Origin of the sequence: Psychrobacillus sp. FSL K6-1415, from assembly GCF_038003185.1 — a bacterium.
Taxonomy (GTDB): Bacteria; Bacillota; Bacilli; order Bacillales_A; family Planococcaceae; genus Psychrobacillus; species Psychrobacillus psychrodurans.
The window spans coordinates 4,163,711-4,261,911 of sequence record NZ_JBBOOQ010000001.1 but is presented as its reverse complement, the minus strand read 5'-3'; the positions used below and the strand labels follow the sequence as shown (position 1 = coordinate 4,261,911).

101 protein-coding genes, 1 pseudogene and 4 riboswitches (1 of these 106 cut by a window edge) are annotated in these 98,201 nt (G+C 35.4%); of the genes and pseudogenes, 80 read left to right on the top strand and 22 right to left on the bottom strand.

Annotation, left to right across the window (positions count from 1 at the left end; all coding sequences use genetic code 11):
* The first annotated feature begins 518 nt into the window (after positions 1-518).
* The 11 genes from rpmH to MKY60_RS21005 all read left to right on the top strand — a co-directional run bounded on the left by rpmH (position 519) and on the right by MKY60_RS21005 (position 10,470).
* Positions 519-653: a 50S ribosomal protein L34 gene (rpmH, locus tag MKY60_RS21055; RefSeq protein ID WP_090567297.1), complete on the top strand. Its 135-nt coding sequence runs from the start codon at positions 519-521 to the stop codon at positions 651-653.
* 63 nt (positions 654-716) lie between these two features.
* Positions 717-1,064, top strand: coding sequence for a ribonuclease P protein component (gene rnpA / locus MKY60_RS21050; RefSeq protein WP_090567300.1), 348 nt, complete (start codon positions 717-719; stop codon positions 1,062-1,064).
* A 65-nt stretch (positions 1,065-1,129) separates the two neighbouring features.
* A complete protein-coding gene (yidC, locus tag MKY60_RS21045) occupies positions 1,130-1,900 on the top strand; it encodes a membrane protein insertase YidC (RefSeq protein ID WP_090567303.1) in 771 nt (256 codons plus the stop codon).
* Positions 1,897-2,646, top strand: coding sequence for an RNA-binding cell elongation regulator Jag/EloR (gene jag, locus MKY60_RS21040; RefSeq protein ID WP_093495575.1), 750 nt, complete (start codon positions 1,897-1,899; stop codon positions 2,644-2,646). The genes yidC and jag overlap by 4 nt, the downstream gene beginning before the upstream one ends.
* Before the next feature lie 326 nt (positions 2,647-2,972).
* Positions 2,973-4,358, top strand: coding sequence for a tRNA uridine-5-carboxymethylaminomethyl(34) synthesis GTPase MnmE (gene mnmE, locus MKY60_RS21035; RefSeq protein WP_093495574.1), 1,386 nt, complete (start codon positions 2,973-2,975; stop codon positions 4,356-4,358).
* 22 nt (positions 4,359-4,380) lie between these two features.
* Positions 4,381-6,270: a tRNA uridine-5-carboxymethylaminomethyl(34) synthesis enzyme MnmG gene (gene mnmG / locus MKY60_RS21030; RefSeq protein ID WP_093495573.1), complete on the top strand. Its 1,890-nt coding sequence runs from the start codon at positions 4,381-4,383 to the stop codon at positions 6,268-6,270.
* Between the two features lie 23 nt (positions 6,271-6,293).
* Complete coding sequence (rsmG, locus tag MKY60_RS21025; protein ID WP_093495572.1) at positions 6,294-7,010, top strand: 16S rRNA (guanine(527)-N(7))-methyltransferase RsmG; 717 nt, start codon at positions 6,294-6,296, stop codon at positions 7,008-7,010.
* A gap of 91 nt (positions 7,011-7,101) precedes the next feature.
* On the top strand, positions 7,102-7,974 hold the full coding sequence (gene noc / locus MKY60_RS21020) for a nucleoid occlusion protein (RefSeq protein ID WP_090567318.1): 873 nt from the start codon (positions 7,102-7,104) through the stop codon (positions 7,972-7,974).
* Positions 7,975-8,110: 136 nt separating this feature from the next.
* On the top strand, positions 8,111-8,872 hold the full coding sequence (locus tag MKY60_RS21015) for a ParA family protein (protein WP_090567320.1): 762 nt from the start codon (positions 8,111-8,113) through the stop codon (positions 8,870-8,872).
* A complete protein-coding gene (locus MKY60_RS21010) occupies positions 8,865-9,701 on the top strand; it encodes a ParB/RepB/Spo0J family partition protein (protein WP_340931046.1) in 837 nt (278 codons plus the stop codon). Before MKY60_RS21015 ends, MKY60_RS21010 begins: the two co-directional genes overlap by 8 nt.
* Positions 9,702-9,765: 64 nt before the next feature.
* Positions 9,766-10,470: a DUF554 domain-containing protein gene (locus tag MKY60_RS21005; protein ID WP_340931045.1), complete on the top strand. Its 705-nt coding sequence runs from the start codon at positions 9,766-9,768 to the stop codon at positions 10,468-10,470.
* Here MKY60_RS21005 and yyaC read toward each other — a convergent pair.
* Positions 10,426-11,025: a spore protease YyaC gene (gene yyaC / locus MKY60_RS21000; RefSeq protein ID WP_090567330.1), complete on the bottom strand. Its 600-nt coding sequence runs from the start codon at positions 11,023-11,025 to the stop codon at positions 10,426-10,428. The genes MKY60_RS21005 and yyaC overlap by 45 nt on opposite strands.
* A 76-nt stretch (positions 11,026-11,101) precedes the next feature.
* Between yyaC and MKY60_RS20995 the strand changes: the two genes are divergently transcribed.
* The 3 genes from MKY60_RS20995 (at position 11,102) to ychF (ending at position 13,350) form a co-directional block, all read left to right on the top strand.
* The gene (locus MKY60_RS20995; RefSeq protein ID WP_340931044.1) at positions 11,102-11,920 is read left to right on the top strand and encodes a mechanosensitive ion channel family protein; all 819 of its coding nucleotides are present in this window, start codon (positions 11,102-11,104) and stop codon (positions 11,918-11,920) included.
* Between the two features lie 42 nt (positions 11,921-11,962).
* Entirely contained in the window at positions 11,963-12,163 is a 201-nt protein-coding gene (locus MKY60_RS20990; RefSeq protein ID WP_090567336.1) for a DUF951 domain-containing protein, read from the top strand.
* Positions 12,164-12,249: 86 nt separating this feature from the next.
* The gene (gene ychF, locus MKY60_RS20985) at positions 12,250-13,350 is read left to right on the top strand and encodes a redox-regulated ATPase YchF (RefSeq protein WP_340931043.1); all 1,101 of its coding nucleotides are present in this window, start codon (positions 12,250-12,252) and stop codon (positions 13,348-13,350) included.
* A 340-nt stretch (positions 13,351-13,690) separates the two neighbouring features.
* Here the strand turns inward: ychF and MKY60_RS20980 are convergent, their stop codons facing one another.
* Positions 13,691-14,239, bottom strand: coding sequence for a DUF3267 domain-containing protein (locus MKY60_RS20980; protein ID WP_340880763.1), 549 nt, complete (start codon positions 14,237-14,239; stop codon positions 13,691-13,693).
* Positions 14,240-14,405: 166 nt separating this feature from the next.
* Between MKY60_RS20980 and rpsF the strand changes: the two genes are divergently transcribed.
* The 17 genes from rpsF to rlmH all read left to right on the top strand — a co-directional run bounded on the left by rpsF (position 14,406) and on the right by rlmH (position 31,887).
* On the top strand, positions 14,406-14,714 hold the full coding sequence (gene rpsF, locus MKY60_RS20975) for a 30S ribosomal protein S6 (protein ID WP_090567343.1): 309 nt from the start codon (positions 14,406-14,408) through the stop codon (positions 14,712-14,714).
* Between the two features lie 39 nt (positions 14,715-14,753).
* Positions 14,754-15,257: a single-stranded DNA-binding protein gene (gene ssb / locus MKY60_RS20970; RefSeq protein ID WP_093495566.1), complete on the top strand. Its 504-nt coding sequence runs from the start codon at positions 14,754-14,756 to the stop codon at positions 15,255-15,257.
* Between the two features lie 49 nt (positions 15,258-15,306).
* The gene (gene rpsR / locus MKY60_RS20965; RefSeq protein ID WP_090567348.1) at positions 15,307-15,543 is read left to right on the top strand and encodes a 30S ribosomal protein S18; all 237 of its coding nucleotides are present in this window, start codon (positions 15,307-15,309) and stop codon (positions 15,541-15,543) included.
* Positions 15,544-15,767: 224 nt separating this feature from the next.
* Positions 15,768-16,709 carry a YybS family protein gene (locus tag MKY60_RS20960; protein WP_340931042.1) on the top strand — a complete coding sequence of 314 codons (942 nt, stop codon included), beginning with the start codon at positions 15,768-15,770 and terminating at the stop codon, positions 16,707-16,709.
* Between the two features lie 12 nt (positions 16,710-16,721).
* Entirely contained in the window at positions 16,722-18,698 is a 1,977-nt protein-coding gene (locus MKY60_RS20955) for a DHH family phosphoesterase (RefSeq protein ID WP_093495564.1), read from the top strand.
* On the top strand, positions 18,695-19,144 hold the full coding sequence (rplI, locus tag MKY60_RS20950) for a 50S ribosomal protein L9 (protein WP_090567356.1): 450 nt from the start codon (positions 18,695-18,697) through the stop codon (positions 19,142-19,144). Before MKY60_RS20955 ends, rplI begins: the two co-directional genes overlap by 4 nt.
* A gap of 12 nt (positions 19,145-19,156) precedes the next feature.
* Positions 19,157-20,515, top strand: coding sequence for a replicative DNA helicase (dnaB, locus tag MKY60_RS20945; RefSeq protein ID WP_093495563.1), 1,359 nt, complete (start codon positions 19,157-19,159; stop codon positions 20,513-20,515).
* A gap of 334 nt (positions 20,516-20,849) precedes the next feature.
* A complete protein-coding gene (locus MKY60_RS20940) occupies positions 20,850-22,136 on the top strand; it encodes an adenylosuccinate synthase (protein WP_090567362.1) in 1,287 nt (428 codons plus the stop codon).
* A 358-nt stretch (positions 22,137-22,494) separates the two neighbouring features.
* Complete coding sequence (locus MKY60_RS20935; RefSeq protein WP_340931041.1) at positions 22,495-23,973, top strand: peptidoglycan DD-metalloendopeptidase family protein; 1,479 nt, start codon at positions 22,495-22,497, stop codon at positions 23,971-23,973.
* A gap of 200 nt (positions 23,974-24,173) precedes the next feature.
* Positions 24,174-24,878 (top strand): response regulator YycF, encoded by a 705-nt coding sequence (gene yycF, locus MKY60_RS20930; RefSeq protein WP_090567368.1) that lies wholly within the window; start codon positions 24,174-24,176, stop codon positions 24,876-24,878.
* Between the two features lie 6 nt (positions 24,879-24,884).
* Positions 24,885-26,708, top strand: coding sequence for a cell wall metabolism sensor histidine kinase WalK (walK, locus tag MKY60_RS20925; RefSeq protein WP_093495561.1), 1,824 nt, complete (start codon positions 24,885-24,887; stop codon positions 26,706-26,708).
* A complete protein-coding gene (locus MKY60_RS20920; protein ID WP_340931040.1) occupies positions 26,699-28,024 on the top strand; it encodes a YycH family regulatory protein in 1,326 nt (441 codons plus the stop codon). Before walK ends, MKY60_RS20920 begins: the two co-directional genes overlap by 10 nt.
* A complete protein-coding gene (locus tag MKY60_RS20915) occupies positions 28,011-28,814 on the top strand; it encodes a two-component system regulatory protein YycI (RefSeq protein WP_093495559.1) in 804 nt (267 codons plus the stop codon). The genes MKY60_RS20920 and MKY60_RS20915 overlap by 14 nt, the downstream gene beginning before the upstream one ends.
* A 12-nt stretch (positions 28,815-28,826) precedes the next feature.
* Positions 28,827-29,615, top strand: coding sequence for an MBL fold metallo-hydrolase (locus tag MKY60_RS20910; protein ID WP_269922025.1), 789 nt, complete (start codon positions 28,827-28,829; stop codon positions 29,613-29,615).
* 137 nt (positions 29,616-29,752) lie between these two features.
* Positions 29,753-30,985: a S1C family serine protease gene (locus MKY60_RS20905; RefSeq protein ID WP_340880749.1), complete on the top strand. Its 1,233-nt coding sequence runs from the start codon at positions 29,753-29,755 to the stop codon at positions 30,983-30,985.
* A 167-nt stretch (positions 30,986-31,152) separates the two neighbouring features.
* Entirely contained in the window at positions 31,153-31,320 is a 168-nt protein-coding gene (locus MKY60_RS20900; RefSeq protein ID WP_090567385.1) for a CxxH/CxxC protein, read from the top strand.
* An 87-nt stretch (positions 31,321-31,407) separates the two neighbouring features.
* Positions 31,408-31,887: a 23S rRNA (pseudouridine(1915)-N(3))-methyltransferase RlmH gene (rlmH, locus tag MKY60_RS20895; RefSeq protein WP_340931039.1), complete on the top strand. Its 480-nt coding sequence runs from the start codon at positions 31,408-31,410 to the stop codon at positions 31,885-31,887.
* On the opposite strand, the gene MKY60_RS20890 is transcribed toward rlmH, so the two are convergent.
* Together MKY60_RS20890 and MKY60_RS20885 are read right to left on the bottom strand one after the other, a co-directional pair.
* Positions 31,853-33,418 (bottom strand): recombinase family protein, encoded by a 1,566-nt coding sequence (locus tag MKY60_RS20890; protein WP_340931038.1) that lies wholly within the window; start codon positions 33,416-33,418, stop codon positions 31,853-31,855. The genes rlmH and MKY60_RS20890 overlap by 35 nt on opposite strands.
* Positions 33,415-34,032, bottom strand: coding sequence for a helix-turn-helix domain-containing protein (locus tag MKY60_RS20885; protein ID WP_340931037.1), 618 nt, complete (start codon positions 34,030-34,032; stop codon positions 33,415-33,417). Before MKY60_RS20885 ends, MKY60_RS20890 begins: the two co-directional genes overlap by 4 nt.
* Positions 34,033-34,198: 166 nt before the next feature.
* Here MKY60_RS20885 and MKY60_RS20880 point away from each other — a divergent pair, with 166 nt between their 5' ends.
* From MKY60_RS20880 to MKY60_RS20855, 6 genes are all read left to right on the top strand, one after another.
* Positions 34,199-34,375, top strand: coding sequence for a hypothetical protein (locus MKY60_RS20880; protein WP_340931036.1), 177 nt, complete (start codon positions 34,199-34,201; stop codon positions 34,373-34,375).
* A complete protein-coding gene (locus tag MKY60_RS20875; protein ID WP_340931035.1) occupies positions 34,366-35,043 on the top strand; it encodes an NUMOD1 domain-containing DNA-binding protein in 678 nt (225 codons plus the stop codon). Before MKY60_RS20880 ends, MKY60_RS20875 begins: the two co-directional genes overlap by 10 nt.
* 100 nt (positions 35,044-35,143) lie before the next feature.
* Positions 35,144-35,986, top strand: coding sequence for a hypothetical protein (locus tag MKY60_RS20870; RefSeq protein ID WP_340931034.1), 843 nt, complete (start codon positions 35,144-35,146; stop codon positions 35,984-35,986).
* Positions 35,987-36,309: 323 nt separating this feature from the next.
* On the top strand, positions 36,310-36,876 hold the full coding sequence (locus MKY60_RS20865; protein ID WP_340931032.1) for a recombinase family protein: 567 nt from the start codon (positions 36,310-36,312) through the stop codon (positions 36,874-36,876).
* A gap of 265 nt (positions 36,877-37,141) precedes the next feature.
* Positions 37,142-38,164, top strand: a complete 1,023-nt coding sequence (locus tag MKY60_RS20860) for an ATP-binding protein (protein ID WP_340931031.1) — start codon at positions 37,142-37,144, stop codon at positions 38,162-38,164.
* A gap of 101 nt (positions 38,165-38,265) precedes the next feature.
* Positions 38,266-39,327, top strand: coding sequence for a GTP pyrophosphokinase (locus MKY60_RS20855; RefSeq protein ID WP_340931030.1), 1,062 nt, complete (start codon positions 38,266-38,268; stop codon positions 39,325-39,327).
* Positions 39,328-39,662: 335 nt separating this feature from the next.
* Here the strand turns inward: MKY60_RS20855 and MKY60_RS20850 are convergent, their stop codons facing one another.
* Both MKY60_RS20850 and MKY60_RS20845 read right to left on the bottom strand, forming a co-directional pair.
* The gene (locus MKY60_RS20850) at positions 39,663-40,490 is read right to left on the bottom strand and encodes a hypothetical protein (protein ID WP_340880744.1); all 828 of its coding nucleotides are present in this window, start codon (positions 40,488-40,490) and stop codon (positions 39,663-39,665) included.
* The gene (locus tag MKY60_RS20845; protein ID WP_093495549.1) at positions 40,480-41,004 is read right to left on the bottom strand and encodes an RNA polymerase sigma factor; all 525 of its coding nucleotides are present in this window, start codon (positions 41,002-41,004) and stop codon (positions 40,480-40,482) included. The genes MKY60_RS20850 and MKY60_RS20845 overlap by 11 nt, the downstream gene beginning before the upstream one ends.
* A 771-nt stretch (positions 41,005-41,775) precedes the next feature.
* On the opposite strand from MKY60_RS20845, the gene gltS reads away from it, so the two are divergent.
* The 6 genes from gltS to MKY60_RS20815 all read left to right on the top strand — a co-directional run bounded on the left by gltS (position 41,776) and on the right by MKY60_RS20815 (position 48,601).
* On the top strand, positions 41,776-42,960 hold the full coding sequence (gene gltS / locus MKY60_RS20840; RefSeq protein WP_340931029.1) for a sodium/glutamate symporter: 1,185 nt from the start codon (positions 41,776-41,778) through the stop codon (positions 42,958-42,960).
* A 450-nt stretch (positions 42,961-43,410) separates the two neighbouring features.
* On the top strand, positions 43,411-44,613 hold the full coding sequence (locus tag MKY60_RS20835; protein WP_093495547.1) for a sensor histidine kinase: 1,203 nt from the start codon (positions 43,411-43,413) through the stop codon (positions 44,611-44,613).
* On the top strand, positions 44,549-45,181 hold the full coding sequence (locus MKY60_RS20830) for a response regulator (protein ID WP_093495546.1): 633 nt from the start codon (positions 44,549-44,551) through the stop codon (positions 45,179-45,181). Before MKY60_RS20835 ends, MKY60_RS20830 begins: the two co-directional genes overlap by 65 nt.
* Before the next feature lie 112 nt (positions 45,182-45,293).
* Positions 45,294-46,226 (top strand): ABC transporter ATP-binding protein, encoded by a 933-nt coding sequence (locus MKY60_RS20825; RefSeq protein WP_093495545.1) that lies wholly within the window; start codon positions 45,294-45,296, stop codon positions 46,224-46,226.
* Positions 46,227-46,238: 12 nt separating this feature from the next.
* Positions 46,239-47,501 (top strand): ABC transporter permease, encoded by a 1,263-nt coding sequence (locus MKY60_RS20820; RefSeq protein WP_093495544.1) that lies wholly within the window; start codon positions 46,239-46,241, stop codon positions 47,499-47,501.
* Entirely contained in the window at positions 47,501-48,601 is a 1,101-nt protein-coding gene (locus MKY60_RS20815) for an ABC transporter permease (protein WP_093495543.1), read from the top strand. The genes MKY60_RS20820 and MKY60_RS20815 overlap by 1 nt, the downstream gene beginning before the upstream one ends.
* A gap of 214 nt (positions 48,602-48,815) precedes the next feature.
* Here MKY60_RS20815 and MKY60_RS20810 read toward each other — a convergent pair whose 3' ends face one another.
* From MKY60_RS20810 to MKY60_RS20785, 6 genes are all read right to left on the bottom strand, one after another.
* Positions 48,816-49,088 (bottom strand): hypothetical protein, encoded by a 273-nt coding sequence (locus MKY60_RS20810; RefSeq protein WP_093495542.1) that lies wholly within the window; start codon positions 49,086-49,088, stop codon positions 48,816-48,818.
* Positions 49,085-49,750 carry a hypothetical protein gene (locus tag MKY60_RS20805; protein WP_340931028.1) on the bottom strand — a complete coding sequence of 222 codons (666 nt, stop codon included), beginning with the start codon at positions 49,748-49,750 and terminating at the stop codon, positions 49,085-49,087. The genes MKY60_RS20810 and MKY60_RS20805 overlap by 4 nt, the downstream gene beginning before the upstream one ends.
* A gap of 166 nt (positions 49,751-49,916) precedes the next feature.
* Positions 49,917-50,339 (bottom strand): MarR family transcriptional regulator, encoded by a 423-nt coding sequence (locus MKY60_RS20800; RefSeq protein ID WP_093495540.1) that lies wholly within the window; start codon positions 50,337-50,339, stop codon positions 49,917-49,919.
* A gap of 240 nt (positions 50,340-50,579) precedes the next feature.
* Positions 50,580-50,957 carry a SpoIIAA family protein gene (locus tag MKY60_RS20795; protein WP_093495539.1) on the bottom strand — a complete coding sequence of 126 codons (378 nt, stop codon included), beginning with the start codon at positions 50,955-50,957 and terminating at the stop codon, positions 50,580-50,582.
* Positions 50,958-51,112: 155 nt separating this feature from the next.
* Positions 51,113-51,889 carry an alpha/beta fold hydrolase gene (locus tag MKY60_RS20790; RefSeq protein WP_340931027.1) on the bottom strand — a complete coding sequence of 259 codons (777 nt, stop codon included), beginning with the start codon at positions 51,887-51,889 and terminating at the stop codon, positions 51,113-51,115.
* A 26-nt stretch (positions 51,890-51,915) separates the two neighbouring features.
* Positions 51,916-52,500 carry a TetR/AcrR family transcriptional regulator gene (locus MKY60_RS20785; RefSeq protein WP_093495537.1) on the bottom strand — a complete coding sequence of 195 codons (585 nt, stop codon included), beginning with the start codon at positions 52,498-52,500 and terminating at the stop codon, positions 51,916-51,918.
* Positions 52,501-52,860: 360 nt separating this feature from the next.
* Here MKY60_RS20785 and MKY60_RS20780 point away from each other — a divergent pair, with 360 nt between their 5' ends.
* The 19 genes from MKY60_RS20780 to thiW all read left to right on the top strand — a co-directional run bounded on the left by MKY60_RS20780 (position 52,861) and on the right by thiW (position 70,648).
* Complete coding sequence (locus MKY60_RS20780; RefSeq protein WP_340880728.1) at positions 52,861-53,979, top strand: hypothetical protein; 1,119 nt, start codon at positions 52,861-52,863, stop codon at positions 53,977-53,979.
* A 13-nt stretch (positions 53,980-53,992) separates the two neighbouring features.
* Entirely contained in the window at positions 53,993-55,183 is a 1,191-nt protein-coding gene (locus tag MKY60_RS20775) for an ABC transporter permease (RefSeq protein WP_340880726.1), read from the top strand.
* Between the two features lie 16 nt (positions 55,184-55,199).
* Positions 55,200-56,108, top strand: a complete 909-nt coding sequence (locus MKY60_RS20770) for an ABC transporter ATP-binding protein (RefSeq protein ID WP_093495534.1) — start codon at positions 55,200-55,202, stop codon at positions 56,106-56,108.
* Positions 56,109-56,550: 442 nt separating this feature from the next.
* On the top strand, positions 56,551-57,300 hold the full coding sequence (locus MKY60_RS20765; RefSeq protein WP_340880725.1) for a methionine ABC transporter ATP-binding protein: 750 nt from the start codon (positions 56,551-56,553) through the stop codon (positions 57,298-57,300).
* Complete coding sequence (locus MKY60_RS20760; protein ID WP_340931026.1) at positions 57,293-57,955, top strand: methionine ABC transporter permease; 663 nt, start codon at positions 57,293-57,295, stop codon at positions 57,953-57,955. Before MKY60_RS20765 ends, MKY60_RS20760 begins: the two co-directional genes overlap by 8 nt.
* 18 nt (positions 57,956-57,973) lie before the next feature.
* Positions 57,974-58,801: a MetQ/NlpA family ABC transporter substrate-binding protein gene (locus MKY60_RS20755; protein ID WP_340931025.1), complete on the top strand. Its 828-nt coding sequence runs from the start codon at positions 57,974-57,976 to the stop codon at positions 58,799-58,801.
* Between the two features lie 277 nt (positions 58,802-59,078).
* Entirely contained in the window at positions 59,079-59,885 is an 807-nt protein-coding gene (locus MKY60_RS20750; protein WP_093495530.1) for an SDR family NAD(P)-dependent oxidoreductase, read from the top strand.
* 92 nt (positions 59,886-59,977) lie between these two features.
* Entirely contained in the window at positions 59,978-61,243 is a 1,266-nt protein-coding gene (locus tag MKY60_RS20745) for an MFS transporter (RefSeq protein ID WP_090567456.1), read from the top strand.
* Between the two features lie 194 nt (positions 61,244-61,437).
* Positions 61,438-62,187 (top strand): SDR family NAD(P)-dependent oxidoreductase, encoded by a 750-nt coding sequence (locus MKY60_RS20740; RefSeq protein WP_340931024.1) that lies wholly within the window; start codon positions 61,438-61,440, stop codon positions 62,185-62,187.
* A gap of 12 nt (positions 62,188-62,199) precedes the next feature.
* Complete coding sequence (locus MKY60_RS20735) at positions 62,200-62,934, top strand: SDR family NAD(P)-dependent oxidoreductase (RefSeq protein ID WP_093495528.1); 735 nt, start codon at positions 62,200-62,202, stop codon at positions 62,932-62,934.
* Between the two features lie 69 nt (positions 62,935-63,003).
* On the top strand, positions 63,004-63,417 hold the full coding sequence (locus MKY60_RS20730; RefSeq protein ID WP_090567464.1) for a MarR family winged helix-turn-helix transcriptional regulator: 414 nt from the start codon (positions 63,004-63,006) through the stop codon (positions 63,415-63,417).
* A gap of 260 nt (positions 63,418-63,677) precedes the next feature.
* Positions 63,678-65,204, top strand: a complete 1,527-nt coding sequence (locus MKY60_RS20725; protein ID WP_340880918.1) for a malate:quinone oxidoreductase — start codon at positions 63,678-63,680, stop codon at positions 65,202-65,204.
* 452 nt (positions 65,205-65,656) lie between these two features.
* A complete protein-coding gene (locus MKY60_RS20720) occupies positions 65,657-66,427 on the top strand; it encodes an isocitrate lyase/PEP mutase family protein (protein ID WP_093495526.1) in 771 nt (256 codons plus the stop codon).
* Positions 66,428-66,587: 160 nt separating this feature from the next.
* Positions 66,588-66,809, top strand: coding sequence for a DUF1540 domain-containing protein (locus MKY60_RS20715; protein ID WP_093495525.1), 222 nt, complete (start codon positions 66,588-66,590; stop codon positions 66,807-66,809).
* A 226-nt stretch (positions 66,810-67,035) separates the two neighbouring features.
* A riboswitch (TPP riboswitch) is annotated at positions 67,036-67,138 on the top strand.
* Between the two features lie 87 nt (positions 67,139-67,225).
* Complete coding sequence (gene tenA, locus MKY60_RS20710; protein ID WP_093495524.1) at positions 67,226-67,909, top strand: thiaminase II; 684 nt, start codon at positions 67,226-67,228, stop codon at positions 67,907-67,909.
* Positions 67,910-67,911: 2 nt separating this feature from the next.
* Complete coding sequence (thiM, locus tag MKY60_RS20705; RefSeq protein WP_093495523.1) at positions 67,912-68,670, top strand: hydroxyethylthiazole kinase; 759 nt, start codon at positions 67,912-67,914, stop codon at positions 68,668-68,670.
* 23 nt (positions 68,671-68,693) lie between these two features.
* Positions 68,694-69,527 carry a bifunctional hydroxymethylpyrimidine kinase/phosphomethylpyrimidine kinase gene (thiD, locus tag MKY60_RS20700; RefSeq protein ID WP_093495522.1) on the top strand — a complete coding sequence of 278 codons (834 nt, stop codon included), beginning with the start codon at positions 68,694-68,696 and terminating at the stop codon, positions 69,525-69,527.
* On the top strand, positions 69,475-70,158 hold the full coding sequence (thiE, locus tag MKY60_RS20695) for a thiamine phosphate synthase (RefSeq protein ID WP_340931023.1): 684 nt from the start codon (positions 69,475-69,477) through the stop codon (positions 70,156-70,158). Before thiD ends, thiE begins: the two co-directional genes overlap by 53 nt.
* A gap of 1 nt (position 70,159) precedes the next feature.
* Positions 70,160-70,648 (top strand): energy coupling factor transporter S component ThiW, encoded by a 489-nt coding sequence (gene thiW / locus MKY60_RS20690; RefSeq protein WP_093495520.1) that lies wholly within the window; start codon positions 70,160-70,162, stop codon positions 70,646-70,648.
* A gap of 142 nt (positions 70,649-70,790) precedes the next feature.
* On the opposite strand, the gene MKY60_RS20685 is transcribed toward thiW, so the two are convergent.
* A complete protein-coding gene (locus MKY60_RS20685) occupies positions 70,791-71,324 on the bottom strand; it encodes an ECF transporter S component (RefSeq protein WP_093495519.1) in 534 nt (177 codons plus the stop codon).
* 355 nt (positions 71,325-71,679) lie between these two features.
* Here MKY60_RS20685 and MKY60_RS20680 point away from each other — a divergent pair, with 355 nt between their 5' ends.
* Positions 71,680-72,495, top strand: coding sequence for a hypothetical protein (locus MKY60_RS20680; protein ID WP_340931022.1), 816 nt, complete (start codon positions 71,680-71,682; stop codon positions 72,493-72,495).
* An 82-nt stretch (positions 72,496-72,577) separates the two neighbouring features.
* Here the strand turns inward: MKY60_RS20680 and MKY60_RS20675 are convergent, their stop codons facing one another.
* A complete protein-coding gene (locus tag MKY60_RS20675) occupies positions 72,578-73,768 on the bottom strand; it encodes a M14 family metallopeptidase (protein WP_340931021.1) in 1,191 nt (396 codons plus the stop codon).
* A gap of 215 nt (positions 73,769-73,983) precedes the next feature.
* On the opposite strand from MKY60_RS20675, the gene MKY60_RS20670 reads away from it, so the two are divergent.
* Both MKY60_RS20670 and MKY60_RS20665 read left to right on the top strand, forming a co-directional pair.
* The gene (locus MKY60_RS20670) at positions 73,984-74,529 is read left to right on the top strand and encodes a bifunctional transcriptional activator/DNA repair enzyme AdaA (RefSeq protein WP_241598646.1); all 546 of its coding nucleotides are present in this window, start codon (positions 73,984-73,986) and stop codon (positions 74,527-74,529) included.
* On the top strand, positions 74,522-75,010 hold the full coding sequence (locus MKY60_RS20665; RefSeq protein ID WP_093495515.1) for a methylated-DNA--[protein]-cysteine S-methyltransferase: 489 nt from the start codon (positions 74,522-74,524) through the stop codon (positions 75,008-75,010). Before MKY60_RS20670 ends, MKY60_RS20665 begins: the two co-directional genes overlap by 8 nt.
* 54 nt (positions 75,011-75,064) lie before the next feature.
* Here MKY60_RS20665 and pgeF read toward each other — a convergent pair whose 3' ends face one another.
* Positions 75,065-75,826 carry a peptidoglycan editing factor PgeF gene (pgeF, locus tag MKY60_RS20660; protein ID WP_340880718.1) on the bottom strand — a complete coding sequence of 254 codons (762 nt, stop codon included), beginning with the start codon at positions 75,824-75,826 and terminating at the stop codon, positions 75,065-75,067.
* A gap of 137 nt (positions 75,827-75,963) precedes the next feature.
* On the opposite strand from pgeF, the gene MKY60_RS20655 reads away from it, so the two are divergent.
* The 3 genes and pseudogenes from MKY60_RS20655 to MKY60_RS20645 all read left to right on the top strand — a co-directional run.
* Complete coding sequence (locus tag MKY60_RS20655; protein ID WP_340880717.1) at positions 75,964-77,223, top strand: ATP-binding protein; 1,260 nt, start codon at positions 75,964-75,966, stop codon at positions 77,221-77,223.
* A gap of 10 nt (positions 77,224-77,233) precedes the next feature.
* A complete protein-coding gene (locus tag MKY60_RS20650; protein WP_093495512.1) occupies positions 77,234-78,112 on the top strand; it encodes a response regulator in 879 nt (292 codons plus the stop codon).
* 36 nt (positions 78,113-78,148) lie between these two features.
* Positions 78,149-78,314, top strand: a pseudogene (locus MKY60_RS20645) (cation:dicarboxylate symporter family transporter); the annotation flags it as partial.
* A 265-nt stretch (positions 78,315-78,579) separates the two neighbouring features.
* Here MKY60_RS20645 and MKY60_RS20640 read toward each other — a convergent pair.
* On the bottom strand, positions 78,580-79,884 hold the full coding sequence (locus MKY60_RS20640) for a helix-turn-helix domain-containing protein (RefSeq protein WP_340931020.1): 1,305 nt from the start codon (positions 79,882-79,884) through the stop codon (positions 78,580-78,582).
* Between the two features lie 449 nt (positions 79,885-80,333).
* Between MKY60_RS20640 and MKY60_RS20635 the strand changes: the two genes are divergently transcribed.
* The 5 genes from MKY60_RS20635 to MKY60_RS20615 all read left to right on the top strand — a co-directional run bounded on the left by MKY60_RS20635 (position 80,334) and on the right by MKY60_RS20615 (position 84,609).
* Positions 80,334-80,498, top strand: a complete 165-nt coding sequence (locus tag MKY60_RS20635; RefSeq protein ID WP_090567515.1) for a YvrJ family protein — start codon at positions 80,334-80,336, stop codon at positions 80,496-80,498.
* Positions 80,499-81,120: 622 nt separating this feature from the next.
* A riboswitch (Lysine riboswitch) is annotated at positions 81,121-81,304 on the top strand.
* Positions 81,305-81,428: 124 nt separating this feature from the next.
* Positions 81,429-82,283 carry a transporter substrate-binding domain-containing protein gene (locus MKY60_RS20630; RefSeq protein WP_241598620.1) on the top strand — a complete coding sequence of 285 codons (855 nt, stop codon included), beginning with the start codon at positions 81,429-81,431 and terminating at the stop codon, positions 82,281-82,283.
* A 62-nt stretch (positions 82,284-82,345) separates the two neighbouring features.
* Entirely contained in the window at positions 82,346-83,107 is a 762-nt protein-coding gene (locus MKY60_RS20625) for an amino acid ABC transporter permease (RefSeq protein WP_241598619.1), read from the top strand.
* 18 nt (positions 83,108-83,125) lie between these two features.
* Positions 83,126-83,860, top strand: coding sequence for an amino acid ABC transporter ATP-binding protein (locus MKY60_RS20620; RefSeq protein WP_340931019.1), 735 nt, complete (start codon positions 83,126-83,128; stop codon positions 83,858-83,860).
* 23 nt (positions 83,861-83,883) lie between these two features.
* A complete protein-coding gene (locus MKY60_RS20615) occupies positions 83,884-84,609 on the top strand; it encodes a hypothetical protein (RefSeq protein WP_340931018.1) in 726 nt (241 codons plus the stop codon).
* Positions 84,610-84,707: 98 nt separating this feature from the next.
* On the opposite strand, the gene MKY60_RS20610 is transcribed toward MKY60_RS20615, so the two are convergent.
* The 4 genes from MKY60_RS20610 to mtnW are packed head-to-tail and all read right to left on the bottom strand — an operon-like array spanning position 84,708 to position 87,752.
* Positions 84,708-85,241 (bottom strand): 1,2-dihydroxy-3-keto-5-methylthiopentene dioxygenase, encoded by a 534-nt coding sequence (locus tag MKY60_RS20610; RefSeq protein ID WP_093495506.1) that lies wholly within the window; start codon positions 85,239-85,241, stop codon positions 84,708-84,710.
* A gap of 15 nt (positions 85,242-85,256) precedes the next feature.
* Positions 85,257-85,871 carry a methylthioribulose 1-phosphate dehydratase gene (locus MKY60_RS20605; RefSeq protein WP_245402453.1) on the bottom strand — a complete coding sequence of 205 codons (615 nt, stop codon included), beginning with the start codon at positions 85,869-85,871 and terminating at the stop codon, positions 85,257-85,259.
* Positions 85,868-86,533 (bottom strand): 2-hydroxy-3-keto-5-methylthiopentenyl-1-phosphate phosphatase, encoded by a 666-nt coding sequence (locus MKY60_RS20600; protein WP_340931017.1) that lies wholly within the window; start codon positions 86,531-86,533, stop codon positions 85,868-85,870. Before MKY60_RS20600 ends, MKY60_RS20605 begins: the two co-directional genes overlap by 4 nt.
* Before the next feature lies 1 nt (position 86,534).
* Positions 86,535-87,752 (bottom strand): 2,3-diketo-5-methylthiopentyl-1-phosphate enolase, encoded by a 1,218-nt coding sequence (gene mtnW / locus MKY60_RS20595; RefSeq protein WP_340931016.1) that lies wholly within the window; start codon positions 87,750-87,752, stop codon positions 86,535-86,537.
* A 112-nt stretch (positions 87,753-87,864) separates the two neighbouring features.
* Positions 87,865-87,969: riboswitch (SAM riboswitch) on the bottom strand.
* A gap of 156 nt (positions 87,970-88,125) precedes the next feature.
* A riboswitch (SAM riboswitch) is annotated at positions 88,126-88,282 on the top strand.
* A 75-nt stretch (positions 88,283-88,357) separates the two neighbouring features.
* Between mtnW and mtnK the strand changes: the two genes are divergently transcribed.
* From mtnK to MKY60_RS20565, 6 genes are all read left to right on the top strand, one after another.
* Positions 88,358-89,566: an S-methyl-5-thioribose kinase gene (mtnK, locus tag MKY60_RS20590; RefSeq protein ID WP_340931015.1), complete on the top strand. Its 1,209-nt coding sequence runs from the start codon at positions 88,358-88,360 to the stop codon at positions 89,564-89,566.
* Complete coding sequence (mtnA, locus tag MKY60_RS20585; RefSeq protein WP_340931014.1) at positions 89,544-90,611, top strand: S-methyl-5-thioribose-1-phosphate isomerase; 1,068 nt, start codon at positions 89,544-89,546, stop codon at positions 90,609-90,611. The genes mtnK and mtnA overlap by 23 nt, the downstream gene beginning before the upstream one ends.
* The gene (locus tag MKY60_RS20580; RefSeq protein ID WP_093495500.1) at positions 90,601-91,683 is read left to right on the top strand and encodes a sugar ABC transporter substrate-binding protein; all 1,083 of its coding nucleotides are present in this window, start codon (positions 90,601-90,603) and stop codon (positions 91,681-91,683) included. The genes mtnA and MKY60_RS20580 overlap by 11 nt, the downstream gene beginning before the upstream one ends.
* Positions 91,684-91,740: 57 nt before the next feature.
* Complete coding sequence (locus MKY60_RS20575) at positions 91,741-93,246, top strand: sugar ABC transporter ATP-binding protein (protein WP_340931013.1); 1,506 nt, start codon at positions 91,741-91,743, stop codon at positions 93,244-93,246.
* A complete protein-coding gene (locus MKY60_RS20570; RefSeq protein WP_340931012.1) occupies positions 93,221-94,240 on the top strand; it encodes an ABC transporter permease in 1,020 nt (339 codons plus the stop codon). Before MKY60_RS20575 ends, MKY60_RS20570 begins: the two co-directional genes overlap by 26 nt.
* Before the next feature lie 159 nt (positions 94,241-94,399).
* Entirely contained in the window at positions 94,400-95,566 is a 1,167-nt protein-coding gene (locus MKY60_RS20565; protein ID WP_340880708.1) for a TraB/GumN family protein, read from the top strand.
* A 432-nt stretch (positions 95,567-95,998) separates the two neighbouring features.
* Here MKY60_RS20565 and tatA read toward each other — a convergent pair whose 3' ends face one another.
* Both tatA and tatC read right to left on the bottom strand, forming a co-directional pair.
* A complete protein-coding gene (gene tatA / locus MKY60_RS20560; RefSeq protein ID WP_090567559.1) occupies positions 95,999-96,202 on the bottom strand; it encodes a twin-arginine translocase TatA/TatE family subunit in 204 nt (67 codons plus the stop codon).
* 55 nt (positions 96,203-96,257) lie between these two features.
* Positions 96,258-97,013, bottom strand: coding sequence for a twin-arginine translocase subunit TatC (gene tatC / locus MKY60_RS20555; RefSeq protein WP_090567562.1), 756 nt, complete (start codon positions 97,011-97,013; stop codon positions 96,258-96,260).
* Between the two features lie 295 nt (positions 97,014-97,308).
* Between tatC and MKY60_RS20550 the strand changes: the two genes are divergently transcribed.
* Positions 97,309-98,201, top strand: partial view of an MFS transporter gene (locus MKY60_RS20550; RefSeq protein ID WP_093495496.1) — the 5' portion only. It continues 331 nt past the right edge of the window; only the first 893 of its 1,224 coding nucleotides appear in the window; its start codon is at positions 97,309-97,311; its stop codon lies off the right edge, out of view.

The following is a 98,201-nucleotide window of genomic DNA, read 5'->3' as shown; positions in this document are numbered from 1 at the left end:
TTATCTAGTCTCCTTTACTATAGATTTGATAGTTAAATCTCTTTTCTCAAAAATTTAAATATGTATAACAAAATTCGACATATACACAAATCCACCGATTGTGGATAAACTTTATAAAGTTATGGGAATAAACTTATCCACAGATTACTAACAACTGTGGATAAAGAAAAAGGGTGAAATATTTTTGAAAAAGTAAAACACAAATATCGTAACAAAAAATCATTGAGATTACAAGAAATTTAAGAGTTATCCACAATTATTTAATTATTAACAATTCAAGTTGTCCACAGCAGAATAATATGTGAAAAATATGTTCATAAGTGTTGTGGATAATTTTTAGTGAGATTTTTCTATGCACAAGACAAAAAATAGATTCTCTTCTAATTGTGGATAACTGCTTGTTACTAAATAGATAAGAGAGTTAATGAAAGTCATTGACAAAACCACTATAAGTTATATATAATATCGGAGACTGTCTTAAGAAGATTGAAGATGATCACTCAGGAGGTGTCATATAGATGAAACGTACATTCCAACCAAATACACGTAAACGTGCCAAAAATCACGGTTTCCGCGCACGTATGAGTACAAAAAACGGCCGTCGCGTAATAGCAGCCCGTCGTGCTAAAGGAAGAAAAGTATTATCAGCATAAGTCCACTGACCATTTCAGTGGTCTTTTTTTCTTTTAAAACGATTAGTTGGAGCTGGTGAGTAGATGAATAAGAAACAACGTATTAAAAAGAATGCAGAGTTCCAAACAATTTTTAAAAAGGGTAAATCCTTCGCGAATAGACAATTTGTAGTGTACTGCTTAAATAAAGAAGAAGATTATTATCGGGTTGGATTATCTGTCAGTAAAAAAGTAGGAAATGCAGTAGTCCGTAATCGTATTAAGCGATATATTAGACAAACCTTCCTTGAAATACATGATCAAGTTTTTCCAAACATGGACTATATTATTATCGCCAGAAATCCGGCGGCCAAGTTAGACTTTCATGAAACAAAAAAAAGTATGGAACATGTTTTGAAAGTAGCTAAAGTATTAAAGAAGAAAAGTTTGTAGTAACTTTTTATAGAAATGGTAAGATAATAAGAAGAGATATATAAGACTTATTAGGGGGAAGAAGGTTGAATAAACGTTTATCACTTGTACTATTATTAATAGTAACTACTGCCTTACTAGCAGGATGTACGGAATTTAATGAGCCAATCTATGATAATTCAGAAGGATTCTGGAATGAATACATCGTATGGCCATTAGTATCGTCTATAACTTATTTTAAAGAAATCTTAGGGACATATGGTTTGGGTATTATTGCGGTAACGATAATTATTCGTTTAGTATTGCTGCCATTAATGATTAAACAAACAAAAAGCTCTAAAAATATGCAAGAAGTCCAACCTGAATTAACAAAGTTAAAAGAAAAATATAGCTCAAAAGATGCTGTCACACAACAAAAGTATCAGCAAGAAATGATGGCACTCTTTAAAGAAAGAGGAATTAATCCTGCTGCTGGATGTTTACCCGTATTCATTCAAATGCCTATATTAATCGGTTTCTATCATGCAATTAGTCGTATGAATAATACACCCGAAATTAATCTTGGAGATTTTATAGGGTTTGCATTAGCAGAACCTAGTATTTTCCTAGCTATTCTAGCTGGTCTTATGCAATTAGTTGTTTTACGTACAGGTCCAGCTATGGATAACCCTCAAATGAAACTAATGATGTATATTATGCCATTTATGATTATGGGATTTGGTATCGTATTACCAGCTGCCTTGACTCTTTACTGGGTTATTGGAAATATTATTTCAATCATTCAAAATTTATTCATTTACAAACCTTGGAACAAACCAAAAACAGAACCTGTTAAAACGGGAGGACCAAAAAAATGAATCAGATTACACAAACTGCACCTACAAAAGAAGAAGCTATAACAGTTGCACTTGAAAAGCTTGGTGTTTCAAGAGATGACGTGTCAATTAAGGTAGTGGAAGCAGGTAAAAAAGGTTTTCTTGGATTTGGAACGAAGCCTGCAGTTGTTGAAGTAACTGTTTTGAATAAAGAGCAAGAAGTGATAGTAGAAAAAGTTCAAGAAAAAGAAAAAGTTAAAGAAGTAGCCGAACTAGGAAAGACAGTCGCAACAGAATCGGTTATAGAAGAAGAACCAATTAATATAGAAACAAATGAACAAGCAGTAGAAGAAACAAAAAACTATATTAATGAGATTGCAAAAGAAATGCATATTGATGACCTAGTTATAAATGAGAAAAGAGAAGGAAAGTTTATTCATCTTCACCTGAATAGCGAGAAGGCGGCTATCTTAATAGGGAAGCGTGGACAAACATTAAATGCTTTAGAAAACTTATCACAACTAGTTGCCAATAAGTTTTCTAATTCCTTTATCATTATTAAATTAGACGTTGGGAATTACCGCGAAAGAAGACAAGAGTCATTGGAGCAACTAGCAGAAAGAATGGCAGACAAAGCTATTCGGACTGGTAGCAAAGTTGAATTTGAACCGATGTCATCATTTGAGCGAAAAATAATTCATAATGCACTATCTGTGCGAATAGATATAGAAACCTATTCAGTCGGAACAGATCCAAATCGTTATCTAGTCATTGAACCAATTAAATAATCTTTCAACGGATTTCAGCTAAGTAATACACTGAAGTCCGTTTTTCTTGCTGTTTAACAAAAATTAGTGCATTAAAAATATGAGTAGTCTTTGGTCACAATAAAATAAATGAGTAGTACTCAATGAGAAAAACTAGAATAGTCTATTATTAATAGTAAAATTCAAAAAAATGATTTTTGTAATGCTAGGTATTTTTGTTCACATATGTAAAAGTATCTATACTTCTGATTTTGGTTGTTTTATGGTATTGTTATATGTTAGATAGTCGTGTTCGTTTTAGTTATACACATGTGGATAAGTGTGGATTTGTAAGGAGGTGGACAACTGTGGAATTTGATACAATAACTGCTATTTCGACTCCAATGGGGGAAGGTGCCATTGCAATAGTTAGACTTAGTGGATCTAGTGCAATAGCTATAGCAAATAAGATATTTCGTTCACCAAACGGAAAAGATTTATTTGACCAGGCATCTCATACCATTCATTACGGACATTTAGTTGACCCAAAAACGAATGAGGTTGTAGAAGAAGTCATGCTGTCCTTAATGAAAGGTCCAAAAACTTTTACAAGAGAAGATGTAATTGAGATAAACTGCCACGGAGGATTAGTTTCTGTTAATCGTGTTCTACAGTTAGTATTAATTAACGGTGCCCGACTTGCAGAACCCGGTGAGTTTACCAAACGTGCTTTTTTAAATGGAAGAATTGACTTGTCACAAGCAGAAGCAGTAATGGATTTAATAAGAGCAAAAACAGATAAAGCAATGAATGTTGCACTAGGTCAAATGGACGGTCGATTATCAAGACTTATTGCAACATTAAGGCAAGCACTTTTAGAAACTTTGGCGCAAGTAGAAGTAAATATAGATTATCCTGAGTATGATGATGTAGAAGAAATGACACTTCCACTGATGATCGAAAAGTGTACTTGGGTCAGCAAAGAAATTGAGAAATTACTTTTAACATCATCCCAAGGTAAAATTCTACGAGAAGGACTTTCTACTGCGATTATCGGTAGACCAAATGTAGGGAAGTCATCTCTATTAAATAGTTTAATACAAGAAAATAAAGCAATTGTGACGGATATAGCAGGAACAACGAGAGATATTATAGAAGAGTACGTTAATGTACGAGGTGTTCCATTAAAATTAGTTGATACTGCAGGTATTCGAGAAACAGAAGATATTGTAGAAAGAATTGGCGTAGAAAAATCTAGACAGGTACTAGCAGAAGCTGATCTTATATTGCTTGTATTGAATAGTGCTGAACAGTTAACGATGGAAGACCGAAGATTGTTAGAAACAATTAAAGGAATGGATTATATCGTTATTATCAATAAAACTGATTTACCAACAAAAATAGATATAAATGAAGTAAGAAATTTGTCTGGACATAAACGTATTGTTACTACTTCTTTACTAAAAGAAGAAGGCGTGGATGAATTGGAAGAAGCGATTGCCTCATTATTTTTTGAGGGTACAATCGAGGCTTCTGATCTGACGTATGTTTCAAATGCTCGTCATATATCTTTATTGACGTTAGCAAAATCTACTATTACAGATGCATTAGAAGCAGCACAGAGTGATGTGCCTGTGGATATGATACAAATAGATGTAACTAGAACGTGGGAAATATTAGGTGAAATAACAGGAGATACAGTAGAAGAAAGTTTGATTGATCAACTATTTTCACAATTTTGTTTAGGAAAATAAAAAACGAGAGGAAGTTACGAACATGCCGAAGTTTGAAGCGGGCAAGTTCGATGTGATTGTTGTTGGAGCGGGACATGCGGGCGTTGAAGCAGCATTAGCAGCTGCTAAAATGGGAGCAAATACCTTAGTTCTAACAATTAATCTTGATATGATTGCATTTATGCCTTGTAATCCATCGATCGGAGGACCTGCAAAAGGAATTGTTGTGCGAGAAATAGATGCACTTGGCGGGGCCATGGGAAAAGTTATAGACAAAACACATATTCAAATGAGAATGTTGAACACAGGAAAAGGACCTGCTGTTCGGGCACTACGTGCGCAAGCAGATAAAGTATTATACCAACATGAGATGAAACGTCTTTTAGAGGAACAAGAAAACCTAACTATTCATCAAGCTGTAGTAGAAGACTTAATAGTAGAAGACGATAAAATTGTAGGACTTGAAACGCAGGTTGGAGCAATTTATCGTGCAGAAACAGTCGTAATAACGACTGGAACATTCCTACGTGGTGAAATTATTATTGGGGATTTGAAATATTCAAGTGGACCAAATAATCAGCAACCTTCCATAAAATTAGCAGACAGTATCCGTGCTCTAGGATTTGATCTAGTTCGCTTTAAAACAGGAACTCCACCACGTGTAAACAGTAAAACAATTGATTATAGCAAAACAGAAATCCAACCTGGAGATGATGTTCCAAGAGCATTCAGCTTTGAAACAACAGAATTCATTATGGATCAATTACCTTGCTGGTTAACTTATACAAGTGAAACAACACATCAAATTATTAATGATAATCTACATTTATCACCGATGTATTCTGGTATGATTAAAGGAACTGGACCAAGATATTGTCCTTCAATTGAAGACAAAGTAGTCCGTTTTAATGACAAGCCACGTCATCAGATTTTCTTAGAACCAGAGGGAAGAAATACACGTGAGGTTTATGTTCAAGGATTATCTACAAGTCTTCCAGAGCATGTACAACGTCAGCTTCTAACATCTATTCCAGGACTTGAAAATGCAGAAATGATGCGTGCCGGATACGCAATTGAGTATGATGCAATGGTACCGACACAATTATGGCCAACATTAGAAACTAAAAGAGTAAAAAATTTATATACAGCAGGTCAAATCAATGGGACTTCTGGATATGAAGAAGCAGCAGGACAAGGCTTGATGGCAGGAATAAATGCAGGTTTACGAGCACTAAAGAAAGAAGAAAAAGTGTTAAGTAGATCGGATGCATATATTGGTGTATTAATTGATGACTTAGTAACGAAAGGGACGAATGAACCTTATCGTCTACTTACATCGCGTGCAGAATATCGGTTATTACTTCGTCACGATAATGCGGACTTAAGATTATTAGAAGTTGGGTATGAAATTGGTTTAGTTCCAGAAACACGTTATAATAAATTCTTAGAGAAAAAGAAAAGAATAGAAGATGAGTTAGCTCGGTTACGTTTGATAATGATAAAACCAAATGAAATAACGCAAGCTTTAATACGAAGTGTGGATGGTAGCGAATTGAAAGATGGAATTCGTGCTGCCGACCTATTAAAACGTACTGAAATGAATTATGATTTAGTAGCCCAATTATCACCTTCTGATGTAGAATTATCTTTAGAAGAAAAAGAACAGGTAGAGATACAAGTTAAGTATGAAGGGTATATTGAAAAATCTCTTCAGCAAGTAGAAAAACTTAAAAAAATGGAAGACAAAAAAATTCCTGAAAATATTGATTACGATGCTATCAATGGTATTGCTACAGAAGCAAAACAAAAACTAATGCAAGTCCGTCCATTATCGATTGCCCAAGCATCTCGTATTTCAGGAGTAAATCCAGCTGACATTTCTATTCTTCTTATATATATTGAACAAGGAAAAATAGCCAAAATCAGTGGATAGTCTAAAATGATGAGGAGAACTACATGAACGAAGAACAATTTGTACAAGCCCTTCATAAAAAAGGAATAGAACTGAGTAGTAAACAAGTAGAACAATTTAAAATATATTTTAAGCTACTAGTGGAGTGGAATGAAAAGATGAATTTAACAGCAATAACTGACGAAGCATCAGTTTATTTAAAACATTTCTTCGATTCCATTAGTGCTTCTTTTTATGAAGATTTCACAGGAAAGTACTCTGTTTGTGACGTTGGAGCAGGTGCAGGATTTCCTAGTATTCCTTTAAAAATTTGTTTTCCTAATTTAAGTGTCACAATAGTAGACTCATTAAATAAAAGAATTCAGTTTTTAACCCATCTAAGTCAGGAACTTGGGTTGACAAATGTTCATTTTGTTCATTCTCGCGCAGAGGACTTTGGACAAAACAAGGAATATAGAGAAAATTATGATATTGTAACTGCAAGAGCTGTCGCAAGACTTTCAGTTTTATCCGAACTTTGTCTTCCTTTAGTAAAAGTTGGAGGGAAGTTTATAGCAATGAAAGCAGCTAGCGCTTCTGAAGAACTAAAAGATGCTTCTAAAGCGTTATCCGTTTTAGGTGCAGAAAAAACTGCAGATTATTCATTTCTGTTACCAATAGAAAAAAGTGAAAGAACGTTGTATGTCTTTTCTAAAACTAAAAGCACACCGAAAAGATACCCTCGAAAACCAGGTATTCCAAACAAAACACCAATTATTTAATGAGGAACGTTCCACGTGAAACATTTAATGTATAATTACTTTAATCGTGAATATTTTGTGTATAGAGTTTCGAAAAGGTGGTGCGAGTAAGATGAAAAGTCCGTTTTCACGTTTTTTTGGTAGTTCTGAAAAACAAGGGCAGGAAGAAATGATAGAGCCAAGACAAACCCATTTAGAAGAAGTTTTAAATATTTCAATTGATAAAATAGTACCTAACAGATACCAACCGAGAACTGTTTTTGATGATGATAAAATAGAAGAACTAGCAAGGACCATTCATACTCACGGAGTGATTCAACCAATCATTATACGTAAGATGGATGAGGATGAAAAGTACGAAATAATTGCTGGAGAACGTCGCTTTAGAGCAATGACTAAGTTAAAATGGGCAGAGGTTCCAGCAATAATCCGTAATTTAAGTGATAAAGAAACTGCTTCTATTGCATTAATAGAAAACTTACAGCGTGAGGAACTAACAGCAATAGAAGAAGCAGTAGCTTATCAAAAATTATTGAAATTGCATGATTTAACTCAAGAAGCATTAGCGCAACGTCTAGGTAAGGGACAATCTACAGTCGCAAACAAACTGAGATTATTAAAGTTACCTCAAGAAGTTCAAGAATCTATTATGAAAAAAGAACTTTCGGAAAGACATGCTCGTGCCTTAATGGCTGTTAAAGAAAAAGAGACGCAACTAGAACTGATGAACATGTCTATTGAAAAACATTGGAATGTGAAGCAGTTAGAAGAAAAGGTTAATGAAATTATTAACCCACCAGTAAAAAGTGGTAAAAAGGATAAATCAAAAAGAAAATTAGTAAGTAAAGATGTCCGTATTGCATTAAATACGATTAAACAATCTCTCTCAATGGTAACTAAAAGTGGTATTGACATTAAAACTGAAGAAGAAGATACAGAAGAGTTTTATCAAATTACGGTAAAAATACCTAAAAAGAAATCATAATATACTATCTTATTTCAACTCTCGCAACTAATTTGCGAGAGTTTTTCTTTTGTAACAAGAATAACACCCATTTTTCATTCAAAATTTGATAGAATGTAATAGTGGCCATTAATATAGCTAGAAAGTAGGTGCAAGTGTGGGAAGAATTATAGCAATTGCCAATCAAAAAGGTGGGGTAGGGAAGACAACTACATCTGTGAATTTAAGTGCCTGCCTTGCATACTTGGGGAAAAAAGTATTACTAGTTGATATAGATCCACAAGGAAATGCTTCCAGTGGAGTAGGAGTCAATAAAGGTGAGGTTCAGCAATGTATTTATGATGTACTCATTGATGATGTTAGTGTTAAAGAAACCATCCTAGAAACAAAAGTTGAGAATTTACATATAGTTCCCGCTACTATTTCTTTGGCTGGTGCAGAAATAGAATTAGTATCTACCATTTCCAGAGAAGTTCGATTAAAAAGAGCATTACAGGAAGTACAAGGCCTTTATGATTATATTGTTATAGATTGTCCACCATCTCTAGGGTTATTGACGATTAATTCATTAACTGCTTCTGATGCAATTATTATTCCAGTACAATGTGAGTTTTACGCTTTAGAAGGTTTAAGTCAATTGTTAAGTACAATACGTTTAGTTCAAAAGCATTTAAATAAGAACCTCGCTATCGACGGAGTGTTACTTACAATGTTCGATGCTCGGACAAATTTAGGGATTCAGGTAATTGAAGAAGTAAAAAAATACTTTCAAGATAAAGTGTATAAAACAATTATTCCTAGAAATGTACGGCTAAGTGAGGCACCAAGTCACGGGGAACCAATTATCATTTATGATCCGAAGTCTAGAGGAGCAGAAGTATATTTAGAACTAGCGAAGGAAGTGATCCGTAATGGCTAAAGGATTAGGAAAGGGTATCAATGCACTTTTCCCTGGGGAAGATTTAGACCAATTAGAGCAAGTCGAACAAATCCTCATAAGCGATATTAAACCAAATCCATTTCAACCTCGTAAAATATTTGATGAAGAAGCTATGAAGGAACTTTCCGAATCTATTAAAGAGCATGGTGTTCTGCAACCAATTATTTTAAGGAAAAAAGGTTCGAGATTTGAGATTGTAGTTGGAGAAAGAAGATTTAGAGCATCTCAGTTAGCAAACTTAGAAATAATTCCTGCTGTTATAAGAGAACTTAATGATCAGCAGATGATGGAGCTTGCGATTCTTGAAAATCTTCAAAGAGAAGATTTAACAGCAATTGAAGAGGCAGAGGCATATCAAAATTTAATAGAACATTTAAACTTAACTCAAGAGCAACTTGCTTTTAGATTAGGAAAAAGTAGACCGCATATAGCAAACCATATTCGTTTACTATCTTTACCTCAAGTTGTCAGAGATGCAATCTCCGATGGGACTTTATCGATGGGTCACGGGAAAGCACTTCTTGGGTTAAAGAAGAAAAAGACTATACCGTTAATTATGCAAAAGTCAATTAAGGAAAATTTAAATGTTAGACAACTAGAATCTTTAGTTCAACGTTTAAATGAAGATGTTCCACGTGAAACAAAAAAAGTCCAAAAGGACATTTTTACTAAAGAAAAAGAATCAGAGTTAAGAGAAATATTCGGTACTCCTGTTTCGATTATTAAAAACAAGGATAAAGGTAAAATTGAAATTGAGTTTTATTCAAATGATGATTTAGAAAGGATATTACAGTTATTAGAAGATTAAGAACCTATTCCTTAGGCATGCCTAGGAATAGGTTATATTTTTATTACTGGAATGAGGCATGGTGATGGTTTTATTAGGGACATTAGTAAATGCTATCTTAATAGTAGCGGGTGCATTAATTGGTAGATTATTAAAAGGAATCCCTGAAAATATGAAGCAAACCGTTATGAACGCAATAGGGATAGCAGTTGCTTTACTAGGTATCCAGATGGGATTAGAAAGTGATAATTTTGGGTTGATTATAATTTGTATTGTTTTTGGTGGTGTAATAGGTGAATGGATTGATTTGGATAAATGGTTGAATCAATTTGCTCAATACTTGGAGACTAAAATGGGCTCTAAAAAACAAGGGGGAGGTATAGCGCAAGGATTTGTTGCAGGTACCTTAATATTTGTAATAGGAGCAATGGGAGTATTAGGAGCTCTGAACAGTGGTTTACAAAATGACCATGAACTATTAATCAGTAAAGGGATAATTGATGGATTTACGTCTATTGTACTATCAGCAACTCTAGGAATAGGCGTTCTTTTCTCTGCAATTCCTGTAGCTATTTATCAAGGAGCAATAGCTTTGTTTGCTACTCAAATTACAAAAATAATACCAGAAGCTGCACTTGAATTGTTTCTTCAAGAAATGACAGCAACTGGCGGTATTATGATTATTGCTATTGGTCTTAATCTATTAGGTATAACAAAAGTAAGAGTTGCAAATCTACTGCCAAGTCTAGTTATTGTTGGTATTGCTGTTGCTATTATTTATAACTTTTAAATTATATCGATGCCAAGCTAAAAGTAGTGCACGAGAGATGACTCTTCCCATTTCGTAAGTTAGATGAAGTCGAGTACTTTGAAGAACATTATATTCCATAAAACCTCCGATATTTACGATTGCTTTAATAGAGACTTCACCGATTGGTGGCAATTCTTTTTTCACCGCTTTTCCAGGATATAAAGGTCCAGGGTGAACGATAATCTGTCCAATATTATTCACGTTCCCTAAGCAAGCATCTATAGCTATAATATAAGGGGATTTAGGTGAACTGCGGATGGTTTCCGTGATTTCTTCAATATTTAGCGCATGTAAGGGATTGTCCAATGTACCAACAATTTCAAATGGAAATGATTTAAGTTGTGATAAGAAAGAACCTGTCATTGGTCCAAGTGCATCCCCAGTAGAGCGGTCAGTACCAATACAGCAAAAAACTAGATTTGGATGGTCAAATGGAATTTGTTCTATAAAGTAGTTGCTTAATCGCCAAATTGCACCTGTTTCCTTATAATAAATTGTAGAAGGTTCGGTAATAGTAGTAGCAGAAGAGTTCATATAATTACTCACTTTCTTTTTAAGCTAGTATATGCATCTAGGAAATTATTTATTCAAATGAGGTGAAATAACTAGTATGGAAGCAAAAATTCAAAGTTTGAAGGATTATTTACTTAAAGAAGAGACTTGGGGGCAACTTGGGTTAATTTTTATTGAAATAGTGCTCATCTTATTAGTATCTGCTGTTGCGGTAAGAGTTGGGAAACGCATAATCCAAAAGTTTTTTTTGGTTAGGCAGAGGAGCCCCTTAGGCTATTCAGAACGTAGGCAAAATACATTGATGAAACTTCTTCAAAATGTTTTAACTTATGTTGTGTATTTTAGTGCTATTATAGCTATTTTGACTACTTTTGGTATAAAAGTAGCTGGATTGCTTGCTGGTGCAGGTATTGTTGGTCTAGCAGTTGGTTTTGGTGCTCAAAGTTTAGTGAAAGATGTCATTACAGGATTTTTTATAATATTTGAAGATCAATTTGCGGTGGGAGATCAAGTACAGATAGGGACAGCTAATGGAATTGTACAGGAAATAGGTTTACGTACAACAAAATTGAAAAGTTATACAGGGGAACTTCACATAATTCCAAATGGCAGCATATTGGTCGTTATAAACTATTCAATTTATAACTCCTTGGCGTTAATAGATATTAGCGTTACACCTGATAATGATATTCTATCAATGGAAAAAAACATTGAGGAGTTTCTGAAAGAGTTACCAAACAAATATGAGGAGCTTGTTAAAAAACCTAGTTACCTTGGAATACAGAGTTTTAATGCCTCCGAAATAGTAGTACGCTTTACCGCCGAGACTGTACCTACAAAACAGAACAGTGTTGCTAGAAAAATTAGAAGAGATTTAGTGGAGTTTCTTGAACAAAAAGGTATTAAAATCTCATAATTCCAGTGATTGTTTACTAAAGAAAAATAAGTAGGTGATAAAGTGGAAAAGAAACAATTTCAACTAAACGATATAGTAGAAATGAAGAAACAACATCCATGTGGTACGAATGCTTGGAAAATCATACGAATGGGTGCTGATATTCGTATAAAATGCGAAGGCTGTCAACATAGTGTAATGATACCAAGAAAAGAGTTTGAAAAGAAGATGAAAAGGCTGATTGTGCAAGCTGATGCTGAGTAATGATAGACTTTTATCGCTAAAATCAATATAATGAACAAGTTGTATATAAAGTTTATGGTTTAAAATAATGAAGGGTTGTGACATATATGGCGTTAACTGCTGGAATAGTAGGATTACCAAACGTAGGAAAGTCTACATTGTTTAATGCAATAACAAAGGCTGGAGCACTTGCAGCAAACTATCCATTTGCTACTATCGATCCCAACGTAGGGGTAGTTGAAGTACCCGATGCACGTTTAGATAAATTAACAGAATTAGTAGTGCCAAAGAAAACAGTTCCTACTGCATTTGAATTTACAGATATAGCAGGAATTGTAGAAGGTGCAAGTAAAGGGGAAGGACTTGGGAACAAGTTCCTTGCACATATCCGTGAAGTAGATGCAATCTGCCAGGTTGTACGTTGTTTCGAAGATGAAAATATTACACATGTATCTGGAAAAGTGGATCCAATCTCTGATATTGAAGTGATTAACCTAGAGTTGATATTAGCAGATTTAGAAAGCGTTGATAAACGCTTAGCTCGTGTAACTAAAATGGTAAAACAAAGAGACAAAGAGGCGCTAGCAGAAGAACCAGTTCTTACTCGCTTAAAAGAGGCTTTTGAAGCAGGAATATCTGGTCGTTCAGTTGAATTTACAGAAGAAGAGCAACGCGTAGTAAAAGGTTTTCATTTGCTGACAACAAAACCAATGCTCTACGTTGCAAACGTTTCTGAAGATGATATTATGGCAGAGGGTGAAAATGAATACGTACAAAAAGTGCGTGCATTTGCTGCCGAAGAAGGCGCACAGGTAATACTAATATGTGCAAAAATTGAAGAAGAGATGGCAGCACTAGAAGATGAGGAGAAAACAATGTTCCTAGAAGAATTAGGAATAAAAGAATCAGGCTTAGATCAGTTAATCAAAGCTTCTTACTCATTAATAGGTTTGGCAACTTATTTCACAGCTGGTGTACAAGAAGTTCGAGCTTGGACATTCCTTAAAGGGATGAAAGCACCTCAATGTGCAGGGGTTATTCACTCTGACTTTGAAAAAGGATTTATCCGTGCGGAAACAGTAGCTTATGATGATTTAGTTGAAACTGGATCAATGGCTGCTGCAAAAGAAGCTGGAAAGGTTCGTTTAGAAGGTAAGGAATATATTGTACAAGACGGAGACGTAATGTTGTTCCGCTTTAACGTATAAAAATAAAAGTATTTACAATATATGTTCTGAATATGTAAAAAAGGATTAGTGAGAAATCACTGATCCTTTTTTTGAAAGATAAGAAAGTTTATAAGAAGTACCGTGAACATTTGGTTCATAAGACTTTAAAGAATGAATATCGTATAATTTCAGTTATATAATTCTCGTTTATTTAGATGATCCAGCTTCCAATTATCTATTTATGTACATGGTTGATTGGAACGGCTGAAGCTGTGCCCACGGAATGCTTCCATCCTTCGTAACAGTCAACGGCATATCTACGTCTCTGTTTTTAGAGGACCGGGCGTCTTTTTGGCCGGTTTTTCTTAATTGAATAAAGTTAATTTTTTTTCAATACATATAACCTAGGCTTCACTGGATCATCTTTGATCAATAAGTCGTTTGGATATTTTCTGAGTTCTTTATACATAGCAAAGTCCCCCGCAGCACCAGCAATTAGCCAAGCACCTAATAGAACCAGCATAAGAGAACCCAACCAAAAGCCCATAATCATTGGTAAAACACCGGTAATCCAGAAAGGAAGTAATAATGCTTTTTTCATGGCACCGTTTTGTAAGGGAATAGTAGTAGTTGCATAGGCTACACCCATTTGAATATTAACCCCATAATCCATACTACTCCAAGGAGCTCTACCAAAGACCCAAAACCCAACAAGGTGAAAGCATTCGTGTAAAACGATTAATACTATATAACCGATAAAAAACCAAAGGAAGTCCCAAAATGAGAAAGTTATTTCTGTAACATTAGATAACCAAGGAAATAGAAGTATTCCTATTATAGATAGACCTACAGTTAATCCAATACTTTCCCATGCTACCTTTTTTAGATCAATATCGATTACAACTAACGTTTCTTCATTATTTTCCATATAATCCTCCTATTTAAAATAAATATACATGAATGAGTAAAATAATGACAATCTTCCTTGATACGTTTGAGAAACTATGTTACAATTCATTGATGTGAGTAATAGAATTACTTGCTCCTTGTCGGCTTTTCATAGTCGGCCAAAGACCATAGGGAGGTGTAAATAGATGAGAAAGTACGAATTAATGTACATTATTCAACCAGCAATTGAAGAAGATGCAAAGAAAGCTTTAGTAGAGCGTTTCCAAGAAATCTTAACTTCAAATGGTGCAGAAATCATCGAAGCAAAAGAGTGGGGTAAACGCCGCTTAGCTTATGAAATCAATGACTTGCGTGAAGGTTTCTACCAAATCGTTAAAGTAAATGCTGATTCAAAAGCAATCGATGAGTATACACGTTTAGCTAACATCAATGAAGACATTATCCGTCACATTGCTGTTCGTATCGACGATATTAAAGTTAAAGCAAAAAAATAAAATTGACTAAAAAAGCTGATCGAGGGAGGTTGTTTACTGATGATTAACCGTGTCGTTTTAGTTGGAAGACTAACAAAAGATCCGGAACTTCGCTACACACCAAGTGGTGTTGCAATGGCAAGATTTACACTAGCTGTAAATCGTACATTCTCCAACCAATCGGGTGAAAGAGAAGCTGATTTTATCAACTGTGTCGTTTGGAGAAAGCAAGCTGAAAACACAGCGAACTTCCTAAAAAAAGGAAGTTTAGCTGGAGTCGAAGGTCGCATTCAAACGGGTAGTTATGAAGGACAAGATGGAAAACGTGTTTATACGACAGACGTTGTTGCAGACAGCGTTCAGTTCTTAGAACCACGTAATAGCTCTGGAGAACGTAACCAAGGTGGACAATCACCTGGCGGTAACGGACAGCAGCAATTTTCAACACCTTCATATCAGCAAAACCAACCAATGAATCAGCAAAACTATACACGTGTAGATGAGGATCCTTTTTCTAATAGTAGTGGGCCAATCGAAGTATCGGATGACGATTTACCATTCTAAAAAGCATCACTTAGCATGTTTACTTTAATCGAAAAGGAGGCAACCAAATATGGCACCACGTCGCGGAGGCAAAAGACGCCGTAAAGTTTGTTACTTCACATCAAACAATATCATGCACATCGATTATAAAGATGTAGATTTGTTGAAAAAATTCGTGTCAGAACGTGGGAAAATTCTTCCACGTCGTGTGACAGGAACTAGTGCGAAGTACCAACGTAAGTTAACACGAGCTATTAAAGTATCTCGTATCATGGCTTTACTTCCATTCTCTTCTGAAGAGAGATAAGTATAAATTAGAAAGACCGGGAAACCGGTCTTTTTTTTGTAACTATTTATTCAAATTGTTTAAGAATGACTTTCCTCTACGAAAGAAGCCTTTATTGTAATTCTTCTAATGCTTTTCAAGGCTTACATAGACATTTCAATTTTTCTCTACAGTATGTCGAATTTTAGTTGTTGTAAACAATCTGTTACAATAAATAGATGATTACATTAAAGGAAGGTTCCTAAATGCAAAGAAATCAAACAAATTATTTAAAGTATGGATTTATAACGATTGCACTTTTCGCTATTTTTTTGGGAACGTCTTTTACCGTTCCAGTACTCGGGTTTTTAACTTTATTCATTGTGCCATTACCTCTTGCTTGGTACAGTGCAAAGTTTGAAAGAAAACATGCTGCATTTGTAACGACAATTGCAATTTTACTTTCTTTTATAATTGGTGGAGTTTCTGGATTAATTTTTGGATTATTAGTCCCTCCATTAGGTTTTATTATAGGAGACTTGATTCAAGCCAAAAAGTCAAAGCTTTATATGCTGATGACTACCGGCATCTTTTTACTTTTAATGTCGGCTGTACAATACATAATATCAAATTTATTTTTCAATATGAATGTTTTGAAGCAATTTATCACAACCCTTGAAGTATACTACGAACAACTGGGAAATATTATGTCTGTCGTAGGTCAAGTGCCGGAGGGGTATGATGAGTTAGTTGGACAAATAATATCGCTTATTGAATCTGTTATGCCTAGTTATATTATTGGACTGGTGTTCATCAGTGCTTGGCTATATTTAATCATTAACCTATCACTATTAAAAAAGTTGAAATTAGATGTGCCTAAGTTTTCTAAATTCATGGATTTTAGATTACCAAAAGCGGTGTTGTGGTATTATTTAATCGTATCCATTTTCTCGTTGATTGTTACATTTGAAGTAGGTACGTTTGGATATTTAGTATTTGTTAATGCGGCTTTAATATTACGTGCACTCTTGTTCTTACAAGGGGTTTCTTTCATACACTACTATTTTTATGTAAAAGGATTGTCCAAATGGTTAATGATACTTGCAACATGTTTTGCAGTTCCGCTGTACATGTTTACTATTATAGTAGGGGTATTAGACTTAGGATTTAATATAAGAGGATTTATAAAAGACAGATACAAAAAGTAAGGAGCTGATCTGGTGGCATCTTTTTTTAGGAAACGGCCAATTCGATATCCACTCATACTGTTCTTACTACTTAGTGGGGTTGCGACTTATTTATTACTGTCTACCAACACATTGATTGGATTGTTATTCGCTCTAATGGTAATTGGTGTATTTATCTATGCGTGGATTATTGAACAGCGTGTATATGAGGAGACAGAAAAACATATTGAAACTCTTTCCTATCGGATGAAAAAGGTAGGGGAAGAAGCCTTATTAGAAATGCCAATTGGGATACTACTCATAAATGAACACTACATCATTGAATGGGCAAATCCATACATGACGCAGCAGCTTCCATTCGATACGATTATTGGTGAGGAGCTTCTTTCTATATCAAAGGATTTTCAACAGCTTAAGAAACAAGAAGAATCAAAAGAAATGATCATCTCTTTAGATGATAAAAATTATAAAGTGTTTTATAAAGCCGAAGAAAAACTTCTGTATTTCTTTGATATAACGGAACAAGTAGAAATGGAATCGTTATATTATGGAGATCGAACAGTTATTGGCGTACTGTTTATAGATAATTACGATGAAATATCACAGGGTATGGACGATCAAACACGAGGAAGACTCAATAGCATCGTTACTTCTTGTGTAAACGATTGGGGAGCTAAATACGGTATTTATGTAAAACGGATTTCTTCGGATCGTTTTTTAGCTGTTTTTAATGAATCCATTTTAGTAGAATTAGAAAAAAGTAAATTCTCCATATTGGATGATATAAGAGAAACAACTTCTAAATTTGGCTTTTCCCTCACTTTAAGCGTAGGTGTTGGCGCAGGATCCACTTCCTTAGTTGAACTTGGTGAACTAGCTCAGTCTAGCTTAGATTTAGTATTAGGACGCGGTGGAGACCAAGTTGCCATCAAGCATACAAGTGGAAAAGTGAAGTTCTATGGTGGTAAAACAAACCCAGTAGAAAAACGGACTCGTGTAAGAGCTAGAGTTATCTCACATGCTCTGCGAGATTTAATACAGGATAGTGACCAAGTGTTTGTAATGGGGCATAGAATGCCTGATATGGATGCAATTGGTTCAGCTGTTGGGGTAAGAAAAATGGCTGGGATGAACAAAGTAGAAGGCTACGTTGTCTTGGACACTAATGAGTTAGACAATAGCGTGATTCGTTTAATGGATGAGATTAAGGAACAACCGGAGTTGTATAATCGTTTTATAAGCCCAGAAGAAGCAATAAGCAAAATTACAGATAAAACTTTATTGGTGGTAGTAGATACACACAAACCGAGCTTAGTTATTGATGAAAAGCTTCTTCAAAAGGCAGAGAAGATTGTTGTGATCGATCATCATCGACGTGGAGAAGAATTTATTTCAAATACGATGCTTGTTTATATGGAACCATACGCATCCTCTACATCAGAATTAGTAACTGAACTAATTGAGTATCAACCGAAAAATGAAAAGTTATCCATGTTAGAAGCAACATCTATGCTTGCTGGTATTATTGTAGATACGAAAAGCTTTACCCTACGTACAGGAGCAAGAACATTTGAAGCGGCATCCTATTTACGTACGCATGGTGCAGATACAATTCTCGTTCAACGAATGTTGAAGGAAGACATTGATACTTATATTGAACGCTCTAAAATAGTCCAAAATGTAGAGTTTTTTAGAGATGGCATTGCTATTGCTAACGGAATGGAAAACGTCTCTTATAGTCAGGTATTGCTTGCTCAAACAGCGGATATTTTGTTGACGATGAATAATGTGGCAGCTTCTTTCGTGATAGGGCGGAAAAGTGATTCCACGTTAGGGATCAGTGCCCGATCATTAGGTGATATCAATGTTCAAATTATTATGGAAAAACTAAATGGTGGAGGGCATTTAACTAATGCCGCCTGTCAGTTGGAAGATACCTCGATAGACGAAGCAATATCACTACTAAAAAATGCAATTACAGATACAATTGAAGGAGGAAATGAAGAATGAAAGTAGTATTCTTAAAAGACGTAAAAGGTAAAGGAAAAAAAGGCGAGATCAAAAATGTAGCAGATGGTTATGCTCATAACTTTTTACTAAAAAACAAATTAGCAGTAGAAGTAAATGCAGCTGCATTAAGTGCTCTTGAAGGGCAAAAGAAAAAATCTGAAAAAGAAGCGGCTCAAGAGTTAGCAGAAGCAAACAAATTAAAAGAAACATTAGAGCAATTAACAGTAGAGTTAAAAGCAAAGTCTGGAAATGACGGTCGACTTTTTGGTTCAATTACAACGAAACAAATTGCCTCTCAATTAGAGAAATCTCATGGTATTAAATTAGATAAACGCAAAATGGAATTAGATGACGCAATTCGAGCATTAGGATATACGAACGTCCCTGTGAAACTTCATCATGAAGTTATAGCGACATTAAAAGTTCTTGTTGCAGAAGAATCGTAAGGAGAGAGGTCAATGAGCGATCCAATGTTGGACCGTGTACCGCCGCATAACCAAGAAGCCGAACAATCTGTCATTGGGGCAATATTTTTAGAACCACAAGCATTAATTACCGCTGGAGAAATCTTGCTCGCTGAAGATTTTTATCGTGTAGCACATCAGAAGATATTCCAGACTATGCTTCATTTAAGTGATAAAGGTAAGGCAATAGATGTTGTAACCGTAACTGAAGAACTTTCTGCAAAAAAAGAGCTAGAAGATGTAGGGGGAATTTCATATATTAGTGAAATTGCCAATGCAGTTCCAACCGCCGCCAACATAGCATATTACGCCAAAATTGTAGAAGAAAAATCTATTTTACGTCGTTTAATACGTGTAGCTACTACCATAGTAGAAGATGGCTTTACTAGGGAAGATGAAGTAGAAGCATTATTAGCTGAAGCCGAAAGAAAAATGATGGAAGTCGCAAGCCGAAAAAATGCTGGTGATTTCGAGCATATTAAAGACGTTTTAGTGGAAACATACGATAATATAGAAAAACTTCATACACGAAAGGGCGATGTTACCGGTATACCGACAGGGTTTAGAGATTTAGACAGAATTACAGCTGGTTTCCAAAGAAATGATTTGATCATTGTTGCTGCCCGTCCTTCTGTAGGGAAAACAGCATTTGCTCTGAATGTTGCGCAAAATGTAGCGACTAAAACAGATGAAAACGTAGCAATTTTTAGTTTAGAGATGGGTGCGGAACAGTTAGTTATGCGTATGCTTTGTGCAGAGGGGAATATAGATGCACAGGTACTTCGTACAGGAGCACTTACAACCGAGGATTGGCGTAAGCTTACAATGGCGATGGGAAGTCTATCAAATGCAGGTATTTATATTGATGATACTCCGGGTATTCGGGTAAATGAAATCCGTGCTAAGTGTCGTCGATTAAAACAAGAGTCTGGTTTAGGGATGATTTTGATTGATTATTTACAGTTAATTCAAGGTAGTGGAGGCAGCCAAGCTAACCGACAACAAGAGGTTTCGGAAATTTCCAGGTCCTTAAAAGGATTAGCTCGTGAATTACAGGTCCCTGTAATTGCCTTGTCTCAGTTATCCCGTGGAGTTGAGCAACGTCAAGATAAGCGACCGATGATGTCTGATTTACGTGAATCTGGATCTATTGAGCAGGATGCAGATATTGTATCTTTCCTGTACCGTGAAGATTATTACGATAAAGAAACAGAAAATCAGAACATGATAGAGATTATTATTGCTAAACAACGTAATGGTCCAACTGGAACTGTTACACTTGCGTTTGTTAAAGAGTTTAACAAATTCGTTAACATCGACTGGAGTCAACACCAAGCAGCACCCCCAGCGTAATAAGAAAAGTGCAAGCGCCTATGTAGCCCTGACAAGCGATGGAAGGATTTCACGTAAAAGCGCTCTTTGCCTTTACTTGAAAGCCTGAAGCGACTCGAGGGGCTAGGCGCTGGAGCTAGACTAGAAAAGTGCAAGTGTTTAAGCTTTTTGGTAAGTACTCTTAAAAAATAGTTAATAATGGCAGAATTTGATGATAAAAACACGAACAATAAATGTAATAGTGCATTTTGTGTTCGTGTTTTTGCATTAAATCAGTTGACTAAGTGCATTTAGATTGGTACAATTACACTGTTTGAATCAGGACATATGAAATGTCTGACGGAGGTGCTGGCAAATGCCATCAGTAGTAGTAGTTGGAACACAATGGGGAGACGAAGGTAAAGGGAAAATCACAGACTTTCTATCCGAAAACTCAGAAGTAATTGCACGTTACCAAGGCGGTAATAATGCAGGTCATACAATTATTTTTGGAGGAGAAACGTACAAGCTTCACTTGATTCCATCAGGAATTTTCTATAAAGATAAAATTTCTGTTATAGGAAACGGAATGGTAGTAGATCCTAGAGCACTTGTGAAAGAACTAAAAGGATTGCATGAACGCGGAGTAACAACCGAAAACTTACGTATTTCTAATCGTGCACATGTTATTCTTCCATACCACTTAAAACAAGATGAAGTGGAAGAAGCTCGCAGAGGAGCAAATAAAATTGGTACGACAGGTAAAGGTATTGGACCGGCTTATATGGACAAAGCTGCACGTGTTGGAATCCGTATTGCTGACCTTCTGGACTATGAAGTGTTTAAAGAAAAATTAGAACTTAACTTACAAGAAAAGAATAGAATGTTTGAGAAGTTTTACGAAACAGAAGGATTTACTTCAGAGGAAATTTTAGAAGAATTCTATACCTATGGGCAAGAGATCGCCAAATATGTTACGGATACTTCAAAAGTATTAAATGACGCATTAGATGATGGTCGTCGTGTTTTATTTGAAGGTGCACAGGGAGTTATGTTGGATATCGATCAAGGTACCTATCCATTTGTAACTTCTTCAAATCCAGTAGCTGGTGGAGTAACAATTGGTGCGGGAGTAGGTCCAACAAAAATAAACCATGTAGTAGGTGTTTGTAAAGCATATACATCACGTGTAGGTGATGGTCCTTTCCCAACGGAGTTATTTGATGAAATAGGAAATCAAATCCGTGAAGTTGGTAAAGAATATGGGACAACTACAGGTAGACCACGTCGTATTGGTTGGTTTGACACAGTAGTAATTAGACATGCTCGACGCGTAAGTGGTTTAACTGATTTAACAGTTAACTCTATTGACGTATTGACTGGTTTAGATACAGTTAAATTATGTACTGCATATAAGTATAAAGGTGAATTAATTACAGAATATCCAGCTAATCTTCGTATTTTAAGTGAATGTGAACCAGTTTACGAAGAAATGCCTGGTTGGAGTGAAGATATTACTAACTGTAAATCTTTAGATGAACTTCCTGAAACAGCTCGTCATTACTTAGAGCGTATTTCTCAACTTACAGGAGTACAAATATCCATCTTCTCAGTTGGACCAGATCGTACCCAAACTAATATCATTACAAGTGTTTGGAAATAGTGAACACAAAAAACGTCAAGAAGCATAAGCTTTTTGACGTTTTTTTGTCTGTTAATGTAGAAATTTGAAAAAGTTTCACTATGTGAATCTTCTATTATGACAAATATAACAAAGATTTTTACTGCTTTATGTATAAAATATGAATAATTTGGAGAAAACTAATTTATAAAAATCGAATTATTAGGTAAAAACGATTATATATTTCCATAAATTGAAAAAATAATGTAATATATGGAACCAATACTACAGTTTCTTTACAACCGTCTAGAAAGCTACACATCTTCATTTCAAATATGTTAAATTAGAGAAGCATGAAAATGATTGAAGATTTTACAGATAGTTTGGAAGGGGCTTTATCATGTTTTTGAAAAGTAAGAATGAGGAACAAAAGGTATCAAAACTGGATGTTCTTTCAAACGGAAAGTCAAATATGGTGAAAAAAGCAGCCGTATCAGTTTTACTTATCTCAAGTATTTCGTTTAATATGGCTTTTGCAAAAGAAAGTGAAAGCAATACATTAAAAGAAATATACCATATATATACGGATGGTCAATATGTAGGGGCTATTTCGGATCAAACCAAAATACAATCAATGCTCGACAAAAAGATTGAAGAATCTAGCTCCCAGTTTAAAAACATGACTTTAACAGCTGGATCTAATTTATCGGTAGTACCAGAACAAGTATTTACTCCCAATACAAATGACGAGACTACACTTCAAAAGCTGGATGGCTTAATAGAAGTAGAGGCAAAAGCATTTGCATTATCGATCAATGACGAGATGGCAGTCTACGTCAAAGACTTAGAGGCTTACGATGAAGCTTTAAGAAAACTAAAGTTACATTTTGTTTCAGAAGAAGAGCTGAACACACTGGAAGCTAGAAATAATACTAGTGAATCTTTACCCAAGTTAAAAGAAAATGAAACTCGTATTGCTAATTTAATCTTAAAAGAAAAAGTATCAGGAGTTACAGTAGACACAGCTCCTAATCGGATTGTTTCACCAGATGATGCTGTGAAACTACTTTTAGAAGGAACATTAGAAAAAGAGTTATATACTGTGGCAGAAGGCGATGTTTTAGGAACTATTGCTAATAAGCATAATTTAACATCTGCAGAACTTATAGCACTTAATCCTGGTGTAACGGATTCTACCGTATTACAAATAGGTCAAGAGTTAAATGTAACAGTTCTAAAACCACTTATTAATATAGAAGTACAGTATGAGAAAAAAGCAGTAGAAGCCATAATACATACGAAAAAAGTAGAAGAAACAGAGGATATGTATAAAGGTGATACGAAGGTAAAACAAGAAGGTTCGGATGGTCAAAAAGAGGCAACTTACTTAATTCGCAAAGTGAATGGAGTACAAGTTGGTCAATCTATTGTAGAAGAAAAAATTCTTGTAGAACCAAAAGAGCACATTGTATTAAAAGGAACGAAAGTAATTCCTTCACGCGGCTCGGGAGTATTTGCTTGGCCAGCTGAAGGTGGATATATTTCTAGTAAAATGGGATATCGTTGGGGCCGCCAACATGAAGGTATCGATATCGCAAGACCAAGTGGTTTTACAATAAAAGCAGCAGATAATGGAATTGTAGTTGCGGCTGGTTGGGATGGTACATATGGCAACCGTGTAATCATCGATCATCAAAATGGGTACAAAACAACGTATGCACATCTTTCTTCTATTACAGCGGAAGTAGGGCAAGTAGTTCCAACAGGCACTAAAATTGGTGTAATGGGAAGTACTGGGCGTTCTACAGGAACACATCTACATTTCGAAGTGGAAAAAAATGGTGTTACAATTAATCCTTTAACTGTATTAAATAAATAATATATAGAGACAGTCGCAATATGGACTGTCTCTTTTTTATGAATTTCCTGGGAAATAATTTGTCAAAGTAAGTCGAACTATAGCACCACCGCTTCTTGAGAGATGCATGAAGCCTAAAACAATGTTAAAGTTAATATTATTATTGTTAAAAATAATTCAATTGAGTTAAATATAGAATACGAGAATAAGGGGGACTAAAAATGAGTAAGAAAATATTAGTTGTAGATGACGAAAAACCAATTGCAGACATACTGCAATTTAACTTAAAAAAAGAAGGGTATCAAGTAGCCTGTGCATATAATGGCGATGAGGCATTAAAGAAGGTAGAAGAGGATCAACCAGATTTAATGTTATTAGATATTATGCTTCCTAACAAAGATGGAATGGAAGTTTGTAGAGAAATTCGAAAAAAATATGATTTTCCTATTATCATGCTGACTGCAAAAGATTCAGAGATAGATAAAGTGCTGGGACTAGAGCTAGGTGCAGATGATTATGTTACAAAACCATTTAGTACTAGAGAATTAATCGCTCGAGTTAAAGCAAATATGCGTAGACACCAAACTATTCAAGAAGATGCAGAAGTGTTGACAAATGAAATAGTTATTGGTCCACTGACTATTCAACCAGATGCGTATCTGGTGTTAAAAAGGGAAGAAACAATAGAGCTAACGCATCGAGAATTTGAGCTTTTGCATTACTTGGCAAAACATATAGGACAAGTCATGACTCGTGAACATTTACTACAAACAGTATGGGGGTACGATTACTTTGGTGATGTCCGTACAGTAGATGTAACAATTCGACGATTACGTGAAAAAATTGAAGATAATCCAAGTCATCCAACATGGATAGTAACTAGAAGAGGTGTAGGATACTATTTACGAAGTCCTGAACAGGAGTAGAATTTAATGCAAAAGGTTGGATACTTTAAATCGATTCACGTAAAGATTGTGCTGATTTATGTATTACTTATTATTATTGCTATGCAAATTATAGGATTATATTTTGTTCGTGGCCTAGAGAAGACATTAAGGGAAAACTTTCAAGAATCAATAACCGATCGAGTTAGCTTAATAGAATATAGTGCACGGGAAGAAATGATAAAAATACGGAGCGAAGAAGACCAAACACCAGAACAAAGTTTATATTCTATTTTGGCTGGTCTCAATTCAATTGATATTAAAGAAGTACGCGTTATAGATGCTAGGTATCAGATTTTGGCAACCTCAGATTCAAACAACCAGTCGATTGTTGGCCAACGATCAATGGATGATCTAGTTCGTAAATCCATTACAGCAGAAGCTGCACAAGAAAATATATCGTTAGATAGAAAAAGTGATGTTAGAATTTGGGTTTTAGCTACACCTATTATTTCAAAGGGAGAAGTAATTGGAACATTATATATAGAATCTAATATTGAAAATGTGTTTGGACAGATGAATGAAATTAATCGAATACTTGCCGGAGGTACTGCAATGGCTTTAGTCATTACAGTTATATTAGGAATACTAATTGCCCAGACAATTACACGTCCAATTTCCGATATGAGACGACAAGCTCAAGCCATGGCAAAAGGTAACTTTTCCAGAAAAGTACGAGTATATGGAAGTGATGAAATTGGACAACTGGCAATTGCTTTTAATCATTTGACGAATAGACTGCAAGAATCTCAATCTACAACGGAAGCAGAACGAAGAAAGCTAGCCTCCGTTTTAACCAACATGACAGATGGGGTATTAGCAACTGACCGTAAAGGTAGAGTTATATTGATAAACGATCCTGCACTTAGATTATTGCGTATACCAAGGGAAATGGTATTAAATCGTCCGATTATATCTGTGCTTGGAATAGACTCCGAACACTCCTTTGAAGATTTAATACACTTAAAAGAAGCTCTTAACTTGGATTTAAGCTCCAATGAACGGCCATTTATCTTACGTGCCAATTTTTCGGTTATTCAAAAAGAAACTGGCTTCGTTAACGGTTTAATCGCAGTATTACACGATAATACCGAACAAGAAAAAGTGGATATAGAAAGAAGAGAATTTGTAGCGAATGTTTCCCATGAATTACGTACACCACTTACTACAATGAGTAGTTACTTGGAGGCGTTAGCTGATGGTGCTTGGAAAGACGAGGAAATAGCTCCCTCTTTCTTACAAGTAACTCAAACAGAGACCCATCGAATGATTCGACTTGTAAATGATCTTCTACAATTATCTAAAATGGATAGCAGAGACTATGATTTGAATCGAGAGATTGTTAATTTTAATCAGTTCTTCAACCGGATTATAGACAGATTTGAACTTTCCAAGTCTGATCATGTTACCTTTGTCCGCATGCTCTCAGATAAAGCCTATTATGTGGATATCGATACTGATAAGTTAACACAAGTAATCGATAATATTATCTCAAATGCGATTAAATATTCTCCAGATGGTGGGAATATACGTTTTGGGGTAGTTGTGACGGATTCCATTTTGAAAGTAATGATTTCTGATGATGGAATGGGGATTCCATCTGAAAATGTAGATCGAGTCTTTGATCGCTTTTACAGAGTAGATCGAGCAAGAGCAAGATCTATGGGTGGTACAGGGCTAGGTTTAGCAATTGCCCGGGAAATGATTGAAGCCCATGGTGGTAGAATATGGGCAGAAAGCGAAGAAGGCCAAGGAACGACCATTTTCTTCACATTGGATATTTTAACGGATGAGGTAGGTGAATGGGATTGAAATATATTGAGCAAGTAAAATCAGTTGTTTTAGTCTTACTTATTCTCCTCAGTTTTTCCTTAACTTTTGCTATATGGACATATTCACCGGTTATCCAGTCAAATGAAGGAACAACTGTAGATATAGCCATTGCTGAAAAAAAGGAAATGGAAGACATTATCAAACCGTATCGTATGATTGTTAGCCAAAAGGATGGGCTAAAAGGAACTTTTAACAGTCAACCAATCGAATCAGTGTTCATTAACATGAAAAAATGGGAAATTCAAAAGGTCGAGTTATCTAGTAATAAGTTAAGTACCGATCAAATAAATGAGTTTATAAAAACACCTAATCGTGCAAGTTTCTTTTTTGCAGCAGATGTCCCTGTTGAAGTTTTAGGCACTAGCTTAAATTTTACAGAACAGGTTTTTCCGGATGCTCATTTTAATCGTTTAATAATCGATTGGAATGTGGAAACCTCGGATAGTTTAAACATTTATTTTATAAGTACATCACAGCAGAAGATGTATACGGCAACTGCAGAAAAAGTAAATAATGCAGGGTTTACCAATCGTATTTTAAAGCATACAGAAACTATGCAAGTGTATAATGAAATAATTACAGACGATAAATTATCGGTATACGTTTCATCGACACCAGAAAATATCCTGAGTTATACTTATTCCATTAAAGACATTAATACCGATAAATTTAAAGATGCTCTATTTAATAATCCAAACCTAGTGAGAAGTAATCCTGTTAGTATGAATGAACAACAATTCACGGATGATAGTGCGTTAATGAAAGTGAATTTTAGTACTAGAAGTTTAAACTATGTTCATCCTGCTTCGGAGAATGAAAACCCAGCAAAGTCTGTAGATCTCATTCAAAATAGCTTAAATTTTGTCAATGAGCATAACGGATGGACAGATGACTACCGCTATTCCCGAATGAATACTGAAAATCGTCAAATTAATTATCAACTGTATTTTGCTGGCCTACCGGTTTTTGGTAGGGAGATATATGAAATCTCACTAAAGTGGGGAACTGATCGAGTGCATCAATATATGCGCCCTCTTTACACGCTTACTGCTGCTGTTCCTTTGAAAACAAGGGAAGTACAGCTAGCTTCAGGACAGTCAATTTATGATTTTCTATCTACTGCAACAGATACTGATACGAGTACTATTGATGATGTTGTAATTGGATATTATTTATCCCGAGATGAGACCGAGTCTCAGTTTAATCTGGAACCTTCTTGGTACTACGTGGAGAGTGGAAGCTGGATACGTATATCTCCCGAGTTATTAGGAGGTGCAAAATATGGATTGGAATAAAACAAAGACTATATTTATTATTGTATTTTCTATTTTAAACGTATTCTTACTTTCGCTATATATGAATCGGTATACTGAATCTCAACAAATTGACATTCCTAATGATACACCTATCTCGGAAAAGCTTTTTTTGGATAATATAAAAATTTTGGAGACAGATAAAGGGATCCATGAAGCTTCTTATGTTTCAGGCACCGTCCATAATTTTAAACTGGAAGAAATAGAAGGAATGGAAAATCAAACAGTCGAAATACATGACAGCGTCAAACTAGTCAGCACTCTTAATGAACCTATAAAAATAACCGATGAAAATACACTAGAAAAAATAGTACATGACCAAGTAATAAGAGGATCAGCCTATGGCCTTTGGGATATAGATGAAGAAAGTAAAACAGCTACGTTCTTTCAACAAGTTGATAAACGACTGGTTTACTATAATTCGAATGCAAGGCTGGTAGTTCATTGGAATGATAAAAACGAGCTTATTGGTTATGAACAGACTATACTAGACGACTTAGAGAATTATAATGTGTCGCAAAAATTGGTGCCGCATTTACAGGTGATTAAAATATTGTATGATAATATTCTTTTAAAACCAGACTCAACAATAAAAGAAATTGAACTTGGATACTCGACTTTGGCTCAGGTAACAGAGACACAAGTTTTTGCACCAACATGGCATATTGTTGTAGAACTAATAGATGGAAAAACTGAGGAACATTTTGTAAATGCAGTAGAAGGAAGAGTTATTAAGATACCAAAAGAGACGGAACAAACAGTAGTAGAATAAGGAGTTTTAACAATGAAGTTCAGTGTATTAGCAAGTGGTAGTAGCGGTAATGCTGTTTATGTGGAAAATGAAGAGCATTCCTTTTTAGTAGACGTAGGACTAAGTGGCAAAAAGATGGATGAGCTATTTCAGGAAATAGATCGTGATATTAAAAAGCTATCAGGGATTTTTATAACACATGAGCATAGTGATCATATTAAAGGATTAGGGGTCTTAGCTAGAAAGTATGGAGTTCCTATTTTTGCAAATGAAAAAACCTGGTCTGCAATGGATCCGCTTATCGGAAAAGTTCCACTAGACCAGCGGTTTCAATTTGATATGGAAACAGTAAAACAGTTTGGGTCCATTGATATCCAATCTTTTGCTGTATCTCATGATGCAGCAGACCCGATGTTTTACATTTTTCACGAAAACGACAGGAAGCTTGTTTTAATAACAGATACTGGTTACGTGAGCGATCGGATGAAAGGTCTTATTAAAGGGGCAGACTCCTTTGTCTTTGAAAGCAATCACGATGTTAGTATGCTGCAGATGGGTCGTTATCCTTGGTCAGTTAAGCGAAGAATATTAAGTGACGTGGGACATGTCTCCAATGAGGATGCTGCAGTTGCCATGAGTGAAGTAATTGATCTGAAAAATACGAATATCTACTTATCACATTTAAGCAAAGATAATAATATGAAGGACCTGGCTCGTATGAGTGTGGCACAAACACTTCAGTCCTGTGGTGTGATTGCAGGAGAATATGTGCATCTTCATGACACGGATGCAAATAAACCAACAGAGCTAGTGCATGTCTAAAAAATCGAAGTTCCAAATACTATGAATGAATAGTATTTGGAACTTTTATTTATTTTTCAAGTAATTTTCATCTTATTTTAATGTGGAATGGGTACATTGTTAATACAGGATTATTAGAAACAGAGAGGAAGAGAAAGATGGATACAAATAACCCGTATGGACCACAGCTACCTAATGAACAATCTCCAATAGAACCCGAAAAACGAGGAGGGAAAAAGCGAGGAGTTGCTGGCTATTTCTTTAGTGGACTAGCAGGTGTATTAGTTGGTGCATTACTTGTTTGGTTTTTAATACCTTCCGTGGTGACCAACCTGCCTTCAGACAGTGAAACAAAATCGAGTGAAACAATCAAACAAACCGAGCAGCTTTCAGTAGATGTCACGACAGATGTAACAGGTGCTGTAGAAAAAGCTTCTAGTGCGGTTGTAGGAATAACGAACATTCAATCCGTTACAAACTTCTGGAGTCAATCAGAAGCTACTCAGGATGCAGGCACAGGATCAGGTGTTATTTATAAGAAAGAAAATGGTAAAGCATATGTAATTACAAATTATCATGTTATTGAAGATGCAAAATCAGTGGAAGTAACATTGGCTGATGGATCTAAAGTAGAAGCAAGTATTGTAGGCGGAGATATTTGGTCAGATTTAGCGGTTCTGGCAATTGACGATGCCGGTGTAGAAGCGGTTATAGAATTTGGAGACTCAGAAGTATTAAAGCAAGGAGAAACTGTAATTGCTATCGGTAACCCATTAGGACTTGATTTTTATGGCTCCGTTACGACAGGTGTGGTATCAGGTAAAGATCGTGCGGTACCAGTTGATTTAAACGGAGATGGTTTAGAGGATTGGCAGTCAGAGGTCTTACAAACAGACGCAGCGATTAACCCTGGTAACAGTGGAGGAGCTTTGATCAATCTGGCAGGTCAGCTTATCGGTATTAACTCGATGAAGATATCTGAATCTACAATTGAAGGAATTGGTCTAGCTATTCCAGTCAATACGGCTATTCCAATCATTGAGGATTTAGAGCAAAATGGAAAAGTAAATCGTCCATCGATGGGAATCACCCTTATTGACTTGACGAATGTACCTGCATTTCATCAAAAAGAAACTTTAAAACTACCAGGGGAAGTTACAACTGGTGTAGTAGTTGACGAGGTAGTGGAAGGAACTCCAGCTGCATCAGCAGGGATGAAATCATATGATGTTATTGTAGAAATGGATGGAGAAAAAGTAGAGAATACGATTGAGTTACGAAAACACTTATACAATGAAAAGGAAACTGGAGACGAACTGAAAGTCAAAGTATACAGACAAGGAAAGTTAGTCGAATTAACACTCGTTTTAAAAGAATCATCTGAATTATAAACATGTGGATAACTTAATAATGTAAATGAAAGATTTACACAGCGAGTAGAGAAAGAAAGGCTTGTCTTTCCTACTCGTTTTTTGTTTGGTAAAATAAGTTGTGGATAACGATAGGTGTTTTGTGTATAACTATTAAAAGTATTCCGACAACGAAAGGAGAGATAGAAGTGAGAATATTCAGTTGCGAAAACCATATAAATCACGCTTTAGACATGTTTGTAGCGGAACAAAAAACATTTCCAATGCTAGAAGAGATTAAGAATGAAGAAAAGTTATCCACAGTTTGTTCATACTGTGAAAGCTCTGCATTATATATTGTGGCTAATGAAAATTGAAACACAATATGTAGATAAGTGCTGTGGATATGTGTATAAGTGATGTGCATAACTTGTTTGTAAACGAAATGTAAAGGTGGATAACCTGTGAATATACAAATTGTATCGGTGGGAAAATTAAAAGAAAAGTATTTAAAAATGGGGATAGAGGAATATACAAAGCGATTAGGTGCATATGCCAAAATCGATTTAGTGGAAGTACCAGATGAAAAAGCACCTGAAAATTTAAGTGAAGCCGATATGGAAATTGTTAAGAAAAAAGAAAGTGATCGAATTTTAGCTAAAATAGGATTGGACACATATGTAATTGCCTTAGCAATAGAAGGGAAAATGAAAAGTTCGGAGCAGCTAGCAAACGATATGGAGTCTCTCATGACTTATGGTAGAAGTAAAATCGCTTTTGTCATTGGCGGATCTCTTGGTTTACACGAAGATGTATTGAAACGTTCTGACGAAAAATTGTCCTTTAGTAAAATGACATTGCCACATCAGTTAATGAAGTTAGTGTTGGTAGAGCAGGTTTACCGAGCTTTTAGGATTCTGAAGGGTGAACCGTACCATAAGTAATCACATGGTTTGAATTTTTTATAGAAGTATCAAAGAACAGAACGATGTCTTTGATACTTCTTTCTTTAGGTGAAGAGCCCTTATTAACAGTTATTTCTTTAATGATATTATGTAAGAAATGTTTAAGTTTTTCTGGCTCTACAGTGGTTAATACTTTTGAAAAGCTAATTAAAGCATGATATATTCTGTCAAACGATATTTCTTTTACTGTTGGTTGTTCAAGCTGATAACTTATTTCAAATTTCTTAGATTCTAATTCAGATAATTCTTCTTCATAAGTAGTAATTTTGTTTTTAAGGATAGAGCCATCTATTTTGTCTCCCTCAAAGAGGCTTAGATATTTTTCAATGTTAGTTTGAACGTTTTTTATTTCACGCTCTAAATACTGTAATTGCTCTTTTAATGGCATTTTTAAATTGGCTACTTTGTTGTTTACCTTATTGGTGATATCTAATAAATATGATTTGTCAGAAGTTATCTTTTCAATTTGATTGAATACATATTGTTCAGCATAATCTGCCCGTATTAGGTTTGATTTGCAAACAACAGAGCCTTTATAGTGAGAGTTTCCACATTGATAGTAACGAAGATATTCATCACTATTTTTAGATTTCTTTGAATGGTGTCCAATCATACCTTGACCACATGAAGGGCATCTAAGTAAAGTGGTTAGTGGAAAATGACCAGTAAAAGTTTTAGCTGGTTTATGAGATTTACTTTTCATTATAGTTCGACTCGATTCCCATGTTTCGAGAGAGATTAAAGCCTCATGGTCACCTCTAACTAGAATAGGTTCTTCGTTTTTACCACTCCTTCGTTTATTTGTCCAATCAGTAGTTTTATTGAAACAAATATATCCTGCATAAGTTGGATTTAATAAGATAGTACGGATTGAAGTAATAGAAAAATCTTTTTTTCTTTTTGTTTTGAAACCTTCTTTATTTAATTGATGTGCGATAGCTTTGTAACCTTTTCCTGCTACATACCATTGAAATATACGTCTAACAATAATAGACTCATTTTCTACAATTATTAACCTTTTGTTCTCTGATTTATAGCCTAAGAGAGCTCCACCATTCCATTTTCCTTCTCGAGCACGTTGGTTCATTCCTAACTTTACATTTTCTACAATTTGATTTCTTTCTAATTCGGCAAAAGTACCCATCATTTGTAACATGGCTGTTCCAGTAGGAGTAGAACCATCTATAGCTTCACTAAGACTGAAAAAAACAATGTTATTATTCTTGAAAACCTCAATGATGTTTAAAAAATCTAATTGTTTTCTGGAAATGCGTGAGATTTTCCATACTAAAACTTTTTGAAACGAACCATTTGAGCAATCAGAAATTAAATTTTGTAAACCTAGTCTATCAGTAGATTTACCACTGATACCTTCATCTTTATAAATTTTAGAGATAGTATAGTTATTTTTATTGCAATGGTCTGTGAGTACTTTAATTTGTCCCTCTATTGAATAACCTTCCTCTGCTTGTTCTTCTGTTGAAACACGAACATATAATGCTACTTTCATTCTTCTCCCTCCCAATCAAAAGTTTTACTGTCGTCTAAATTCATTTCTTGAATTAATTGAATTAGCTTTTCTTTTTCATAAGCCGTTATAGAGAAGAAGTCATATTCAAATAATGAACAGAAGAAGTCAAAAGAATCCTTACTATGAGATAATTTGACAATATTAGTAATAACTTTTTCAGCTCTAGAGTAATCATTTTCTACCATAGAGTTAAAGATGGTTAATAGATTTTCATTCTTCTTTTTTAGCTTAGTAATTGCTTTTTCATCATCATAAAGCCAAGGATAATAATATTTAATATAGTCATCATTAGCTTCCTCTTTAGCTCTCTCATTACTCTCAGAGTTAATCTTGTTTTGTTTTAGCTCTTGTTCTTTACGTTGCTCTGAAACAATTCCAAATGAATATAAAAAATCCTCAATCTTATTTATAGGAAATGAAAGTTCCTTTAATAATTTTACGCAGGAATCGAAATCTGGGTTCTTAATTAGTCCCCTTTCTAATTGTGACACATAGGTTATAGCCTTCCCTATTTTTTCTGATAGCGGTTTAGAAGGGTAGCCTACTTGTCCCCTTATTTTCTTAAGTTCCTTGCCGAATTCAATGCCATTCATAATATTCCTCCTATTAGTTGTTATAACAATGGTAGCATAAAGGTAGTATTAAATCAATTTATTTAGTTGACAATTTAATTTTATTGCTTTATCATACTACTCAAGAGGTTATTTATGCTACTATTTTGGTATCGCATACTACCCTACTGAAGTTAGGAGGATGAAAATGAACGAAATTGTCGAAGAAAGAAAATTAGCTTTGGTAGAAAGCATGGCTGATATATTACTTGAAGTATTATGTAGACAGGATATTGATACAGACATATTAACAAATTATTGGGGTGGAGAAACTCCAATCGAATTTATACTAAAAAGAGATGAGGATGAGGAATTATGGAACTAAAAGTATTAGTAGGTCTAGAAGAAGTAGCGAATGAAAGTAGTAAATTATTGATTAGAAGCGGGTATAGTGCAAAATCAAGAACAGAGAAACGAGTAGATTATATGAAGAAAGGGATAAAATATGAACTTCCTTTAGGAAAAGAATTAGTTAGTTACATTAAGAAGGAAAAACCAGAGCATTGGAGAAAATGGTTAGAGCAAACAGAAAAATACTTGCAATCAGATAACGATAAGATGCTAAGACCGACAATTGATAGAATAGACTCAAACGACAATTACTGCATAGATAATATTGATTTTTTACCTTTCTATGAACATATTCAAAAAGATAAAGCTATTGGAGTAACTGTATATGACTTTGAAAAGAAAAGCTTTAGAGAGTATCCTTCAATGGCAAGTGTAGGAGAAAAGCTAGGATGTAGTAGAGAGACAATAAGCAAATACAGTAATAGTGGAGTAAAATATCTTAATCGTTATGCTATACAGTCAGAAGGAGACAAGCAAAGCAAACGAAGTAAAAGAATAGAAAGGGTTCAAACCTATGATGTGGTTTCTAATGTTGTATTAAATGAATATGATGAGGCAGGAACGATAATAAGAGAAATACCAGCCCAGATTCATACTACTATGGAATTCCCCAAAATTAAACTTGAGCGTAACCATAATTAGCCACCTATATTAATACTAAGTGAGTCTACTTATAGTGGTAAGTAATGGTTAATAAAATATTTATATTGAGTTAGACAAAGTTTGTAGAGGATGATGAGTATTGAGGGAGTATGACATAACAATAAATGTAGATACATTAATTTTAGTTGCAACATTATCTATTGAAGAAAAGCAGTACCTTAAGAATTATTTTGCATTCAGCAGAGGGAACGATTATTTTTATAGTTCGATAGCCAGTAAAGACCCATTTTTCGTTTTAAATCTAAATCCGAGAAATATGTATTCACTTAAATATTATAATGCAATGTTAATTCTTCAAAATGAAACATTAATCAATATGCCAAAGAGCATTAGAGAGATATTATTTAGCTTTGATTGGAAGATAAAGAGGATTGATATTGCTTTTGATTCTAAAGTGGATTACAGTAAACACGTTTTTTTGAAGCCACATGGAAATACCAAGGTTTATAGTAGGAGTGAATGGAGTGGCTACTATATTGGTTCTAATTATAGTAAGTCTAAGTTAGCTGTCTATGATAGAAACAAGAAAGAACAAGCAAGAAAAAAAGAGATTGAACATGTATATAAAACAAGATTTGAGTTCCGTCTTAGACCTAAAGTTTCATGTGCTCCTTCCATTCATAACATAAATGACGAATTCATTATGAATGAGTTGTCAAAGTACCATGTAATAGAAGATGTTAGGAATATCGGAACAACTCAATGGAATATTAATCGTTTGACTAATTTAAAAAAAGGACTTCATTTAAAACGAGATTACAAAAATAGATGGAGTAGATACGGCAGGAAGGTTCAATGTGAACTGAAAGAAATAGTAAGAGAAGAACGAATACCTTTTGAATTGCTATATCAAGCCAATAAAGGAAGTATATTTAGTTGGTTGAATGATAGAGCAGAGAGCAAATTAGTTGCTACAGTGTAAGTACGATGTATTCAAATAAATTAATTGGTTAAAGAACTTTACGATACGAATGGAGCAGAACATGAAAAATATCTGTTTGTTATTAACAATCATTCGTATCTTCTACGAACTTATTATTCATAATGAAGAATTCTCAAAGAGGGCTGAAAAAGATTGAGTGTATCAAAAACGAATGTTTATGATACAAATCTTTTGTGGAAATAATATTGAATATAAGCTTGTATAAAAAGTGTCAAAAACCGTCTCAAAAACAATGCATCTTTATTTACTTCAAACTACCTTTTTGATACAATTCAAGAAAAAATATGGGGGATAAAGTTTATATGAAAATTGGATATGCGAGGGTAAGCACTCTTGACCAATCTTTAGATTTACAATTAGATGCATTAGAGAAATTAGGGTGTGAAAAGCTATATAAAGAGAAGATAAGCGGTATGAGAGACGATAGACCGCAGTTACAGGAGTTACTTAAATATGCGAGAGAAGGCGATGTCTTGTGTGTTTACAAGCTAGACCGTCTAGGTCGTTCAACAAAAAAATTAATTGAATGGTCAGAAGAACTACAAGAGAGAGGAATTGAATTAGTTAGTATTAGAGACAACATAGACACTACTACAGCAGTCGGTAAGGCTATGTTTAAGATGTTAGCTGTTCTTGCTGAGATGGAGCGGGATTTAATCTCAGAACGAACTAGAGCTGGTTTAGAGAGTGCAAGAGCAAGAGGTCGTGTAGGTGGTAGACCGAAAAAAGATAATAAACTAGTTGAAAAAGCAATGAAACTATATGATACAGAGCAGTATACTGTAAAAGAAATTGAAGAAATTACAGGTGTTTCAAAAGCAACTTTGTATCGTTCGATTAAAAGAAATAAGGAACCAGATTCAGTCTAACACTCACAATTATTGTGGGTGTTTTTTTAATAATGGGGGGATACTTTACAGTATATTTCGTATTTCCAATACTTGTAATGGTCGTAACATTTCGATAGCTAAACCCTAAGAAAGATTTTAAACGATACGAAGAAAAAATATTACAAAATTTAAAATGTTACAATATGTTTATGTTAATATAAAATAAATAGTTCTATAGAAATAGTTTTTAGTATAATACTACTTAAACTTAATCAATTTGTCTTTAAATTGGGAGTGAACAAAGTTGAGTTCAAAGTTAATAAGGTTGGTAGATTTGACAGCTATAAATGCAATAGAATTTTGTGACAATGAGCATAATTATGAAGGGCTAAAAGAAGTAGTTTATGACCATCAATTTCTTGGTACGGTTGAACCGTTTGGGATGCTACTTGTTGGTTCAAAGATTCGAGAGATATTTCATCAGAATCCTGACGTGAGTTTTTCTGATAAAAACTACGAGCACAATGATTATGCTGCACACATGGGATTTTTTCAAAGTATTTATCAAGATTTCGGTAATAAACCAGGCGAAGCAAATGGAAGTACAACTTACGTCCCGATTACTAGATTAGAAGTAAAAGAATTAAGATTAGAATCATATGAAAAAGAAGAGGTTGTTCAAGAAACCATAGAAAGAAAAGCAATAGGGCTGTCAAAGGTTATATCGAGGGGAAATGAAAAATTACAATCTATACTATCTTATTCAATAAGAGAGTTAATGAGAAATATTGTAGAGCATAGTGAGTCGGAATCAATTTGGTTTGCAGGACAATACTGGCCAACAAAGGATAAGGTGGAAATATCTATTTTAGATGAAGGAGTAGGTATTAAACAAGCATTATCGGTCAATCCAAACCTAAAAATAAAAAATGATATTGATGCTATTTTACTTTCAATTGAACCTGGTATATCGGGAAAGGCTTTTAAATACAAAGGTAAGATGAGATTACAAAAAGATACAATTTGGCAAAATTCAGGTTATGGTTTGTATGTTACAAGTAGGATATGTCAGTTAGGTGGGGATTTTCTTATTTGTAGTGGAAGTAAAGCCATAATAATAAAGGATAAAAGGCATCAAATTAAGGAAACTCATTTTAATGGGACAGCAATTAGAATGAGATTAAAAGTGTCTAATATCAACGCAATAAATGAAGATATTATTAAAGAAATAGTTAGTGAGGGTGAAAAGAGTGCAAAGGAAAATTCAGAGAGGTCTATAATAAGCGCTTCTAAAGTATCAAGGATATTAACCGTTACAAATGAATAAAAATAAAGTTTCGTAATATCCAGGCACACTTATTAAACAATACAGGTCAAAAGAATTATAATATAAAAAATATGAGGGGTGTATGTTTTAAGGTGGAAAATATGGTTGATTTAGTAAATGCATATGAGAAACAAAGACCTAAGTATATAGATTTTACTGAGAGAATAGTTCACTTGTTAAAAGAATTACTTAATAATGACGACATTATTATTCATAATATTGAAGGTAGAGCAAAAGAAACCAAAAGTTTTAGAAAAAAAATTATTAGAAAGACTAATAAGTATACCAATCCATTAAATGAAATTACTGATTTATCAGGTATAAGAGTTATTACATATTATCAAGATGATGTTGATATAGTTGAAAGATTAATAAAAAAAGAATTTATAGTTGATAAGAAAAACTCACTTGATAAGGGAGAACTTCTAAAAACTAATGAATTTGGATATAGGTCTGTTCATTACATTCTATCACTTTCAGAAGAACGATTAAAATTACCTGAATGGTCAAAATATAGAGAATTTAAGTTTGAAGTTCAAATTAGGACAGTACTACAGCATGCTTGGGCATCTATTTCACACTCTATTCAATACAAGCATGAAGAAGATGTTCCTGGGGACTTAAAAAGAAAACTCTTTAGGCTAGCGGGTATTTTTGAATTGGCTGATGAAGAATTTATGGATGTTAGAAAAAAGAATAGTGTAATTATGAAAGAAATTAAGAGTACAAGTAAAGAAGAGGTAATGGATTTTGAACTTAATCTTTTAACAATATCTGAATATATCTTTAACTCTCCGAATGTTAGAAGTCTTCTTGAAAATGCGGAGAAGGAAGGATTTAATTATGAGTATTATGAAGCATTTGATGATGAAGATGAATCTGATTCATCTTCTCAATTATTAAGGCTATGTAAAGATTTTGGAATAGAAACAGTAAGAGACTTAGATAGTGTAATTAAGAATAATTTAGCAGAATCTCAAGCAATTTATAGAAATATTATTATTGGGCATGGTGAATGGGAAATTTCACCTTCCTTTGCAGTGATTTTAATATTAGTACATATATATAGAGGATTTATTAAAACTCAAACTCTTGTTGAGCTAGGATGGAGTGAAAGTATAGCAGAAATGGTAATTGAACAATTAGGGAATTACGGTAAATAGTTTTTATAATGGAGTTTTACCTTTTTATTAAGTATTTAACTAGACAAGTGAGCATTATATCTGAAAAAGATATTTTTGAAATTAAGAATCCTTTAAATCAATGAAGAAGAATACCACTCCTTTTAAGGAGTGGTAAATTTTTAAATTTTAATGTAAATATTTTTTTCATATTCTACTTTGTGCTTAGTGTTAATTCGGTGAACCGTACCATAAATAAAAATAAATACAAATTAAGCCATCGAACTAGTACTGTTCCTAGTCTGATGGCTTGTTTCTTGTTTTACTTTTGATGTTAAAAAAACCCTAAAGCAGATATCTAATTTGCATAAGCACGGTTAAGGAGTAAAGAGATTGTTGATTATTGCCACTAGACGCCACGCACCTTCTTCATCTTGTTCGAAAACCAGGTTGAGACTTCTCCAATCCATTCCACTATATTGTTCGGTACCAGCATGATAAAACTCAACAATTTTTGAATCAGGAAAAACCGTTTTTAAATAATTGGTAGGGTCCACTTCTAGATTTTGTGTATCGACAAAGACTTCATCCGATTTAAAGAATCGCTTTACTTGAAGATGCTTGTCGAAATAGTCCGCTGGCGTCAATTGTATTTCCATGTTCGCTTCTCCATAGCCCCACAAATACGTTGCCTCACTTTCTAATAGTGATGGTACCTCATTCTTTTCAAATCTTACTGTATCGTCCATCACAGAAAAATAAGGCGAAAACAGTAAACCTTTCTCAGTGTGTACATGACTGGACAGTACATCCATATCATGGTCATGGATCGCTTGAAGAATCTCTGTAGCTTGTTGCTCGAGCAGGAGGGGATCATACAAATTGTTGTCCTCTTCTTCGCCAGGCGTCTGTTCGATTTCTTGGTCAACGTCCTGATTAATGGGTATAGGATTCTCTCCACTGGATGAGTTTGGATTATCATTTAATAGATTTACGGATAAAATACTAACGATTACGACAGCCGCCGCCGTAACAATCCCTACTTTGGCTTTAATGAGAAAAACTCCTTTTCGTTTTTGTCGGATTTCAGAATCTTCGATGGTGTCCATCACTTGTTGATGGAGGAGAACTTGAGTAGACTGGCTCATGTGATATGACGGAAATTCGTTTAATTTCTCCTGGACATTTTTTAGATTATCCTTCATGAGATTCCCTCCAATTCGGTTCATTTTGTAATGCCTTGACTGCACGATGATAGTTGGTTCGAACTGCGGTTTCTTTGCATCCTAGTATTTGTGCTGTTTCACTCACGGACAATCCTTGAATGCCCCTTAAAATTAGCACATCCCGATATTTCTTTTTTTGCTGATTGATCCTACTGTACAATTCTTGTTTCTCCTCATGGCCTATCAGAATTTGCTCAGGAGAAAATCCGATGTGCTGATCCAAAGTTTCCTCATGGAAAGCCACATTCGTTCGACTGATCTTCGTTTTGTTCTTTCTCGCTTTGTCGATGGCTAGATTACGGGCAATGCTAAAGAGCCAAGTTTTGGGCGTCGCATGGTTTCGGTAGGTGCTCATACCTTTAGCTGCCTTAATAAACACTTCTTGTACGAGATCTTCTACATCACGAGTTCCTGAATAGTAAACTAAAAAATTGAAAACATCTTGGCTATAGAGAAAAAACCAATTGGAAATAATCTCTCTTTCGTTTTGCATTAATTTTGATCCTCCTATATAGGTCTCTGCTTATTAGACGATTTTTATTTCATGATGTGTCAAAAACCTTATCATAAGAAAGTGCGGTTTATAAAGGAGACCACCTGGAACGTTGGTATAACAACGTTCCAGGTGGTCTCCTTTATATTATGCAATTATCAAATCGAACAATGCTGAAGCAAAAGAAAAATATAGAGAAGCCTAAATGAACAAAATTTATCGATTTTTTTAAATATACTACTGTATATGTCGGATTTTGTAGGATTCGATAAGTATCCTGTAAAATACTAATATAAAGCTACCTCCTACGCGTGAAAGCGCTACCAAGTGTAGAGGGAAACTTATTGTTGATGAAAAAATTAAAATTTACTAAGGCATATTAAATTTTTACCGTGCTAATACTAGGATTTATTGTTGGAGTATAAGGATGGTCCTTGTATATCGGCATTAGTTTAGGTTGAGTCTTTTGTGTAAGGAAAGAGTTGCAGTCTTTGGATAAGTAGTAAATCTACAGTGAGACGATTGCAACTCGTCAAAGCATTTTTACCGTGCAGATGGGCTCGGTGTCACATATGTGTTCGAGAGGAAACGAAATTCGAATTATGCAGTGATTAGCTGGCTGCGTTCATTCAGCACATATGCGAAAATGACAAAACGACAAGCTTTAACATATCCAAAGTTAACTAAGATATTGATGATAACGGCTGAACGGTTCGGCTGGGGGAACTTCATCAATGGAGCGGTAAAGGCTTTTTAGAAAGGTGAAGATATATGATCGAACTCAATCAAATTACAACTTTGTTCCTTGCAGTAGCTCTCTATTTGTTTGGAATGGCACTTGTCAACCGCATCGGATTACTTAACCGGTTTCTAATCCCTGCTCCTGTCGTCGGCGGTTTGATATTCGCTACTTTAGCGCTCGTGTTGAAAACTACGGGGATAGTCGAGGTTTCCTTGGATACATCGCTACAGACGCTGTTTATGATCGCCTTCTTTACGACGGTCGGCCTTGGGGCAAGCTTCAAGCTCATCAAACTGGGTGGGAAACTCTTAGTCATCTACTTACTCTTGTGTGGAGTTACGGTGTTCTTGCAGAACGTAATCGGCGTTTCGTTTGCCGGATTGTTTGGAATTGACCCACTATTAGGTGTCATGGCTGGAGCAGTTTCAATGAACGGAGGACATGGCGGTGCTGCGGCATATGGACAGACGATTGAGGACTTGGGCATTTCCTCAGCTTTAACAATTGGGATGGCCGCCGCTACACTTGGACTGATTTGCGGTAGCCTTTCTGGTGGCCCAGTTGCACGGTACCTGATTAAAAAACATGACTTGAAGCCAGCAACAGGTAAAATAGAAGGGTATGTAGAGAAAGATGAGAGACCGATTCAAGAGTGGTCATTCATGGTTCAGGTTGCCCTCATCACGTTCTCGATGGCAGTGGGAACGTATCTAGGTGATTTGTTTACGAATGTGACCGGCTTCGTCCTACCGTCCTATATCGGGGCGATGTTCGTGGCGGTCATTGTCAGGAATCTTGCCGATCGCTTTATAAAGGGCACGGTGAACATGAAGGAGATCAACTTAATCGGTGATGTTTCGCTTGCGATTTTTCTCTCGATGGCACTGATGAGCATCAAGCTATGGGAAGTAGCAGATCTCGCACTACCACTCATCGGCATTATACTCATCCAGGTTATCGTCGTCGTCTTGTATGCCCTCTTTGTGATGTTTCCATTGCTTGGCAAGGATTACGATGCAGCTGTTATGATCTCGGGATTCTTAGGCCACGGGCTGGGAGCAACACCGAACGCAATGGCGAACATGTCCGCGACCGTGAGCAAGTATGGTCCTTCTCGTACGGCTTTCCTAGTCGTGCCAATTGTTGGTGCATTCCTGATCGATGTTGTATTTAGCGCACCAATCATTATCACGACCATTAACTTGTTCAAGTGATTTATTGAAATGACTGTTTTCAGATTAACTATTTCTGATTTAATAAAAAAAGCTTCTAGTCCTTGTCTATCGGCTAGAAGCTTTTTTGTATAGATAAGACTGAGGAAGAAAAAAGTTTTCTTCCAAAAGAGAGAATCCTTACGTCAACAGTATTTTTTATATCCACTAAATACACTTCTCGCACACCTATCAACACCTTCTATATGATAAGTATTAGTAACAGTGAACCGTCTCATAAGTAAATTAGTGAATGATAAGATGCCAATGCCATTTTATATGTGGAATCCATAGAGCTTATTCTAGTACAGCTAGGAAAGTTTTTTTTACACCATGAGATAGATTGGAGATCGTGATAAGGATTCCTTTAGAGTTATTCCAGTATATATGGTGAAATAGAGAGGTAAGTGCTAATATTGTTAATATATTCCCTGTATGAAATGGGGTCATACTATGAAATTCTACTGGTTGTGGATTCTGATAAACATGAGTGTTTGGCCATTTGCTATTGGTTACCTTTTGAAAATGAATAAAGACCTTTTAACTACTAGTATATTTGGGGTTTCATTATACTTTCTGCTCTTTTTTATCGTTCCACTAATCGAAAAAAAGCTATATTTACTGTTTTTACTTTTATGTATGAATAGCATTATTGCAATAGCTATCCTGTTTCCCTTCAATAAAGAGTTTAATCCATTTCTTATCCTTATCATTTCCCTTCTAATAGCAGAGGGATTTTATCGAATGCCGTTTAGATATAGTATAGTTAATGGGATATTTGGAGTATTTGGATTATCGATAACCGTTTTATATAGTAATTTAGCGCCGCTCATCCAATTCCTCATAGCCATATATACAGTTCTGCTTTTCATTGCTTTAATATTTTATATAAAAACAAAGTATCAGTTAATGGACTTAGATGCACGATATCAGAAGATTTTAAGTGGAAGTCGTGACCTAAAGCGAAGAGCGGTTTCGGATGAGGAGTTAGCAAGACAAGAGGAAAGGGCAATGATTGCCCATGAAATACATGATTCAGTTGGTCATAAATTGACAGCACTAATAATGCAGTTAGAAATGTTTCGTTTGCAAATTTCTGAGGACTACAAGGAAAGTGTACAGTCCTTAAAAGAAATAGCTAGTGATAGTCTAGATGAAACACGTAGGGCCGTAAAATCACTCAAGGCAAATGATAGTGGTGGGCTTCCTGGTATTTTACGTTTAATTCGAAAATTAGAACTGGAAAATATGATGCGCATTCATTTTTCTGTAAAATATGGTGCTTTTTCTGCCCCTTTAAACGGTGAACAATCTTTTGTAATTTATCGTACTGTCCAAGAGGCATTAACAAATATAATGAAGCATAGTCAAGTCAAAGAAGCAAATATTCTTTTTGAAGCACCGGGTGGTAGTATTTTTCGTTTTGAAATTAGTAATCTAGTCTCTCAAAAGAGAGGCTATCAAGAAGGATTTGGACTCAGATCCATGAGAGAACGATTAGAAAAATATAATGGTGAATTAAAAGTATATCAAACAGAAGTACAGTTTACAGTTAGTGGTTATATTAAAATGACAAATATAGGTGATAAGCATGATTCGGATACTACTGGTAGAAGATCAAGTAATGGTGAGACAGGGATTAAAAATGATGATTGAAACAGAGCATGAGTATAATGTTACTGGGGAAACAGACAATGGAAAAGAAGCTGTGAAACTATGTGAAAAAATGCAATTTGATATTGCAATACTCGATATTAGGATGCCTATTATGGATGGATTGGAAACAGCAAAGGTCATTCAATCTCGCTGGCCCAATACGAAGATTTTAATGTTAACTACCTTTGATGATGATCATTATGTAATGGAGGCACTTCGTATTGGGGTGAATGGTTACATTTTAAAGAATGGTGATACCAGTTCTTTACTCCGTTCAATCCGTAGTGCATTGAAGGGGGGATTATCGTTGGAAGAGCAAATAGCAGCAAAAGTCGTTCCCCAGTTGATGAAACAGCAGGACACTAAAGAACCAGACTCCACTTTAACCCCAAGGGAACGAGCCATATTAAAATGTATTGGTGATGGACTTAATAATAATGAAATAGCTGAAAGACTAGCTATTTCTGTAGGTACTGTGAAAAATAATACAAGTCAAATTTTAAGTAAATTAGACTTAAGGGATCGTACTCAACTAGCTATTTATGCCATTCGACACAATCTTGTATAAATAATATAAACAAAAGTAATGGATAAATAAATAAGTCGTGACTAGAGACAGTAGTGATACTGTTTCTTTTTTTATATATTGAACTTAACAATCGATAAAGGGGTGCGGATCAATGCTCGAAACAGTGAAGCTTAGTAAAAGTTTTAAAGGTAAAAAGGTTGTAGATGAAATTAATATTTATTTAGATGCAGGAGAATCGGTTGGATTACTCGGACCGAATGGTGCTGGGAAATCAACTACAATTTCAATGATATCATCTTTAATTCGACCTACTTCTGGGGATATCAAGCTTGATGGAAAAAGTACAATAAAAGACCCTTCTGAAATTCGAAAAGTATTAGGAGTTGTGCCGCAGGAAATTGCATTATATGAAGAACTCACGGCATATGAAAATTTGAAATTTTTCGGTCAAACCTATCAAGTGAAAAAAGATATTTTAGAAGGAAGGATTCAAGAAGTGCTAGAAATGGTTGGACTAAAGGAGCGACAAAAGGAACTTATTAAAACATTTTCTGGTGGGATGAAAAGAAGAATAAACATAGCTGCAGCTCTCTTGCATCAACCCAAGATTCTAATTTTAGATGAGCCTACTGTTGGAATTGATCCCCAATCAAGAAACCATATTTTAGAGACTGTTCGAGAATTAAATAAAACCTCTGGTACAACAGTCCTTTATACAAGTCACTACATGGAAGAGGTGGAGCAACTATGTAAGAGGGTTTATATTATGGATCGTGGAAAGATTATCGCTTCTGGTAGTAAGGAAGAATTACTAAGTATTTTATCTACTGAGGATACTATCCAAGTTCAACTTAGCAATAGAAGTGAATCGTTAATTGACACGATTAAATCCTTTTCAAATGTTTTTCAATTGGATGAAACGAATGTAGGACTTCGAATTATCTCTAAAAAGAATAGTAATTTATTAAGTAAGCTAGTACTTGCTTCAGAAAAAGAGGGAATTCAGATCGTTAACTATCAGGTAGAAATTCCAAGTTTAGAGGATGTTTTCTTACACCTTACAGGCAAAACATTGCGGGATTAAGGAGAGATGAAAATGAGCTCATTTATTAAAAAAGACATACTAGTTTTTTGGCGAGACCGCAAAGAGATTTTAATGGCTCTATTACTTCCGATTATCCTTATTGTCATACTAAACTTCGCCTTTTCAGGTCTTTTTAAAGATGATGAAGAAGCGATTCATATCGATATAGCATTATTGGTAGCAGATGACGAGAAGGTCGGGAAAGAACAATTTGAACATGCTGTGAAAGAAACAGAATTATCTCCTACTGAAAAAGAGAAAGTCCTTGATGAAGCAGCAAACCTTAACCCCGTTGGTCTAATACATGATTTTCTAATAAATCCCGAAATACAAGACTGGATTACTATAAAGGAAATCAGCGAACAGGAAGCAACAAAACAAGTAAATAACGGGGATCTTGACGCGATTATAAGGATTCCAGAAGGATTTACGTATGAGGTACTTTCCGTTGTCTTATTAGACGAGCGGCCCAATCATATACCTGTAAATATTTTAGCGAAAGATCCATCTACTGAGGTAGGTGCACTTCAAGATATCGTTCATAACTTTGTTCATTCATTAAATGTGCAGTTTGCCTTAGGAAGTACAGGAGAAACTGTGTACGCTGAACCCGTATTGCCACAGGGGGGAAGAGAAGTTGTTGAAGGAATTGATACGTATAGCATTTCTCAATACTTTACGATTGCGATTAGTACTTTGTTTGCCTTGTTTTTAGCTCAAACTGTAGCTTTAAAAACCGTTACAGAAAAGCGTGAACGAGTTGTTAATAGAATTCTATTAACAAATAGTAATCCAATAAACTTTTTATTAGGAAAAACAGTATCTACCTTTATATTGGTCTGTATACAGATGGTTATTACTTTTACAGCTGTTCAACTGTTATTAAGCGTATTCCCTGGAAAGACGTTGGAATTTTGGGTGGGACTCGTTGTAATAATGATTGCTTTTTCCTTAACGGTTGCTGGACTATCATCGTTGTTTACCTCAATTGTTCTTCATCTGAGTGATAGTAATACAGCAAGTGGACTTTTTACTCTAATCATTATGGGGCTAGGGGTTCTAGGTGGTAGCTTTTTTCCACTTGAAGGACTTCCAAACGTATTTCAAAAAATTGGGGAATGGACTCCAAATGGTTTAACACAGACAACAGCTATAAAATGGATTCAGTTTAGCGATATGAGTGACTTATTCTTTCCCCTTACTGTTCTTACTGCTATTTCTATCGTTTGTTTTGCTATCAGTATGTCTATCTTTCCAAACAGGGGGCGTATTTAATGTATCCAGTTTTGTATGCACAATTTATAAAAGATAAACGAAAACCGCTACTTGTCCTTTTATTTATTGCCCTCAGTATTTTAGCAACCCTAATTTTTGGAGATACATCTCGTCAAACCGAAATAACTGTTGATGTTTTTGCATCTGGTTCAAATGCAGAGGAAATTGAACAACGGTGGGTTAAGCTATTAAATGATAATAGTGAAACGGAATTTGTCATTTCAGAAGAAAGAGAAGCTCGAGAACAGGTTAGAGAAGGAAAAAGGGATGTAGCGATTCATTTAATGAACAATGATTATCGCTTAATTACTGCATCGGATATGCCTGACATCTTGTTAGTAGAGCAAGAGATTCATCAAGTCTTTATAGAAGAGGCCCAACTTCAAGCGATAGCCGGTTCGGAAAATACAACAAATTTAAGAGAACAACTCAAAAACTATTTGGAAAATTCACCAATAACTGTTCAAACGGAAAATATTAATGGTGGAAAACTTACAAGTCATGATATGGGTACTCAGCTACTATTTGGTTTTACACTGTTTATCGTAATGTTTACTATTGGTTTTAGAGTAAATGGTATTAATGAAGATAAGGTAAGTGGAGTATGGAACCGCCTGATTCTTTCCCCTGTCAGTAAAATAAATATGTATGTTGGCCACTTATTATATAGCTTTTTCATTGGATTTATCCAATTAGTCGTTGTTTTTCTCATTTTTAAATATGCTTTGAACTACGAGATAGGATCACTTCCGATGATTCTAACGATAGCTGCAGTATATACAATGAGCTCAGTAAGCTTGGCTATGCTTATTGCTGGAATTGCTAAAACACCTGAAAAATTTAATATGATTTATCCGTCTATTGTTCCGATGATTCCAGTTATTAGTGGGGTATATATGCAACCAGGAGCAATGGATAACCCAGTATTCAACTTCCTAGCGGATATCTTTCCACTAGGTTATGCAGTCGATGCAATGATGGATGTTGCTCTCTTTGGTGCAGGGTGGAGTGATATTTCGTTACCCCTTTCATTTTTGCTGTTGATTGGTGTAATGTATATGGGGATTGGGATTAACTTGGGAGAACGAGGGAAGGGGTAAGAATTGATTAGTCCATGTTAACGGACCTTTTACTCCAAGCAATGCTAGCTTTATGTATAAATCAAAATTTTTTTATGTTTCAATGTTGATATTATTGATAGTCGATTGAAGTGCCTGTAGCTCTTCTCCTAGATGATTAGTGGTTTAGTCACTACTCTAAAAAAAGAGCGTTACAGGCATTAAAATCAGCAAGTAGGTGTAGGTGTACAAAAGTTTAATACCTAAGCTTGGAAATACAGAATGTTATAGAACGTTTTACATAAAGTGAGGAAAAGAAAAGCAATAAAGAAACAATTAGTGAGAAAGGGATGCTTAAAGGCACTGGAATGTTAACGTCTTGCCAAATACTCATTTCTATTTTGTCCAGTCCAAATGTACGCAAAATGCCTGCTAAGATTGATATTAATGCACTTGCCATCAACCCTACATATAGAATAGATAGAACCGGAATTGCTAATAAACAAAAAAATGATTGGATTATTTTCATTTCTTTTTACTCCTAATATGCTGTACTTTGGCATTTGGCGAAATTGAATAGCTCCCTGTGTAATAAAGTGTGTGTATAATACAATTATCACCTATCGTCACAATATCCCCTTCAACAATTTCCGCATTTGTATTGGAAAGATGCACGCTTTTCCCTTTTATGGATTTGCAAATCAGGTTTTTCTTCAATAAAGAGATAGATAACTTTTTTTTATCTACACATATTTCATCTGCAATAAGTTGTTCGATGTCACTTCTACCAGACAATTTTAAATGAAACTGTTCTGCTTGTATCTCCTTTGCTTTTATAATGCCAATTACATGAAACTGTTTTACCTGTAAACTTTGTTCAATTGTTAGCTTTCCTGAACTGTTAATCTTCGTTATTTTTCCATACCGCAGTTTTAAGTCTCCCGCATTTGTAAGCTCATCAATTTCACAAAAATCTTTGATGACACAAGCTCCTGTATTTTTAAAAATATTCGCTGAAACGAGAGAATGAAAAGAGCTATGACCATGTGAGGAAATTTCCCTTAATCGTACTTCTTGGTGTAAAGCTACAGAACCTCGAATATTTAATTGTTCACATTCTGTGGCTAAGTTTTTAATATTGCCACTTGTAAATGTTAAACTGCGGAGCTTTGTAATTCGTTCACTTGTCATGGATAAACACCTCACATTAATTTACTTAGTAAATATTTTAATCACTAAAATATATTTCAATTAAACTATATGCAGGTTTGTTTTGTCAATAACAAAAAATTGTACATAGAAGGCAATTTTAAATAGGCAGGCCACATATTGAGACAATAAAAAAAGGATTTCATTTTTATGAAATCCCTAAAAGTTTTCCCATTAACAGATTTACATCAATTAAAACTTGTGCAATATCTGTTAGTTTTTCTTGTGGAAATTTTAAAAATATTTCTTGTACTTTAATTTCTCCATCCTTCGTTAAAACCATTTTCACTACTCTTCGATCTTCAGTCTCTCTAATTCGCTCTAATAGATCTAATTTTTCTAGTTTATCGCACATTGATGTAACTGCTCCAGGTGTTACACTGAAAAAATCAGCAATTTCAGTTGCTTTCATTCCACCCTTAATTTTCAATTGAAGAAGAAGTATAAGCTGGTTTTGAGATAATGATTCTCCTTCAGAGAGCATGTTGACGAACATCATAGATTTTTGCTGTACTTCCAGCATCTCTCTCATTATTATTTCCACATTGTACATTTGACTATTAATTGTCATTTAATCACTGCCCATTATAATATTTACTAGTTTAATTATATAGCAAGTATATATTTAATTTTGGTTATTGCAAATATCCTTACAATATTAACTTTATGATGCAAGAGGAAATAGTATTTACAATAAAGAACTCACTTTGTACTATCAATGTGCCCCGTATTATTTTAGAGTTGCTAAGCAATTTGGAAAAGAAATTCGGACAAAAAAACCAGTCGAATTAAGCAACTGGTTCAATAGGATTTATAATGGATATTCATTTAACCAAATTAATGCTTGTTCATAATTACTGAAGAAGTTTACGGATTCTTTTGTATTGGTTTGCTGTAAATAATTCATTATTTCCCCTTCTTCAAGGAGAAACGCAATTGCCTTGCTATGATTCAAAATGTCTTCATTGAAGAACTTATCTTTCCATGCTTTTTGAACAGAAAAATGATCGGGAGTGTATCCTTTTCTATCCACTAACAATTTGAATTTACGACCCTCGGAAATAAAAAGCTGACAAGCCTGATTAAAGCCGTTAAACCATTCACTGACATCGTTTGTATTAATCTTACCAATAAGATGCGTAACAATTAGATCTCCTGAAACTGTAGTGCTAATATTTTGTCCACTCAATTTGAAATTCCCTCCTTAGTAACAATTATGCGTACAAATCTCCTAAAATCAATACGTAATAATTCTTAAATAATGCAACTGAACTTTCAAAGGAAAATGCACTTGAGGGTGGCAATTAAAAAGATAGAAGAAGAACCAAACAAATTTAATATATTTTATTTTAAGCGCTTCATAAAATTTTGAATATAATCCGTAACATCCTCCGGATTATCTCTGTTCGTTAGATGATGCGCATTAGTAATTGTATAAAATTCGGCATCTTTGATGTTCGCTTTCAAATATTGCTGTTGTCTTCTGACCATATTGTCCTTTTCACCATGCAAAATCATAGTTGGACATTGAATTTTATTTAGATCATTTTTACTTTCCATTCGCAAATTTCCACTCCAATGACGTAAGAAATTATCTTTTGTCATCTTAGAGAAGGATTCCATAACAAAAGCGTGATTTTCTGGATTAATCTTTGAGATAACATCAGCGGTCAATTTTGCAGTCATATTAAACGGAAGAAAACGAAGGCTAAACTTACTAATAGGTGTTGAATATTTTTCGAACCAGTTAAAAGTGTTTGTAAACGGAGTACCAATTAAAATAAGACCTTTTACTCTTTCCGGATAACGAATAGCTGTTTGAATCGAAATATGTCCGCCCATGGATAAGCCACATAAGACTGTTGACTGGATTTCGAGATAATCCAGTAGTGAAATTAAATCTCTCGAGAAATCCTCAGGGTCTACCTTGCCAGAGGGCAAGCTAGAATATCCATGGCCTCGCACATCCCAAACGATGGTTTGATAGTCATTTGACAACTCATTTACCTGAGGTTCCCATTGTTTGTGATACATCGAATGTCCATGAGTGAAAATAATAGGTTCCCCTGATCCGTTAATTTTATAAAAAAGCTTAACGTTATTTACCTCATATACCGGCATAAGATTCATTCCTTTCTTTCACATTCTCAAGACTGCTTCAATATTATATTGAAGCAATCATCAAGCCATTGCTCCAATGTACGTGTAGAATTATTTAGCCAAATCATGAGGGATCCAGCTATAGCGCCTTGTAGAATGCGAGCTGTTGTTTCCACTTGGTCTAGTTCGATATTTAAAAGCTCACCGTCCTCTATAGCTGCACGAAGGAAGTATTGAACCTCTTCGTCAATAAGCTGCAAACGACGTTGAGAATATTCTAGAAAGTCCATATCAGAAACAGATTCAATAAAAAGTGAAGTGATGTTAGCGAGTGTCTGCGCATCTTCTACCTTTCCAAGAGATTGAATAAGGAGAGATTTTAAAGCGTGCAATTTAGAGCCAGATACAGAACGCGAAGTCACAAAACTTTGAGTGGTCAACTTAATGACAGTATCCATATAGAAAAGGAGTAGATTTTTTTTAGATCCAAATCGTTTAGAGAGTGCAGCAGGAGATATTATAATTTCTTTCGCGATATTATCTAGAGTCAATTTTGTGTAACCATATTTGCTTAAGGCTGAATGAATACCTTGAAAAATTCGTTCATCCGAATATTCACGTGGTCGAGACATACCATTATTACCTCCTCTCCTTATTAGTAAGTGGTTAATTACTTACTAACTTAAAGTAAACTATAAATTTTGTCAAAAAGCAATTTTAGCTAAATCACATGCTTTTAAAATTATCACTTTTATAAATTTTAACTAACGAAAAGTATATAATATAATGTTACTTTTTTTTCTAAAGAAGGTATATTTCGGATGAGTATAGAATTATTGATAGAGAATTTAAAATATTCTTGTTAATTCTCTCATTTCAAAGACCTATATGTAACTTAAATAAACGGAGTATTAATAAAGTATGTGAAATTTAGTGAATAATACAGATGATGAATTACTTTCATCATGCTTTTGCTGGAGGAGTGAAATCGTATGAGAAGTATGTTGAAAACGCTTTTTATAATAGAAAGGACAGATAAGAAGAATATTTTTGCTTGTTTAATTGTAGCGCTTAGTATTATTGGGATGGTTGTTTATGCGAATGCAACAGAGTTAGGCAATCCGATTAAGGAAAAATCAATTGAATCGTTACCAGCCAAGGTAGCTATGAATAAATTTCAAATTGTTGATGCTAGTGAATACGGGGATGGTAGTGATATATACAAAAATATCGTGAAACAATATTACACTTACCCAAAACAAGGGATGGCATTAAAAACAGAGCAGCCAGAGTTATTTATAGAAACAGCAATAGAGTTAACCGAATTACGCAAACAAGCATTTGAAATGGATGATTATGATCTGGTCGCTGTAAACTTGCCTTCCAAAATAGAAAATGAAATGGATTCCTACTATTACCAATATTTAAAGGAGAACGATTTAGTATTGTCTTTTGGCTCACTGAGCTTCTATCCATTTTTAGCGTTTTTATTTAGCATAGTAGGATCAGTTTGGTTTGTTCTTATCTGTATTTACGCATCTAACATTATGATAGATGATTTCCGACATACCTCTCTTATTAAAGGTTATCCTATTGCTTTTACCAAGTATGTATTAGCGAAATGTATGACTTCAATGGGGATTGTTTTTATCTTTATTATAGAGCTTATTGTATGTAGTTTGCCGCTAATCTATTTTAAAGGACTGGGACAAGCTTCATATCCAGTAGCTGTTTTTAATGGGGAAGTAACAATTTATCCAATTTATAAATACATAGCAGTTTCGATTGTATATATGATTTGCTTGGCAGTTTTTGCAATTTTATTGTCCGTAATTTTAAATGTATTATTAAGAAATGTTTATTTAACTTTATTTGTACAGATCATCCTTGTCGTCATACCAATTTTGTTTCCATCCCTAATTGAGCTTTTACCATTTAATCCGTTTAACTATGTAAACTTTCCAAGTGTTTTAAATGGAGATACTCTGAATTTAGAAACCCCGGTCGCGTTGAATAGCAATGCAGGCTTGGTCTATTTATGCATTAGCATAGTATTGCTGATGGCAGTTATTAAATGGTTTTTATCGACAGGTAAGCTTCAGAAAATATAGGGAGGTGTAAGACATGTGGGCTTATTTTAAATGGGAGTTTAAGCAATTTTTTACGAATAAGAAAAACATAGCTGTTTATGTTATTTTACTTTTTTTAGGTTTATATTTTGTATTAAAAGTTGCACCTTCGTATGAACCTATTGAAAAAGTCGATGTAGCTGAGATGGAAGCACGTTTCACGACGAGAGATGATTTTATCAAAAGTGTAGAAGGAAAAGATAATATACATCCTTCAGTTGCTTTTGCACTTGCAGTATTCCCTCAGTGGAATGAATATGATCGGGCAAGAATTGATGCAATTAATGAAAAAGATTATTTAAAGTATGCAGAAGCAACAGCGGGATGGTACCTATATTCAGACCAACTGACTGTTAACGGTGACTCTTTCTTCTATAATCCTCTCTATTATACCTATGGTAATAATTATGCCCATGCTGATGGTCATTATGGTTATGGCTATACGGCTAGCCGTTTTACTGGTTATGTAGAAGGAAGTTCTGAGCTGTCGATGGACTTGTTTGAAGAAAGAACTGCTCTACAAACGTTACAACGTATGTTAAATGATTATCTACCAATTGTACTGTTTATAAGTTGTATTCTTTTATCTGTAGATATTGTGTTGAAAGATCGTCGTAACCCTAGTTTATTAAAAGGATTTCCGATTTCTGATTGGAAAAAGCTATTGATGAAAGGGCTAGTTGCTTTTGTAGGAAGTATTTTGTCATTTGTTCCTCTATACGTAGTTTTAATAGCTATCGGATTACAAAATGGTTTTGGTGATTTTTCACTCCCGGTGCCTTTCTATTCTTACATAGAACAAACCTTTACCAATATGACTATGAGTACATTTCTATTGAAAAATATATTGTTTATTGGTGTTTGGTTCTTATTCTTAATAGCAATCATTTTGTTCCTAAGTATCATTGTAAAAGCTGAGTTTGCTAATTTATTTGTCAGCTTTATCATAATTGCAGCTGAGTGGTTTTATTTTGAACGAGTAATGGGAGCGTATTCAGATATTGAGCGCTATCCAACATCATATGTGCAAGTAGGACAAGTCATTTCAGGATATAGAAATTTTGTTTATCAGTCGCCTGACTTAACTTACCAACACGGGTTAACAATTATAGGATGTTGTACACTCTTCTTGGTGATATTGACGCTGATTGTGAGTAAATTTAAAAGGTTTAAGTTAATAGCATAGAGAAAGGGTGTTAAATATGTTGGAATTAAAGAAAATACGCGTTCAGTTTGGAGACAAACAGGTATTAAAGGATATATCGATTAAGTTCCAACCGGGGGAAATCATTGGTTTAGTAGCCCCCAATGGAACTGGGAAATCGACACTGATGAATGTAATCATGAACTATTTGTCTCCCAATCAAGGACAGGTGATTTTAAATCATGAATTGCAATATTCAAGTAAAGCAAACGAGGTGAAGATACATCAAGGTGTATCAATGATGCCGGACCAAAGTGATTTATATAATCATGTATCTGGAAAGAACCATCTGAAGATCTATCAAGCAATGTGGAATAGTAATCCCAAGTTAATTGAAGACACGATTGTACAGCTTGGAATGGAATCGTATGTGAAGAAAAAAACAGGCACCTATTCTTTAGGAATGCGCCAACGGTTATGCTTTGCTATGCAAATTGTCTCTGACACACAGGTGATGCTGATGGATGAAGTTATGAATGGCTTAGATCCAACGCATGTAGAGCTAATATCCCAAATACTTTTGCAAAAGAAAGCGGAAGGTAAAACAATTATTATTGCTTCACATTTATTAGAAAACCTTGAGCAATATGCAGACCGTATATTTTTTATGAAAACTGGGGAACTAAAGCTAGTAGATGAATTGGTACCTGGCTTTACTGACAATAAGGTAACAACGGTCCGAGTCTCCAATTTTTCACAAGAGCATCTTGAAGTATTTAAAAAGCAATTTTCAGGACTACATGTGCAGACATTACCAAGTGGCAAAACACTTATCGATGTAAGTAAGCAGGACACAGAAACGTTAGGTAGCATCACACAGTATTTAATAGCTCAACAGTTGACTGATTTTAGCTTTGGTAAATTGACACTAAATGATTTATATTCAATGGAGTACCAGCAAAAGTAGTGACAAAAGATAGGGAATTATTGTTCCCATTAGTCAATGCTCGACTCGTATAAAAATGAAAAAGTACTTGAAAGACTATATCGTTTTATAAATATTAGCCCAGTTCTAGTTCAAAATAAAAGACTCCATTACCAAAGTGAATTATGGTAAAAAGGGAAACGATAGTTGTCTAGCCATATCTCTTCTTAAAGGAGTTATGGTTGGATAACTATTTTTCTTTCTTTTAATATTTTTCTTACACTTATTCGTTTGTTCGACTAATTTACATGTACTGCACCTTTCTTTGAATTCTATAGTCAACCTTCCAGGGATTAGACCACAGAAGGCTGCCTGACTATTTTCCCGTTGACGAAATTATCTGGTAAAATGACAGCCCAAGCATATTAGTCTATAATTGAAGCTATTGTAATCACCCTTCAACTACTAGAAAGGGGTTTTTTTTATGATTAAGTTACATAAGGTCAGTAAAAGTTATTCCCGGTTTCAGGCCATTAAATCTATATCTATAACAGTAAATGCAGGAGAGATTCATGGAATTATCGGAGCAAGTGGAGCAGGTAAATCTACCGTGCTACGGTTGATGAACCTGTTGGAAATTCCTGAAGAAGGAGAAGTTGAGGTAAATGGTCAAACGTTAACAAATTTACATAGCAAAGAACTCCGACAAGCTCGGAAATCCATAGGGATGATTTTTCAACACTATAATCTAGTAGCAAATAAAACGGTTTACGAAAATGTTGCTGTATCCTTAGAGTTGGCAAACTTTCCGAGGGAAGAACGCAAGAGCCGTGTAGGAGAATGTCTTCAATTTGTTGGGTTAGAGAGTTTAAAGGATAAGTATCCCGCACAATTAAGTGGTGGACAAAAACAACGCGTTGCGATCGCAAGAGCGTTAGCGAATAACCCCCGAGTTTTGTTGTGTGATGAACCAACCTCTTCTCTAGATCCTAATACGACTGCAGAAATATTAAGTGTATTGGAAAACATAAATAAAAGCTTTGGGGTTACAATTGTCATTGTCAGCCATGAGATGGAAGTGATTAAAAGTATATGTAACCGAGTAACTGTAATGGCGGATGGAGAAGTCTATGACACCGTAACAATTAAACCAAAAAGGATTCTAAATACAGACAATAGTCCAAAGTACTTTGTAGAACAATTAACAAAGGTCGGTGAGATGGATCATGCCTGATATATTAGTTCAATATGAAGCTGAAATTTGGTCATCTATTGGAGAAACTTTTGTTATGGTTGGTGTTTCTGTTTTAGCGGCGATTCTAGTAGGTCTTCCAGTTGGGACATTACTTTTTCTTTGCAGGAAGGACCAAATACTTGAGAACCAGTTTGTTTTCTCGTCACTAAATTTATTGGTAAATATAGTACGTTCTTTTCCATTTTTATTACTAGTTGTATTTTTAATCCCTTTTACAAGGCTAATCATGGGAACAGCCATTGGCACAGCGGCTGCAACTATTCCACTATCGATAATAGCAATCGCGCATTATTCACGATTAGTCGAGCAGTCTTTATTGGACGTACCAAAAGGTGTAATTGAAGCGGCGGTTTCAATGGGTGCTTCTGTTAAAGAAGTTGTTTTTAAATTTCTGTATGTTGAAGCCCGTTCTGGACTTGTTCTTGGATTAACAACTTCGATTATTAGCTTTATTTCGTACTCGACGATCATGGGAGTTGTCGGAGGTGGTGGTATAGGAGACTTTGCCATTCGGTATGGATACCAGCAATTCAAAACAGATTTGATGATTTATGTGATTATTATTATGGTCATACTTGTACAGCTCTTGCAATTCGTTGGAACAACTGTATCCAGATTGATTGATAAAAGATAAATAATAGGAGGAAATAAAATGAAAAAAATATTCTTACTAATTACAATGATCACATTAATATTAGCTGGTTGTGGGCAAAAGGAAGAAGTAAATGACCAGAAAAAAGTACAAGGTAATGATCGACAAGAAGTTACATTGAAAGTTGCTTCGTTAATCCCTCCGATGACGGAAATTCTTGAGCTTGTTAAACCAAAACTAGCAGAAGAATCGATTAATCTTGAAATTGTTGTATTAAGTGATAACGTTCAGCCTAATAGTGCGCTTGCAGCAAATGAAGTAGATGCAAACTTCTTTCAACATGTTCCTTATATGGAGCAATTCAATAGAAACAATGATGCAGAACTAGTCCCTATTGTTCCTATATATTTTGCGAATTATGGTGTATATGCTAAAGACTATAATTCAATGGATGAATTACCGGAGGATTCCGTAATCGCCATTGCGAACGATGTTTCTAATATAGATCGTTCATTGGCATTGTTAGCTCAACATAATGCCATCACTTTACAAGAAAAAACTGGTCCATATTACACGAAAGCTGATATTGTGGACAACCCAAAAAATTATAAATTTGAAGAAGTAGATTTGTTAATGTTGGCGAGAATGTATGATGATGCAGATGCAGTAATCATGACACCTGCATATGCTGCACCACTTGGATTGACGCCAAAAAGTGATGCTCTCCTTACGGAAGGATCCGAAAATGATTTTGCAATTTCACTAGTTGCACGCAAGGATAATGCTGAATCAGACGCCATCCAAAAGCTAGCGGAAGCTATGACGAGTCAAGAAGTAAGAAAGTTTTTAGAAGAAAATTATGATGAAACTGCAATTCCAGCGTTCTAGTATAAATATAATGAAGGGCTATTCAAGTTGTTTACAACTAAGAATGGTCCTTTTTTAGTTATACATTCGGTAAACGTTTTATCTATACTAATATATTTATTCCATACTAAGATAGTGCAAAAACGATTCTTTTATAAGAGTTTAAACAAAGAACTCATTGCAGTAGAAAAAAATTTCTGATATTATTTAGATGCCAAATATTTTGATATCTAATTATAATTGAATAGAGATGACACTAATTGATTTTGGTGTAACTGGAGAAGGGAGTTATTAAACAATGGGAAGAGTACAAGGTAAGGTGGCACTAGTAACAGGGGGAGCATCAGGTATAGGATTATCAACAGCCGCATTATTGGCAAAAGAAGGTGCAAAAGTAGTTATTGCCGATTTTAATATGGAAGGTGCAAGAGAAGCAGCAGAGAATATTAATGCTAATGGAGGAGATGCTTTCGGTATTTTCCTTGATGCTGGCGATGAAAATTCTATTAAGGAAGCTATTGAGTTTACCGTTAAGAACTTTGGCAAAATTTCGGTTCTATTTAATAACGTTGGTTTGACTAATCTTAAGAAGGATTTAGATGTCGTTAATATAGATCTTGATGAGTGGGATCGACTTATGAACGTGAATCTAAAGAGTGTCTTAATAGGTAGTAAATTTGCTATACCGCATATGATTGAAGCTGGTGGTGGCTCTATTATAAATACAGCATCAATGGCAGGATTTACTGGTGATACTATTCGTGCTGCATATGGAGCATCGAAAGCAGCTGTAGTAAATCTTACGAAATATATTGCTACCCAATACGGGAAGGATAAGATCCGTTGTAATGCTGTTGCACCTGGTTTAATTTTGACCCCTGCCGCTAAGAACAATATGACACCAGAGGTACTAGATATATTTGCAAAATATAATACACTACCATACCATGGTGAACCGGATGATATTGGATATACAGTGTTATTTTTAGCTTCAGATGAATCTAAGTTTATTACTGGCCAAACAATCCAAGTAGAAGGCGGACATTATATTGCAAATCCAAGTGTTCCAGATTTTAACGAATATATGAAAAAAGCAAAAAGCTAAATAAAAGCCTACTAGTGCTTGGACATAATTAAAAAATCTAGCAATATTCTAACAGAAATAAATAATAGAAATATAGAAATAGGAGAAACTACATGGGTCAAAATAGAAAGAAAATTCACTATGCTTGGTGGATTTTATTAGCACTATGTATTATCGTCGGTTTAGGAAAAGGCGGTTTAAATAATTCCTCCGGGCTATTTTTGTCACCTATCACGAAAGAGCTTGGAATTGGAATGGGAAGTCTATCATTATATTTTAGTGTATCTGCAATTGTCACAATGGTCTTTTTACCGATAGGCGGTAAACTAATGGCGAAATATGATACACGGTTACTCCTAAGTGTTGCGATAGTTTTACAAGCTGGAGCATTTGCAATGTTTAGTTTGATGAATTCTGTATGGGGCTGGTATATATTCGCAGTACCACTAGCAGTTGGTGGTGTGTTTATAACTGTAATTGCTGGTCCAGTCCTAATTAATCAGTGGTTTAAAAAGAACAATGGTCTAGCACTTGGAATCATGAGTGCAGCAGGAGGAGCACTTGGTGCCATCTCGCAACCAATTATCGGGAACCTTATTGCCAATCAAGGGTGGAGAACCTCTTATATGATTGTTGGGATCACAATCATTATTATTGTTGTTCCAATTATATTACTTTTTATAAAAAAATTACCTCAGGACAAGGGACTACTTCCTTATGGTATAGAAGAAGTGGAAGATAACGGTACAGGTACACCGAGTGAAACTAGCAATAAAGGGGTATCAATGGCTGTAGCGAGAAAATCTTCGGCTTTTTATGCACTAGTAATCTTTTTCTTTCTAATTACATCTATTGCAAGCTTTTCGATGCACATTCCAACCTATTTGATGGCTAAAGGTTTTGATGTAACCTTTGCTGGTAATGTAATGGGAACCTATATGGTTGGTGTTCTTATTGGATCATTAGCTATTGGTATCTTAAGTGATAAGATTGGCTCCAAAAATACAGCTATTTTTGCCATGAGTGGTGGTTTGATAGCGATTTGTCTGTTATTATTCTCCGCATCTAGCACAGTTGTAATAACAGTTGCAGTAGGCCTATTCGGTTTAATATCTTCCTCTATAGGAACATTAGGTCCAGCACTTACTTCAAGTCTATTTGGGAACAAAGAATACAGTCAAATATATTCAAACGCTTCCATGGGGCTAGCAATAGCATCTATTGTTGTTTTACCAGCCTATGGTTTTGTATTCGACTTTACGGGAAGTTATACGTCCGTTTTATATGCAATAGTTATTATGTTGATCATTAATATTGTATGTGTACTTATTGCTTTTAGAGGAAAAAAGAAATTAGAGCAAGAAGGCTTCTGGGATTAACTAAGTAACTTATATAAAAAACTACTAATGCACAGGTGATTTGTATAAAAAATCGCCTGTGCATTTTGCTTTCTTTCAACTTAAGTTATGTCAAATACTTGAATCTTTTTACTTGCACTTTAAGAAAAGAATTTGATATTATTTAGATGTAATATATTTAGATATCTAAATATAAATAGAAAGAGGTTATTCTAATGAAGTTACAAGGAAAAGTTGCAATTGTAACGGGTAGTGCTGGAGGTATTGGCAGAGGAATTGCACTTGCAATGGCCAAAGAAGGTGCACATATTGCAATCGTCGATGTCAATGAAGAAAAAGGAAAAGAAACTCTTGCTGAGGTCAGTCAATATACAGAAGGATTACTTATTATTAAAGATATCTCTATAAAAGAAAATGTTTACGAAATTGTTGCCGAAGTTGTAAAGAAATTTGGCAAGTTAGATATTATGGTTAATAATGCGCATGTCTCAAGACAAGCACCTTTTATAGAAACAACACAAGATCACCTTGATCTATCATTTGGAACAGGCTTTTATCCTACATTCCACTTTATGCAGGCAGCTTATCCTGAGTTAAAGAAATCACAAGGTAAAGTTATTAACTTTGCTTCAGGTGCTGGTATTGATGGACAAGTCACACAAACTTCTTATGCTGCAGCGAAAGAAGCAATTCGAGCAATATCACGTGTTGCAGCAAATGAATGGGGTCCAGACGGTATCAATGTTAACTTGATTTCACCAATTGCCTTAACTCCAGGAGTTGAGCAATGGCGTGAAAATGCCCCGCAATTATATGATGCCATGATTAACAAGATTCCATTACGTCGACTTGGTGATCCAGAGCAAGATATTGGACAAGTAGCTGTATTTTTATCAAGTGCAGATTCAAATTATATAACTGGTCAAACCATTATGGTTGATGGTGGATCAATAAAATTACGTTAAGGAGAGATTAGCATGGGAAGATTAGATAATAAAGTAGCTATTATTACTGGAGGAGCTTCAGGTATTGGCGAATGTATGGTTGATTTGTTCAGTAAAGAAGGCGCTATCGTCATTGCAGCAGATATTAATGAGGAAGCACTTGCAAGAGCAAGTCAAAAAGAAAACGTCTATGGGATGAAGTTAAACGTTGCTTCAGATAACGATTGGGAAGCATTAGCAAAAGAAGTGAATGATCGTTTTGGCAAAATTGATGTTTTAGTAAATAATGCCGGAATTTCTTCAGAAAAACCATTCCAAGAAATCGATTTAGATGATTGGCAAAAGATGCTATCTATTAATGGCTTTGGTCCATTTTCTGGCATGAAGCATATTGCTCCGTATATGGCAGCACAAGGGAAAGGTTCAATTATTAATATTTCATCTTATACAGCTCAAATTGGACAAGGGTTTAATCATTATTCCGCATCTAAAGGAGCTGTACGTGCTATATCTAAAGCAGCAGCAACAACCTTTGGTACTAAAGGGGTTCGCGTCAATGCCCTATTCCCTGGGATTATAGAAACACCAATGACTCAATCTTTAAACTCATCAAAAGAACTTCTTGGTCGCTTAATTCAAATGACTCCTTTGCAACGATTAGGCCAACCTACAGATATTGCAAAAGCAGCTTTGTTCTTAGCTTCTGATGATTCATCTTACATTACAGGTGCAGAGTTGGTTATTGATGGTGGATTCTCAGCTCAATAATGCGTATGCTAAAGTAGCCCCTAATTTTGATTAGGGGCTTTTACTTATTGAAAGTGAGGAACATTTCTTATGAAAGAACAAACAATTTTTGAATTAATCCATAGTATGGATAACTTTACAAATAACTTAATCATTCAGTGGAATAAGACGTTCAATGAAGAGCTAGGTGTATCTCATATTCTTGTTCTTGGTCATTTACAGGCAAAAGGAAAAAGTCGACCATCAGATATTGCGAAGTCTCTAGGACTGACTCCTGCCACCCTAACGCACTTATCGGAAAAACTTGTACAGAAAAAATTAGCAGTTAGATTAACGGATGAGTTTGACCGTAGAATTATCTATATACAAATTACCGATATGGGTATTGATATGGTTTATAGAGCCAACCAAGAGGGCCAATTACTGCGTAGGAAGCTATTTGAAAAGCTAACAGAGGAGGAAAGGGAACAATTAGTGGGGATTTATAGGAAGTTAAATAGTTAATGAATTTATTGAGTTTTAATAATTATTTATCATTTGGAATCCTCATCTATACTTTGGGAATTCCTGGTGTTCTAGGTCTTACCAGATGAACTTCTCACTATTTACTAGCTTTTAAATCGCTTTCAAATAGCTTATAATAGAAGATAATTTATCAATAAATAATTCTAATATATGATATGGTTATAGTAGACAAAAAGATGTATTCCTGTAATTCAACTTGACATATTGTTATGCCTAAGTAGTATACATCCTCTATACAAATATACGGAGTAAGGAAGGTTAATATGATCAACAAAGAAACTAAAACAGAAGTAATCTTAATAGGTGCCGGAATTATGAGTGCTACTTTGGGGACAATGCTGAAAGAATTAAAACCGGAATGGAATATTAAAGTATTTGAAAAGCTCGATAAAGCAGGTGAGGAAAGCTCTAACGAATGGAATAACGCAGGTACAGGTCATGCTGCACTGTGCGAGCTTAACTACACTTCTGAAAAACCAGACGGCTCTGTAGATATTAACAAAGCTATCAATATAAATGAACAATTCCAGCTATCTATGCAGTTTTGGTCTTATCTTGTTAATAGTAAGCTAATAGATAATCCAAAAGACTTTATTATGCCATTGCCTCATATGAGTATGGTACAGGGAGAAGAAAATGTAGCGTTTTTAAAGAAACGTTTCGAAGCAATGTCACAAAATCCCCTGTTCCAAGGGATGGAATTTTCAGATGATCCAGCAAAACTTATGGAATGGATACCACTTATTATGGAAAATCGTCCAGTTAATGAGGCTATTGCAGCAACAAAAATAGACTCTGGAACGGATGTTAATTTTGGTGCTTTAACTCGTATGTTACTTGACCACTTAATGACTAAAGACGTTGAGATTAAATTTAATAGTAGTGTAGATAATGTTAAACGTACGAGTGATAACAAGTGGGAAATAAAAGTGAAAAATAACGCAGAAGGCAAAATCGAAAACCACACTGCGGACTTCGTCTTCGTCGGTGGTGGTGGTGGTAGTCTTCATCTACTACAAAAATCCGGTATTCCTGAAGGAAAACATATTGGAGGATTCCCGGTAAGCGGACTATTTTTAGTGTGTAACAAACCGGAAGTGGTAGAGCAGCATCATGCTAAAGTATACGGCAAAGCTAAGGTTGGTGCTCCACCAATGTCTGTACCACACTTAGATACTCGATTTATCGACAATAAAAAGTCGTTGCTATTCGGACCATTTGCTGGTTTCTCGCCAAAATTTTTAAAAACGGGTTCCATGTTTGATTTGGTAACTTCCGTAAAACCGGACAATGTTGTAACTATGTTGGCGGCAGGTGCCAAAGAGATGTCATTGACAAAATACTTAATCCAGCAAGTTATGTTATCGAAAGAAAAGCGTATTGAAGAGCTTCGAGAGTTTATACCGAATGCTAAACTGGAGGATTGGGATACAGTAGTAGCAGGCCAACGTGTACAAGTCATCAAAGATACAGAAGCCGGTGGTAAAGGAACTCTTCAATTTGGTACAGAGATTGTTACTGCCGCTGACGGTTCAATCGCAGCATTACTAGGTGCCTCTCCAGGTGCTTCTACAGCTGTTCATGCCATGCTTGAAATTCTTGGTAGATGCTTCCCACAACATATGCAAGAATGGGAGCCAAAAATTAAAGAGATGATTCCATCTTACGGAGTGTCATTAATGGACAACCCCGAGCTTTTGGACGAAATTCATACTTCAACCGCAGAAGCCCTTGGTCTAAGCAAAAAAGAGCAGGTCTATAGTTAATTCTTTAGATGTAGCATCAATGCTTATTTAGGAATTTTAGTAACATTTTTAACTAATGACAATGTTTCTATAATGAAGAGATTTAACAGGCTAAATTAAAAATAGAGAATTAAAGAATTGAGTAATAATGAATAGTATTAGAAATACAACATAGACCCTTTAATCTGTCCATAGATAGATTAAAGGGTCTTTTTTTATTTATATAGAAATTGTATGCCTTTTACTCATTTTCTTTCTATCTTAGAACATGGTCGAAGGTCCACAGAATTTAGTTATAGTCAGTAGTTCAGAAAGGTCCATGATTTTACGAACTTAGTCATTTCCCTAACAAAACGCTTTCTTGTAAAAGCTTCTCTTTTTTGATCGCTAGGACCATAAGGGCAAGAATGAGGTCGAAGTGGTTGTAAATAACTTGTTAATATAAGGTACAACAATAGTTAGGAGGAGCAAATGTGACTAAAATACAAGAATTTAATGACCTTCATACATCCGAAGAATTACTATTCTTAGGAAATGCTTGGGACTTATTATCGGCCTTAACACTCGAGAAAGTAGGGTTCAAAGCTATAGGAACGACGAGTTGGGGGATTGCTAATTCCCTTGGTTATATTGATGGTGAATTAATTGATTTTGATAGACATTTATCAATCATAAAAACTATTGCTGAGAATGTGAATATACCCGTTTCCGCGGATATTGAGGCAGGCTATAGTGAAAACGTGGAGATTGTTATTAATAACGTTTTGAAAACCGCAGATATTGGAGTTGTAGGTATCAATATTGAGGATTCACTAAAAAAGCAGAAAGGGTTAAGAGGAATATCTAAACACTGCAACCTATTAGAAAAAATAAGAATCGCTTTAGATACAAATGGTTTTAAAAACTTTTATATCAATGCTAGAACTGACACTTATTTTCAGAGGGAAAATCCTCTGTTGGAAACAATTGATCGAGCAAAATCCTATGTAGAAAGTGGAGCTAGTGGAATTTTTGTTCCCGGAATGAAATTAGAAGAAGATATAAGAGAAGTTGCATTGAAAATAAAAGCTCCACTTAATGTATTATCTTTACCGGGACTAACGAATTGTAACAAGCTTAAAGAGTTAGGAGTTAAACGATTTAGCTTTGGAAATGCATTATCCGATAAATATATTACTTTTTTAGAAAAGAATACAGAACAATTAATAGAATGTAAAGATACTGCGCATTTATATATTGACTAAACTGCGTAATGGGGTAAAAGTTGATAAAAGTTAAGAGTGAGGAACCAAAATTTGCAGAAAGAAAACATCTTATATAAATTAATAACGTTGAATTGGACAAGATAATCTATGAGGAGTTCATTTTTATACTTCTCAATAAATCTCAATGAGGAGGACAGTTATGCCAAATGTAGAAGTGAAATGTACTGTATCAAATTGTATTTTCCATGCAAAAGGAAATGTTTGTGGAGCAGAAAAAATCGAAATAGATATGGATTACCATGCAAAACACAATAATACAGAGTTTGCTTCTGAATTTGATTACCGCACTATTTCTGAGGAAGCAGGTCATTCTGCAGATACGTGCTGTAAAACATTCAAACCTGAAGAAGGCCGAAAGTAGTGTTATATAATTTAATAATACTAAAATGGGTGCGAACCAATTAGGTTAGAGATAGGCAATGCTGGTCTACACATTGAGGGTGAGGGACTAAAGAGAAATTTCTTTAGCCCCTTTTTAGATTATCGGAAAAGGTGTACTCTACAAATTTGGTAAACTCGTAAAAATTTTCTGGAATTTTTGAATAATTTTTTCTTTTATGCTATAGTGATTTTGACAAAAGAATATCGCTATCCACTAGGGGAGCCGTTTAACGGCTGAGACAAGCAGAGCTTGGACCCTTTGAACCTGATCTGGATCATACCAGCGGAGGGAAGTGGGCGAACGTATGCTTATTTTTATTTTCTTCTGCTTACTAATCGCCGCTTTCCTTTTCCGGAAAGCGGTGTTTTTATTTGCCAAAAAGGAGATGGAGAAAAATGACATTTTGCAAAGAAGTAAGGAATGAGTGCAATGATTTATGGGAAGCGAGTTTCCACCATCCGTTTGTGAAAGGGATAGAGAAAGGAACATTGCCACTTGATGTGTTCAAGTATTACGTCATGCAAGACGCCTATTATTTAACACATTTTGCAAAAGTTCAGGCAATCGGGGCGGTAAAAGCTACGGATTTGGAGACAACGAAAAGATTTGCATACCATTCCGAACAAACCTGCGCCGCAGAAATGGCTTTGCATGAATCGTTTATGGAATTGCTTAATGTAAAGGAAACGGACTGGGCTACGTTTGAGCCGTCTCCAACTGCATATTCATATGTTTCTCATATGTACCGATCAGCAGAAGGAGATCTTGCAGATGTGTTAGCTACAATTCTCCCATGCTACTGGCTTTATTATGAAATAGGTGAACGATTGAAAGAAGCAACTCCAAAACATCCCATTTATCAAAAATGGATTGCAACATATGGATCTGAATGGTTCAAGGAGCTTGTTAATGAACAGATTACCCGAATGGATCACCTCGCAGTGAATTTACCTGAAAAACGGCGACAGGAATTGAAAGATCGATTTCGCAGGAGCAGCTATTATGAATGGAATTTCTGGGAACAAGCATGGACGATGGAAACTTGGTCAGTAAATGTCTCGAGTAAGGCGGAGGTGTAACTATGCTTGCATCATTACGTACAAAACGGCCTATAGTCCATTGTATTACTAATCACGTCGTTTCAAATTTCCAAGCAAACGGGCTATTAGCACTCGGAGCTTCTCCAATTATGGGAGAAGCATACGAAGAGGTAGAGGAACTTGCCATGTTAGCTGATGCCTTGTCGCTTAATATAGGGACTTTAAATAAACTTACTTTAAGCAGTATGCTCTTAGCAGGGAAAACTGCAAACAGTAAGGGCATTCCAATCGTTTTGGATCCTGTGGGAGCAGGTGCAACCGCCTTCCGATTATCGGCTATCCGTCAGTTGATAGAAGATGTTAACATTACCGTCCTTCGTTGCAATGCCGGGGAACTGGCAGCAATTGCCGGTGTTGAATGGCAGGCAAAAGGCGTTGATGCTGGAGAGGGAAATGTAGATGTCGTCGAACTTGCAAAGCAGATGGCACGGAAATATAAGTTGATCGTTGCGGTAACTGGTGAAATTGATGTTGTAACTGACGGTGAAGACGTGGAGGAGATTCCTTATGGTACACCACTTATGTCGTTTGTGACTGGAATGGGATGTCTTTTAAGTGGCGTGGTGGCAGCGTTTTTGGCAACATCGCCAAGTCAACCTATGGTTGCTACTGTAGAGGCACTACGTTTTTATGCAATGTGCGGAGAAAAAGTAGCTCCACATTCACAAGCGCCGGGCAGCTTCCAGATTGCTTTTCTGGATGGATTGGCATCAAAGCCACAAGGAAATTATGATAATTGAATCCGTTTAGGGGAGGTTGCGATATGGGAAATATCAAACAAGTTTTGACTATTGCAGGATCTGATTCTGGAGGCGGAGCAGGAATTCAAGCAGATATCAAAACATTCCAGGAGCTTGGGGTTTATTCAACTTCAGTTATTACAGCAGTGACAGCTCAGAATACACTTGGCCTCACTGGTATTTATCCGATGGATAGAACCGCAGTAGAAAATCAGCTGAAGGCTATAGGCACAGATTTTCAGATTTCCGCATTAAAAACAGGAATGCTATTCAATGCGGACATTATTGAAGAAGCAGCCCGGGGAATAAAGAAGTACGGATGGCAGAACGTCATCGTCGATCCGGTCATGATTGCAAAAGGGGGAGCTTCTCTTTTACAGCAGGAAGCGGTAGATGCGTTGATGAATTGTTTGCTGCGGCTAGCCACAGTTGTAACGCCAAATATTCCAGAAGCTGAAGTCTTAAGTGGCTTGGAAATCCATGATTCTGTTTCCAGGTTAAGAGCGGCAAAGTGGATCTTAGCGACAGGAGCCGAGGCAGTGGTGATAAAAGGTGGACATGGTACAGACATAAACTTTACAGAGGATTTTTATCTGCACCGGAATGGCGACACTTTAACAATGCGCTCACCACGGATTCATACTAACCATACGCATGGAACTGGTTGCACTTTCTCAGCCGCATTGACAGCAGAATTGGCTAAAGGAAATCCGTTGCAGAAATCCTTATATACAGCAAAACAGTTTATACAGGCGGCTATTTCCCATCCTCTAAATATCGGTGCTGGACATGGACCTACGAATCATGCAGCATATCATAAATTCGGCACTAAGGAGGAGGTGCAGCTTGTTCAGTAAACCTGCTATTTATTTTATTATGGGCACTGCCAACGTCAAAGGAAAAGAGCCACTTGTGCTTCTTGAACAAGCACTTCTTGGAGGAATCAGTCTTTTCCAGTTGAGGGAAAAAGGGCCCTTTGCGTTAAAAGGAGATGCATTGAGAAGATTTGCTTTGGAATGCAAGAAGCTCTGTAATACTCATCGGGTGCCTTTCATCGTAAACGATGACGTCGAGCTAGCATGCATGATTGGAGCTGACGGGGTCCATGTTGGGCAGGAGGATCTTGACTGCGCGTCGGTCCGTTCTCGTATTGGAGAAGGGAAAATCATTGGTGTTTCGGTCCATTCTATGGAGGAAGCAAAAATCGCAGTTAAAGAGGGAGCTGATTACCTGGGAGTAGGTCCAGTTTACGAAACCCAATCGAAACATGATGCCAAGGCACCAGCTGGAGTTAATAGAATCATGGAGATTTCTCAGCTGTTCTCAGAAATCCCCGTTGTAGGTATTGGTGGGATTACACCAGATAACGCAAGAGCTGTTTGGAAAGCAGGAGCAGCGGGTGTTGCGGTGATTTCAGCTTTGGCAGAGGCTAAAGATATAGCGATGCAAATAAACAAATTCAAGGCTTCAAGCGAAAGGAGAAGGTAGTATGAAGTCCAAGCAGCTTGTACTTATGGCGATGTTTGTCGCCATAGCAGTTGCCGGTTCCGCTTTTGTGTACCTTCCCACTGGAATAGCACGCGCCTATCCAGTTCAGCATGCTATCAATGTTATGGCAGCGGTGCTTTTCGGCCCAGTGCCAGCGGTAATAATTGCTTTTCTGACTGGTGCTGTACGAGTACTAACAGGAACAGGGTCGCTATTAGCATTTCCTGGTGGGATGATCGGGGCATTTTTGGCAGGAATTCTTTACATTCATTCAGGAAGACTATGGCTTGCAGCCGCTGGAGAAATTATTGGTACCGGAATCATAGCGTCAGTAGTGGCGGTACCATATGCACGGATACTAATGGGAACAGAAGCGGCTTTCTTTTTCTTTATGCCGGCATTTCTGGTGTCGAGTATTAGCGGCTCCTTGCTAGGTGTCCTTTTAATGTATAAATTAAGGAAAATTAAAACGAATAATGTTCTGTATTAAAGCATTTCTTATTCATTATCAAGAACGTTCATTAGCATAGCCAATACAAAAAGGAAAATGCCTATAAAATGCATTTTCCTTTTTCGTGTAATTTAATAATCATAACAAGTAACTATTTGTGCTATTGCCCTGCTTTTATAAATTATTTAAAATATGGGATTTTTTTCAGTACTACACAAATGGGAATGGCTACACAGAGTCCTACAACATTTTGTACGATGTTTCCAGGGATAGAGGCTGCTGGTAATATCCAACTACTAAATAGAACCGCTTCGCAAATGTAATAACCACCTAACATAAAAGGAATCGAAATAATCGTTGCGAATAAATTGAGTGCGAAACTACTTCCGTTGCGCCCGTTCGACCAAGCAATTTTCCCCACTATATATCCTTGTAGGCCTCGAGTTAAAATAGTGAAAGGTGCCCATAATGTCCAACCAGATACTAAGTCAAATAACCCCATCCCAACTGCACCAGCAATAGCACCTTTTTTAGGACCAAATAAAATAGAAGAGATAAAGAGTACTGCTGTCCCGAGGTGAACTAAACCACCATTTGCCGTGATAGGTAATTTAATGTTTAACAAGATCGTAGCAACGAAGACTAGTGCTATTAACATAGACGTAATAATTAAATCGAAAGTACGTGCCTGGGAATAACTTGTTGTTTTTTGCATAGTTTATACCTTCCTTTTCAAATCATTTATAAGAGTTAATGATTACATTAGCAAGGAATTGATATTTTTAAAAGTATCAATTTAACGAAAATTGTAGTGGTCAGTTTGTGGGGGAATCCCGAGAATAATACGCTTTTCTATACGTTTGCGAATAATAGGGGGTTATATTTATTATTGACATTACATAATAGGAGGACTTTTAAAGATCTTATCGAATTTGAATTAAGAGGTATCTCCAAGTTAACAACTTCAGATGTCTAAATTATTATAAGAATTAAAAAAATTCTAATAGTAGTGGAAAGTGAGATTCTAGATACATGATACAATTTAATAATCCAACACCTGTAAAAAGGGAGTGAAAAATATTATTAGTAAAGCAGCTCCTTATATATTTTTAATTGGTCTTTTCTGTATTGTGTTGGATGGACTTTGGATTGTGGAGAGATATGATTCAAAGGTTGCCTACCCATTAGAGGCATTTATCTATCTGATCTTTGGAATATGTTTGACCTCTATATCTATATTGTTTTTCAATAAAAATCTTAATAAGGAAGAGGTAAAGGAGAGTTCTGGGAAAGAAAAAGATAACCGTATATATATTCGAAAAGTATGGGAGAAAAGGGAGAAACTTGGAAACAGGTTAATCGTTGTGCTCCTAATCATTTTAATAATTATTTATATTGTTAATCCTGTAGTAGCCTTTCGGTTACTGCAACCAATATTATTCTGCGTAATTATTTTAAGTGCTTTTCTATACATCATGTACCATTATGATGGTGAAATGGCAGATGAAGAGAATCTTAAACCAAAAAGTGATAAAATCCGAGTGCTTATGAATTTAATAGATTATAGAACCCATTTCTTTAGTCTGTCCTTGGCGCTGTTTATAATGATTATATTCTCTTATTTATTATCGCAGGAGTTTGGATATACTTTAGCCTTTGAAGTAAGCGGTAATCCTCGGTATGTTATGACTTTACAATCTGGTGTATTTTGCTTATCGGGAATTATCTTTTATTGTGCGTTCCTCTATATCATTCATCACAGCGATTTCTTCGGAATTCGTCAGGCAAACCAGAGTTATTATAAGGTGTTATTAATTCATTTTATGGAAATTATTATTGTAGGAGTAACTTTCTTTATATGGTTAATAGCTCTATTTGGCGCATAGCTCACGAGTTTTTAAGTCAATCAAATAAAGCCGTAAAAAGGTGTTAGAGATCAGCACCTCCTTCCGGCTTTGTCTTTAAGTTTTATACATACAGTCCTGCCAAGAATATTCCCAATGCTTCTTCATAGATTTCATCAAATTGAGAGAGTGGCAGCGGATTTGTTCCTGTGCCAAGTTCGACTGTAAAGCCAGGTCTGCGCCAATCCTGGATAAACCAATCTTTATAGCCAGCGTAGCTATCAATGGTCTGTACAGGCTCGTATCCACTGACTCTACTAAACTCAGCCACCATTGCTTCAGACTCTGGTGGTTCGAGGTTATCAAATCCCCAATAAATAACTTTTCCTTGTGTGTGAAATGCTAATACTCTTGCAAAATCACGTCTCTTTGTTAAGTCAGCAATTGCAATTGATTCTGGTTCCGATAATGGGCTTTCCCCACCATAATCTCTAGGACCCGGAGATTTGGGATTTCGTGCTCTTTCTAAATCCCATTTCGCAGGAAATTGATCATTTAAATCAACTCCACGAATATTGGCTTTCCATCCAGAAAAATCAGAGCTGCCATCGTTCCATTCAATTACTCTACTTCCCCAAGGGCTTTCCTCAGGAATCCCATTTAGTACAAGATCCACTCCATCAGGATTAACCATTGGAACTATGGACAAGGAAGTTTGTAAATACAACGGAAATGTATCAAGCCCTCGAATAGGAGTTTGGTTAGTTACCGATAATGCGTAATCATTTAAAAAAGTTAATAGAACAGGTGTCGTAATCCATTCATTCGCATGAAAAGAAGCATTGTAATGGACTCTTTTTTCTCCACTACCTATTAAGATTTCGGGTATTTGTCGATTTACAACTGAAGTACCAATGGAGGATAGCTGTAAGAATGGATAAACAGTTTGTAATTGCCTAATGTTATTTATCATCGTACTGTAATCATAATTTTGTTTTCCATTCACAATTCTCCATGTAACTCTTACAGGAACTTTAATTGTCTGTCCGATTTGTAGACGTGTTGGATTGAGAGTAGGGTTGACGAGAAGAAGTGCATCTAGCGGAAGATTTCTACTACTAGCAATAGCCCATAAGGAGTCCCCAGATACAATTTGATAATCTATAGTAACGTATCCTGGAATTTGAATACGCACACCTACCGAAAGTATTTGTGGATTAATATCTCGGTTAGAATCAATAATAAGTTTAAAAGGAATCGTGAATAATTGGCTATAATACCAAACCGAGTCCCCGGATCTAACGTATACATCCATGTCGTTCCCACCTTTCGATAAAAAACTAATCATAAAAGTATATGAAACTAATCCTCAAAAAGTGAGGAGTTAATACGAAGGTCTAGTCATTCTTCCGACCATAAGAGCAAGAATGAGGTCGCGGTATTATAGAACTATTGATAGAATGAATTACAAGATATCAAAAAAGGACGGTGCATATTTTGACGGATACCATTCATTTTTCCTTCGAGGAAATGTGGGAGAAAATTATTGCCTGCGATCGATTATATGATGGTTTATTTTATACCGCAGTAAAAACGACAAAAATATATTGCCGTCCTTCCTGCAGATCGAGAAAGCCAAAGATGAAAAACGTTGAATTTTATCAGGATATTCTAGAAGTTGAAAAAGCGGGATATCGTGCGTGTAAAAGATGTAAACCAGAGGTAGAACACTCGCCTAATATAGAAGTTGTACAAGATGTTATTAGCTTCTTAGTCAATCATTATAAACAAAAGCTAGAGTTACAGCATATCGCAAATCATGTTGGGCTAAGTCCGTATTATTTGGAACGATTATTTAAAGAGGAAACTAGGGAAACACCGCGTAGCTATTTAGAAAAAATCCGAATTGATAAAGCAGTCTATCTATTGAAAAATACCGACTTAACTAACTTGGAGATTTGCTATGAAACTGGGTTTCAAAGTCCTTCAAATTTTTATAAAATTTTTCGGTGTTTACAAAACTGCTCTCCAAGTGAGTATAGAAAACAAACAGGTAAGGATGAGTTAGATGGATAAATTATATACACTAGACTACAAGTCACCAATTGGAATTTTAGAGATAATAGGGACAGATCAAGCCATAAGTTCTATTCTGTTTGTAGAAAGAGAAGAAATGGAAAATAAGGTGCAGGAGGAGACTCCTCAAGTCCTAAAGGATTGTCTAGTTCAAATAGATGAGTACTTTAAAGGGGAGCTTCATGAATTTACCTTTCCTTATGTAATGAATGGGACAATATTCCAAAAATCTGTATGGAATGCTCTAAAAAGTATCTCCTATGCCAAAACTGGGTCTTATAAAGATATTGCGATCTCAATAGGAAATGAAAAAGCTATACGTGCGGTAGGAAGTGCAAATGGTAGGAACAAGTTAACTATAGTAGTACCTTGTCATCGAATAATTGGGACAAATGGAAAGTTAACAGGCTATGCCGGAGGACTTTGGAGAAAAGAATGGTTACTTCAGCATGAGCAGAAGGTTAAAAATAAGAGGTTTTAAAAGAAAACTGGGAATAAGTAAAAGCACATCGAAATCGATGTGCTTTTCAGATGACTACTCTTTTCTCACAATAAAGCTTAAATGCCGTCCGGCTTGTTTATCCTCTCGATAAGAGAAACCATCTGGGCTTTTAAATGTGCAGGTAGGATCTATTGTAATTTGTTCAGAGGGGATTCCAGCAAGTTCGCATTGCTTTTTCACGGTCAACTGATTGTCAATATGATATTTATTAGTAGATTCCTTATAATACATAAAGTCATTGGCATAGCCCAAGTTGTCAAATTTTATATAGACATCTTCATCGACTTCGAATTTCTCTTGGCTTAGTGCAGCTCCTATTTGCACGTGGAAGTCACTTGGATTACAATTTTCCACCTCTTTTAAGTGTTTCAACAACTTGGGGGTGACTTCTTTAATAGTTCCTTGCCAACCCGAATGAATGACACCAATTATACCATTCATCTTATTGTAAAAGATAACTGGAACACAATCCGCAGTAAAGCTAGATAGAACAATATTTGGTTCAAAAGTATACAAGGCATCAGTATCGGCTATAGCTGTATCTTTAGTAATGGCCCCATGCCCTTTGTCTGTCAATCCTACTCGATGAAAATGAACACTATGAGTTTGATTGGCACAAACGAAATTATCGATCTTACTAGATAAAGAAGTGGCTAATTTTTTTCGGTTTTCTAGAACGTGCTCTGGATTTATACATACATGTAGAGCCATATTGCCTTGTTCTAATTCATCTCTATCCTTCATTGTCATCCCTGCAATTATCTTTCCATTGTTTACATACATTTTTATCTTCATATTATCACCTAATTTCACTATATATTAGTATGTTTTGAAAGTATAGAAAATACAACGTTCCTTATGTGCCCATCGTTTATAGTTGACCTTAAAATGTTATACTCATACTATTAAATACATCCATACGGGAGAGTTTTATGTTTTTAAAGCGACATCAATTAGCCTCCAACAAATGGAGTGCTCTGATTATAACAATTTTAATCACTGTAATTGCTAGTGAGTTTAAAGTTATTCCTTTTAATGGAGAGGATTTCCGTTTTGGTTTAGGGAGTGCTGCTTTTTTCTTTCTTCTGTTAATATTTCAACCAGCTTCGATTATCTTCACTGGTTTTTTAACAGGAGTTGCTGTTGTGGTAGTACGAATCGGAGAAGATATGTTATTTACTAGTAACCCTTTTTGGTGGGTTCTCGAAAATCATTTGCCAGCATTTTTGTTTTATTTTCTATTTGCAGTTGGTTTAAGTGTTATACCGATAGATAGATTTAAAACTGCACCTCTTTTACTTGGTGCGATTGCTACAGTACTCGAGTTTACGGCGAATAGTATGGAGTATTTTGTTCGTTATTTATTATTAAATCATGTGAGTTTTGAGTTTCGAGAATGGGTATTACTCGCGTTAGTAGCCATTTTTCGAAGCTATTTTGTAGTGGGCTTATATAGTTCAATTACAATAATGGAACATAACAAGCGTATGCGGGAGATGCTGAAGGTTGGCTCAAATCTATACGCAGAAACACTCTATTTACAGAAATCGATGAATCATATTGAACAAATTACTGCATCTAGCTATGATTTATATCGTCAGCTAAAAAAACATGAATATCATTCTTTAAGTGTCCAAGCACTTCATATTGCACAGGAAATCCATGAGGTGAAAAAGGATTCACAACGTATTTTGGCGGGAATGGAGAAAATTACAAAGACAAAAAGGGGAGAGTATTACTTTCTCTCAGAGGTACTCGAACTTGTTATTCATGCCAATGAAAAATATAGTGAATTGCTAAAAAAGCAAGTTGCCATTCATTCTGCTATTTCAATTGATTTTGAAACAGAGAAGCAAGTTCCATTATTGGCATTATTGAATAATGTGGTTGCGAATGCAGTGGAAGCAATTTTAATTAACGGAGAAATTAATATAAATGTGTATGAGGAGTCTCAAAATATATGGTTTGTTATTCGAGATACTGGCGAAGGTATCTCACAGGAAGATCAAGCAATTGTATTTGAACCAGGCTATACGACTAAGTTTAATGATCAGGGAGTAGCTGCAACAGGTATTGGGCTATCCCACACTCAAGAAATTGTACATATATTGGAAGGGAATATACTAATTGAATCTCTTGAAAATGGTGTTGTTTTCAATATTAATATTCCAACAAAAAACTTAAGAAGGTGAGGGAGGAACACTGCGATATTATATTGTAGATGATGATGCAGCTAGCAGATTGATGCTTAAAAAAATTATAACAGAGGGAGAGTTGGGGTTAGTTATTGGCGAAGCGGAAAATGGGGGGGAATGTATATCACCCATTCTCACAACAGAACCAGATGTTGTTCTCATCGATTTTCTAATGCCCAAATTAGATGGACTTGAAACGATTGAACAATTGAAAAACACGGGATTTAAAGGGCAATTCATAATGATTTCTCAAGTCGTCAATAAAGAGATGGTAGGAGAAGCATATATAAAAGGTATTGAATTTTTTATTCATAAGCCCATTAATCGTGTTGAGGTTCAGAGTATATTAACGAAAATAACAGAACAATTTCAATTGAAGGATTCTTTATTGGCAATAAAAGATTCCTTAGCAAATATCGTTCCATTAAAACCAGTGCTAAAAAAGCAAAGTGTTAGAGAGATGGTTAGCTCAAAGCTAAGTGGCATGGGGATAGTGGGTGAAATAGGAAGTAATGATCTAATCTCAATAGTGGAAATACTTATTCAGCAAAATAATCCTTTAAATACATTTCCATCCTTAAAAGATATATATGAATCGCTTGCCATGAAACTGGACGCGGAGGATATTAAAAAAGAAATGAAGGCGATTGAACAGCGACTACGAAGAACGATATTATTAGCTATGCAACATTTAGCTACACTTGGGGCAATTGACTATACCACTCCAGAATTTGAACATTACGCACCACGATATTTCGATTTTCAAGAAATTCGAAAGTTATCAATAGAAATAGTTGAGGATAAGTTAAACTCTTCTAAAGTAAAGGTAAATATTAAAAAATTTCTTCAAGCACTCTATTTAGAAGTACTTGAAAATTATAAATAGACTTATGATTAAGTTGCTTCCGTAAATATTTAAGTGATTGCAGCAGGAGTATTGCCTCCAACTACTTTCTTCTCAGTATTATTCGGATTAGGCATCGCAGCAATCGGTGATAAAGTAAAGCCTGTTCAAGCTTTCTTCAAGTACCACCGATGGAGTGTTCTGGGTCACAAACATTATTATGAAATTTGCGCTATTTGGGGTAAAGGAAGTTCAACATAATAACTGTAAACAATAAAACCGGCTATCTATTTGGATGGCCGGTTTTTAAATCTCTGCTTAGCTTGAGTGGATAGTTCCAACGAATTGACCTCTTGAGCTTGTCGAGCAGCTAATTTTAAATATATGAATTCCCTATTGATGTAGGTCTAGGAAGTTCGTTTTCACTTATTTGCTTTGTGTTTATTGTAAAGCTCAAAGACAGGACAACAATACTTGATAGAGTTAACAATATTATCTTTTTTTTCATTTTATAAATCCTCCCAATTATTAATAAACTTTTGTTTGAAAATAAACTGATTTGCTTTTTGATAATATAAACTTGCTGCTTTAAATTTATTATGTTTAAAAAAGTAGTCTGCTAGTAAAATGGAATACTTTTGGACATGTCGTTCATCCTGTTCCTTTTCGAAATAACTTATAGCTTCCTTTAATACAATTTCTAGTTCATCATTAAAATTGTGGTAATTTATATAAATTTGTAAGTGAAAATAATAAGAACTATTTTCTTCGCTAGAGGTTTTTTCTTCTACTATTTTATTTAAGCCTTTCTTACACCATTTGAGGACCTGTTCATGATCAGACTGTTTGGAGTACTCTTTTATAATAGATAGAATTGTTAGTAAATAACCTTCAGCGTTACAATCCTCTTCTTTAATTTTTAAACTAAGCTTATAAAATTCAATTGCTTTTTCATGGCTCCCCTGAATTGCATGCAATGAACCTAGATTTTGATAAATCACCTCCTCATAATTAATCAGTTTATAATCTTTTGCCAGTTTCATCGCTAAATTATAGTTCTTTTCTGCTTCTTGAAATTTTCTCATTTCTTTATGTGCAATTCCTATAACGATGTAATTATCAATTGCTCTTTCAAATAAAAGATTGTCTTTATAAAAAAGTAATGATTTTGAAGCGTAATTTATTGCATTAAAAAATTCATTGCATTTAGAGTAAGTTAAGCTTAGTACATTATAAAAATCAGCTATTTCCCATTCTTCATTTTTACCATTATTTATAAATCTTAAAGACATCTCTAATCGACTTAATGCTTCTTGATAATTTCCATCCAAATAACTATAAAGTCCTAAGTTTAGATTAATGATAAACTTTTGTTTCTCGTCCATACCATCTCTTATTTTTGCAATTACGTTATAGGTGGATTGCAGGCTATCCTCCTTATCATCAAGTATTAATAGGAGACGAAATAGATAAAGGTGATAACTATAATAATTATTTAGTTGTAAAAAATATTGATTTTTATTAGTGTATTTTTGCAAGGATTCTCTTATAAATTTTTTGTCCCTTTTTAATACTCCCATTTTGTACAGTTCAGATAACGATGCAATAACTTTATTTTCCTTTTCACTGGATACTTGATCTATTTCTATATTTAGTTTTTTAAGTAAAAACGTTATTACTTCGTCACTTGGAATAGTTAAATTATTTTCTATTTTGCTTAAGTAGGATGTAGAGCAGATTCCCTTGGCCAATGTGGTTTGTTTCATACTTTGGTTTAATCTTTCCGATTTTATTATATGACCTATACTACTCATTTTCTTCACCCCTTATGAATTAGTAATGTACTAATTCTTGAAAAAAACAAAATATCCTTTTTCAATCGTTCGACTTGAAACGACTGATACTTGGTTGAAAAGCATAATAAGTAGTAGAAAGTTGTAGAATATAGGATTTTTACTTATCCAATTTTTATTAAAATATAGTAAAATTTCATTAAATTAAGAAATTAGTATTAGATATGTATTAATAATCTAAGATAGTAGAGCGTGTTTCCCAACTTATAGTTATTCTAAAAATACTAAATATTTAGTATAATATGATAAATATCAATTAATTTAAATCCAAGGTGATTTTGGAATAGACTGATGGATGATTTTCCTCTTTTCGGACAAGTCAGCTCATTAGAATACAATTCGAAGGGGTTTACTCAACAGGTATATCAACGCTTAAGGAATGGTAAAAATTAAAGAAAGGGGGATAACGCATGATTGGCGAGGGAAACATTGTACAACTAATTGGAAACTTTGGATTTCCCATTGTAGTCACTATTTACTTATTGCATCGATTTGAAAATAAAATAGACGCTCTAGAAAATACCATTCACAATATAGCAAATGTTGTTAACAATAGCATAGAAAAAAGAAAGTAACATGTAACATGGATGAAACTGATATCCTGTTGATTATATAAATTGCTAGAGAAAAAACTCTTTTTAAGAATGGAAGTTAAGCTTATTTTCACTCTGAACCTACGATTTTCTTTAACGAGAATGACAGAAGTGAAAAGTAATCCATACCGAGTGGCTAACTCAAAAAATGGATTACTTTTTTCATGTAAATCATAATATAATTTTTTAGTTTATTTTCCACAATTACTTCTACATTCAAAAAATTGGTTATCCCCCTATTGACGATTTAACTTACCGAATAGATTACGTAAGCCCACAATCCAAAATTAATTTTTCTTATGCAGTAGAAATCTTGTCTTGTTTCAAGAAGGATAGTACCGATAAGTTTATCCATAGGAATTAATTGAATCCAAAACTAGATAGTCCTATCCGAACGCCAGATAAGTAAATAACAACTATGGAAATGTTTATCGATTTGAATCTTTTTAGAAGAATCATTAGCAGTATCTTTACTCTAAAATTGGTATATCTGATCATGTAGCTATTAATCTCAACGTATAAATAGTTTTTTCGAGAGTCAGTTGACAGATAAGTATGTCTAATGTAGACTATGAAACATAATTGAATACGACCTCACTTAGTATAGTGAGGTAGAGGCGCGATATTTAACAGTCCATAGTGGAGTTTGAGAAGCTATAATTCTATGGAGAAGGAAATGTCGCCGAAGTTAGTAATATTTCTCGGTATTACTTGCTGGGTCTGCAGTTAATAATTGCAGGACTGTCCATTATAAACATCCCGGTTTATAATGGTGTGCTATCTCATTTGGGAAAAGTAGAGGATTTGGGCAACTATACATATTGCGACCTGAGTTCATCTCAGGTCTTTTTTTGTACAAGTTGTCTTTTTTTATAGGAACAAACATACACTGATAAAAAGGGAGTAATTAAAATGAAAAAGAGATTAGTATTTATAACGATATTCGCAAGCTTGTTATTATTATTAGCAGCATGTGGAACAGATGCTACTGAAACTTCAGGGTCTTCATCTGATAATAGTAAAGAAGCAGCAGTAGATACATTTACAGTTGGTTTAGAAGCTGGTTATGCACCTTTTAACTGGACACAACTAGATGACTCTAATGGTGGAGTGAAGATTGATGGTAATGCGGAATATGCTGGTGGATATGATGTGGAAATTGCTAAACGAATTGCTGACGGATTAGGAAAAGAACTAGTTATCGTCAAAACAGAGTGGGACGGTCTTGTACCATCATTGCAATCAGACAAAATTGATGCAATCATAGCGGGAATGTCACCTACAAAAGAGCGTAAAGAAACAATCGACTTCTCGGAAAACTACTACACCTCCAACTTTGTTATGGTAGTAAAAAAAGGCGGTGCTTTTGAAGGGGCTACTTCGATTCAAGATTTTAGTGGTGCTAAAATTACAGGTCAATTAAATACATCACATTATGGTGTTATCGATCAAATTAAAGATGTGCAAAAACAACCAGCGTCAGATAATTTCGCGGCAATGCGTGTGGCATTAGAGTCTGGAGTTATTGATGGATATGTATCTGAAAGACCAGAAGGAATTAGCGCATCTTCTGCAAACGAGAACTTTGCAATGGTGGAGTTCACAGAAGGATTTAAAGCAAAGGAAGAAGATACAGCAGTCGCTGTAGGTTTGAAAAAAGGTAGTGACTTAACAGATAAAATTAATGAAATTTTAGCGGAAATAACGGAAGAAGAACGTCAAGAAATTATGGATAAGGCGATTAATAATCAACCAGCTGCAGAATAAAAATGATGTGATACCGGCTGCATCTTTTTGCAGTCGGTTTTTATGTGGAAGGAGGGAAATGTATGAGCATTGAATATATTATTTCGATGATTACAAGTAACTGGCCGATGTTCCTTCGTGGAGCAGGAATGACACTACTAATCTCCATAATTGGTACGATTTTTGGAGCAGTTATTGGTTTGCTGGCAGGAGTTATTCGTACAATTCCTACGCCTGAGAGAAAACTAAAACGTATTGTATTAAAAATAGTTAATCTGATTCTTTCTGTTTATATTGAGTTTTTCAGAGGAACACCAATGATTGTACAAGCAATGGTAATATTCTATGGCTCTGCACTAGCTTTTGGAATAGATATGGACCGTACAATGGCTGCAATATTTATCGTTTCGATTAACACGGGTGCTTATATGGCAGAAATTGTACGTGGTGGTGTCATTTCGATTGATAAGGGACAATTCGAGGCAGCACAAGCAATTGGTATGAATCACTTCCAAACAATGTGGAGTGTTGTTTTACCTCAAGTCATCCGAAATATACTGCCAGCAACAGGCAACCAATTTATCATTAATATTAAAGATACATCGGTATTAAATGTGATCGGTGTTACGGAACTATATTTTCAAGCAAAAACAGTTGCAGGAATAAGCTTTAAGTATTTTGAACCGTTCTTTATAGCATGTATTTTATATTTCGTCATGACTTTTACAGTAACATTAATATTACGTTATATAGAAAGAAAACTAGATGGACCAGAAAACTATAGCATGATTGGACAACCACCACCGCAACTTATGTTAACAAAAAGTAATACTAATATAGATTAAACGAAGGAGGAGAAATCTATGCAAAATGTCATCGAAGTTCAACATTTAAGTAAATCCTTCGGAAATCATGAGGTTTTAAAAGATATAGATTTTTCAGTGAACAAAGGAGAGGTTGTTTGCATCATTGGTTCCTCTGGATCGGGAAAGTCTACTTTACTTCGTTGTATAAATTTGTTAGAAAAGCCTAGTGGAGGGCAAATCATCTATCATGGAGAGAATATTTTAGATGAAAAACACGATATCCATGCTTACAGAAAAAAGTTAGGAATGGTTTTCCAACAATTTAACTTATTCAACAACCATAACGTGCTGAGCAACTGTATGGTTGGACAAGTAAAAGTGTTAAAACGCTCTAAAGAAGATGCCGAAAAAATTGCTTTAAAATACTTAAAAGTAGTTGGAATGGATCATTATGTAAACGCTAAACCTAAGCAATTATCGGGTGGTCAAAAGCAACGTGTTGCGATAGCGAGAGCGCTATCGATGGAACCAGATGTTATGTTATTTGATGAGCCAACTTCCGCACTTGATCCAGAAATGGTTGGAGAGGTGCTTAAGGTGATGAAAGAGTTAGCGGGCACAGGACTTACTATGTTAATAGTTACACATGAAATGGAGTTTGCTAAAGAAGTTGCTGATCGAGTTGTTTTTATGGATAAAGGAGTAATTGCTGAGGAAGGAACGCCTGAACAAATCTTTAACAATCCAAAGGAAGATCGAACAAAGGCTTTCTTAAAACGAACATTAAGCTAACAACAGCATGGGGGAATCGATAGGTGAACCTTTTCAATCTGATTAAAAAAGATCAGGAATACTGGCTTGTGGATCAACTAAAAGTATCTTATGTTCCAAACATTGATTACTTAATTGCATTTGATAAAATATTAGCAGAGTGGAAAGAAGAAAAAGTAGCATATTTATCACTATTAATAGATGAAGAGAATGAGGACTGGATCTTCAAGCGTCGGTTTAAAAAAGTGTCTTCTATTGTAGAATACACAAAGACATTGGAAGGACCATTTATAAGTTCTGGTAGCTTTCAAGTACAATCTCTTTCCGATAGTCATATGACTGATTTGGCTTTTGCTACATTGTACGATTCATGTAGGAGTGGTTCAGCTAACAAAAATAATATATTTACTATCAATCAAATAATGGAATCACTTGAAAGTGAAATAGGTGTTAAGTGGCGAGACCATTGCTTTATCTTTTCTCAAAATGCAATGAACTACGGTATTAGTATTCCACATATTGAACAAGGGACTACTGATGAGGGAAGAATGTTTTACTTTGGGGTTGTACCAGAACAACGATGCAAAGGATACGGAACGATATTTCATGCTATTTCATTAGAACTCTTGAAAAATTTTGGTGCGAAGGTATATGTGGGAAGCACAGATACAAATAACAAGCCCATGAGACGTATTTTTGAGGCTAATGGATGTATATTACGAGATATAAAAGGAATTTACCGAATAGACATAAAAAAGTGGAATTCATAAAATGAGTCCACTTTTTTTGTTTTAGAAAGAAATAGCCGCAGAAGCAGTAATTGACTACCTTATCGTTATTCATTTATTCCTAGGGTAAGTAGGTATTTTTATTGTTCTACTACTTCATCTTGGTAAACTGGAACCCATCCCTCTGTTGTTACAAAAATGCGAACAGCAACAACTTTACGATCCTCAGATAATGTGAAGTAGTGTGTAATATTCTCGGGCACAGATATCAAATCACCAGGTGAAAGATGAACTTCAAAGTAGCGTTCATCCTTGCCTTGTATGATGAAGATACCGTGACCACTTACAATATAACGAACTTCATCGTCGGTATGAAGGTGCTTTCGTTCGAAATTTTTTAACAGTTCGTCTAGGTTAGGGTTTGAGTCAGATAGAGAAATAATATCGGCGGACTGGTACCCGCGACGAGTTGAGATGTCGTCTATTTCACTTTTGAAAGCTTTTAGAATCTCTTGCTTTTCATCGTCGTCTAAGTTAAATTTTTCACGAAGGTTTTCTGGTAACTTGTCTATATCCCAATGTTCATAAATTACTTCCTGACTTTCTAAAAATGCTTCTACCTCGTTTTGTGCTTCAATTGTTTCACTTGTTTCTTGGATTTTAATAATAGCCATCAAGAATCTTCCTTTCTATTTTAAGTGTATTTGGTGTAATGCTAATTGATACTGAAATAAAAACTCACAAGCTTCTAGTAATTTTTTTGCCTCAAACCCATCTTTTCCCCAAACAGTTATACCATGGTTACGAATAAGGATTACTCCTTTGTCAGCAGAAATATAAGTTGTAAACACTTCCGCAAGTTTGGGAATATGAGCGTAGTTAGGAATAATTGGTATGGAGAGTATTGCATCTTCTTCCCACATACCAAAAGCTTTAATGAGTTCAATGCCTTGAAAATCTACTGAACCTTTATCACCGTACAACTCAGAGATAACGTTATTTGCAACTGTATGGATGTGAAGACTGCAAGCAGCATTTGTTTCTCGATATATTGCACAATGGAGTAATGTTTCAGCAGATGGTTTTAAAGGAGTATTTTCTACTGGTTTTCCAGTAGCATCAACAAGCAAAAAGTCTTCCGATGTCCTCTTTTTTTTATCTTTACCACTTGCAGTTACTAGAAACTCCATAGGATTATCACGTACTTTAATAGCGAGGTTTCCACTAGTTCCCATAAACCAATCTCTTGCAGCGAGTTCATCTTTTATGTCCGCAAGTTCATCCCATTTATCTTGTAATGTCATAATTTCACGCCTAACCTAGCGTTCATAATGTCTATCACATCGTGGAAGTTTTCAAAAGGTTCATAGGGAATATTTAATTCCTCACACTTTTCGATTAAGAAATCCCTTGCAATAATGATATCTCCTAATTTTGCCGCTTCTAAATCGGTAATGGAATCCCCAATTACAACACTCATAGCTTCTTGGTCAAGAAGTGTACGAATAATAGATGGTTTACAACAACCACATCCTTGGCTAGTACATTGTTCATCACAACTATGTGGAAACTCAATGTGAATTGTATCCTTAGAAAAATCGGATACATTACAATAAACTCCTGCAAATGGCCTGAAAGGTTCTAGTAGCTCATGGACGAAAAAGTCTATACCACCACTTACGATGTAAAGTGGGATGTTATGATTTTTTGTAAAAGATACAAATTCACTAAAACCATCGCGGATGACAGCCTGTTCAAGTACAAAAGAAATAATTTCATCTTTTGATTCAATAGGGAGGAGAGAGAACATCTTTGCTACACCATCTCGTATGGAAATACGTTGACTTAAAATATCCTCTTTAATTGGAGTCCATTCGGGTGGAGCGAATTTTTCCATGATTGCCATAATGTTATCTTGATTGGTTATAGTTCCATCGAAGTCACAAAAAACTACAAGTTTACTCATATTATAACCCCCATAATTCAAGTGCAGTTTTTAACTCACTATGTTGTTTTGCTGCCTGTACTAATGGAATTTCTTCTAAAACAGCTGTTACTGCCTGCCTAAAAGCCAAACCGCCCCCAGTTGCACCGGCTGGATGACCATGTATACCACCTCCAGCATTAATAATGCTATCGATTCCATAGTCATTCATTAAAAGGGGTACGAGACCCGGGTGAATGCCTGCAGATGGAACTGGAAAGCTTTGTTTAACTTTACTGGCTTTTGTTAGTTCTTCACCTAAAGAAAGAGCTATAGACTTTTCTAGTGCAACACTGCCATAAGGAGAAGGGAATAATGAAAAGTCTGCTCCTGCATAACGAGTAAGTTTTCCTAGAATAAGTGATGTTGAAACTCCATAATATGCTGAGGAAGTGAATGCTCCACTATAAGCTGGATGTGCCATAAGTGGCAATTGAATTTCATCGTCTTCTGCTAACATCTGAAGGGCATCTAATCCGTAAGTATGAACATTAAATAAAAGTGCATCTGCCCCAAGTTCTCGGGCTTTTTTGGCCTTATCTTTTAATTCAAATGTACGTCCTGATAAATTTACTGCATATAAAGTACGATGTCCTGTCTCTTCATACACCTGTCTCAATACTTCTCGTCCAGTAGCAATACGTGATTCAAAAGAAGTTAGTGGATTATCGAATAGGATTTCGTCATCTTTTACAAGGTCAACTCCACCATATGCCTGTTGTTTAAGTTGTTCTGCTAAATATTCTATGTCTCTTCCAATGACTCCTTTGAATATGCTCATGATTAGCGGACGTTCATAAACTCCTAATTTTTCTCGAACACCCTTAATGCCAAAGCGTGGTCCGGGGAAATGAGACAAAAGATTCGTATCGAATTCTAAATCTAATAACTTCACTTCACCGTCTAGGGATAGTTTGCCATAGACCGTTGTTAATATTGCTGGAATATCAGTAGAAAAATTTGCAGCAGGGTAGAATATTTTAATTTCTGCTTTTATTTTTTCAGGGTGAAAGGGGTGCTGGATATCCTTGGATTCGGTAACGGATATTACATTTCCTTTATGTTTTTTTAACTGTTCTTGTTCTAACAAAGCTAAGTCAGTCCAAGAACCAATAGTCAATCCAAGTGCAATATCTTCTGCCTTTTTTTCAAAAGAGCCAGATTTTCCATATAGTTGATAGTGCGCAGTGATTCCGCTCATTTTTTCACTCCTAACTAAAATAAATGCGCAAGCGCCTATGTAGCCCAGACTAGCGCTGACCAGATAACATAAAAAACCTCTTCAAATAAGAAGAGGTTAATAGTTTAACAACTTCTTATTTCTCAGCCTTTTGGCTGCAAGAATTAGCACCGTGTTCAAAAATGAATCGGTTGCCGGGTATCATAGGGCTTGTCCCTCCACCTGCTCTAAATAAGAAAAATATTCAGTTGATGTTTAATAAATTATATTGATTATTCCATGCAATAAAACTTCTGTCAACAAGAAAATTAAAAAGTATATATATTCAAAATACTGTTGACATAACTTTTTCTATTATGCTAGGATTCTAATCAAACATCATACTTGTACCGCACTCTTATCAAGAGCAGGCAGAGGGATAATGGCCCGATGACGCCCAGCAACCGACCGTAATACCGTTGTGAGACGGGGCGCTTTATGCGCCGGAATGTAAGATTCCGTAAGGCACGGTGCTAATTCCATCAGAAAGTTTACTTTCTGAGAGATAAGAGGTTCAGAATCTCTTATTCTTGGCCTCTTTCTTTTGGAAAGAGGTTTTTTATTTTGAGAATGAAAGGAAGAATTAAATGGCGGTAGTAGCGACAAAACAATATCAATCATTAACACCAGAATCTGCAATTTCTCTAGCAAGCGAATTATCTTTGTTCCCGAATACAGCTAAATTAACTTGCGAAGAAATTGGTGATGGAAATCTAAATTATGTTTTTCTTATAACAGATCAAACGAGTGGCAGTGGAGTTATTATTAAACAGGCCTTGCCCTATGCAAAAGTAATAGGGGAAAGCTGGCCGCTAACTCTAAAAAGGGCAAAAATTGAAGCTAGTGCCTTAAAAAGACATGGAGAATATGCTGCCGATCTAGTTCCAAAAGTCTATGAAACGGATGAAAATTTAGCTATCACAGTCATGGAAGATTTATCTCATCTCACAATCGTACGTGAAGGATTGATAAAAGGTGAGTCCTACCCTAAATTATCGACAGATATAGGGAACTACCTAGCTCTAACACTTTATCATACTTCTGATTTTGCTCTTCACCCCTTTGAGAAAAAAGCGCTTGTAATAGAATTTTCAAATCCGGAATTGTGTAAGATCACAGAGGATTTAATCTTTACCGATCCTTTTTTTGACCATGAAACAAATGACTTTGAACCTGCATTACAAGTCGAAGTAGAAGCAATCTGGAACAACAAATTATTAAAGCTTGAAGTGGCAAAATTAAAAAGAAGTTTTTTAACCGAAGCGGAAGCCTTGCTGCACGGAGATCTCCATACAGGAAGTGTTTTTGCGAGTGAAGTAGAAACTAAAGTGATCGATCCAGAGTTTGCTTTTTACGGTCCTATTGGTTTTGATATAGGATTGTTTTTAGCAAATTTAATAGTCCAATCTATTACCAGAGAAGGCAAACAACGTGATGTCATACATGGTCATATACGAAACACTTGGACCACTTTTTCTACTAAATTTGCAGGTTTTTTGGAACTGAGTGAATTCGATTCATTTAAAGATATAGAGGGATACAAAGCATTTTTGCTAGAAAAAATATTCCATGATTCACTAGGATTCGCAGGCTGTGAGCTTATTCGTAGAACAATTGGACTCGCACATGTGAAAGACTTGGACAATATTGAAAACGAAAAGAAACGAATTTTACTAAAAAAACAAACTCTAAAAACTGGAGAAAGATTAATAGTGAGTCGTCAAGAAATAGACTCAATAGATGCAGTAATTGAGTTGCTAGGAGAAATTATTTATGAGTATTCCATTATCGATTAAGTGGGATGGTAAGCAGTTAGTAGTCTTAGATCAACAGAAACTTCCTCATGAAATTGTCTATATAAAACTTGAAGCACTCAAAGATGTTTACGAGGCGATTATTACCTTGAAAGTTCGTGGTGCCCCTGCCATTGGTATTACGGCAGCATATGGATTAGCTATTGAGGCCCAGGGCTATAAAACAAATTCGATGATAGATTTTCTAGCATTACTAAAAAAAGATGCAACATATTTGGGTGAATCCCGGCCAACTGCTGTCAACTTAGTTTGGGCACTTGACCGTTTGTTGAAAATAGTGAGTTTAGTAGATAGTGTTTCGGATGCAAAGCAGATATTAATTGAAGAAGCAATTGTAATTCACAAAGAAGATGAGGAGTCCTGTCGGAATATTGGTGAATTTGGACTTTATTTACTAGGTGATAAAACCAAGGTAATGACCATTTGCAATGCGGGTTCTATTGCCACTGCAAAGTATGGTACTGCTTTAGCTCCGTTTCATCTAGGAAAGGAACTTGGCAAAGAGTTTGAAGTATTCGCATGTGAAACTAGACCTGTCTTTCAGGGGGGCAAGCTGACAGTGTGGGAGCTGCAGCAATCAGGAGTCGATGTGACACTTATAACTGATAGTATGGCTGCACACACAATAAGTGCAAAGGGAATAGAAGCAATTATTGTTGGTGCAGACCGGATAGCAAAAAATGGAGATACAGCAAACAAGATAGGAACTCTTAACTTAGCTATTCTTGCTTTCGTATATGGAATTCCATTTTATGTGGCAGCACCATCCTCTACATTTGATTTATCCATAAATAATGGAGTAGAAATTCCAATAGAAGAAAGGAAGGCAGAGGAGATTACACTTATTAACGGCAAGTCTATTGCTCTATCAAATACAAAAGTTTTCAATCCTGCTTTTGATGTGACACCAGCTAAATATATCACTGCCATTATAACGGAAAAAGGAATTATTTATCCAGATTATTGTGATAATATTTCCGCTAAATTAGCGAAATCAATTGAAAAGGAGAAAATTAATGAAAACTAATAAGTATTGGTTGTTATTCACGATTTTGGTTATTGGAGTATTGTTAGGTGCATGTCAACCAAAAGCTGAAGGAGAAGCAAGTACATCATCTAGCAGTAAGGGAGAGGCTTCAGAACATCCGCTAACTGGTAAAAAAATTGCATTAGTTATGCAACAAAATTTAGGGACATTTTCAGCTCAATATATTGAAGGTGTAAAAGAGCAGGTAGAGAAATTTGGTGGAAATGTAACAGTGTTTACTTCTGAAGGGGATTTATCTAAAATGGCCTCCAATTTAGATGCCGCGGTGAATCAAGGAGTAGACGGTATATTAATAGATCACGGTACAAAAGAAGCACTGAACCAAGGAGTAGAGAATGCAGTAGCAAAAGGGGTTCCGGTTGTCGCATTTGATGCAGGAGTAGAAGTCGAAGGGGTAACCTCTTTAGAACAAGGTGATGAAAAAATGGCTAAAATGACGCTAGAGAAGCTAGCGGTAGATTCAAATGGTGATGCGAATATCGTAAAAATATGGGTAGCAGGTTTTGCGCCGATGGAAAGACGACAAATAGCGTATGAGAATTTTCTAGGAGAGAATCCAGGGATTAAAGAAATTGCAACATTCGGTGCAGCCACGCAAAATACAGCTTTAGACACTCAATCACAAATGGAAGCGGTATTAAAAAAATATCCAAATAAAGGTGAAATAACTGCAGTTTGGGCTGCTTGGGACGAGTTTGCAAAGGGTGCAGTTAGAGCGATAGAACAAGCAGGACGTACGGATATTAAGGTATATAGTATCGATATGAGTGATGAAGATTTACAGATGATTCAAAATGACAATAGTCCATGGGTTGCATCGGCAGCAGTAGATCCTAAGGATATCGGTCGTATTCAAGTCCGTTATTTATACCAAAAAATTAACGGTGGGAATGTAGAAGAAAAAGTCGTATTAGAACCAGTTTTTGTTGATGCATCTAAATTACCGGCAGAAACAGTAACGACTAGTGAACTAAGTGACTATATTGAAGGTTGGGGAGCAAGTGATCAGGGTTACACAGATGAATTAAAAGGATTAGAAGAAAACAGATAAAAAAAATTAAGCTGTCCTGTTTTAATAGGGCGGCTTTTTCTAAGAAAGGAGAAATTCATGCTTAATTCTTTTCTTTCCATGAAGGGTATTGATAAATCATTTGGAAAAGTTAATGCCTTGAAAAAAGCGGAATTTCATCTTAAAAAAGGTGAAGTACATGCTTTACTCGGTGTAAACGGCGCTGGGAAAAGTACGCTAATGAAAGTACTCTCGGGTGTGTATGAGCAAGACATGGGAGAAATATTGTTAGAAGGAAGAAAAATACGTATACGTTCTCCTAAAATCGCGAAGGATCTAGGAATTTTTTGTGTATATCAAGAGGTAGATACCGCTATTGTTTTAGAACTCTCAGTTGCAGAAAATATATTACTGGATTCAATTGTTGCTGGAACTAATATGTTTATCTCCAAAAAGAAATTAAATAGCGAAGCGCGGAAAGCCTTGAAGCAGCTACAGGCTGAGGATATTCCAGTAGAAAAACCAGCATTTATGCTGTCTTTAGCAGAAAAGCAGTTGGTTTTAATAGCTCGTGCACTTATTAGTTCTGCAAAGATTATTATATTCGACGAACCAACGGCACCTTTATCTCTTCTTGAATCTACAAAATTATTTTCAGTTATTAAAAAACTAAAAGCAAATGGAGTAGGGTGTATATTCATTTCTCATCGATTACCAGAAGTATTTGAAATCTGCGATCGGATAACTGTTATGGGCGAAGGTACGTTAGTGGGAACCTATAATACTTCCGAGACTAACCAAGAAGAGATAATTGAAGCTATGCTAGGAACTTCTTATCATAATGATTTTCCTGTTCGAACACACGCATTAGGAAACGTATTACTTCATGTTAAAGATATTTCGAGAGGAGAGAAGGTAAGGAATATTTCTTTTAAAGTGTCTGAAGGAGAAATTGTTGGTATTGTCGGTCTTGTAGGGGCTGGAAAAACAGAGCTAGCTAAAACGTTATTCGGATATTCTCCACATACAGAAGGAAGCATTGAAATTTTAGGAAACACCTTGAAGTTAAAGCATCCAAACGATGCGATAAAAGCAGGGATGGTCCTGATTCCAGAAGAGAGACGAAAAGAAGGACTATTTGTTCAAGAAACATTGCAAACCAATGCATCTTTTCCTAATTTACAAAATTTTTCTCGTTTTCTATTTATGAATAAACGGAAAGAAAAATCCTTTGCAAAGGTGATCATTGAACGATTACAAATAAAAACAAATAGTACAGAGACGCCGCTTGTTCATTTAAGTGGAGGAAATCAGCAAAAAGTTGCAATAGGCAAATGGACTTCGTTGGATTCGGTTCTCTATTTGTTTGATGAGCCAACAAAAGGCGTTGACATTGGTGCAAAAACAGACATTTACAGGATGATTCGTGAGTTTGCTGAAAAAGGGAAGGGCTGTCTTTACTTTTCAAGTGAAATTCATGAAGTTCTAGGAATTTCTGATCGCATTTTAATTATGTATGATGGTCAAATCGTGAAGGAACTATCACGGAAAGAAGCGACCCAAGAAAGGATTTTGCTTTATGCAAGCGGTGGTAAAGAACAATAAGTTGCAAGAAAGAGCTGTCAATTTTTTATTTAAGTTTGGGGCAATTGCGTTACTTATTTGTATTATTATTTATTTCAGTTCAATAAGTGATGCTTTTTTTACATATGCAAATTTCACTGATATTCTACGCTCTATTTCTATCGTTACCCTATTAGCATTGGGAGTGACCTTCACACTTGTAGTAGGAGGTTTTGACTTAAGTGTTGGGTCTACTATGTCGCTATCGACAGTTGTGACCGCATCTCTAATGGTTTGGTATGAAATGCCTATATGGCTCGTACTAATCTTGCCTATTATAGTTGGAGTATTAGTTGGTTTGGTTAATAGTTTCCTAATTGTAATTATAGGTATTCCTGATTTATTAGCTACATTAAGTACGATGTATATTGTTGCGGGATTTCATCGGACATATACGGAAGGATACTCGATTTACAATAATATGCCACTTACTTCTGGTGAAACAGCTCCAGGACAATTCTCAGAGGCATTTCTTTGGATCGGTCAAGGTAGGTTGCTTGGTTTGCCTGTACCTGTTTGGGTTATGCTAATACTCGTGGTAATAGCATATATTGTTCTCAATCATACTCGTTGGGGGCGTATTCTGTATATGACGGGAGGAAATGAGGAAGCTGCAACCTTGTCGGGAGTGAACACGCGTAAAGTGAAGTTTATCGCTTACATCATTTCGGGTATTTTTGCTTCATTGGCTGGAATATTATTCACAGCGAGGGTAGGATCAGGTCAAATTGACGCCGGCACCCCACTTTTAATGGAGGCGGTTGCTGCAGTTTTTGTCGGCTACTCCGTACTAGGAATTGGGAAGCCTAATGCACTGGGCACTTTTTTTGGAGCGGCAGTTATTGGAATCCTACTGAATGGTTTAACCATTTTAAATTTACCTTACTATGCATTTGATATTATTAAAGGAACAGTATTAGTTTTGGCACTGGCAGTAACTTACGTTTATGCGAAGAAACGATTTACTCGGGCTTAGTGAGTAGAAATTGCTCTTTACAAATAGAGTTTTTTCAAAATTATTATAAATAAAGAGGAAACATCGTTGAAATTTAGGATAATCTGCTTCATTATGAAGGGTAGAGAATCTTTTAGAAGTCTAACTAAGAGATAATACATTAGGTGAAGGAAGTAGTTTATGTCCGAGGAAAATATTACACGTTTATATGTGAATAATAAAGAGATTATATTAATCGGAACGGCACATGTTTCAAGGCAAAGTGCAGAGCAGGTAAAGGAAGTTATCGATAGAGAGCAACCGGATTCTGTTTGCATTGAATTGGATGAGCAAAGATACCAATCTATAAAAGATAATAATAAGTGGAAACAGACGGATATCTTTAAAGTTATTAAGGATAAGAAAGCTACCCTACTATTAATGAACTTGGCAATTTCTTCTTTCCAAAATCGCATGGCTAAACAGTTTGATATTAAGCCAGGTCAGGAAATGATTCAAGGTATAGCAAGTGCTAAAGAGAATGGAGCAGAGCTTGTATTAGCAGATCGTAATATCCAAACTACTTTTTCACGTATATGGCATAATCTTGGATGGACTGGGAAATCGCAATTACTTACTTCCGTTTTCTTTAGTATTTTCAGTAAGGATACAATATCGGAAGAAGAAATGGAGAATATGAAATCCAAGGATACGTTAAATGCTGTATTAGCTGAGTTTACGGAATCCTTTCCCAAGCTTAAAACACCGTTAATCGATGAACGTGATCAGTATTTGGCGCAGAAAATTAAAGAAGCACCGGGGGTGAAAGTTGTTGCTGTATTAGGAGCTGCCCATGTACCTGGTATTACAAAAGAAATTCACAAAGAGCAGGATTTAGTTAAGCTATCAGCTATACCACCAAAGTCGGTTGTCCCTAAAATAATTGGTTGGACTATTCCGATTCTGATTGTGGCATTAATCGTGTATACGTTCTTTGCAAATCCTTCTGCTGGTTTTGATCAGGCATTGAGTTGGGTCCTTTGGACAGGTTCGATGGCGGCAGTTGGAGCAGCAGTTGCATTAGGACACCCATTAGCAATTCTAGCAGCATTTATAACAGCACCAGTTACAGCGCTTCATCCTATTTTAGCTTCAGGTTGGTTTTCAGGACTTGTCCAAGCGTATATCAAGCGTCCAACGATAGCAGATTTTGAAACGTTATCGGAAGATGTCTTTACGATTAAAGGTTTTTGGAAAAACAAAGTAACTAGAGTTTTACTTGTCGTTGTATTAACCAACTTATTTGGATCGCTGGGAACCATTATAGGTGGGGCAGATGTGATACGGGTATTTTTCAAAAATCTATAGGTAGTAAATCCCCTGTTAAGCATTGGTGCATAACAGGGGATTTTTTATATAATGTAGTCAATTTCATAATTACTTGTTTCATTTAAAAATACGAATGTTTACTTAATATCGCAATATATTATCGTTTTTTTTAAGCGATCCCGCGGAAAGCGTCCGCCCGAGCGGAAATTAACGTTGTTCGGATTTAACTATATAATATTCTTTATGAAATTGATTCAATGTATATAGATTTCTGTTTCACCAATCAAGTATTCTAGGCACTTTGGAGACCAGAAAACCCACCGGATTGTTCCAAAAATTGTAAGGACGACTTTAAATAGATAAACGCTATAAAATTACCGTAAAAAAGGGCTTGTCATGATTAGTCATGACAAGCCCTTTTCTATAGCTCAATATCCAAAACCTATTGAAACAGGTAGGGATAGTTTCTTACTAAGCTTTCTTTTTAACGTCTGTTTCTTTGTCATCTAATTTAAACTCTTCTGTTACATCATCAACGATATCTTTTGTAGAGTTTTTGAATTCTCTTAATGTTTGTCCAACTGCTTTACCTAATTGAGGTAATTTAGATGGTCCGAATACGATTAAAGCAATTATTAAAATGATGATTAATCCTGGTACTCCAATGTTTGGCATGGAAGTTCCTCCTCTAAGTCTTTGATTATAAATTCAGTGGCCAGTGTGCAGTAATTTATTGTTCTAACATTTTATCCTCAAGTGCTCGTTTCGCAAGTTGTTTTTTATAAGACCAGCTCGAAACAAGGATACTAATTTCAAATAGCAATAATAATGGGACGACAATGATAAAGTCAGAGATAAAGTCTGGTGGAGTAATAGAAACTCCCACTACTACTAATACAAAGTAAGATATTTTTCTCATTTTTCTTAATCTGTCTGGAGTTATTATACCCAATTTGGTTAGGAATAGTATAATTACAGGTAATTCAAATACAATTCCTACGGGAATAACTAGGTTAAACATAAAAGTAAAATACTGTTTCATCCCATACGTTTCCAAAGCGCCAATTGAATCATTGATATTCGACATGAAATTTAACATAAGTGGAAAAAGAATGTAGTAACTAAAACTAATCCCTAGCAAAAATAGAAGAAATGACACCGGAATAAAATAGCCCGTCCCTTTTACCTCGTTTTCATTTAAGCCTGGTCTTACGAATAACCATATCTGATGTAATGCAATTGGTAGAGTTATTAATATGGCTAGTATCAGCGCGCATTTTACATAGATCATTAAACCATCCGTATACCCGAAGACATTCCACTCTACATGAGCAGCTGTAGGTTGCTGTTTTAAAAACGTGAGTGTTTTTGGTGCTAACCAAAATCCTAAGGCAAGTGAGAGGATAAATGTCGATGCAACAATAATAAGTCTTTTTCTAAGTTCTGTTAAATGTTCTACAAGCGTCAGTTGTTGTTCTTGATTCATTTTTGATACCACCCCATTTTCTCAAATAAAGTGAAGCTTGTTTATATATTATGCAGTCCTACCTGCAATCCATTATACCCAGTAAATGTACTTTTACATCATCTACACATTATACTCTTTACGAATCAATTGTAAATAAAAGACCACTTATTGTCACTAAATGAACAAGTATTTACTGGTGTTTTTATCGTAGGGAAAATATGAAAATTTTGTGTCTCGAAGTACTTGTTTTCTGTCAAAGCAAGTATATAATTCTAGCATATCCTCTATTAAAAATTGATTGGGCTGACAAAAATTGAGACCATATAATGAAAAAATTAGTATTTATCATGGAATGGCATCTACCATAGCGCTTAACTTTTCCAATAACTTTTTCCCTATTTTTGCTATAACCATTTTAGGGGCTACTAATTATCAAGTAGGCTTAATAAGCTCTTTACCTCCATTAGTGGCACTGTTAATGACCATACCAGCAGCAATCTTACTTAATCGAGCAAGTACCCAAAAGAAACTAGTGGCAATGTCTGTTTTACTAGCGCGATTAATGTTCTTGCTAATTGTACTTGTTGTTTATTTACCTTCTAATTCGCTTCAGTCATGGGCTTTCCTAGGGATTATTGCTTTTATAAGTGTTCCGAACACGATAGCCAATGTAGGGTGGCAAACATTGATAAGTGGAATGATTGATGAATCGAGAAGAGGACAATTTTTTAGTGACCGTAATCGTCTATTAACGTTGGTTGGACTAATCTCAACATTACTAATTGGGGTTCTAATGAGAGATGCCACCGAGAGTATTATTGCGTATCAAGTTCTGTTTGTATTAGCACTTGGTTTCGGATTACTAGAAGTATTTTTCATATTAAGACAAGACGAAGATGTTGTTGAAACAACAGGTGAGCAAATAAAAAAGAAATCGATGGACTGGAGTATTTTTAAATATTCCAGCTATGTTTGGTTTTTAGTAGCTGCTCTGTTATTTAACTTTGGTTGGCAAATGGCTTGGGGCCTGTTTAATATTTATAATGTTCGAATAGCAGGAGCAACAATCTTTTGGATCAGTATGTTCTCCGTTGGAAGTATGCTTATGCAGTTTCTAACTTTTCCATTATGGAAAAAATGGGCGGATAAGTATTCAAATATGCAAGTCTTCATATGGTCAGCAATTGGAATGGCAACAACTCCATT

Excerpts from the sequence above, each read along its gene's own strand:
- rpmH (WP_090567297.1), top strand. The coding sequence starts at position 519 with ATGAAACGTACATTCCAACCAAATACACGTAAACGTGCCAAAAATCAC.
- rnpA (WP_090567300.1), top strand. The coding sequence starts at position 717 with ATGAATAAGAAACAACGTATTAAAAAGAATGCAGAGTTCCAAACAATT.
- jag (WP_093495575.1), top strand. The coding sequence starts at position 1,897 with ATGAATCAGATTACACAAACTGCACCTACAAAAGAAGAAGCTATAACA.
- mnmG (WP_093495573.1), top strand. The coding sequence starts at position 4,381 with ATGCCGAAGTTTGAAGCGGGCAAGTTCGATGTGATTGTTGTTGGAGCG.
- rsmG (WP_093495572.1), top strand. The coding sequence starts at position 6,294 with ATGAACGAAGAACAATTTGTACAAGCCCTTCATAAAAAAGGAATAGAA.
- noc (WP_090567318.1), top strand. The coding sequence starts at position 7,102 with ATGAAAAGTCCGTTTTCACGTTTTTTTGGTAGTTCTGAAAAACAAGGG.
- MKY60_RS21010 (WP_340931046.1), top strand. The coding sequence starts at position 8,865 with ATGGCTAAAGGATTAGGAAAGGGTATCAATGCACTTTTCCCTGGGGAA.
- MKY60_RS21005 (WP_340931045.1), top strand. The coding sequence starts at position 9,766 with ATGGTTTTATTAGGGACATTAGTAAATGCTATCTTAATAGTAGCGGGT.
- yyaC (WP_090567330.1), bottom strand. The coding sequence starts at position 11,025 with ATGAACTCTTCTGCTACTACTATTACCGAACCTTCTACAATTTATTAT.
- MKY60_RS20995 (WP_340931044.1), top strand. The coding sequence starts at position 11,102 with ATGGAAGCAAAAATTCAAAGTTTGAAGGATTATTTACTTAAAGAAGAG.
- ychF (WP_340931043.1), top strand. The coding sequence starts at position 12,250 with ATGGCGTTAACTGCTGGAATAGTAGGATTACCAAACGTAGGAAAGTCT.
- MKY60_RS20980 (WP_340880763.1), bottom strand. The coding sequence starts at position 14,239 with ATGGAAAATAATGAAGAAACGTTAGTTGTAATCGATATTGATCTAAAA.
- rpsF (WP_090567343.1), top strand. The coding sequence starts at position 14,406 with ATGAGAAAGTACGAATTAATGTACATTATTCAACCAGCAATTGAAGAA.
- ssb (WP_093495566.1), top strand. The coding sequence starts at position 14,754 with ATGATTAACCGTGTCGTTTTAGTTGGAAGACTAACAAAAGATCCGGAA.
- rpsR (WP_090567348.1), top strand. The coding sequence starts at position 15,307 with ATGGCACCACGTCGCGGAGGCAAAAGACGCCGTAAAGTTTGTTACTTC.
- MKY60_RS20960 (WP_340931042.1), top strand. The coding sequence starts at position 15,768 with ATGCAAAGAAATCAAACAAATTATTTAAAGTATGGATTTATAACGATT.
- rplI (WP_090567356.1), top strand. The coding sequence starts at position 18,695 with ATGAAAGTAGTATTCTTAAAAGACGTAAAAGGTAAAGGAAAAAAAGGC.
- dnaB (WP_093495563.1), top strand. The coding sequence starts at position 19,157 with ATGAGCGATCCAATGTTGGACCGTGTACCGCCGCATAACCAAGAAGCC.
- MKY60_RS20940 (WP_090567362.1), top strand. The coding sequence starts at position 20,850 with ATGCCATCAGTAGTAGTAGTTGGAACACAATGGGGAGACGAAGGTAAA.
- MKY60_RS20935 (WP_340931041.1), top strand. The coding sequence starts at position 22,495 with ATGTTTTTGAAAAGTAAGAATGAGGAACAAAAGGTATCAAAACTGGAT.
- yycF (WP_090567368.1), top strand. The coding sequence starts at position 24,174 with ATGAGTAAGAAAATATTAGTTGTAGATGACGAAAAACCAATTGCAGAC.
- walK (WP_093495561.1), top strand. The coding sequence starts at position 24,885 with ATGCAAAAGGTTGGATACTTTAAATCGATTCACGTAAAGATTGTGCTG.
- MKY60_RS20920 (WP_340931040.1), top strand. The coding sequence starts at position 26,699 with ATGGGATTGAAATATATTGAGCAAGTAAAATCAGTTGTTTTAGTCTTA.
- MKY60_RS20915 (WP_093495559.1), top strand. The coding sequence starts at position 28,011 with ATGGATTGGAATAAAACAAAGACTATATTTATTATTGTATTTTCTATT.
- MKY60_RS20910 (WP_269922025.1), top strand. The coding sequence starts at position 28,827 with ATGAAGTTCAGTGTATTAGCAAGTGGTAGTAGCGGTAATGCTGTTTAT.
- MKY60_RS20905 (WP_340880749.1), top strand. The coding sequence starts at position 29,753 with ATGGATACAAATAACCCGTATGGACCACAGCTACCTAATGAACAATCT.
- MKY60_RS20890 (WP_340931038.1), bottom strand. The coding sequence starts at position 33,418 with ATGAAAGTAGCATTATATGTTCGTGTTTCAACAGAAGAACAAGCAGAG.
- MKY60_RS20885 (WP_340931037.1), bottom strand. The coding sequence starts at position 34,032 with ATGAATGGCATTGAATTCGGCAAGGAACTTAAGAAAATAAGGGGACAA.
- MKY60_RS20880 (WP_340931036.1), top strand. The coding sequence starts at position 34,199 with ATGAACGAAATTGTCGAAGAAAGAAAATTAGCTTTGGTAGAAAGCATG.
- MKY60_RS20875 (WP_340931035.1), top strand. The coding sequence starts at position 34,366 with ATGGAACTAAAAGTATTAGTAGGTCTAGAAGAAGTAGCGAATGAAAGT.
- MKY60_RS20865 (WP_340931032.1), top strand. The coding sequence starts at position 36,310 with ATGAAAATTGGATATGCGAGGGTAAGCACTCTTGACCAATCTTTAGAT.
- MKY60_RS20855 (WP_340931030.1), top strand. The coding sequence starts at position 38,266 with ATGGTTGATTTAGTAAATGCATATGAGAAACAAAGACCTAAGTATATA.
- MKY60_RS20850 (WP_340880744.1), bottom strand. The coding sequence starts at position 40,490 with ATGAAGGATAATCTAAAAAATGTCCAGGAGAAATTAAACGAATTTCCG.
- MKY60_RS20845 (WP_093495549.1), bottom strand. The coding sequence starts at position 41,004 with ATGCAAAACGAAAGAGAGATTATTTCCAATTGGTTTTTTCTCTATAGC.
- gltS (WP_340931029.1), top strand. The coding sequence starts at position 41,776 with ATGATCGAACTCAATCAAATTACAACTTTGTTCCTTGCAGTAGCTCTC.
- MKY60_RS20835 (WP_093495547.1), top strand. The coding sequence starts at position 43,411 with ATGAAATTCTACTGGTTGTGGATTCTGATAAACATGAGTGTTTGGCCA.
- MKY60_RS20830 (WP_093495546.1), top strand. The coding sequence starts at position 44,549 with ATGATTCGGATACTACTGGTAGAAGATCAAGTAATGGTGAGACAGGGA.
- MKY60_RS20825 (WP_093495545.1), top strand. The coding sequence starts at position 45,294 with ATGCTCGAAACAGTGAAGCTTAGTAAAAGTTTTAAAGGTAAAAAGGTT.
- MKY60_RS20820 (WP_093495544.1), top strand. The coding sequence starts at position 46,239 with ATGAGCTCATTTATTAAAAAAGACATACTAGTTTTTTGGCGAGACCGC.
- MKY60_RS20815 (WP_093495543.1), top strand. The coding sequence starts at position 47,501 with ATGTATCCAGTTTTGTATGCACAATTTATAAAAGATAAACGAAAACCG.
- MKY60_RS20810 (WP_093495542.1), bottom strand. The coding sequence starts at position 49,088 with ATGAAAATAATCCAATCATTTTTTTGTTTATTAGCAATTCCGGTTCTA.
- MKY60_RS20805 (WP_340931028.1), bottom strand. The coding sequence starts at position 49,750 with ATGACAAGTGAACGAATTACAAAGCTCCGCAGTTTAACATTTACAAGT.
- MKY60_RS20800 (WP_093495540.1), bottom strand. The coding sequence starts at position 50,339 with ATGACAATTAATAGTCAAATGTACAATGTGGAAATAATAATGAGAGAG.
- MKY60_RS20790 (WP_340931027.1), bottom strand. The coding sequence starts at position 51,889 with ATGCCGGTATATGAGGTAAATAACGTTAAGCTTTTTTATAAAATTAAC.
- MKY60_RS20785 (WP_093495537.1), bottom strand. The coding sequence starts at position 52,500 with ATGTCTCGACCACGTGAATATTCGGATGAACGAATTTTTCAAGGTATT.
- MKY60_RS20780 (WP_340880728.1), top strand. The coding sequence starts at position 52,861 with ATGAGAAGTATGTTGAAAACGCTTTTTATAATAGAAAGGACAGATAAG.
- MKY60_RS20775 (WP_340880726.1), top strand. The coding sequence starts at position 53,993 with ATGTGGGCTTATTTTAAATGGGAGTTTAAGCAATTTTTTACGAATAAG.
- MKY60_RS20770 (WP_093495534.1), top strand. The coding sequence starts at position 55,200 with ATGTTGGAATTAAAGAAAATACGCGTTCAGTTTGGAGACAAACAGGTA.
- MKY60_RS20765 (WP_340880725.1), top strand. The coding sequence starts at position 56,551 with ATGATTAAGTTACATAAGGTCAGTAAAAGTTATTCCCGGTTTCAGGCC.
- MKY60_RS20760 (WP_340931026.1), top strand. The coding sequence starts at position 57,293 with ATGCCTGATATATTAGTTCAATATGAAGCTGAAATTTGGTCATCTATT.
- MKY60_RS20755 (WP_340931025.1), top strand. The coding sequence starts at position 57,974 with ATGAAAAAAATATTCTTACTAATTACAATGATCACATTAATATTAGCT.
- MKY60_RS20750 (WP_093495530.1), top strand. The coding sequence starts at position 59,079 with ATGGGAAGAGTACAAGGTAAGGTGGCACTAGTAACAGGGGGAGCATCA.
- MKY60_RS20745 (WP_090567456.1), top strand. The coding sequence starts at position 59,978 with ATGGGTCAAAATAGAAAGAAAATTCACTATGCTTGGTGGATTTTATTA.
- MKY60_RS20740 (WP_340931024.1), top strand. The coding sequence starts at position 61,438 with ATGAAGTTACAAGGAAAAGTTGCAATTGTAACGGGTAGTGCTGGAGGT.
- MKY60_RS20735 (WP_093495528.1), top strand. The coding sequence starts at position 62,200 with ATGGGAAGATTAGATAATAAAGTAGCTATTATTACTGGAGGAGCTTCA.
- MKY60_RS20730 (WP_090567464.1), top strand. The coding sequence starts at position 63,004 with ATGAAAGAACAAACAATTTTTGAATTAATCCATAGTATGGATAACTTT.
- MKY60_RS20715 (WP_093495525.1), top strand. The coding sequence starts at position 66,588 with ATGCCAAATGTAGAAGTGAAATGTACTGTATCAAATTGTATTTTCCAT.
- tenA (WP_093495524.1), top strand. The coding sequence starts at position 67,226 with ATGACATTTTGCAAAGAAGTAAGGAATGAGTGCAATGATTTATGGGAA.
- thiM (WP_093495523.1), top strand. The coding sequence starts at position 67,912 with ATGCTTGCATCATTACGTACAAAACGGCCTATAGTCCATTGTATTACT.
- thiD (WP_093495522.1), top strand. The coding sequence starts at position 68,694 with ATGGGAAATATCAAACAAGTTTTGACTATTGCAGGATCTGATTCTGGA.
- thiE (WP_340931023.1), top strand. The coding sequence starts at position 69,475 with ATGCAGCATATCATAAATTCGGCACTAAGGAGGAGGTGCAGCTTGTTC.
- thiW (WP_093495520.1), top strand. The coding sequence starts at position 70,160 with ATGAAGTCCAAGCAGCTTGTACTTATGGCGATGTTTGTCGCCATAGCA.
- MKY60_RS20685 (WP_093495519.1), bottom strand. The coding sequence starts at position 71,324 with ATGCAAAAAACAACAAGTTATTCCCAGGCACGTACTTTCGATTTAATT.
- MKY60_RS20675 (WP_340931021.1), bottom strand. The coding sequence starts at position 73,768 with ATGGATGTATACGTTAGATCCGGGGACTCGGTTTGGTATTATAGCCAA.
- MKY60_RS20670 (WP_241598646.1), top strand. The coding sequence starts at position 73,984 with ATGTGGGAGAAAATTATTGCCTGCGATCGATTATATGATGGTTTATTT.
- MKY60_RS20665 (WP_093495515.1), top strand. The coding sequence starts at position 74,522 with ATGGATAAATTATATACACTAGACTACAAGTCACCAATTGGAATTTTA.
- pgeF (WP_340880718.1), bottom strand. The coding sequence starts at position 75,826 with ATGAAGATAAAAATGTATGTAAACAATGGAAAGATAATTGCAGGGATG.
- MKY60_RS20655 (WP_340880717.1), top strand. The coding sequence starts at position 75,964 with ATGTTTTTAAAGCGACATCAATTAGCCTCCAACAAATGGAGTGCTCTG.
- MKY60_RS20640 (WP_340931020.1), bottom strand. The coding sequence starts at position 79,884 with ATGAGTAGTATAGGTCATATAATAAAATCGGAAAGATTAAACCAAAGT.
- MKY60_RS20635 (WP_090567515.1), top strand. The coding sequence starts at position 80,334 with ATGATTGGCGAGGGAAACATTGTACAACTAATTGGAAACTTTGGATTT.
- MKY60_RS20630 (WP_241598620.1), top strand. The coding sequence starts at position 81,429 with ATGAAAAAGAGATTAGTATTTATAACGATATTCGCAAGCTTGTTATTA.
- MKY60_RS20625 (WP_241598619.1), top strand. The coding sequence starts at position 82,346 with ATGAGCATTGAATATATTATTTCGATGATTACAAGTAACTGGCCGATG.
- MKY60_RS20620 (WP_340931019.1), top strand. The coding sequence starts at position 83,126 with ATGCAAAATGTCATCGAAGTTCAACATTTAAGTAAATCCTTCGGAAAT.
- MKY60_RS20610 (WP_093495506.1), bottom strand. The coding sequence starts at position 85,241 with ATGGCTATTATTAAAATCCAAGAAACAAGTGAAACAATTGAAGCACAA.
- MKY60_RS20605 (WP_245402453.1), bottom strand. The coding sequence starts at position 85,871 with ATGACATTACAAGATAAATGGGATGAACTTGCGGACATAAAAGATGAA.
- MKY60_RS20600 (WP_340931017.1), bottom strand. The coding sequence starts at position 86,533 with ATGAGTAAACTTGTAGTTTTTTGTGACTTCGATGGAACTATAACCAAT.
- mtnW (WP_340931016.1), bottom strand. The coding sequence starts at position 87,752 with ATGAGCGGAATCACTGCGCACTATCAACTATATGGAAAATCTGGCTCT.
- mtnK (WP_340931015.1), top strand. The coding sequence starts at position 88,358 with ATGGCGGTAGTAGCGACAAAACAATATCAATCATTAACACCAGAATCT.
- mtnA (WP_340931014.1), top strand. The coding sequence starts at position 89,544 with ATGAGTATTCCATTATCGATTAAGTGGGATGGTAAGCAGTTAGTAGTC.
- MKY60_RS20580 (WP_093495500.1), top strand. The coding sequence starts at position 90,601 with ATGAAAACTAATAAGTATTGGTTGTTATTCACGATTTTGGTTATTGGA.
- MKY60_RS20575 (WP_340931013.1), top strand. The coding sequence starts at position 91,741 with ATGCTTAATTCTTTTCTTTCCATGAAGGGTATTGATAAATCATTTGGA.
- MKY60_RS20570 (WP_340931012.1), top strand. The coding sequence starts at position 93,221 with ATGCAAGCGGTGGTAAAGAACAATAAGTTGCAAGAAAGAGCTGTCAAT.
- MKY60_RS20565 (WP_340880708.1), top strand. The coding sequence starts at position 94,400 with ATGTCCGAGGAAAATATTACACGTTTATATGTGAATAATAAAGAGATT.
- tatA (WP_090567559.1), bottom strand. The coding sequence starts at position 96,202 with ATGCCAAACATTGGAGTACCAGGATTAATCATCATTTTAATAATTGCT.
- tatC (WP_090567562.1), bottom strand. The coding sequence starts at position 97,013 with ATGAATCAAGAACAACAACTGACGCTTGTAGAACATTTAACAGAACTT.